Consider the following 113,476-nt stretch of genomic DNA (forward strand, 5'->3'; position numbering starts at 1 on the left):
AGGCGGTTAGAGGTTCGACTCCTCTAGGGTGCATAAAGCGTAAGCTTTAGTTCGGGAAGTAGCTCAGCTTGGTAGAGTACTTGGTTTGGGACCAAGGTGTCGCAGGTTCGAATCCTGTCTTCCCGATTTATGGCGGTGTAGCTCAGCTGGCTAGAGCGTCCGGTTCATACCCGGGAGGTCGGGGGTTCGATCCCCTTCGCCGCTATACTATTGATCTTGTCGGACCTTTAGCTCAGCTGGTTAGAGCTCTCGGCTCATAACCGAGTGGTCGTAGGTTCAAGTCCTACAAGGTCCATAATTAGCTGGAGGATTACCCAAGTCCGGCTGAAGGGAACGGTCTTGAAAACCGTCAGGCGTGTAAAAGCGTGCGTGGGTTCGAATCCCACATCCTCCTTAATATTAACGCGGGATGGAGCAGCTCGGTAGCTCGTCGGGCTCATAACCCGAAGGTCGTAGGTTCAAATCCTGCTCCCGCAATATTTGGCTCGGTAGCTCAGTTGGTAGAGCAATGGATTGAAGCTCCATGTGTCGGCGGTTCGATTCCGTCTCGCGCCATTTTCCTTAATAATAAGCGGGTGTAGTTTAGTGGTAAAACTACAGCCTTCCAAGCTGTTGTCGCGAGTTCGATTCTCGTCACCCGCTTTGAACTTTTGTTCATTACCAAGTTTTTGACTTGGGCGCGTAGCTCAGGTGGTTAGAGCGCACGCCTGATAAGCGTGAGGTCGGTGGTTCGAGTCCACTCGTGCCCATTTTGGAGAATTACTCAAGAGGCTGAAGAGGACGGTTTGCTAAATCGTTAGGTCGGGTAACTGGCGCGGGGGTTCGAATCCCCCATTCTCCGTACGGAATCAAGTTAGCTTTCTAGCTAACTTTTTTTGTTACTTTGATACATCAATAGAAATAAAATTGTAACAAAGGCGTAATATAAAATCTTTCATTTTCTGTTATACTAGTTAGTGTCTTATATGAAGGAGTCTTTTATTTTATGAAGAAAAAATTATTAACGACTATTTTACTTACTACAGTTGCTTTATCACAAGTAGGTACAGTTATTTCTGTAGGAGCTGATTCTACTGATGATAAAATTGCTGCACAAGATAATAAGATTGCTGATTTGAGTTCAAAAGAACAAAGTGCGCAAGCACAAGTTGATCAAATTCAAGCTCAAGTTTCTGAAATCAAAAAACAACAAGAAACTCTTAAAGCTGAAAATGAACGTTTGAATGAAGAGTCTGCTAAACTTTCTGCAGAGATTGAAGAGCTCTCTAAGAACATTGTTGCTCGTCAAGAATCATTAGCGAACCAAGCACGTAGTGCTCAAACAACAGGAACTGCTACAAGTTACATTAACGCTATTGTAAGTTCTGGTTCTTTGACTGAAGCTATTTCACGCGTTTCTGCAATGAATGAGATTGCTAGTGCGAATAACAAAATGTTGGAAGAGCAAAAACGTGATAAAGAAGATATCGATGCTAAGCAAAAAGAAAACAACGATGCCATTAACACTGTTATTGCGAACCAACAACAATTAAATGATGATGAACAAGCTTTAGCAACTAAGGAAGCTGAGTTGAAAGTCGCTCAATTGAATTTAGCGGCTGAAAAGTCAACAGCTGAAAATGAAAAGAATGCTTTGCTTGAAGAAAAAGCAGCAGCTGAGAAAGCAGCAGCTGAGAAAGCAGCTGCAGAAGCTGCATACCGTGCTCAACAAGAAGAACAGCGTAAGGCTGTAGAAGCATCTGCTAATACTAACTTGCAAGCACAAGTGCAAGCTGCTACTCAAACACCTGCAGCTGAAGGTGCACAACCTCAAGCAACTGTTGCAACTCCTGCTGCAGCACCAGCAGTTCAAACTCAAACAGTTACTACACCAGCAGCAACTAGTCGTCCAACATACAGCTCTTCTGCAAGTTCATACCCAGTAGGTGAATGTACTTGGGGTGTTAAAGTATTGGCACCTTGGGCTGGCGATTACTGGGGTAATGGAGCACAGTGGGCTGCAAGTGCCGCAGCAGCTGGATTCCGTACTGGTAGCCAACCACAAGTTGGAGCTATTGCATGTTGGAATGACGGTGGATATGGACACGTAGCGGTTGTTACAGCTGTTCAATCTACTACAAGTATCCAAGTATCTGAATCTAACTACTTAGGTATTCGTAGCATTGGGAACTACCGTGGATGGTTTAACCCAGTGAATGCACAAGGATCAGTTACTTATATCTATCCAAACTAAAAAATTAAAACACTCACTTTTAGTGGGTGTTTTTTACTATAGTTACTATTTTAATTTTTGATGGATTATGGATTGAAAAATCATGTAAAAAGCGTTACAATGGGTAAAGAGAAGATTTGTACATTTGTACATTGTGGTTAATTTTATGTGGAGGAAATCATGTCGTTTTCGGATTTAATGCTGTTTGCTTTATCTTCTAACCAAGATTTGGCTGAACGTGTCTCTAAGGAGATGGGATTGCCACTTGGTAAGTCGACCGTACGTCAATTTTCAGATGGGGAAATCCAAGTCAATATCGAGGAGTCTATTCGTGGTAAAGAGGTGTATATTCTTCAATCTACGAGCTCTCCTGTCAATGATAATTTAATGGAAATATTGATCATGGTAGACGCCTTAAAACGTGCCAGTGCTCAAACCATTAATGTAGTGATGCCTTATTATGGTTATGCCCGTCAAGACCGTAAAGCTCGTGCTCGTGAGCCGATTACATCCAAATTGGTTGCCAATATGTTAGAGATTGCTGGTGTGGATCGCCTTTTAACCATTGATTTGCATGCGGCTCAGATTCAAGGGTTCTTTGATATTCCAGTGGATCATTTGATGGGGGCTCCATTGATTGCAGACTACTTTGAACGTCGTGGCATGATTGGTTCTGACTATGTGGTAGTCAGTCCGGACCACGGTGGTGTGACGCGTGCTCGCAAGCTAGCTGAGTTTTTGAAAACACCAATCGCCATCATTGATAAACGTCGGAGTGTTGATAAAATGAACACCAGCGAAGTCATGAACATCATTGGGAACGTTGAAGGGAAAACTTGTATCCTGATTGATGATATGATTGATACTGCGGGAACCATTTGCCACGCTGCGGATGCACTTGCTGAAGCAGGAGCAGTAGAAGTCTATGCAAGTTGTACGCACCCTGTATTGTCTGGTCCAGCTATGGACAATATTCAGAAATCAGCGATTAAGAAGTTGGTAGTATTGGACACTATTTACCTACCTGAAGAGCGCTTAATCGATAAAATTGAACAAATTTCCATCGCAAAACTATTAGCAGAAGCGATTATCCGCATTCATGAAAAACGTCCTCTGTCTCCTCTATTTGAAACTGGAAATGCGAAAAAATCTTAAAATGTAAAAAAGAGGTTGTAGAAAGCCTCTTTTTTGAAGAAAGGAAAGATATGTTTTTCAACTGGTTAAAAAAAGAAAGTAAGATAAAGAATCAGAGGGAGGAGTTGCTGAAGGAAGCACAAAAAAATGAGGATAGATTGGATCCTTGTCTACCCAAAAAGACCTTGCCAAAGAGTGGTGTAGTCAAATAGAGTAAGGAAAATGCCTTAGAAAATCAAATAGTTTGTTTCCTAAAAAAAATTAAAAAAATTTTAAAATTAGCTAAAAAATTTGTTGACAGATATATGATATAGTAGTATACTTAAACTAGTTACGAAGTAACGAAATATTTTTAAAATGAAAAAAGGAGATAAAACAATGAAAAAAGTTTTATTATCATCAGTAGCAGCGCTTGCAGTATTTGCAGCAGCAGCACCAGTTTTCGCAGCAGACGATATCCCATTTGGTGGACCTAACGGAGTTCTTGGTTCAGGTTATGTAGATACTGATAAAGATGCAGCATCTCTTGATCAAGCTAGAGATTTTGGTAACAAAGCTCAACAAGAAAACTCTAAAGCTAAAACAGGTGAAGCTAACAACGCAGTTGTAGAACCTAAGAAAGATGCAAACGGAAACGTTATCGAAAACGAATTCGTACTTCGTGAAAAAGGTCCTAAAGCTGATAAAGCTGAAGGAAAGAAAGACGCTAAAAAAGAAGAAGGAAAAGCTCCAGCTGCTGGACAAAAAACTCTTCCAAAAACAAGCGCAGTTAAATAATTTAATTATTAATTAGCTCATAAAAATACACTGGGTCCTTGGGCTCAGTGTATTTTTTAGAAAAAATCGAATACTTATTAGGAGAATTCTAATTTATGAAACGAGCAGAGAAACAGACGACTTCCAAAGGAAAGGGATTGGGAATTCTTTTTGCCTTAGTAGCCGTTGTAGCACTTGTTCTTGGGTTTATTTTCTTCAATCCATTTGGTAAACAAAAATCCACATCGACACATCAGGAAACTGCGAAATCTACAAGCGGTTCGACTAGTTCTAAACAAGAGGTAAAATATACCCCTAGTCAAGAGGAGAAAGATTACCTAGCAAATCGTTTTGCCAAATTTACTGCAGTTAATCCAGAGACGATTGCCTATGTTTATGCTCCTGGTACGGAGTTAGATGAGCCAGTAGTTCAAACAGGTGATAATGCTACTTACTTGGATAAAACTTTTGAAGGTGGCTACCAACCGTATTTAGGTACGGTCTTCATGGATACGGATAACAAAAAAGATTTTAGCGATCGGTTGACTTGGTTATTCGGTCATGCTCGTGGGAGCAAGGTTGCAGATCATCGGATGTTTAACGATGTTAACTTCTATGATAACCAAGAGTACTTTGACCAACATCCTTATGTAGTTATTGAAACACCTGAGCGTAAGTATTATTATGAAGCAATGTGCTTGGTCATTGTTCCTGAAACGACTGCTTTCTACCGTACAAGCTTTAAGGATGATGAAGATTTCACTACCCAATTGAAGCATAACTATGAAGGATCGCGGACAAAGAATCCAAATATTAAAATCAAAGCTTCTGATAAGTACTTAGTCTTGTCTACTTGTCGTGAAGAAGATGAAACGATCCGTTCCAATCTCTACCTTCGTCAAATTCCGGATTCGGAAATGAAGGATTTCTTGGCGAAACATGGTGATCAGTTGAATTATGTTGCAACACGTGGTCAAGAATAGAAAAGATTTGGTAAAATTTATTCAATGAGAGAGAGTGGGACAGAAATCGGTAATTCGTTAGAATTCGATTTCGTCGTCCCACCTCCGCACAGTTGAGTAGGGCTGTAAAAGCTGATGAAATCAGCGTGGTAGAGCCCACTCAACCACTGCGTCTTGCTCGATAATCCAAAGACAATTGAGAGGCTAGGACTTTTGTCCCAGCCTTTTTTGATGAGAAAGGTTATTATTGTATCATTTTAGTTGGGGCTAGCCCCTTTTTTGCGATGGTTTTCTATTTATAGTATAATGGTGATAGAACTTTTTTTGGAGGTGGCTATGGATTTAACAAAACGGTTTAATCAAAATTTGAATCGAATCGAGATTTCTTTGATTCGTCAGTTTGACCAAGCCATTTCTTCTATTCCAGGTGTTTTACGTTTAACCTTGGGTGAGCCAGATTTTACGACTCCAGATCATGTAAAGGAAGCAGCAAAAGCAGCTATTGACGCCAACCAGAGCCATTATACGGGGATGAGTGGCTTGTTAGCTCTACGTGAAGCTGCTAGTCAGTTTGTAGCTGAAAAATATAACCTACAGTATCGACCAGAGGATGAAATTTTGGTCACCATTGGGGCAACGGAGGCCCTTTCTGCGACCTTGACGGCTATATTGGAACCGGGAGATGTGGTGCTATTACCAGCACCTGCTTATCCTGGTTACGAACCCATTATTAAACTGATGGGGGCTAGTGTCGTCGAAATCGATACGACAGACAATCGCTTTATCCTCAGCCCAGAGGCTTTAGAAAAGGCCTTAGAAGAGCAAGGTGACCGCGTCAAGGCGGTTATTCTCAACTACCCAGCTAATCCGACTGGTGTCACCTACTCTAAGGAGCAGATGCAGGAGTTGGCTAGAGTCTTGAAGAAATATGAAGTCTTTGTCGTTTGTGACGAAGTTTATTCAGAGCTAACCTATACAGGTCAGCCTCACGTTTCCTTAGGATCCTATCTACGGGACCAAGCCATTATTATCAATGGCTTATCTAAGTCTCATGCTATGACAGGCTGGAGACTTGGTTTTATCTTTGCGCCGGCTTCCTTGACAGCTCAATTAATCAAGAGTCATCAGTACCTGGTGACTGCAGCGGGGACCATGAACCAGTATGCAGCCATTGAAGCCTTAACGGTTGGTAAAGACGACGCAGAGCCGATGAAACGGGAATACATAGAGCGTCGAGATTATATCATCAAAGAAATGTCTGCCATGGGCTTTGATATTATCCGCCCGGATGGGGCCTTCTATATTTTTGCTAAGATCCCACAAGGATATCTTCAAAATTCCTTCGATTTTTTGAAGCTCCTAGCCCAAGAAAAGGCTGTTGCCTTTATCCCAGGAATGGCTTTTGGCCCATATGGAGAAGGCTATGTGCGCTTGTCTTATGCAGCAAGTATGGAAGTGATCCAAGAAGCGATGAGTCGGTTGAAGGAGTTTATGAAAGAACATGCTGGAGAGCATTGAGAGTCGTGGCATCGTCCTCTACCATCGGGATTACCGAGAGGATGATAAGCTGGTTAAAATCTTTACAGAGCAAGCTGGCAAGCTCATGTTTTTCGTGAAACATGCCAATCGTTCTCGGTTGAATTCTATGATCCAACCTTTGACTTTAGCGGATATGTATCTGAAAATCAATGATGACGGACTCAGCTATATCGAAGATATTCATGAGGTTCAAAGTTTCCAAGGGATTAATCAAGATCTTTTTCGTCTTTCCTACGCAACCTATATACTGGCCTTGGCAGATGCTAGTATACAGGATCGTCAACCTGATCCAGCTTTATTTGCTTTTTTAGAGCAGACCTTGCAATTGATGGATCGGGGCTTGGATTATGAAATCTTGACCAATATTTTTGAAATGCAGATTTTATCCCGATTTGGTGTTGCCTTAAACGTCCATGAGTGTTGTGTCTGTCATCGAGTGGGGCTACCTTTTGATTTTTCATTCCGCTTGGGTGGTGTCCTTTGCCCAGATCATTATGATCGTGACGAAAGACGGGCCCACTGGGATCCAAATGCTCTCTATTTGCTAGATCGTTTTCAAGCCGTGAAATTTAGTGAGTTAGAGACGATTTCCATCCATGATGCGATGAAGAAAGAGTTGAGAAAGTGTCTAGACCAACTCTATGATGAATATGTCGGCATTCATCTTAAAGCTAAGAAATTTATTGATTCCCTGGGAAGCTGGGGAGAGATCTTAAAAGATCAGTCTGGAGGTAAGAAATGAAAAAAATTGCAGTTGATGCAATGGGTGGAGATCATGCTCCACAGGCCCTGGTAGAAGGGGTCAATCAAGCCATACAAGAATTTAAGGATATTGAAGTCATTTTGTATGGGGATGAGGCTAAAATTAAGCAATACCTAACGGCAACTGAACGGGTATCCATCGTCCATACGGATGAGAAAATCAACTCAGATGATGAGCCAACTCGTGCGATTCGTCGGAAAAAGCAAGCAAGTATGGTCTTAGCAGCGCATGCAGTTAAGAATGGGGAAGCGGATGCGATGCTTTCTGCAGGAAATACAGGAGCTCTTCTTGCCTCTGGTTACTTCATCGTCGGTCGGATCAAGGTCATCGATCGTCCAGGTTTGATGTCGACTCTTCCTACCCTTGATGGGAAGGGCTATGATATGTTGGATCTGGGGGCAAATGCTGAAAATACGCCAACACACTTGCACCAATATGCGATTATGGGAGCCTATTATGCAGAGAATGTCCGTGGCATTAAGCGGCCTCGTATCGGTCTCTTAAATAACGGAACAGAGGAAAGCAAGGGGGATCCCCTACGCAAGGAGACCTATCAACTATTAGCAGCGGATCCTTCTCTTAATTTTATAGGAAATGTGGAAGCGCGTGACTTGATGGATGGAGTTGCTGACGTCATTGTGACAGATGGATTTACAGGTAATGCTGTCCTTAAGACTATGGAAGGAACTGCTCTGGGCCTCTTTAAACAGTTGAAAACGGTCCTTAGTGGTGGTGGGTTGAAAGCCAAGATTGGAGCCTTCCTCTTGAAGAATGATCTACGAGGTTTGAAAAAGACCTTGGATTATTCAGATGTTGGAGGTGCGGTCTTGTTTGGCTTGCAAGCCCCTGTCGTGAAAACCCATGGTTCTAGTGATGCCAAGGCTGTCTATAGCACAATTCGCCAGATCCGGACCATGTTGGAAACAGATGTTATTCGTAAATCTGTGGTTGAATTATCAGAATTGGAGGAAGAGAAATGAGTCGTCATCAAGAAATTTTTAAACTAGTTGAAGGGTTGATTCAAGATAATAAGGGATCTGACTATGAGGTCTCTTTGGATTTGGATTTACGAAAAGACTTGGAAGTGGATTCCGTTGATCTCATGGAATACATTATTTATTTGGAAGAAGCCTATCAAATCAATATTCCAGACAAGGATATTGATGCCATGGCAACTGTTGGAGATATGGTAGACTACGTTTTGAAGAAAACAAGCAAATAAAGTTCGGTTTTTACGAACGAATAAGCATCTAAAAATATGAGGTTGAATCTTTTTGATTCAATCTCTTATTATTTTTGTGTTACAAGCGAACAAGATACGGATTTAACTTGAAAAAACAACCTCTCTGTGATACACTGAAAGGGATAAAAGATGAAAGGCGAACAAGAAGATGTCCGATCAATTAATTTATACGGGGAAAGCAAAAGATATTTATAGTACAGAAGACGAACATGTGATTAAGTCCGTTTATAAGGACCAGGCCACCATGCTGAATGGAGCTCGCAAAGAGACCATTGAGGGGAAAGGTGTGCTCAACAATCAGATTTCGTCTCTTATTTTTGAAAAATTGAATGCTGAGGGTGTAGAGACGCACTTTATCGAACGTATTTCTGATACCGAACAATTGAACAAGAAGGTTACTATCATTCCTTTGGAGGTTGTTCTACGTAATGTGACTGCGGGTTCCTTTTCTAAACGGTTTGGCGTTGAAGAAGGTTTGGACTTGGAGACTCCAATCGTTGAATTTTACTACAAGAATGATGAGTTGGATGATCCCTTTATCAATGATGAGCATGTCAAGTTCTTGGATATTGCCAATGATGAGCAAATTGCTTATATCAAGGAAGAAACGCGTCGTATCAATGAATTGTTGAAAGATTGGTTTGCACAAATTGGTCTTCGTTTGATTGACTTCAAATTGGAATTTGGTTTTGATAAGGATGGCAAGATTATCTTGGCAGATGAATTCTCACCAGATAACTGCCGTCTTTGGGATGCGGAAGGGCACCATATGGACAAGGATGTTTTCCGTAGAGACTTGGGCAGTCTGACAGATGTGTACAAGGTTGTGTTAGAGAAATTGCAGGGCTTGAAGTAATCTTTTTGAAACGGAAAATCTTCGTCTTCAAGAGCATGTTTGAATAGAAATAAAGGAAATAAAATGGATAAACGTATTTTCGTTGAGAAAAAAGCTGATTTTCGTGTGAAATCGGACTCTTTAGTAAAAGAATTACAGCATAATCTTCAGTTGAAAACGTTGAAGGATCTTCGGATTGTTCAGGTTTATGATGTCTTTGGTTTGGCAGAGGACTTGTTTGCGCGTGCGGAAAAACACATCTTCTCTGAGCAAGTGACTGATACTGTTTTGGACGAGGCTGCGGTTCAGGCTGATCTTGAGAACTATGCTTTCTTTGCTATCGAAAGTTTGCCTGGTCAATTTGACCAACGGGCAGCATCTTCGCAAGAAGCTTTGCTTTTGCTTGGTAGTTCAAATGATGTAACAGTGAACACAGCGCAATTGTACTTGGTTAACAAGGATATTGATGCGAATGAGTTGGAAGCTGTCAAAAACTACCTCTTGAATCCAGTGGATTCTCGTTTCAAAGATATCACTGTTGGTATTGCGAAACAGGATTTTTCTGAGTCTAACAAGACCATTCCAAGCTTGGATTTCTTTGAAATTTATACGGCAGAAGATTTTGCACAGTATAAGGCTGAGCAAGGATTGGCCATGGAAGTGGATGACCTTCTCTTCATTCAAGATTACTTCAAGTCTATTGGACGTGTGCCAACTGAGACTGAGTTGAAGGTGTTGGATACCTACTGGTCTGACCACTGCCGTCATACAACTTTCGAGACTGAGTTGAAAAACATCGACTTCTCAGCTTCTAAATTTGAAAAACAATTGCAAGCGACTTATGACAAATATATCGCCATGCGTGACGAGTTGGGACGTACGGAAAAACCTCAAACCTTGATGGATATGGCCACTATTTTTGGTCGTTATGAGCGTGCTAATGGTCGTTTGGATGACATGGAAGTGTCTGATGAAATCAATGCCTGCTCTGTTGAAATTGAAGTGGATGTCAATGGTGTGAAAGAACCATGGCTTCTTATGTTCAAGAATGAAACCCACAACCACCCAACTGAAATCGAACCATTTGGTGGTGCGGCTACTTGTATTGGTGGTGCCATTCGTGACCCATTGTCAGGTCGTTCATACGTTTACCAAGCCATGCGTATCTCAGGTGCTGGTGATATTACAGCTCCAATTTCAGCAACTCGTGCTGGTAAATTGCCACAACAAGTGATCTCTAAAACAGCGGCTCACGGTTATTCTTCATACGGTAACCAAATTGGTTTGGCGACAACTTATGTTCGTGAATACTTCCACCCAGGTTTCGTTGCTAAGCGTATGGAGCTAGGTGCAGTTGTCGGTGCGGCTCCTAAAGAAAATGTTGTCCGTGAAAAACCTGAAGCAGGTGATGTGATTATCTTGCTCGGTGGGAAGACTGGACGTGACGGTGTCGGTGGTGCGACAGGTTCTTCTAAAGTTCAAACGGTTGAATCTGTTGAAACAGCTGGTGCTGAGGTTCAAAAAGGGAATGCCATCGAAGAACGTAAGATTCAACGTCTTTTCCGTAATGGGGAAGTGACCCGTCTGATCAAGAAATCAAATGACTTTGGTGCTGGTGGTGTCTGTGTGGCGATCGGTGAATTGGCAGATGGTCTTGAAATTGATCTAGACAAAGTGCCATTGAAATACCAAGGTTTGAACGGTACAGAAATTGCCATCTCTGAATCTCAAGAACGGATGGCTGTCGTGGTTCGTCCAGAAGATGTAGATGCCTTCGTCGCAGCATGTAACAAAGAAAATATTGATGCTGTTGTCGTTGCAACAGTGACGGAGAAACCAAATCTTGTCATGCACTGGAATGGTGAAACCATCGTTGATTTGGAACGTCGTTTCCTTGATACAAACGGTGTACGTGTGGTTGTAGATGCTAAGGTGGTTGACAAGGATGTTAAGCTTCCAGAAGAACGTCAAACATCTGCTGCAACCCTTGAAGCTGATACTCTTGAAGTCCTGGCTGACCTTAACCATGCCAGTCAAAAAGGGTTACAAACCATCTTTGATAGTTCAGTTGGTCGTTCAACAGTCAATCACCCACTCGGTGGTCGCTACCAAATTACACCAACGGAAGCTTCTGTACAGAAATTGCCAGTCCAACATGGCGTGACAACAACTGCTTCTGTTATGGCGCAAGGATTTAACCCTTATATCGCCGAATGGTCTCCATATCATGGTGCTGCTTATGCGGTCATCGAAGCAACTGCTCGTTTGGTTGCTGCTGGTGCCAACTGGTCTAAGGCTCGGTTCTCTTATCAAGAATACTTCGAGCGGATGGATAAACAAGCAGAGCGTTTTGGCCAACCAGTATCAGCTCTTCTTGGATCCATTGAAGCTCAGATTCAACTTGGTTTGCCATCTATCGGTGGTAAAGACTCGATGTCTGGTACCTTTGAAGAATTGACAGTACCACCAACCTTGGTTGCTTTTGGGGTAACAACTGCGGATAGCCGTAAGGTTCTTTCTCCAGAATTTAAAGTTGCTGGTGAAAATATTTACTACATTCCTGGTCATGCTTTGGCACAAGAAATTGACTTTGGACTCATCAAGTCGAACTTTGCTCAATTTGAAGCTATCCAAGCTGACCACAAAGTGACAGCCGCATCAGCTGTTAAATATGGTGGTGTGGTTGAAGCTCTTGCCCTTGCAACATTTGGGAACCATATCGGAGCAAACGTCGAATTAGCTGACCTTGACACTAGCTTGACAGCCCAATTGGGTGGATTCGTCTTCACATCGACTGAAGAAATTGCAGGTGTTGCTAAGATCGGACAAACAGTAGCTGACTTTACACTTACTGTCAATGGTGTAACGCTTGATGGACACAAACTTGACAGTGCTTTCCAAGGTAAATTGGAAGAAGTTTACCCAACGGAATTTGCACAAGCAACTGAGTTGGAAGAAGTACCTGCTGTAGCAACAGATGCTGTGATTAAAGCTAAAGAAACAGTTGATACACCAGTGGTTTACATCCCAGTATTCCCAGGTACCAACTCTGAGTACGATTCAGCTAAGGCCTTTGAAAAAGAAGGCGCAAAAGTTAACTTGGTACCATTTGTCACACTGAATGAAGAGGTGATTGTCAAGTCTGTTGACACCATGGTTGACAACATTGAAAAAGCCAACATTATCTTCTTTGCAGGTGGCTTCTCAGCAGCGGATGAACCAGATGGATCAGCTAAATTTATCGTTAACATCTTGCTCAATGAAAAAGTTCGTTCGGCTATTGATAGCTTCATCGAACGCGGTGGCTTGATCATCGGTATCTGTAATGGATTCCAAGCTCTTGTCAAATCAGGTCTCCTTCCATACGGTAACTTTGAAGATGCAAGCAGTACCAGTCCAACCCTCTTCTACAATGATGCCAACCAACACGTGGCTAAGATGGTGGAAACACGGATTGCCAATACCAACTCACCATGGCTTGCGGGAGTAGAAGTTGGAGACATCCACGCTATCCCAGTATCACACGGTGAAGGGAAGTTTGTCGTGACAGCTGAGGAATTCGCAGAGCTTCGTGACAATGGTCAAATCTTTAGCCAATACGTTGATTTTGAGGGCCAACCAAGCATGGATTCTAAATACAATCCAAATGGTTCTGTCCATGCCATCGAAGGAATTACCAGCAAGAACGGTCAAATCATCGGGAAGATGGGTCACTCAGAACGTTTTGAAGACGGTCTCTTCCAAAATATTCCAGGAAATAAAGATCAACATCTTTTTGCATCAGCGGTTCAATACTTTACTGGAAAATAAAAGGTATACAACATGACATACGAAGTAAAATCTCTTAATGAAGAGTGTGGAGTCTTTGGGATTTGGGGACATCCAGACGCAGCAAAACTCACCTATTTTGGCCTTCACAGTCTCCAACACCGGGGACAAGAAGGGGCAGGCATCTTGGCCAATGACCAAGGAACCTTGAGACGCCATCGGGATACAGGTCTGCTTTCAGAAGTCTTTCGGAATCCTTTAAATCTTGAAAAATTGACAGGATCTTCTGCTATTGGACATGTTCGCTATGCGACAGCGGGGGAAGCGTCTGTGGATAACATCCAACCCTTCCTCTTCCGCTTTCACGATACGCAGTTTGGTCTGGCCCATAATGGGAATTTGACCAATGCCCAATCGCTCAAATCGGAATTAGAAAAAAATGGAGCCATCTTTAGCTCGACCTCTGACTCAGAAATTCTGGCCCACTTGATCCGTCGGAGCCACAACCCTTCCTTTATGGGGAAAATCAAGGAAGCACTCAATACGGTCAAAGGTGGGTTTGCTTATCTGATGCTGTTTGAAGATAAGCTGATCGCGGCGTTGGACCCAAATGGCTTCCGTCCTCTTTCTATCGGGAAAATGGCCAATGGTGCCTTGGTTGTTTCTTCGGAAACCTGTGCCTTTGAGGTGATTGGGGCAGAATGGATTCGAGATGTGCATCCTGGTGAGCTCGTGATTTTCGATGAAAATGGTATTACCTATGATCGCTATACGGATGATACTCAACTAGCGATTTGTTCTATGGAGTATATCTATTTTGCTCGTCCTGATTCCAATATCCAAGGAGTCAACGTCCATACGGCTCGCAAGCGGATGGGCGCTCAGTTAGCACGAGAATTTAAGAACCAAGCAGATATTGTAGTGGGGGTTCCCAACTCCTCTCTCAGTGCGGCCATGGGCTTTGCGGAAGAATCCGGTCTGCCAAATGAAATGGGCTTGATCAAGAATCAGTATGTCCAACGGACCTTTATCCAACCGACTCAGGAATTGCGGGAACAAGGAGTGCGGATGAAGCTCTCTGCCGTATCTGGGGTCGTGAAAGGCAAACGGGTTGTCATGATTGATGATTCTATTGTACGTGGAACGACCTCTCGTCGGATTGTGAAATTGTTGAAAGAAGCAGGGGCTACTGAAGTCCATGTGGCAATTGCCAGTCCAGCTCTGGCTTATCCATGTTTCTACGGAATTGATATTCAGAGCCGCGAGGAGCTGATCGCAGCCAACCATACAGTAGAGGAAACTTGTGAGATTATTGGTGCGGATAGCTTGACCTACTTGTCCATTGATGGCTTGATTGATTCTATTGGTATTGATACCGATGCACCAAACGGTGGTCTTTGTGTAGCTTACTTCGATGGGAAATACCCAACACCTTTATATGACTACGAAGAACGCTATTTGGAAAGCTTGAATGAGCAGACCTCCTTTTATTAGGAATGTTTGCAAGTGAATCTGATCAATCACAGTAGACTCTAGGAAGAGAAAAAGGAATAAACAAATGACAAATAAGAATGCATACGCTCCACGTCTCACTACTGACTAAAAGCTAAAGCATTTGTCAGTAGACGCTTTGTCCTATGGGATCAAAGCTAGAGACCTGACTAGTATTTTTAGATAAAAAGATGGTTTATCTAAAAATACGTCGCAATCTTTCTCAAAAAAAGAAAAGGAATGAACAAATGACAAACAAAAATGCTTACGCGCAGTCTGGTGTAGATGTTGAAGCGGGTTATGAAGTTGTTGAACGGATCAAAAAACACGTGGCACGTACGGAACGTGCGGGTGTTATGGGAGCTCTTGGTGGTTTCGGTGGCATGTTTGACCTTTCAAAAACAGGTGTCAAAGAGCCTGTTTTGATCTCAGGTACGGACGGTGTCGGAACTAAGATCATGCTGGCCATCAAGTACGATAAGCACGATACAATCGGTCAGGACTGTGTGGCTATGTGTGTCAACGATATCATCGCTGCAGGTGCAGAGCCCCTCTACTTCTTGGACTACGTCGCAACTGGTAAAAATGAACCAGCTAAATTGGAACAAGTCGTTGCTGGTGTAGCTGAAGGGTGTGTGCAGGCTGGAGCAGCCCTCATCGGTGGGGAAACTGCTGAAATGCCTGGTATGTATGGCGAAGACGACTATGACTTGGCTGGGTTTGCTGTCGGTGTTGCAGAAAAATCTCAAATTATCGACGGTTCAAAAGTAGCTGAGGGGGATGTGATTCTTGGCCTTGCATCAAGTGGTATCCATTCAAATGGTTACTCACTCGTGCGTCGTGTCTTTGCGGATTACACAGGTGAAGAAGTATTACCTGAGTTAGAAGGCAAGAAACTTAAAGACGTTCTTCTTGAACCAACTCGTATCTACGTTAAGGCTGTTATACCGCTCATCAAAGAAGAATTGGTCAACGGAATCGCCCATATCACAGGTGGTGGTTTCATCGAAAATGTACCACGTATGTTCTCAGATGACTTGGCTGCTGAAATTGATGAAAGCAAAGTGCCAGTTCTTCCGATTTTCAAAGCCCTTGAAAAATATGGCCAAATCAAACATGAAGAAATGTTTGAAATCTTCAACATGGGTATTGGTCTCATGCTTGCGGTCAAACTAGAAAATGTGGAACGTGTCAAAGAACTTCTTGACGAACCTGTTTATGAAATTGGTCGGATTGTCAAGAAGACAGATGCAAATGTGGTGATAAAATAATGGCTAAAAAAATTGCTGTTTTTGCTTCCGGAAATGGTTCAAACTTCCAGGTGATCGCGGAACAATTTCCAGTAGAATTTGTTTTTTCAGATCACCGGGATGCCTATGTCATAGAACGTGCCGAAAAGCTAGGGGTATTAACCTATGCCTTTGAACTCAAAGAGTTTGAGAACAAGGCAGACTATGAAGGAGCCATTGTCGAACTTTTGGATAAACATCAGATTGACTTGGTTTGCCTCGCAGGCTACATGAAAATCGTTGGCCCAACCTTACTAGCAGCTTATGAAGGTCGAATTATCAATATTCACCCAGCCTATCTTCCGGAATTTCCAGGTGCTCATGGTATTGAGGATGCTTGGAATGCAGGTGTAGCTGAGAGCGGTGTGACCATTCACTGGGTGGACTCTGGTGTTGATACCGGTAAGGTCATCAAACAAGTCCGTGTACCACGCCTTGAAGGGGATACCCTTGCTACTTTCGAAACGCGCATCCACGAAACAGAGTACAAGCTCTATCCGGAAGTCTTGGATAGTTTGGGAGTGGAGAGGAAGAAATGATTATGGACCAATACTATATGGAGTTAAAGAATAAGTTATCTAACAGACCAATCCTACTGGATAATACTAAGGATTTTCTTTTTGTTTTAGTAAATACAGTGAAAGCTATGATAGAAAATACTGATAAAAGTCAGCTTTCAGAGTTAGATAAAATTTTAGACGGTGTCACAAGTCAAGAATTAAAACTTGCCTATGATTTTTGTCAAGGAAAATTCGGTCAAGCAGGTTTTTCTTATCGTCGGCACCCGAATTATTTTTATTTGTCCAGTTTAATTGCGACCTTTCCAGAATTTGAGTTGTCTAAAGCAGACCGAGATTACCTCAAAGGAATCATAAATTTTGATAACTACCTTTTATATGAGTTAGATTAGTCTTTAATCACCTCAAAATCCTATTTATTCAAAAGGAGAAAAATGATTAATCTGAAATTAGTAGATGAGAGCAGTTTTCAGGCAGTGCTGGATTTGAAAATATCTGATGCTGATGAACGAGCGCGTTTTGTAGCTCCCAATGAGCGTTCTTTAGCTGACGCATGGCTCTACCGAGAGAATGGGGATGTGTTTCCCATGGCAATCTATTGGAATGAGCTAGTAGTTGGTTTTCTACTGTTGGAAATAGATAAGGATGAGGCAGAATACTTTATCTGGCGGATAATGATTGGCCAGCAGTACCAAGGAAAAGGTTATGGACGAAAAGCCTTGGAAGTTCTGATCAAAGAGGCTCAGATGGATAGAGATTGCAATCATATTATCGCAGATTATGTGGTTGGAAATGAAAAAATGAAGTACCTGCTGACTAGTTTGGGTTTTCAGGAAACAGGATTTATAGAAGAAAATAACGAAGTCGCTATGCGGTTGGATCTAAAGAAAGAGGAATAGAATGACTAAACGCGCACTAATTAGTGTTTCAGATAAAGCGGGCATTGTTGAATTTGCCCAAGAACTCAAGAAACTTGGTTGGGACATCATCTCAACTGGTGGTACTAAAGTTGCCCTTGACAATGCTGGTGTTAATACCATTGCTATCGATGATGTGACTGGTTTCCCAGAAATGATGGATGGTCGTGTCAAGACTCTCCACCCAAATATCCATGGCGGTCTCCTCGCTCGTCGTGACCTCGATAGCCACCTAGAGGCTGCTAAGGACAACAAGATTGAGTTGATCGACCTTGTGGTGGTCAACCTTTATCCATTCAAGGAAACGATTCTTAAACCAGATGTAACTTACGCGGACGCAGTTGAAAATATCGATATCGGTGGGCCATCCATGCTTCGTTCAGCAGCGAAAAACCACGCTAGCGTAACAGTTGTGGTAGACCCTGCTGACTATGCTGTGGTTTTGGACGAATTTGCAGCCAACGGCGAAACAAGTTACGAAACTCGCCAACGTTTGGCAGCGAAAGTCTTCCGCCACACAGCAGCCTATGATGCGTTGATTGCTGAATACTTCACAGCTCAAGTGGGTGAAGAAAAACCTGAAAAACTTACTTTGACTTATGATCTCAAGCAAGCCATGCGTTACGGGGAAAACCCTCAACAAGACGCAGACTTCTACCAAAAGGCCTTGCCAACGGATTATTCGATTGCATCCGCGAAACAGCTCAACGGGAAAGAATTGTCCTTCAATAATATCCGCGATGCGGATGCTGCGATTCGGATCATCCGTGATTTCAAAGACCGTCCAACCGTTGTGGCTTTGAAACATATGAACCCATGTGGGATTGGTCAAGCTGATGATATTGAAACTGCTTGGGACTACGCTTATGAGTCTGACCCAGTATCCATCTTCGGTGGAATCGTCGTTCTCAACCGTGAGGTAGACGCTACGACGGCTCAAAAAATGCATGGAGTCTTCCTTGAAATCATCATTGCACCAAGCTACACAGATGAAGCGCTTGAAATCTTGACAACTAAGAAGAAAAACTTGCGGATTCTTGCGTTGCCGTTTGATGCTCAAGATGCTAGCGAAGTGGAAGCAGAATACACTGGTGTTGTTGGTGGTCTCCTCGTTCAAAATCAAGACGTTGTCAAAGAAAGTCCAGCTGACTGGCAAGTAGTGACCAAACGCCAACCAACGGAGACAGAAGCGACAGCTCTTGAGTTTGCTTGGAAGGCTATCAAGTACGTCAAATCAAATGGGATCATCGTGACCAACGACCACATGACACTTGGTGTTGGCCCTGGTCAAACCAACCGTGTGGCATCTGTCCGCATCGCTATTGACCAAGCTAAAGACCGCCTTGACGGTGCTGTCCTTGCTTCAGATGCCTTCTTCCCATTTGCGGATAACGTAGAAGAAATCGCTAAGGCAGGAATTAAGGCTATCATCCAACCGGGTGGATCAGTCCGTGACCAAGAGTCAATCGAAGCGGCTGATAAATATGGTTTGACCATGATCTTTACAGGTGTTCGTCACTTCAGACATTAATCTAAAAAGGCACTCATCGATTGATGAGCGCCTTTTGTTCTGGTTAGGAATTCCTTAATTTGGATAGATATAGCTGACTGTTCCCCAGACAACATTCGTGGGGTCAAACCAGCCACGGAAATTGTTGATGGTCCGATTTCCATTGTAATTAGCTTCTTTTACTTGGATTTTTTGATCATGTTCGACCTCCGTCACGACTGCAACGTGGCCATAGCCTCCATTATCCCAACAGGCGATAGCACCGACCTCTGGGGTATTTCCTGTCCGGAAGCCCGCAGCGCGTGCACTAGCTGCCCACATGCCACCGTTTCCCCACCAGTTTTGTGACCAAGGAGCTAGCTCTTTTGCCGCCCAGGTACATTCGCCGACGGGATAGTAATTATCCGGTTGAGTGACCAGTGGAGCAGGTTTGACCCGCTCGACCTGAAATTCAGTGGCAAGCAGGCCTTTTAAGTGCCCCTTGTCTTTTTGGTAGACGTGGAGATGAAAGGTTCCTTTCCCTGTATGTTTCTCGGCATTGAAGGATAATTGGTAGCGACCAGGTGCCGTTCTTTTTGCGGGATACCAGATCAAGTCGTCTTGGCCATCTTGTTCAGACCAGATGGGAAAGAAGACCTCCTCCACATCTTCAAAAAGCTGGAGTTGGATCTCAAATAGCTGTGCAGTGCTAGGTCGGACTGTAATCTTGGGTTGGGAAGAAGTCAGATCTTTTTCTTCAATGATTGTCTGTAGAGGAAACAGTCCTTCAATATTTCCGTTAGAATGGATCCCGTAGACATGGATGTGATAAAGTCCTGCTTGATCCAAATGATTAGTCAGAGGTACTTGCAAATCAAACCCATTTTCTCCTCGTTGGACAGGATACCAAATGAGGTCGTCCTGGCCATTTTGCTCGGACCAAATGGGGACGCTAACGCTTTGGAAGCGATCTGGAATGGTCCCGAGGTGGACAACTAATTGTCCTTTTTCCTTGTAGATATAATTGACGTTTTGGTCTGCTCTTGCAACTTGTGAAGCTCCTGCCCAGAAAAGACAAGCTGCCAAGAGTAGTTTCTTTATTCTCTGCATAAAACTCCTTTTTTAAAAAATATTAGAGGTCTCAATTATAATATTCGTAAAAAGGAGCAGAAATTTAAAAAATAATGAAAAAAGTTTGTTTTCTAATGAAAATCATCGGATATTCCTTGAAATATTAGAATAAAACGAACGATTATGATATAATTTAATAAAATAATTCGCAAAAGAGGTTCGAGATGAAACTTTTGGTTGTTGGATCTGGCGGTCGTGAGCATGCGATTGCCAAGAAATTGTTGGAGTCTAAAGACGTTGAGCAGGTTTTTGTGGCTCCTGGTAATGACGGGATGCGATTAGATGGTCTGGATTTGATCAATATCGGAATTTCCGAACATTCTAAGCTGATTGACTTCGCAAAAGTCAATGAGATTGCTTGGACCTTTATCGGTCCAGATGATGCCCTTGCGGCTGGAATCGTGGATGACTTCAATGCAGCTGGACTCAAAGCCTTTGGTCCGACTAAGGCTGCGGCTGAGCTGGAGTGGTCTAAGGATTTTGCCAAGGAAATCATGGTCAAATACGACGTTCCGACAGCAGCCTATGGGACCTTTTCAGATTTCGAGGAAGCCAAGGCCTACATCGAAGAAAAAGGCGCTCCAATCGTCGTCAAGGCAGACGGTTTGGCCCTTGGGAAAGGTGTCGTCGTTGCGGAGACAGTTGAGCAAGCCGTTGAAGCGGCTCACGAGATGCTGTTGGACAATAAATTCGGTGATTCAGGTGCGCGTGTGGTCATCGAGGAATTCCTTGATGGAGAAGAGTTCTCTCTCTTTGCCTTTGTCAATGGGGACAAGTTCTACATTATGCCAACGGCTCAGGACCACAAACGTGCTTATGATGGCGACAAGGGTCCTAACACTGGTGGGATGGGGGCCTATGCACCAGTTCCTCACTTGCCACAAAGCGTGGTTGACACAGCGATTGACACCATTGTCAAGCCAGTTCTTGAAGGCATGATCAAAGAAGGGCGTCCGTATCTTGGTGTCCTTTACGCGGGGCTTATCTTGACAGCTGATGGACCGAAAGTTATCGAGTTCAACGCTCGTTTTGGTGATCCTGAAACGCAAATTATCTTGCCTCGTTTGACATCTGACTTTGCACAAAACATCACTGACATTTTGGATGGCAAAGAGCCGGCCATCACTTGGACAGACAAGGGGGTGACACTGGGCGTGGTTGTAGCATCCAACGGCTACCCACTCGCTTATGAGAAGGGTGTCAAGCTTCCAGCCAAGACAGATGGTGATATCATCACTTACTATGCCGGTGCCGAATTCGCTGAAAATGGACAAGAGCTTCTCTCAAACGGCGGACGCGTCTACATGCTGGTTACCACAGCAGACACCGTCAAAGACAGCCAAAACATTATCTACAACGAACTCAACAAACAAAACACAAAAGGCCTGTTCTACCGTAAGGATATCGGTAGCAAGGCGAATAAATAAAACTCTTTGAAAATCTTCGATTGACTGTGTTAAATCTCCTTGATGAACTTTAGTTCTATCTTCGTCGCTTTGCCTTGTCACTCTATGATTTTCTTCGAGTTTTCGAATATCAATGCTATATTAGGCGACGAAGTCGCCAAACACGATGATGGTCGCCGTGGTGAAAAGACCAGAACAGATCCTGTTCTGGTCGGGGGAAACTTTGAGACCTTAGGCTCAAAGTTTAGGAATGAAACCGAAGGTTTGCTTCCGTCCCCACCACCTAAGAACATTATCAAAAAAAGAAAAAGGAAAAATTATGACTAAACCAGTAATTTCCATCATCATGGGCTCAAAATCCGACTGGGCAACCATGCAAAAAGCTGCTGAAGTCCTTGACAACTTCGGCATCGCTTACGAAAAGAAGGTTGTTTCCGCACACCGTACACCGGACCTCATGTTCAAACATGCCGAAGAAGCACGTAGCCGTGGCATCAAGGTCATCATCGCGGGTGCAGGTGGCGCTGCTCACTTACCAGGGATGGTTGCTGCTAAAACAACCCTTCCAGTTATCGGGGTACCTGTCAAGTCTCGTGCCCTTAGCGGTGTGGATTCTCTTTATTCTATCGTTCAAATGCCAGGTGGAGTGCCAGTCGCAACCATGGCAATCGGTGAAGCCGGTGCGACTAACGCTGCCCTCTTTGCCCTTCGTCTCCTTTCAGTAGAGGATCAGGCTATTGCGACAGCTTTGGCGGATTTTGCTGAAGAACAAGGAAAAATTGCAGAGGAGTCTACAAATGAGCTCAACTAAAACCATTGGTATCATCGGTGGTGGTCAACTCGGTCAGATGATGGCGATCTCAGCTATCTACATGGGACACAAGGTTATCGCGTTGGACCCAGCAGCTGATTGCCCAGCCTCTCGCGTGGCAGAAATCATCGTAGCCCCATACGACGACGTGGATGCTCTTCGTCAGTTGGCAGAGCGTTGTGATATTCTCACTTATGAATTTGAAAATGTGGATGCTGACGGTTTGGACGCCGTTATCAAGGATGGTCAGCTTCCACAAGGGACAGACCTACTCCGCATCTCCCAAAACCGTATTTTTGAGAAGGACTTTCTTTCTAACAAGGCCCAAGTCACTGTAGCACCTTACAAGGTCGTGACCTCAAGCCAAGACTTGGCAGATATCGACCTGTCTAAAAACTATGTCCTCAAGACGGCGACCGGTGGCTACGATGGCCATGGTCAGAAGGTCATTCGTTCAGAAGCAGATTTGGAAGAGGCCTATGCTTTAGCTGATTCAGCAGACTGCGTTTTAGAAGAGTTCGTCAACTTTGACCTTGAAATTTCGGTCATCGTGTCAGGTAACAGCAAGGACGTGACAGTCTTTCCCGTTCAGGAAAATATCCACCGCAACAACATTCTTTCAAAAACCATTGTGCCCGCTCGCATTTCTGAAAATCTAGCTGAAAAAGCCAAGGCCATGGCAGTGCGAATTGCAGAACAACTCAACCTTTCTGGAACCCTTTGCGTGGAAATGTTTGCGACAGCTGATGACATTATCGTCAACGAAATCGCGCCTCGCCCACATAATTCAGGTCACTACTCAATTGAAGCCTGTGACTTTTCACAGTTTGACACGCATATCTTGGGCGTTCTCGGAGCACCACTTCCTGCTATTCACCTCCATGCACCAGCTGTTATGCTCAATGTTCTCGGCCAACACGTCGAGGCTGCTGAAACATATGTGACAGAAAATCCAAGCGCTCACCTCCACTTATATGGTAAACTAGAAGCAAAGCACAACCGCAAAATGGGACATGTGACTTTGTTTAGTATTGAACCAGATAAGGTTGAGGAGTTTGGGGAGTAAGACAGGACCCCAGCAATAAGGTCCGTCGTCTTACCCCTGCAAGGTTGACTAGGCTTGTCGCAGGTGAAAAATCGACAAGAGAAGCCAGACAACTACTGCTGGAAAGGAATTGATTTTTAAGTGAAAATAGCGATTCTAGGACTTGGAGTCATCGGGACCACTTATGCCTACGCCTTTCAAAAAGCAGGCCATCAAGTAGAGCACGTACTGAGAGATAGTAAGAAAAGCACTGCTCCGAAGGAATTGTCGGTTGATCTACTAGATGGTCGCTATCATTCCAAGGGTGAGAACAAACACGATACCTATGAGGTTCGTGTGGCAGAAGCTGATTCGGAATATGATTTTATTTTTCTGAGTGTGCGTCATGGGCTTGTCAAAGAGGCTGTGGAGACCTTGCTAAAAAATAATATCAAAGGCACCCTTGTTTTCTTCTGTAATTTTTGGGATACTCGAAAAGAGGTCCAAGAGTGGGCAGGAGATTATGACTATATTTTAGCTTTTCCAACAGCTGGAGGTCACATGCAGGAGGACCATTTGGATGGTGTCTTGTTCGACCATTTAATGCTAGAAGGTGAGCAAAAAGCACAGATTTCTAACTATGCTGATCTGACAACTTTACTGACTTCTGCAGATTTGAAGTGGGAAGTGCCTCATGATATGGTCGAGTGGATTTGGATTCACATGGCGATTAACGCAGGTGTTACTTCGACAGCCGCACGTTCGGGAAATCTGGAAAATCCAGAAGAATTGGCTTTGAACTTGATGAATAGTTCTTCGGAATTATCATTAGCCATCAAGGCCATTCGAGAGGCTTTGAAAGTTGTAGAAGCGCGTGGCGTGAATTTGAAGCTTTATAAAGCCGAGCTCTTGCCATACAAAATCCCTGCTTGGATAGCCGGAAAAGCCATGAAAATCATGTTTGCGAAAAATGAGCTGACTCGAAAAATTATGACCTTACACAATGATAAACAGGATATCTTCTATTGTTGTCAAAGTGTCTATCAGACTGGTCAGGAGTTAGGTGTGAAGATGCCTATTCTGGAAGCAAATATGAAGGGAATTTCGATTTAGGAGGTTTTATGATTCAACTCATCGTCAACGCATTTGTTGAAAAAGATAAGACTGGAGCAGTCGTCGAAGTCTTGTATGCTAGTAGTGATCATGAAAAAGTGAAAGCTAAGTATGAAGAGCTAGTTACACAATATCCTGAAAACTATTTAGCCATCTATGATCTACCGTTAGATACGGATTTGAATACACTGGATCATTATCCATCAGTGTGGATTGGGAAAGAAGAATTTTAATAAAACGACTTTTGTTCGTTAAACGGATGTTTCACGCCGTGGGGAAAGCGTAAGCGACGGAAATCTTGAGACTAGAGGCTCAAGATTTAGTCATGAGATTCCGGAGGAAGCTGCTGACGTCCGCCCCACATAAGTGAAACATCAAAAGAAAGGAAAATTAAACATGATTGATAGATATAGTCGCCCAGAAATGGCGAATATTTGGACTGAAGAAAATAAATACCGTGCTTGGCTTGAGGTGGAAATCTTGGCTGACGAAGCTTGGGCTGAATTGGGAGAAATCCCTAAGGAAGATGTGGCTTTGATTCGTGAAAAAGCAGACTTTGACATCGACCGTATTTTGGAAATCGAGCAGGAGACTCGCCACGATGTGGTTGCCTTCACACGTGCGGTTTCTGAAACGCTTGGTGAAGAGCGCAAGTGGGTCCACTATGGGTTGACTTCTACCGACGTGGTGGATACGGCCTATGGTTACCTCTACAAACAAGCCAACGATATCATCCGTAAGGATCTTGAAAACTTCCTTAACATCATCGCTGACAAAGCGAAAGAACACAAGTTCACTATCATGATGGGTCGTACCCACGGGGTGCACGCTGAGCCGACAACTTTTGGTTTGAAATTGGCAACTTGGTACAGCGAAATGAAACGGAACATCGAACGTTTCGAGCATGCGGCTGCTGGTGTGGAAGCTGGTAAGATTTCGGGTGCGGTTGGTAACTTTGCCAACATCCCACCATTCGTTGAAAAATACGTCTGTGATAAGCTTGGTATCCGTGCTCAAGAAATCTCGACACAGGTCCTTCCTCGTGACCTTCACGCTGAGTACTTTGCAGTTCTCGCTAGCATCGCAACATCGATCGAGCGTATGGCGACTGAAATCCGTGGTCTTCAAAAATCTGAACAACGTGAAGTAGAAGAGTTCTTTGCCAAAGGTCAAAAAGGATCTTCAGCAATGCCTCACAAACGCAATCCAATCGGTTCTGAAAACATGACAGGTCTTGCACGTGTGATCCGTGGTCACATGGTCACAGCTTATGAAAACGTAGCCCTTTGGCACGAACGCGATATCTCTCACTCATCAGCTGAGCGGATCATCGCACCAGATACAACCATCTTGATCGACTACATGCTCAACCGTTTCGGAAACATCGTTAAGAACTTGACAGTCTTCCCTGAAAACATGATCCGCAACATGAACTCTACATTTGGTTTGATCTTCAGCCAACGTGCGATGTTGACTTTGATTGAAAAAGGTATGACACGTGAGCAAGCTTACGACCTTGTTCAACCAAAGACAGCTCAATCATGGGATAACCAAGTAGATTTCAAACCACTTCTTGAAGCAGATCCAGAAGTGACATCACGTCTTACTCAAGAAGAAATCGATGAAATCTTCAACCCAACTTACTACACTAAACGGGTGGATGAAATCTTCGAACGCATCGGTTTAGGTGACTAAGCCCCTCATAAATTTGATAAAAAAAGAGGCTGGGACAAAAGTCCTAGCCTCTTAATTGTTTTTGGATTGTCGAGCAAGACGCAGTGGTTGAGTGGGCTCTACTACGCTGATTTCATCAGCTTTTACAGCCCTACTCAACTGTGCGGAGGTGGGACGACGAAATCGAATTCTAACGAATTACCGATTTCTGTCCCACTCTCTTTTTCTTTGCCGATATTAGGTGCTCTAGACACGGAATTTATCATAATAAATTTTGACTGATTAAACTATTTATAGGAAGTCTATCACTAATTATAGATTATTCGTTTTACATGTTTTAGGAACTATTTTTTCATGCTATAATTTGTATCATAAAAGTCTGAGGCCAAACCCCAGACTTTGAATGATCAATGATCACGATCACAAGAGATAAATTTGATTTTATAGTAGTCGCCGCGTTTATAGGTTTCGCTATATTCGAGAATTTGACCGGTCGCTTCCAATTTTGTCGTCTTCACTTGACGAACAGTTGGGAAGTTTTCATCGATATTCAACACAGAAGCGATTTTGCTTGGTGTTGGAAATACAATATCATTGATTTCTTCAAAGTGTTCATCATTCATATGGATATGATAATCTTCTTTAAAGCGATCATAAATCGAACTATAGTAATCTAAGCTCGGATAATTTGGGTTAATATATTGCTCTGGGACATAAGTCTGGTGGTAGATATAAGTATCTTCACCAATATGACGGGTCCGATCAATCTTATAATAGAATTGAGTTGGAGCAAGTCCTAGTTTATCCAAGATGTTCAGTGCGTTGCCACGCTTGATAGAGAGAACTTTTACGGTCGCTTTTTGGATAGGGAAGGTTTCAACGTCTGAAAACTCAACCAGCTTGTGTTTTCTAGCGCGCGAAACAAAGGTTCCTTTTCCTTGTTGGCGGACGATGTATCCATCACTAGCCAAATCGTTCAAAGCACGAACAACAGTAATCGAGCTAACATTATAAATCTTAATCAACTCGGCTTCTGTGTAAAATTTATCTCCATTTTCAAATTTACCTGAGATAATTTGTTGCTTCAAATCATCTTTGATGTGTTGGTATTTTGGGATTGCCATGTACTTCACCTCTTTTTTCGATATCTCTTGTTAATATTATTTTAACATATTTTTTTGAAAGTGGTTGACATTTTTTCGTTAATATATTATATTAATAAATGAAAAGGGTTTCTTAGAAGGAGGTTCTCAGTATGGGGGCATTTGAAATCCGTGAAGATTTTTATTTAAATGATCAACCTTTTAAGATTTTATCTGGTGCAATTCATTATTTTCGGATCGATCGTGAGGATTGGTATCATTCCTTATATAACCTAAAAGCTCTAGGTTTCAATACTGTTGAAACCTATGTTCCATGGAATGCTCATGAGCCGCAAAGAGGCCATTTTCACTTTGAAGGGAATTTGGACCTGGAGCACTTTATCCAAGTGGCTCAAGAGTTGGATCTGTATGTGATCCTCCGTCCATCACCGTTTATTTGTTCGGAGTGGGAATTTGGGGGCTTGCCAGCCTGGTTAATCGAAGAAGACCTTCGGATTCGTTCATCAGATTCGGCCTTTCTCGAGGAAGTGGCTCGCTATTACGACGAACTCCTGCCACGTGTGGCCAAGTACCAATTGGATCGTGGGGGCAATATCCTCATGATGCAGGTAGAAAATGAATACGGCTCTTACGGCGAAGACAAAGCCTATCTTCGGGCGATCAGAGATCTAATGATCGAGCGGGACATTACCTGTCCACTCTTTACTTCTGATGGACCTTGGAGGGCGACTCTTCGAGCAGGGACTTTGATTGAGGATGGACTCTTTGTAACCGGTAATTTTGGTTCGCGAGCAAATTACAATTTCTCTCAGATGAAAGAGTTCTTTGCGGAGCATGACAAAAAGTGGCCACTCATGTGTATGGAATTTTGGGATGGCTGGTTCAATCGTTGGAAAGAACCCATCATCAAGCGAGATCCAGAAGAGTTGGCAGAAGCAGTCCATGAGGTCTTACAAGAAGGCTCTATCAATCTCTACATGTTTCATGGTGGGACCAACTTCGGATTTATGAACGGTTGCTCAGCGCGAGGGACCGTGGATTTACCTCAAGTAACATCTTATGACTATGACGCTCTCTTAGATGAGCAGGGCAACCCGACTCCTAAGTACGATGCAGTCAAAAAGATGATGAAGACCTACTATCCAGAGTATCCACAGTCAGAACCACTTGTGAAGTCGAGTTTATCTGAACGAACATTGGAGTTGACCCAAAAGACTAGTTTGTTCGGCAATTTAAACGAGATTGCTCAAGTCACAGAAAGTCTTTACCCACAGACCATGGAAGAAATCGACCACCCATTAGGCTATCTGCTCTATGAGACAGAAGTGGAAATGGATGCGGAAGAAGAGCGCTTGCGTATCATCGATGCGCGTGATCGGGTGCAGGTTTATGCCAATGATCAGTTGATTGCCACTCAATACCAAGAAGAAATCGGTCAAGATCTTTTTTTAAACGGAGAAAAGAAAACGATTACAAACCTAAAATTCTTGATCGAAAACATGGGAAGAGTCAATTATGGGCACAAACTCTTAGCGGACACCCAACGAAAAGGAATCCGAACAGGAGTTTGTATCGATCTTCATTTCAAGCTTCATTGGAAACAATATGCGCTTGATTTTAGCCAGCTGGATCGCTTGGATTTTTCGAAAGAATGGCAAGAAGGTCAACCAGCTTTTTATCAATTTGCTTTTCATCTAGATCAGGTTGAGGATACCTTCCTTGATATGACTGGATTTGGAAAAGGGATCGTTCTTGTAAATGGCCACCATATCGGTCGTTTCTGGGAAGTCGGTCCAACACTCTCCCTCTACATCCCTCATGGTTTTCTCAAAGATGGGGAAAATGAGATCCTCGTCTTTGAGACAGAGGGCACTTGGAAGGAGACCTTAAAACTTGTTTCACAACCTACATTCAAAGAAGTAAAGGGGGAAAACTTATGACTATTGTAGGATGCCGTATCGATGGACGTTTGATCCACGGGCAGGTAGCCAACCTATGGACTACCAAACTTAATATTTCACGTATCATGGTGATCGATGATGAAGTCGCTCAAAATGATATCGAAAAAAGTGGCTTGAAATTAGCGACACCACCTGGTGTTAAGCTTAGTATCTTGCCAGTGGCAAAGGCTGCAGAAAATATCTTGGCTGGAAAATATGACAGCCAACGTCTCTTCATCGTAGCCCGCAAGCCAGACCGCTTCCTTGGTTTGGTAGAAGCAGGTGTACCACTTGAAACCTTAAACGTAGGGAACATGTCTCAATCAGATGAGACTCGTCCGATTACTCGTTCGATCAACGTAGTGGATGCCGATGTGGAAGCTTTCCACAAGCTAGCTGAAAAAGGAGTTAAGTTAACTGCTCAAATGGTTCCAAATGATCCAGTTGAAGACTTCTTGAAGTTGCTCAAATAGTTTATAAATAAAAAAGAAAAATTTTAGGAGGAAATTGTCATGATACAATGGTGGCAAATTTTACTACTTACTTTGTACTCAGCTTATCAAATCTGTGATGAGTTGACGATTGTTTCATCAGCAGGATCACCAGTCTTTGCTGGTTTCATTACTGGACTTGTCATGGGAGATTTAAAGACAGGTCTCTTTATCGGAGCTTCTCTTCAATTGACAGTACTCGGTGTTGGTACTTTTGGTGGAGCTTCTCGTATTGACGCGACTTCTGGTGCCGTTCTTGCGACTGCCTTCTCAGTAGCACAAGGGATTGATGCAGAGCTTGCTATTGCTACAATCGCTGTGCCGGTAGCAACTTTGTTGACCTACTTTGATATTCTTGGTCGTATGACTACAACTTACTTCGCTCACCGTGTAGATGCTGCAATCGACCGCTTTGACTACAAAGGTATCGAACGCAACTACCTTCTTGGAGCGATTCCTTGGGCTCTTTCTCGAGCTCTCCCAGTTTTCTTCGCTCTTGCTTTTGGTGGAGCTTTCGTAGAAACTGTTGTTACAGGTCTTGCTAATGTACAATGGTTGGCAAACGGTCTGAAACTTGCGGGTCAAATGCTTCCAGGTCTTGGATTTGCGATCTTGCTTCGCTACCTTCCTGTTCGTCGTAACCTTCACTACTTAGCACTTGGCTTTGGCTTAACAGCAATGTTGACAGTGCTTTATAGCAATGTTCAAAGTGTTGGTAACGCCGTTTCAGCAATGCTTGGAACAGATGCTTTTGCAAAACTTCCAAAAGAACAAATGGTTGCCTTCACAAACAACTTCAAATCTGTATCTATGATTGGTATTGCCATTATCGGTATCTTCCTTGCAGTACAACACTTCAAAAACAGCCAACGTACAGTTGTAGCTGCTCCAGTAACTGAATCAGAAAGCGGGGAAATTGAAGATGACGAATTCTAATTACAAACTAACAAAAGAAGATTTTAAACAAATCAACAAACGTAGCCTCTTCACCTTCCAATTGGGTTGGAACTATGAGCGGATGCAGGCTTCTGGTTACCTTTATATGCTTTTACCTCAGTTGCGTAAAATGTATGGTGATGGCACTCCAGAATTGAAAGAAATGATGAAATTGCATACGCAATTCTTCAATACTTCACCATTCTTCCACACTATTATCACTGGTTTTGATTTGGCCTTGGAAGAAAAAGATGGTGTGAAATCGAAAGATGCGGTTAACGGGATCAAGACAGGTCTCATGGGACCATTCGCTCCTCTTGGGGACTCAATCTTTGGATCATTGGTACCAGCTATTATGGGTTCAATCGCAGCAACTTTGGCTGTTGCAGGAAACCCAGCCGGTATCTTATTGTGGATCGCTGTGGCAGTTGCTTATGACATTTTCCGTTGGAAACAATTGGAATTTGCCTATAAAGAAGGGGTTAACCTCATCAACAACATGCAAAGTACCTTGACAGCTTTGATCGATGCAGCTGCCGTTCTGGGTATCTTCATGGTTGGTGCCTTGATTGCCAGCATGATTGGTGTTGAAGTTTCTTGGACTCCACACATTGGGGACAAAGCGATTGAAATTCAAGATATGCTCAACCTTATCTTCCCACGTTTGGTACCAGCTATCATCACAGGTGTAATCTACTGGTTGCTTGGACGAAAGGGTATGAACTCTACAAAAGCTATCTTGCTCATCATCCTTGCAGCAATCGCATTCTCAGCATTTGGCCACTTCTTCTTTGGAATGGCATAATGGAGTAAGGTATGGCAAAACACCTAGTATTGGTCAGTCATGGTCGCTTCTGTGAAGAGCTCAAGGCCAGCACAGAAATGATTATGGGACCACAAGACAACATTCATGCCGTGGCCCTCTTGCCAGAGGAAGGTCCTGAGGAGTTTACAGCCAAGTTTGAAGCCTGTGTTGCAGACTTTGAGGACTACATCGTCTTTGCGGATCTTTTGGGAGGCACTCCTTGTAATACGGTTAGCCGTCTGATTCTTGAAGGGCGCGCCATTGACCTCTATGCAGGGATGAACTTGCCAATGGTAATTGAATTTATTAATAACAGCCTGGTCGGAGGAGAAGAAGCTTATCCAGCGCGTGCACAAGAAAGCATCGTGAAGGTTAATGATCTCTTATCCAACTTTGATGACGACGAGGATGAGTAAAATACGATAGCGAAAACCGCTTGAACATTCGGAATGGGGCTGGGACAATTGTCTCGGCCTCTTACCGCTTATAAGGCGGGTAGAAAAGAGGAGAAGCATGCTAGATTATACAAAAGAAGAACTGCTGGAACTGGGGGCTGAAATTACGACACGCGAAATTTACCAGCAACCGGAAGTTTGGAAAGAGACCTATCGTCTCTATCAAGAGAAAGCAAAAGAAATCCAAGAGTTTTTGGAGGCTATTGGGAAGCGTCATGGCTACATCAAGGTCATCTTGACAGGGGCAGGGACCTCAGCCTATGTGGGGGATACTTTGGTTCCGTATTTGCAGGAAGTGCACGATGAACGTCACTGGAATTTCCAATCCATTGCGACGACAGATATCGTGGCGCATCCACAAACCTATCTCAAAAAAGAAGTACCAACTGTCTTGGTTTCCTTTGCACGAAGTGGCAACTCCCCAGAAAGTGTCGCAACCGTGCAGCTGGCCCAAGACTTGGTCAATGAACTCTATCAAATCACCATTACCTGTGCGGAAGAAGGGAAGCTGGCTCAGCAGGCTCACGGAGATGAGCGCAATCTCTTGCTCTTACAGCCGAAAGAAACCAACGACGCCGGCTTTGCCATGACCTCCAGCTTTACCTCTATGCTCTTGACAGCCCTCTTGGTCTTTGATCCAAGTGAGGAAGCAATCAAGGCAAAACGAGTAGAAGAATTGATTCACCTGTCAGAACAGGTCTTGGAAAAAGATCGCGAGGTTAAGGAAGTTGTAGACTTAGACTTCGAGCGCGTCATCTATTTGGGGGCAGGACCTTTCTTTGGGCTCGCTCATGAAGCTCAGCTAAAGATTTTGGAATTGACTGCCGGTAAAATCGCGACCATGTACGAGAGTCCTGTCGGCTTCCGTCACGGTCCGAAATCCCTCATCAATGATCAGACTCTCGTCTTGGTATTTGGATCGATTGCCCCTTATACACGCCAGTACGATCTAGATTTGGTTGGAGAAGTAGCCGGAGATCAGATTGCCCGTCAGGTCGTCCTCTTGACGGACCAAGCTGCAGGCATTGAGCATGTACGAGAAATTTTGGTAGCATCTTCAGCCGATTCACTGGATATCTACCGTGCCTTCCCATACATTATCTATGGTCAATTGATTTCTCTCTTGACTTCGCTCAAGGTTCAAAATCGTCCAGACACGCCATCACCAACCGGTACCGTCAATCGGGTTGTACAAGGAGTGGTGATTCACCCTTTTCACTAGAATGAATGATCTTGGAGGAGACAACTTGTGAAACACTATCAAAAATATCTATTTGGTCAACTGGACGGCCAAGACGTAGAAGCTTATCGCCTCGAAAATGACTTAGGTTATCAATTGTCTGTCATGACCTATGGGGCGACGATCTTAGAGTATGTGACACCAGACAAGCATGATCAATTCGCTAATATTGTATTGGGCTTTGACAATTTTGATGCCTATGTCGGCAATAGCCCCAAGTATGGAGCTAGCATTGGCCCAGTCGCGGGCCGGATTGCGGAGGCAAGTTTTGAGCTCAATGGTCAAACCTATCACTTAGAAGCCAATAATGGTGCCAACTGCAACCACAGTGGACCGACTGGCTGGGACAGCGCCTTGTTTAGCGTGGAATCCGTGACAGACCAAGAAATCACCCTGTACACAGAGCGTGCGGATGGTACCGGCGGTTTCCCTGGAAATCTCAAGATCTGGGTGACCTATGGCTTGACGGAAGCAGGGGAGTTGGAAATCAGCTATCGAGTAGAAACGGACCAAGATACTCTAGTTAATCCGACCAACCACAGCTATTTCAACCTATCAGGAAACTTCACTCAGCCGATTAATGACCATGTCTTTCAGATCAACCATCAAGGGCTTTACCCTATCCATCCCGACGGTGTCCCTCTTCACACTGTGGACAAAGAAAGTCCGGTTGTTCAGCATCTCTACCAAGCTATGCTCTTAGAGGATCTCTTTAAGGATTCTGATCCGCAAATCCGCCTGGTAGAAGGCTTGGACCATCCATTTGCTCTTCCAGAAGGGCATGAGAATGCAGGCTTCTTCTATCATCAGCCGTCTGGACGCTTTTTGACCTTCAAGTCAGAAGCTCCCGCCTTGGTGGTGTATTCTGCTAACTTTGTGGATGAAACGGTTTATCTGGAAGGCAAACCAATGGTTCAACACAATGGCTTGGCTCTAGAATTCCAAATCGTACCAGATGCCATTCATAGCGACCAAGCTGAAAAGGTTATCTTGAGAGCGGGTCAAATCTTCACCAGCAAGACCAGCTACCATGCCATTGCTAAGAAATAGATAAGAAAGAGAGGGTGACAAACAAGGATGTGAAATCTTTGCTTGGAACCTCCTCTTTTTTTGAAAAAAATTTAAAAAATGACTATAAGGAAACTTTAAGCTTCCCGTCGTATACTAATACCATCATCAAAGACCTCCTAACTTTGAATGATAAAACTCCTAAAACTTTTTCATAATAATCTCCCTATAAGAGCCACCAAAACCGGTGGCTTTTTTTCTGGGAGTGAGACAGAACAATTTTTTAAAATTGTTCGTTGTCTCACCCCCGCACAGTTGATTAGGTAATCTTTGGAGCTATAAGAGCGAACAAAGATACCAATCAACCACTGCGTTATGTAATTATTACTAAACCTATTTCATCTAACCAAGCCTGATAGGGACGTAGACGAGTTTAGGTACGTTGACGCAGTTTGAGCGGAGCGAAAACTACGTTCCTTATTCTTTACGAGTATTAGCGAGTTTAGGTACATTCCTTAAAAAGAAACAAGGTAGTTTAAGAGGGGAATCGATTCCCAACACCCAACAATCAATAATTAGTGACATATTGAATAGAATATGATTTTAAATCATCAGAGGCATCATTTTTTGCTATAATAGACTGTATGAGTAGAATTTTAGACAATGAGATCATGGGCGATGAAGAGGCTGTTGAACGGACGCTGCGCCCGCAATATTTACATGAATATATCGGTCAAGATAAGGTCAAGGACCAGTTAAAAATCTTTATCGAGGCAGCCAAGCTTCGGGATGAGGCGCTGGATCATATCCTTCTTTTTGGTCCTCCGGGACTAGGGAAGACTACGATGGCTTTTGTTATTGCCAATGAACTGGGCGTCAATCTAAAGCAGACTTCCGGTCCTGTCATTGAAAAGGCTGGTGATTTGGTAGCTATCCTCAATGATCTAGAGCCAGGCGATGTTCTCTTTATTGATGAAATCCACCGTCTTCCTATGTCAGTCGAAGAAGTACTATACAGTGCCATGGAAGATTTTTACATCGACATCATGATTGGTGCTGGCGAGACCAGCCGGAGTGTCCATCTGGATCTTCCTCCCTTTACCTTGATTGGTGCGACGACTCGAGCTGGGATGCTGTCCAATCCCTTGCGCGCTCGCTTTGGAATTACCGGTCATATGGAATACTACGAGCAAGATGATCTGACAGAGATAGTCGAGCGGACCGCCGAGATTTTTGAGATGGAGATTACTCACGAGGCTGCCGAGGAGCTTTCTCTTCGTAGTCGGGGGACTCCTCGGATTGCCAACCGTTTGCTGAAGCGGGTGCGTGATTTTGCTCAGATTATGGGTGATGGCTTGATTGATGACACCATTACTGACAAGGCCCTCTCTATGCTAGATGTGGACCATGAAGGACTGGACTATGTCGATCAAAAGATCCTGAGGACCATGATTGAGATGTACGGTGGCGGCCCGGTTGGCCTTGGGACTCTATCGGTTAATATTGCCGAAGAGCGAGAGACCGTAGAAGATATGTATGAGCCTTACTTGATTCAGAAAGGCTTTATCATGCGGACCCGGACAGGGCGCGTGGCGACCCGCAAGGCTTATGAACACCTGGGTTATCCCTACAATGGAGACTAGAAGAAGATGCTAACGGAAAAAGCGATAGTAGAGCAAATCCAAGCGGATCAAGAGATGATGACTGTCTTGGCCATTATTCGGGATCTCAACCTGGCAGACGCTTGGCTTGCAGCTGGTGCGGTGCGCAATTTCGTCTGGAACCAGCTCTCTGGAAAACCAGGGTTTGATGCGACGACCGATATGGATCTGGTCTTTTATGACCCTACGATTAGCTATGAGGAGACTTTGCAGATCGAGCAGGGATTAAAGAAGACCTATCCTCAGTACGCTTGGGAAGTCAAAAATCAAGTCTATATGCACCAGCATAGTCCGGGGACGGCTCCTTATCGCAGTGCTTGTGACGCGGTTTCTAAATACCCCGAGCAGTGTACAGCAATTGCAGTTCGCTTAAGGAAAGATGGTCAGCTAGAGCTCTTTCTCCCCTATGGGACAAGGGATATCGAAGATTTCATCGTTCAGCCGACTCCACATTTTTTAGCCAGTCCCGAGCGTTTGGCGGTTTATACAGAGCGTATGCGGAAGAAAGATTGGAAACGAAAATGGCTATCCCTTCAGATCATCCTGCCTGAATAAAAAAAGAAAGTCAGCCCACCTCAACGATGGACAGGCTTTTTTCGTCTTGCCTCAAAAATATAATTTTAGCAGATTATATTTTTCTTACATTCTGTTATAATAGAAAGGAGGTGCTGTCATGAAAAAAATTGTATTTGTGTGTTTAGGAAATATTTGTCGGAGCCCCATGGCAGAGTTTGTCATGAAGGACTTGACCAACCAGTATGAGATTGAAAGTCGTGCCACTTCTAACTGGGAGCACGGGAACCCTATTCACCAAGGGACTCAAAAGATTTTTCGTAGTCATGGCGTGCCCTATGATGCTTCTAAAACATCCCTTCAAATCAGCGACCAAGATTTTCATGCCTTTGATCTGATCTTAGGAATGGATGAGAACAATGTAGCTGACCTCAAACGAATGGCACCTCCTGGAACAGAGCACAAGATTCATCTCTTTGCAGGAGAAAGTGTTCCAGATCCATGGTACACAGGAGATTTCGAAGAGACCTATCGCCGTGTTCTAGCTGGTTGTCAAGAGTGGTTGGATCGATTAGAAGATTAGTTTCGGACTGGCTCCTGAAATGAGTAACCGGCTGAAGATAAAAAGAATGAACAGAGTATGGAAAAAATAAAAGAATTATTTGAGACCTATAAGGTCTATGTTACGAGAGAGAATATTGAACGATTGTCCTTGGGGATTATTGTTCTGTCTGCTTTGTGGGTATTTCTTTCCTCCATTCCTTTCGGAGGTGTGTTGACCCTCGATAAGGGAGCTATTCGCTACGACGGAAGTGTCGTCCGAGGCAAGATGAATGGCCAAGGGACGGTGACCTTTGAGAATGGGGACACCTACAAGGGCAATTTTGTCAATGGAACCTTTAGTGGTTATGGAACCTTTACAGCCAAGGCTGGTTGGAAATATGAAGGTGAATTTGTCAATGGTCAACCAGAAGGACAGGGAACCTTGACGACAGAACAAAATGTCGTCTATAAGGGAACGTTTAAACAAGGAATTTATCAAAATGCGAATTAAATGGTTTTCATTGGTACGGATAACGGGACTTCTTCTCGTTCTTCTCTACCATTTCTTCCAAAAGGTTTTTCCTGGTGGATTTATTGGAGTAGATATCTTCTTTACTTTCTCAGGATTTTTGATCACGGCTCTTCTGATCGATGAGTTTGCCCGTCATCAAAAAATTGATCTCAAGGGCTTCCTTAGACGACGCTTCTACCGGATTGTCCCACCTTTAGTCTTTATGGTCTTGCTGGTCATGCCTTTTACCTTCTTGGTCAGACGAGACTTTATTGCTGGGCTTGGGACACAGATTGCTGCCGTCTTTGGCTTTGTGACCAATTTCTATGAGATGTTAAGTGGCGGAAGTTACGAAAGTCAGTTCATCCCCCATCTTTTCATTCATACTTGGAGTTTGGCTCTTGAAGTTCATTACTACGTCCTCTGGGCTCTTTTGGCTTGGTTTTTGGGTAAAAAAGCTAAGTCAGTTGGCCAATATAGAGGCTATATCTTCCTGTCGTCGACAGGTCTCTTTTTGGTGGCCTTCCTGACCTTCTTTGTCGGAGCGCTGGTCACCAAGAATTTGTCCAATGTCTATTTTTCTAGTATCGCTCACGTCTTTCCTTTCTTTGTGGGGAGTGCTTTAGCGACAGTGACAGGGATTACAACGACCAGCCCAAATCTTACTCAATTAGTGAAGAAGCTATCTCTACAGAAGACGTTAACGATTTTAGCGGGTGCTTTTCTAGTTTTGTTGGTCTTGACATTTATTCTTCCATTTGATAGTGTTTGGACCTATTTATTTGGATTTTTAGTAGCAACTCTTGCTGCATCTGTGATGATTGTGATGACGCGTGTCCTTCATGAAAAGACACCAGATCAAAAAGAACCAGCAGTGATTACCTTTATTGCAGATACAAGTTATGGGGTTTATCTCTTCCACTGGCCATTTTACATCATCTTTTCTCAATTAATGACCAATGGATGGGCTTCTCTACTAACAGCGCTTGTATCATTTAGTCTTGCTGCCTTGAGTTTCTATATTATTGAACCAACCTTAGCTGGACGTGAACCGAAGATTTTTGGAATCTCGATGGATCTCAGAAGTTTCACGAAACCACTCTTTTACAGCGCGATTCCCTTGACCTTGCTCATGTTTGGGATTGCACTCTTTGCGCCACGCGTCGGAGCCTTTGATGAAAATCTGATTACCGAAGGGCTTCGTCAATCCGACAGCAAGATGCAGATCACGCGTGCCCAAGTTGACAATGCTTCAGCGACTTCCTACAATGTATCAGATGGCGTGACCATGATCGGAGATTCTGTAAACCTCCGGGCATCAGATTATCTGAAACAAGTTCTGCCAGATATCCAACTAGATGCTTTGGTGAGTCGCAATCTGGACTCAGGCTTAAAGGTATATGAAACGGATATTGCCAATAGAGTCTTGCTCAAGAACGTGGTGATCGCACTTGGAACTAACTCTTCTAATAATTATCAAGAATTGTTGGATAAGTTTGTTCAAGAACTACCAAAAGGACATCGCTTAATCTTTGTGACCCCATATGATGGACGTGAAGCAAATGATAGCAAGAGCGTCACCGTTCAGACTCGAAAGTATGAGCTAGAGTTAGCTAAAAAATACGATTATGTCTATGTAGCGGACTGGCATCAAGTTGCTGTCGAAAATCCAGCTATCTGGGCTGGAACGGATAGTGTCCACTTTGGTTTAGAATCAGATGGCTCCATCGATGTTGGGGGAAATCTATACGCTAACGTCGTAAAAGAAGCAGTTGATCAAGCAAATCGGGGGCCAGTTAAGCCGTAAAAATTACTAAACGACTTAAGCAATTTTCACTTGAAGAAAATTGCTTTTTTTAGTAAAATTAAGAAAACGCTTACAAAAAATGCGTGAAAATATTTGTTTGTGAAATTGAAGTGCTTTCTCAAAAAAATTCTTCAATTTTTTCTTGAAAATACTCCTGTATAGAAGGAGAAGGAGGATTCATGATAAAAAGTTAAAAAAATCTTTGTGAAACTATTTACAAATTTTCTAAAATAGAGTACAATAATATTGTGAAAAAATTAACAAATCGAAATTTCTTACACTATTCTTGAAAGTTTCTGAAAACAGGAAAAAGTTCCGGAAAAGGATAAGGGTTTCAAACATTGGAGGAAAGCATCAAATGGCTGATAAAAAAACTCAATCACCTGAAGAAAAGAAACTCGCTGCTGAAAAACATGTAGACGAGTTGGTGCAAAAAGCGCTCGTAGCGCTTGAAGAAATGCGCAAATTGGATCAGGAGCAAGTAGACTACATTGTGGCGAAAGCATCTGTAGCTGCTCTTGACGCTCACGGTGAGCTCGCTCTTCATGCCTATGAAGAAACTGGTCGTGGAGTCTTTGAAGACAAGGCGACTAAGAACTTGTTCGCTTGTGAGCACGTTGTAAACAACATGCGTCACACCAAGACAGTTGGTGTCATTCAAGAAGATGATGTCACTGGTTTGACCTTGATTGCTGAGCCAGTCGGAGTAGTCTGCGGGATCACACCTACAACCAACCCAACTTCAACAGCAATCTTTAAAGCATTGATTTCCTTGAAGACACGGAACCCTATCGTCTTTGCTTTCCACCCATCAGCGCAAGAATCATCTGCTCATGCGGCACAAATCGTCCGCGATGCAGCGATTAAAGCAGGAGCTCCTGAAAACTGTGTGCAATGGATCACGCAACCATCTATGGAAGCAACCAGTGCCCTTATGAACCACGAAGGGATTGCGACTATCCTTGCAACAGGTGGTAACGCAATGGTGAAAGCTGCCTATTCTTGCGGTAAACCAGCTCTTGGGGTCGGTGCCGGAAACGTTCCTGCTTATGTCGAAAAATCAGCTAACATCCGCCAAGCTGCACACGATATCGTCATGTCTAAATCATTTGACAATGGTATGGTCTGTGCGTCTGAACAAGCGGTCATCATCGATAAAGAAATCTACGATGAGTTTGTTGAAGAATTCAAATCTTACCACACTTACTTCGTCAACAAAAAAGAAAAAGCCCTTCTTGAAGAGTTCTGCTTTGGTGTAAAAGCTAACAGCAAAAACTGTGCGGGTGCGAAATTGAATGCGGACATCGTTGGGAAACCAGCAGCATGGATCGCTGAACAAGCTGGCTTCTCAGTTCCAGAAGGAACCAATATCCTTGCGGCAGAATGTAAAGAAGTTGGCGAAAAAGAGCCTTTGACTCGTGAAAAATTGTCACCAGTCATCGCTGTCTTGAAATCTGAAAGCCGTGAAGACGGAATTAACAAAGCTCGTCAAATGGTTGAATTCAACGGTCTTGGTCACTCAGCTGCCATCCATACAGCTGACGAAGAATTGACCAAAGAATTTGGTAAAGCAGTTAAAGCCATTCGTGTGATCTGCAACTCTCCTTCGACTTTCGGTGGTATCGGGGATGTTTACAATGCCTTCTTGCCATCATTGACACTTGGATGTGGTTCTTACGGACGTAACTCTGTTGGGGACAACGTTAGTGCCATCAACCTCTTGAATATCAAAAAAGTCGGACGCCGGAGAAATAACATGCAATGGATGAAACTTCCTTCAAAAACATACTTTGAACGTGATTCAATTGAATACCTACAAAAATGTCGTGACGTTGAACGTGTCATGATCGTTACAGACCACGCTATGGTAGAGCTTGGTTTCCTTGATCGTATCATCGAACAGCTTGACCTTCGTCGCAACAAGGTAGTTTACCAAATCTTTGCAGACGTTGAACCAGATCCAGATATCACAACTGTTGAACGTGGTACAGAGATCATGCGTGCCTTCAAACCAGATACTATCGTCGCTCTCGGCGGTGGATCTCCAATGGATGCGGCTAAAGTAATGTGGCTCTTCTATGAACAACCAGAAGTGGACTTCCGTGACCTTGTACAAAAATTCATGGATATCCGTAAACGTGCCTTCAAATTCCCATTGCTTGGTAAGAAAACTAAATTCATCGCGATCCCAACAACATCTGGTACAGGATCTGAAGTAACTCCATTTGCCGTTATCTCTGATAAAGCAAACAACCGTAAATACCCAATCGCAGACTACTCATTGACTCCAACGGTTGCCATTGTAGACCCTGCCTTGGTATTGACAGTTCCTGGATCTGTTGCGGCTGATACTGGTATGGACGTATTGACTCACGCGACTGAAGCTTACGTATCACAAATGGCTAGCGACTACACTGATGGTCTTGCTCTTCAAGCCATCAAACTTGTCTTTGAAAACTTGGAAAGCTCAGTGAAGAATGCAGACTTCCACTCACGTGAGAAAATGCATAACGCTTCAACTATTGCTGGTATGGCCTTCGCCAATGCCTTCCTAGGTATTTCTCACTCAATGGCTCACAAGATTGGTGCGCAATTCCACACCATTCACGGACGGACCAATGCAATCTTGCTTCCATACGTTATCCGCTACAACGGTACACGCCCAGCTAAGACAGCAACATGGCCTAAGTACAACTACTACCGTGCAGATGAGAAGTATCAAGACATCGCTCGTATGCTTGGCCTTCCATGCTCTACACCAGAAGAAGCAGTTGAAGCTTACGCGAAAGCTGTTTACGAACTCGGTGAACGTGTAGGAATTGAAATGAACTTTAAAGCACAAGGAATTGACGAAAAAGAATGGAAGAAACATTCTCGCGAATTGGCCTTCCTTGCTTACGAAGATCAATGTTCACCAGCTAACCCACGTCTTCCAATGGTAGACCACATGCAAGAAATCATCGAAGATGCATACTATGGTTACAAAGAACGTCCAGGACGTCGTAAATAAGGCGCTAGAGAACAACTGATGTTTATCAGCTACCCCTCGCTCAAAAGAGCGAGGGATTTTTCTTTATCTTAACGCTAGAAATTGATTTTTGAGACCTGAAAACTATCTTTTAAAGAAATCTAATAAATATGTTGCAAGCGCTTGCTTTGTATGTTATAATATTCACAAAGTAAAAACTGTAATAAAATGGTTTGATAAAACCAACAAAAAAGGAGTCGCTTATGAAAGCAGCAACATATGTATCAGCAGGAAATCTTCAGTTGATTGATCAACCAAAACCAGTGATCAAGAAACCAACTGATGCGATTGTTCGTCTAGTGAAAACGACCATTTGTGGAACAGACCTCCATATTTTGGGTGGTGATGTTCCAGCTTGTAAAGAAGGGACCATCCTGGGTCATGAAGGAATTGGGATTGTCGAAGAAGTCGGCGATGCGGTTACGAACTTTAAGGTAGGAGACAAGGTTATCATCTCATGCGTAACAGCTTGTAACACTTGCTACTACTGTAAACGTGGCTTGCCTTCCCACTGTGAAGATGGGGGCTGGATCCTTGGCCACTTGATCAACGGTACCCAAGCAGAGTATGTCCATATCCCTCACGCAGACGGCAGTCTCTATCATGCACCAGCTTCTGTAGATGACGAAGCCCTGGTTATGCTCTCTGATATTCTGCCTACTTCCTATGAGATTGGAGTGCTCCCTTCTCACGTGAAACCTGGAGACAACGTTTGTATCGTTGGTGCAGGGCCAATCGGTTTGGCAGCTCTCTTAACCGTACAATTCTTCTCACCAGCTACCATTATCATGGTAGACTTGTCAGAATCACGTCTCGAAGCTTCTAAGAAGTTTGGAGCTACTCATACCATCTGTTCAAGTGATATTGATGAAATCAAGGCCTTTATCAATGAAGTGACCGATGGTCGTGGTGTTGATATCTCTATGGAATGTGTGGGCTATCCAGCTACCTTCGATGTCTGCCAAAATATTATCTCGGTCGGCGGTCATATTGCCAACGTCGGAGTGCATGGTAAACCAGTTAGCTTCAATCTTGACGACCTTTGGATTAAGAACATCACGCTCAATACTGGTTTGGTCAATGCCAATACAACTGAAATGCTTCTTAATGTTTTGAAATCTGGCAAGATTGATGCGACGAAGTTAGTGACCCACCACTTCAAACTTTCAGAAGCAGAAAAGGCATACGAAATCTTCAAACATGCTGGCGAAAACAATGCCTTGAAAGTCATTATTGATAATGACCTCAGCTAAGAAGGCTCAATCGTTTGATGCTGAAACAAAAAGGACAGGAACATGAAACTGTTCCTGTCCTTTTTAACAGATGTAGTAGTTGTTCTTGTCACGTCTATTTACTTGCTACTCCTAATAAAACGTACTCTAATATTATTAGAAATATAACATAAATAGAAAGGTGTGATCTTATGAAAATGTTCCATTATCATCGTGAGTTCTGGTTGGACTTTCATTTCTGGCTCTTGGTCTTACTTTTAGTGGCTGTAGCTATGATGACACAGGATCCGCTTTCGGTTGTTAGCCTTGCTTATCTTGCTTTTGTAGGGATTTTGATTCTTCTTCAGGTCTTTCAACCGCAGGTGTCCATTCGCCAGCATCCAGTAGGTAGCTACCATTTCAATTGGGACTTTTATCGTGACACCAGATTGTATATTGATCTCTTTTTATTGGCTGGTCTCTTAGAAGGTCCGTTCACTTCAACGGATATAGTTTATTGGATCTTGCTTGGGGCATTCGTCGGCTCTATTGGCTTTGTGTTTGTCGTAAAGGAAAAACCGATTCAAAAAACGGCCTAGTGCATCGAAAGTTCTAGAAGACATTTATTTGGGATCTCTCTCCTCGATGATGAAGAGGGAGAATAGAAAAAGGGCTTGCTTCGTTCAAACGAAAAAATCCTAGCTTTTTTAAAAGCTGGGATTTTTTGTACTGTTTAGTGAGATGATAAAGAAGTGTTACTGTTTGCCTCGTTTGCGAGCGTATTCGTCAAAGGCGCCAGCGAAGGTTCCCATGAGCAGGGGAGTAGCGATCAGTCCGACAGTGATCCAGACGGATCCACCATCTACATGGCTGAGTTCCTGCTCGGACAAGCTTCTAAAACGTGTTTCTTCGAGTTTCATGCTTGCTCCTTTCTAGTGCATGATGCCATTGATGATACTACGGCCAAAATCACGTCCGGAATTGTATAAAATATTCCATGTTTGAACGATGAATTTTGCCGAGTCAAAAACGGAGGCTCCTCCATCAATGGTCGCCAGTTCAGCTTCTGTTAGGTAAGTATAATGGATGCTTGTATCCATAAGTGTCCTCCTTAATGTAAGATTGTGTAGAGTAAATCAATTGCCTCGTTGAGAATGGTGAAAGTGACCATGAAGGCAATAGCAAATTTAGGAAAGTACCCTTCTACCTGTTTGGGTGCTTTTTTATCAAGAATGCAGTATCCCGTCAAAAGGATGAGGGTGATAAATACCAGACTCATTGGTCTCCTCCTTTACCATTTCCGTGTCATATTACTATGAAATGCATCGATCAGTTTTGTTGTCCCGATATAAGCAGAAGAAAAACCGTAAGCGAAAACTAATAGAAAAGGGAGTCCTCCACCATTAATATCACTTAATTCTTCATGCGTGAGATCTTTAAATTGTACTTGGTCTATCATTGCTTTTCTCCTTCAAATTGATTATTTAAATGCTCCCCAAATGGCAGTTCCGACAGCTGTTACACCACCAGCAATAGTGCCAGATAGATAGGGATGAGCAAGGATCCAAGCAACCAATGGGATAGCTCCCCCATCAACTTGTGTCAATTCTTCTTCTGTTAAGGGTGTGAATTTTTGTGTGAATTCTGTTGTCATTTAATTTTCCTCTTTCTTTCTTGTTTGTCGCCATCTAGCATCAACTGCTAGATAGATTGTAGCCGCAATGGCTAGATTAATCTGTGGTTGAAACGCAATCAGATGTGCATCATGTAAAACAGTTAATGCGATGATGATTGCAAAGATTATAGTGTGGATAGGCCATCTCATATTTTAATAATCCTAATTTTTGTTGAGAAGCAAAGCTAGGGTAATTTTCCAATAGAGCTAGCTTGTATGGGTAGCCTTTTATTCATCTTGTGTCAGCTAAGCTGATTAGATGAAGCAAGGATAAGGTCAATAGCCAATGCTGTGTTTTTCTTACGTTTCAAGATTTGAGTTTAAAACAAGATCAATGAAAGCAAGATTAATAGAACAAAAGCTTTGGTATTCTTTTTCATGTTCGGTATTCCCTTTCCTTATTTATTTACGGAAGAAGTAATACAAAAACCATGGGATGATAATGGGAGTATAGTACATCTGTAGTCCTCCTTTCTTTTTGTTTGGTCACTTATACTATTCGTATAAAAATCTGGAAATGGAAAAAATTTTTAAAAAAGTTTTAGAATATTTGCTTCTCTGAAACTAGTTTCAGAGGAAAGGGATGATAGTTTAAAATATGAAACTATAATCAAAATAGCTCTACAATATTGTAAGCGCTTTAAAAATACTATATAATAACTTTACAAGTACTCGAGTTGACGTAATAAATAAAGGAGATGGAATGTATGTCCAAGATCACGAAAGAAGAATTAATTCAACAGATCAAAGACGGCATTATCGTTTCTTGTCAGGCGCTTCCTCATGAACCTCTCTACACAGAGGCAGGAGGTGTGATTCCTCTCTTGGTCAAAGCAGCTGAGCAAGGAGGGGCGGTTGGAATCCGAGCGAATAGTGTCCGCGATATCAAAGAAATCAAGGAAGTGACAAAACTTCCGATTATCGGGATCATCAAGAGAGATTATCCTCCTGAGGAACCATTCATTACTGCTACTATGAAAGAAGTAGATGAATTGGCCGTATTAGATATCGCAGTGATTGCCCTGGATTGTACCAAACGTCCGCGTCATGACGGTCTATCGATTGTCGACTTTATCCAGCAAGTGAAGGAGAAATATCCTGATCAACTCTTGATGGCAGATATCAGCACCTTTGAAGAAGGCTTAACAGCTGTCGAAGCAGGGGTTGATTTTGTCGGAACGACCTTATCTGGGTACACAGATTATAGCCCGAAAGTAGACGGACCTGACATTGACTTGATTCGCCAACTCTGCCAAGCGGGTGTCGATGTGATTGCTGAAGGTAAGATTCATTATCCTGCACAAGCCAAAGAAATTCATGACCTGGGTGTCAGAGGAGTTGTAGTAGGGGGAGCTATCACACGACCTAAAGAAATTACAGAACGCTTCGTCGCAGCATTAAAATAGAAAAAGAACAGCAAAAAGAGACAAGGAGGAAGCTAGGAAGAGAGAAGTCACCCAGTATAAAAGAAAATATTTAATGACCACTGTCCTCGGTGAGGATACACTAAGTAAGAGAAATCTTACCGCAAACGTGAGGAGAAATCACATGAAAATGAAAAAAGTACTGTACTCGTTGGTAGCTGGTGCAGCGGTGCTAGCACTTGCAGCTTGTGGATCTGGAGGAGGATCTAAGTCTGAATCTTCAAGTGACAATTCTGGTAAAACAGAAATCACTTGGTGGGCCTTCCCAGTCTTTACACAAGAAAAAGCTGAAGATGGCGTAGGAACTTACGAAAAATCAATTATCGAAGCTTTCGAAAAAGCTAATCCAGATATCAAAGTTAAACTAGAAACCATCGACTTCAAATCTGGTCCTGAAAAGATCACTACTGCCATCGAAGCTGGAACTGCTCCAGACGTTCTCTTTGACGCACCAGGGCGGATTATTCAATACGGTAAAAATGGTAAATTGGCTGACTTGAACGACCTCTTTACTGAAGATTTTGTAAAAGATGTCAACAACGACAATATCATCCAAGCTAGCAAGGCCGGCGACACTGCTTACATGTACCCAATCAGTTCAGCACCATTCTACATGGCGATGAACAAGAAGATGTTGGAAGATGCAGGAGTTCTAGACCTTGTCAAAGAAGGCTGGACAACAGACGACTTTGAAAAAGTCTTGAAAGCTTTGAAAGACAAAGGTTACACACCAGGATCACTCTTCAGTAACGGTCAAGGTGGAGACCAAGGTACTCGTGCCTTTATCGCTAACCTTTACGGTGGTTCTGTAACAGATGAAAAAGTAACCAAGTATACAACAGATGATCCAAAATTTGTCAAAGGTTTAGAAAAAGCTTCTAAATGGATTGAAGATGGTTTGATGATGAATGGTTCCCAATTCGACGGTGGAGCAGACATCCAAAACTTCGCTAACGGTCAAACTTCTTACACCATCTTGTGGGCACCTTCACAAAACGGTATCCAAGCTAAATTGTTGGAAGCAAGTAAAGTTGAAGTAGTCGAAGTACCATTCCCATCTGATAGCGGTAAACCAAAATTGGAATACCTTGTCAATGGTTTTGCAGTCTTCAACAACAAGGATGAAAAGAAAGTAGCAGCAGCTAAGAAATTTGTTCAATTCATCGCAGACGACAAAGAATGGGGTCCTAAGAACGTTGTTCGTACAGGTGCCTTCCCAGTTCGTAGTTCATTTGGTAAATTGTATGATGACAAACGGATGGAAACCATCAGTACTTGGACTCAATACTACTCACCATACTACAACACAATCGACGGCTTTGCAGAAATGCGTACACTTTGGTTCCCAATGTTGCAATCTGTTTCAAACGGGGATGAAAAAGCAGAACCAGCTTTGAAGACCTTTACTGAAAAAGCAAACGAAACGATCAAGAAAAAATAGATCATCTATGAAACTCAAATGATCCTTTCATAGAAATAAGAAAGCATAGGCCCCCTCGATTTCTTATCTCCATGTGTAGATTGAAAGAGGGGGCCTTCGTGTTTTCGCTCTCCTAATTATCATATGTAGGAAAGGGCAGTGCTATCCGTTCCACATAGGAATCAAGGAAAAAATAGAAAAAGAACATCAGGAGGTGCCTTATTGTGAAGGTAAACAAAATCCGAATGAGGGAGACGCTGGTTTCCTACGCATTCTTAGCACCCATTTTAATCTTCTTTATTGTCTTTGTATTAGCACCAATGATTATGGGGTTTGTCACTAGTTTCTTCAACTACTCGATGACCTCCTTCAAATTTGTTGGTCTTGAAAATTATTCCCGCATGTTTGCGGATAAGGTCTTTATCAAGTCCTTGATCAATACTGTCATCATCGTTATCGGATCCGTTCCAATCGTAGTATTGTTCTCCTTGTTTGTGGCTTCTCAGACCTACCATCAAAATGCCATTGCGCGTTCCTTCTACCGTTTCGTCTTCTTCCTTCCTGTAGTTACAGGGAGTGTAGCCGTTACAGTGGTATGGAAATGGATCTACGATCCACTATCTGGTATTTTGAACTTCGTCCTTAAATCTGGTCATGTTATCCAACAAAATATTTCTTGGTTGGGAGATAAGAACTGGGCTTTGATGGCCATTATTGTCATCTTATTGACAACCTCTGTTGGTCAACCGATCATCCTCTACATCGCAGCTATGGGAAATATTGATAACTCTCTCGTAGAAGCAGCGCGTGTGGATGGTGCGACAGAACTTCAAGTTTTCTGGAAGATCAAATGGCCAAGCTTATTGCCAACAACTTTGTACATTGCGATCATTACGACCATTAACTCTTTCCAATGTTTCGCCTTGATCCAATTGTTGACATCTGGTGGTCCTAACTACTCAACGAGTACCCTTATGTACTACCTCTATGAAAAAGCCTTTAAACTCTCTGAATACGGTTATGCCAACACCATGGGTGTCTTCCTTGCGGTGATGATTGCCATTATCAGTTTTGCGCAATTCAAGATCCTTGGAAACGACGTAGAATACTAAAGAAAGGAGTCTCAGATGAAATCAACACAAAAGAAACCAATTACTGCCTTTACAGTGATTTCTACCATCGTTTTGCTCCTTTTGACAGTTTTGTTCATTTTCCCATTCTATTGGATTTTGACAGGGGCCTTTAAGTCTCAACCAGATACCATTATGATCCCACCTCAGTGGTGGCCAAAGACACCAACTATGGAAAACTTCCAACAATTGATGGTTCAAAACCCAGCCCTGCAATGGTTGTGGAACAGTGTCTTTATTTCCCTTGCTACCATGCTTTTGGTATGTATGACGTCTTCTTTGGCGGGCTATGTCCTGGCTAAGAAACGTTTCTATGGGCAACGAATTCTCTTTGCTATCTTTATCGCAGCCATGGCCCTTCCAAAACAAGTTGTCTTGGTTCCATTGGTGCGCATTATCAACTTTATGGGAATCCACGACACCCTTGCAGCGGTTATCTTACCGCTGGTCGGATGGCCATTCGGGGTCTTCTTGATGAAACAATTTAGTGAAAACATCCCAACAGAACTCTTAGAATCTGCTAAGATCGATGGTTGTGGAGAGTTACGGACTTTCTGGAGCGTTGCCTTCCCAATTGTCAAGCCGGGATTTGCAGCCCTTGCCATCTTTACCTTCATCAACACCTGGAACGACTACTTTATGCAATTGGTAATGCTGACCTCTCGTCAAAACTTGACTATTTCACTAGGGGTTGCGACCATGCAGGCTGAAATGGCCACCAACTATGGCTTGATCATGGCTGGAGCAGCTTTGGCTGCGGTGCCAATCGTTACGGTCTTCCTGGTTTTCCAAAAATCCTTCACTCAAGGGATTACCATGGGAGCGGTCAAAGGATAAGTCGTCTGCTTGGACAAATGATAGTTGTGTACAGATACTTTTTTCTAGGCTGAGAGGTGTGGGATTTTGCGAGCTCCACACCTCATCGTGCCCTAGAAGGGGCTAGGGAAGAAATCACTTGTTTTCTTTTCTTGTCGCTAAGAAGTGTCGAAAGGAAAAGTGTATGATATTTGATGATTTAAAAAACATCACCTTTTACAAAGGGATCCATCCCAATCTAGATCAGGCCATTGATTTTCTCTATGAGCATCGGAAGGATTCTTTTGAATTAGGGAGATACGACATTGATGGAGATAAGGTCTTTCTCGTCGTTCAAGAAAACACCCTCAATAAAGAAGAAAGCAATCGCTTTGAGCATCACAAAAAATATGCCGATTTGCATTTTTTGGTAGAAGGACATGAGTTTTCGAGTTATGGATCTCGTGTGACAGGTGAGGCGCTCGCCTTTGATGAAGCATCGGACATCGGTTTTGTCCATTGCCAGGAGTCTTATCCACTTCATCTGGGGTATCATAATTTTGCGATTTTCTTCCCAGGGGAACCTCATCAGCCCAATGGCTATGCGGATCAAGAAGAAGTCGTTCGAAAACATTTAGTGAAAATTTTAATCGATTAAGAGAGTCAGAAAGGAGACGGTATGTCACAAAGAGAAACAGGATTGATCAAAACAGTTTTTAATACTGACAATCTGGTGATGCGAATCAGCGAGAAAATAGCGGACTTAGTCACAGTCAATCTTCTTTTTGTGCTGAGCTGTCTGCCGATTGTCACCATCGGGATCGCAAAGATTAGTTTGTATCAAACGGTTTTTGCCATCAAACACCAGCGTCGCCTACCAGTCATTCGGACCTACATCAGCGCCTTTCGTGAAAATTGGAAGTTGGGCCTTCAGCTCGGAGGGATAGAGTTGCTCATTTCAGGGATCTGTCTCTTTGACTTGTTCCTCTTTTGGAGCCAGACAGCCTTGCCAATGCAGGTGTTAAAAGCTGTTTGTCTAGGGCTCTTTATCTTCCTAGTTCTGGTCATGCTAGCGGCCTATCCAATTGCGGCGCGTTATCGATTGACTTGGACAGAGTGTCTACAAAAAGCTCTGATTGTATCCGGTTTGTATTTCCCATGGTTCTTCGTTATGGGGGCTCTCTTGTTGCTAGTAGCTATGGTGTTTGTGACTTCTGTCTTAAGCTTTTTACTAGGACTCATGGTCTTCTTCTTGATTGGTTTTTCTAGCCTGACCTTCCTACAGGTTGGATTGATGGAAAAGATATTTGCTCGTTTTAAAGAATAAAAAAGAAAAATAGGATTTGGTAAACATTCGTGAAAGGAGAAAAGAATGTCAGATTTAAAAAAATATGAAGGAGTCATCCCGGCTTTTTATGCCTGCTATGATGACCAAGGAGAAATTAGCCCGGAGCGGGTACGTGCGCTGGTAGAATATTTTATCGCGAAAGGTGTGCAGGGCTTGTATGTCAACGGATCTTCCGGAGAATGTATCTACCAGAGCGTAGCCGATCGCAAGCTGGTCTTAGAAGAAGTCATGGCAGTGGCTAAAGGAAAATTGACCATCATCGCTCACGTGGCCTGCAACAATACCAAGGACAGCGTGGAATTGGCACGACATGCAGAAGAGCTAGGAGTAGATGCCATTGCGGCCATTCCGCCAATTTATTTCCGCTTGCCAGAATACAGTGTTGCCCACTACTGGAATGAAATCAGCGCAGCAGCACCAAACACAGACTTTGTCATCTATAATATCCCGCAATTGGCAGGGGTAGCTTTGACACCGAGTCTGTATACAGAAATGTTGAAAAACCCACGTGTGATTGGGGTCAAGAATTCCTCTATGCCTGTTCAGGATATTCAGACCTTTGCTTCTTTGGGAGGCGATGACCATATCGTCTTTAATGGTCCAGATGAACAATTCTTAGGTGGCCGTCTTATGGGAGCAGGAGCTGGTATTGGGGGAACCTATGGTGCTATGCCAGAGCTCTTCTTGAAACTCAATCAGCTGATTGCTGAGAAAGACTTGGAAACTGCGCGTGCCTTGCAATTTGCCATCAATGGTATTATCGGAGTCTTGACGTCTGCTCATGGAAACATGTATGGCGTCATTAAAGAAGTCTTGCGGATCAATGAAGGTCTAGAACTGGGATCTGTTCGGAGTCCATTAAGTCCAGTAACTGAAGGAGACCAGGAAGTGGTTCAAAAAGCAGCTAGCTTAATCCGTGAAGTCAAGGAACGTTTCCTTTAAAAAAGAGTGTAAATCGGAAAGGAGAGGTGTATGGCCTATTACCTAGCGATTGATATCGGTGGGACCAATATCAAATATGGTCTGATTGATGAAGCAGAGAATTTGATTGAGTCGCATGAAATGCCGACAGAAGCTGAAAAAGGGGGACCTGGGATTCTAGGGAAAACCAAAGCTTTAGTAGAATCTTACCTCGAAGAAAATACCATCCTTGGAGTCTGTATTTCGTCAGCTGGGATGGTTGACCCCGATAAGGGGGAAATCTTTTATGCAGGCCCTCAGATTCCCAATTATGCAGGAACACAGTTCAAAAAAGAAATTGAAGAGACCTATCAAATCCCCTGCGAAATTGAAAATGACGTCAACTGTGCTGGTTTAGCAGAAGTCATGTCAGGGAATGGCCAGGGTGCTCAAGTTGCCGTCTGTTTAACGGTCGGTACTGGCATTGGTGGCTGTCTCTTGATCAATGGGGAGATTTTCCATGGCTTTAGCAATTCTGCTTGCGAGGTAGGTTACCTTCATCTTCAAGATGGCGCCTTCCAAGATTTGGCCTCGACGACAGCTTTGGTTGAATATGTTGCCAAGCAGCATGGGGATCCTGTTGAACAATGGAGTGGTCGTCGCATATTCAAGGAAGCGACCCAAGGAAATACCATCTGTATGGCAGGAATCGATCGCATGGTCGACTACCTGGGCAAGGGGCTTGCCAATATCTGTTATGTTGTCAATCCTCAAGTAGTCATTCTTGGTGGTGGAGTCATGGGACAGGAAGCCATTTTGAAACCAAAAATTTCAGCTGCCCTCAAATACTCCCTCGTTCCAAGCCTAGCGGACAAGACGCAATTGGAGTTTGCGCATCATCAAAATACGGCAGGGATGATAGGAGCTTACTACCATTTCAAACAACAACAAGCCAGACGGAATTAAATCAAAAATGCTCACCACTTAGGTGAGCATTTTTGATTGAAAATAAAGTCTTCTGAAAAACTTTCCTTAGGTGAGTACGGACGTCAGCGAACTTCGAAGAAGTTCTATGACTAAATTAAGATACAAAGGGCGTCTGCGGATAAAGTCAAAATAGGGAGCAGGACAGAAGCACTGTTGTATGGGATTGCTTCGTTGTCCTGCCCCCACAAGGCTGATTAGGATTCTTCCGAGCTGAAAGGTGAGAGAAGAATTCAATCAGCTACTGTGTCTTGGATTTAGTACTAATACATTTGCACTTTTTGACACAATCCGCAGCCCGTGTTCAATTAATTTTGAGCTTCTTCGTTCTTTAATTTCCGGGATCAGGCTAAAACAGTTTCCCAAACTGTTTTACTCCCAAAACTCCCGAGTTCCTGAAACACTTGTGTTTCAGGAACTTTTCTCACAGCGGAAAGTTTTTAATCTTCTTAAATGACTATAAATATAAGTCATTTTTTGAAAAGTATCTAGCCGTTTTATGTAAAACAATAGTTTGTCTACATTCAAAAAATGCTCACCTAAGTGGTGAGCATCATTTTTTTAGAAAAAAACCAGAATGCAGAGGAAAAGATCCTCAGCTCCTGGTGATAAATCAGAAGACTAGCGTCTACGTGAATCGTAGCCATTGAGTTTTTTGTTTTCCCAATAGCTATTGAAAATTCTTTCTTTACGCTCCCGATCCATTTCGAGAAAGTGAGCATAGATTAAATCAATCGTGGTTAAGAAGGGAAGGGTTGCCGTAATACGGTCGATATAGGTGCTTCCAGGTAGGGGAGCAACTGGTAAAATTTCTGTAAAGTCATCTTTGATAGCGTCTGGTTGAGCAGTGAGAAGAACGGTTTTTGCTCCCATTTCTTGAGCATCCAGGAGGCTGTGGATAATCGAGCGTGTAGTTCCCGATAGAGAGAAGGCAATGACTAGGCAGGATTTATCCAAGATACTGGTCGTCCATGCAAAGCCGTCTTGATCGGTTAGGGCCTCGCAAACAACGCCCAGTCGGAGGAAGCGAAGTTTCATCTCGGAGGCGACTAGACCGGAGCTTCCTTTTCCAAAGAAGTAGACCCGATCTGCTTGAGTGATTAAGTTGGCGACTTCTTTGATTTGGTCATCTTTTGCTAGGGTTTCTGTAACCTGAAGGACCTGCTGGTAGCGACGCAAGACATCCTGGGTTAGTTCGTCGTGTGGGGATTGTTGCTTTTGAGATTTGGTTTCTTCGTTAAAGTGATAAATAAATTCACGGTAGCCTGTGAAGCCACACTTTTGGGAAAAACGGGTCAAAGCAGCTTTTGATACATGCAAAAGTTCCGTCACTCTAGACGAGGAAAGAGAGTGTTGCTGCGCTTCAGGAGATAAAAAATAGCGGGCAATGTCTAACTCTAGCTCCGTCATTTCTTCTTGATGGCTCTTAATAATGCTTCGGAGATCACGATCTTGTTTCACAGCAGTCCTCCTTTCAACCTAGGTTACACCTGGAGAAAATCCTATAATATATTTCACAGTATAACATAAAAAGCTGTGATATACAAGGAATACGACCAGCGAACGACTGAAAGAAGGAACAGAATCCGCATCTTTTTTGAATCACCTTTGTTAAAAAAATAACCTCTGGAAACAAAGGAAAGACGCTGAAAAAAGTTTATGAAATATGTTATAATTTACACAAGAATTTGTTCCTTCTCATAAAGGAAGAGGTAAGGAGGTGGAGTGATGGCCAACGCAACTCTCGAAATGATGCAAGAGATTGAAATGGCAGCAGAAGCCGTTGTCACAAGTTACGAGGATCAGGTCCAAGATTTGCGCCAACAGCTAGGTGATCACCTACAGGAGGTAGCAGCATCCTATGACAAAGAGACTGCTAAGCTGGTCGCAGAGCGGGAAGAGTCCTCGAAAGCAACGATTGCTAGCTTGGAAGCTGACCTGGCAGTGACCAGTCAACGCAATGACGAAAAGGTGCAGCAAGCCATGACAGATAAGCGTGCAGCTTTGGTAGACGAAATTGTAGAAAAGGTGGTAGCAACCTATGGCAATTAGTCCAATGCAACACCTTTCTCTGGTTTTGCCCACAAATCTAATGGACGAGCTTCTCTTGTCGCTCCAGTCAGAGGAATCCGTCCAAATCTATGATTTGAGCGAGCAAGAGGATTGGCAAGTTGCCTTTCAGACGAGTGATGGGTCCAAAGGATCAGCTCTAAGAATGGATGAACTAAGACGTCGAGAAGAGCAGTTAGAAAAGGCCATACAGGCCCTGGAGCCTTTTATTCCTCAGAAGAAGGGATTAGAAAAACTAAAAGAAGCTCCCTTGTCCTTGTCTTTTCACGATTTAGAGTCTCATGGGGTCATCCGTGATGAGCAACGTCTTTTACAATACGTACAAAAACAATTGGCTGTCTTAGCAAAGGCTCGGGATCGCATCCAGCAAGCCCAAGAAGAAATCGCCTCTTTAGAAAAATGGACTGCCTTGACGACAACACCTGACCAGCTCAAGCGTTTCCGTTATGTTCGTGGCTTAATCGGTACCATTCCGAATAGTGAACAGGATCAGGCGCGACAAGCCTTACTGGCTCATCCAGATGTAGAAGTTGATGTGGTCTTCAGCTCGGAAACGGAGCATGGGGTAGTAGTCTTGTATAAGTCTGGGGATTTAACAGACCTTCAAGATACGCTGACTAGTTCGCATTTCAAAGAGTTTGACTACCAAGGAGAGACCCTACCAAAAGAACGTTTGGAGCAACTCAAGAGAGAGATTAAAGAACAAGGTGCTGTCGAAGCAGCTACGTTGGAAACGCTCAGTCAAGCCAAGGAAGACCTTAATCAACTCAAGTACCAACTCGATTATGTCTTGAGTCTAGGGGCCCGGGAAGAGGCCAAAGGCTCTCTTGCCAGTACAGCTCATCTAGTCGCATTAGAAGGGTGGATTGAAACTGCTCAACTCGATGCTTTAAAAGCCAAACTTCAAAAGGAGTTTGGGAACCAAGTCGTCTTGCAGACACGTGAAGTCGCTCAAGAAGAATGGGACCAGGTACCAATCAAACTGAAAAACAATGCCTTGGTGGAGCCCTTCGAGTTAGTGACAGAAATGTATGCCTTGCCTAAGTATTACGAGAAAGATCCGACACCAATCGTCTCTCTCTTCTACTTTGTTTTCTTCGGCATGATGGTAGCAGATATCGGCTATGGTCTCTTGTTGACGTTGGCAACTGGTTTTGCTCTAAAGGCCTTCCAGCTTCAGCCGAGCGCAGCAAAAAACCTTCGCTTTTTCTGCCTTTTAGGAATCTCGGTAGCCCTTTGGGGAGTCGTCTACGGTTCCTTCTTCGGCTTTGAGATGCCCTTTGCTTTGATCAGTACGACGACCAATGCCATGACCATCTTGATATTATCAGTTATCTTTGGTTTCATCACCGTTTTGGTCGGTCTCTTCCTAGGTGGAATGAAGAACGTTCGCCTGAAAGACTATACGGAAGCCTACAACGCAGGCTTTGCCTGGGTCTTGATCTTGTTAGGCTTGATGCTCTTAGCAGTCGGAAACATCCTACCAGGTTTATCCTATCTAGTCCCCATTGGCCAGTGGCTAGCCATTCTCAATGCGATTGGCATTTTGGTCGTGTCCATTGTTAGTGCAAAGAAATTATCAGGACTTGCAGCAGGTCTCTTTAATCTTTACAACGTCAGTGGCTATGTCGGAGACTTGGTCAGCTTTACTCGTTTGATGGCGCTTGGTTTATCAGGGGCCAGCATCGGTTCAGCCTTTAACCTGATTGTCAATCTCTTCCCAACTCTGGGACGATTCACCGTCGGCCTTGTCCTCTTTGTCCTCCTCCATGCCATCAACATGTTCCTGTCCTTTTTATCAGGCTATGTGCATGGAGCGCGTTTGATCTTTGTCGAGTTCTTTGGCAAGTTCTACGAGGGTGGTGGCAAGCCCTTCCGACCTCTAAAACCGTCGGAACGCTATGTCAAAACAAAAAAATAATTCAGTAAATCAATCATAAAAAATTTTATAGGAGTATATTCATGGAATCTTTAGCTTCATATTTCTCAACCCATGGGGGTGCCTTCTTTGCAGCACTTGGTGTAGCCATTGCAGTGGCTCTTAGTGGAATGGGTTCAGCCCTCGGTGTTGGTAAGACTGGTCAGGCAGCTGCCGCACTCTTGAAAGAACAGCCAGAAAAATTTGCCCAAGCCTTGATCTTGCAATTGTTGCCAGGTACACAAGGTTTGTACGGTTTCGTTATCGGGATCTTGATTTGGTTGCAAATTAAGCCAGATATGGCTCTTGAAACAGGAGTTGCTTACTTCTTCACAGCCCTTCCAGTAGCGATTGTCGGCTATTTCTCAGCGAAACACCAAGGAAATGTCGCAACTGCTGGGATGCAAATCTTGGCAAAACGTCCAGAAGACATGATGAAAGGGGTTATCCTTGCGGCCATGGTTGAAACCTATGCCATCTTGGCCTTCGTTGTGTCCTTCCTTTTGACTCTTCGCGTCGGCTAATCTAGACACACCTCAGTCAAAGAAGAGGAATGTTCTCTTCGTCTATTATCGGTGGTGAAGAACTCCAAAGGAGGAAATAAAAACAATGACGGATTATTCCCAATTAAAGGATTCCATCCTTGAACAGGCCCATGAAAAAGGCCGGAAATTAGTGGCAGAAGCGACGGCCAAGGTTCAAGCAGAGTCCCAGTTGCAGGAAGCTCGTTTGGTAGAAGAAAAGTTACACCAACGGGCGGTTCAATTGCAGACCATTGAGCGCTGCTTGCAACGTGAAAGCCAACAAATCGAAAATCAAAAGCGCCAATCGACATTGGTCACCAAGCAACGGGTCTTAAAAGAGTTGTTTGCGGATGCCTACCAGAAAATGGCGACTTGGTCACGCCAAGAAGAGCTCGCATTTCTGCATCGCATTCTTCCTCGCTATGCAGATCAAGCAATGGTCTTAACGTTTGGTGCTGTGACGGCAGAAAAATTGACAGATCAAGATCGTCAGGATTTGATAGAGGCCTATCCACAGCTTCAATTAGTGAAAGAAACACTTGCCCAAGAGGCTGGTTTTGTCCTTTCCTTTGGCAAAGTGGATGCCAGCTACCTCTACCGTGATTTGGTTGATGCTGTACGGGAGGAGCAAAGCTTCCATATGGCAGCCAGCATTTTTAAAGAAGAGAAAAACTAGGAGGGGCTATGAGTGAACGGACGTATTCTCAAGTAAATACCGGGATTAGTGTACGTGAAGCTAGTTTTTTGAGCCCGGCTCAGTTTGATGCCCTTCTGAATAGCTCCGATGCAGAAGCGCGTGCTAATCTCTTGCAAGGGACGGCCTATGCCTTGGAGGCAGATCAACTGCGTCAAGTCCAAGTGGTCGAGCAAGCCTTGATGAAGCACCTTCTGGCAGAGTACGATTGGGCTTATCAAGTAGCTCCGAACTCTGCGGTAGTCGACCTCTTTGCCCTCAAGTACACCTATCACAATCTCAAGGTCTTTTTGAAAGAGCGAGCAACGGGGCGAGATTTGAACTTCCTATTATTGGATGCAGGTCCCTATTCCTTAGCAGTTCTTGAACAAGTAGCCAAGACCTTTTCTTCAGAGAACTGCCCAGAGTTTATGGCTCAAGAAGTCGCAGCGACCTGGCAGGAATATGTCGACTATCAGGACATTCGGGTTCTGGAGATCGGCATGGATCTGGCCTACTTTGATCATCTCAAACGCTTGGCGAAAGACTTAGACCATCCCCTTTTAAAATCCTTGGTCACCTTGACCATTGATTGTTACAATGTCATCACAGTTGAACGAGCCCTCAGTTTGAAAAAGCCAAACAGCTTCATGAAGCAACTCTTGTCCGATGCAGGGACCCTCTCAGCAAGAGAAGTCATCCAGTGCGTCGAGCAGGGCAACCTCATCAGTTGGTTCCAACAAGTCAATCCCTTGCCTTATGATGTGGAATTGACACAGTATGAGGAGCAGATGCGAGCAGGCAGAGTAACTGCTGAGACAGTGGAATACCTGGAGCATGTGCTTAAGTACCGAATATTGGAACAAGCTTCCTTTGAGACAGACGGGCCCTTGCCTTTAGCTCGCTATCTCTTTGGAAAAGAGATGGAGGTGAAGAACCTTCGTTTGGTCTTGACGGGTCTGGATAATCAGCTCCCGATTGACAAAATAAAAGAAAGGATGAGACCAATCTATGGCCAGTAAAACGCAAAAAATTGCCGTTGTGGGAAACCGAGATGCCATCCTTCCTTTTCAAATGATTGGCTTTCAGACCTTTCCCGTAGCAGAGGCTCAGGAAACCATCAATACCTTACGTCACTTGAGCCAAGAAGATTTTGGCATCATCTATCTGACGGAGGATATGGCTCAGGAAATCCCAGATACCATTGCCCACTATGATCGCCAAGTAACCCCAGCCGTCATCTTGATCCCTACTCATAAGGGAACGACTGGACTGGGCCAACAGCGGATTCGTGATAATGTCGAAAAAGCAGTAGGACAGGATATTTTATGAGAACAAATGAATTTGGCCAAGCGATTGGCGATGCACTGCCGGATTTTACATCGGGGCGTCTGCCAGCTATTGAGCGGATTGAAGGTCGCTATACTGTGATCGAACGCCTCTCAAAAGAAAAACATGGAGCAGATCTTTATCAGGTCTACGGGCCGGACTCTCCAGCAGCGATGCGGACCTTTCTGTTCAAAGGCCCTGCCCGCAATGAAGAGGAGTGGGACCGCTTATTAGATGATCTCATGACAGATCAAGGTCGCTTTTACTATGCGATTGTAGACAAAGATTCAGGCAAGGCTTTGGGGACTTTCTCTCTCATGCGGATCGATCAAGCTAATCGGGTGATCGAAGTCGGAGCAGTGACCTACTCACCAGCGCTCCAAAAAACACGCATGGCTACGGAAGCCCAGTATCTCTTAGCGGGCTACGTGTTTGAAGATTTAGGCTACCGCCGCTATGAGTGGAAATGCGATGCCTTAAACCAAGCATCTCGCAAAGCAGCTGAGCGCTTAGGATTCACCTATGAAGGCTGTTTCCGTCAGGCTGTTGTTTATAAAGGTCGGACCCGTGATACAGACTGGTTGTCTATCATTGACCAAGAATGGCCAGCTATCAAACAGCGCTTCGAAGCCTGGTTGGATCCAAGCAATTTCGATGCCAATGGTCAACAAAAGCAAGCTCTAAGAGAGATAGCGCAAAAGTAAAACAAAGAAACAAAGGATTCCCAGGAGGAATACATGACTCAAGGAAAAATTATTAAAGTTTCCGGTCCCTTGGTGGTCGCATCAGGGATGCAGGAGGCCAATATCCAAGATATTTGCCGGGTCGGCGATCTTGGTTTGATTGGCGAAATTATTGAGATGCGGCGTGACGAAGCCTCTATCCAAGTATATGAAGAAACGTCTGGAGTCGGTCCAGGAGAACCAGTAGTAACAACCGGAGCTCCCCTCTCTGTCGAGTTAGGACCAGGCTTGATTTCTCAGATGTTTGACGGGATCCAACGTCCCTTGGAACGTTTCCAAGAAGTCACTTCCAGTGACTTCCTTATTCGTGGGGTGCAAGTTCCAAATCTAGACCGTGACACCAAATGGACCTTCGAACCAAGCGTGGCAGAAGGGACAGAGGTAGTTGCCGGAGACATCGTCGGTACCGTTCAAGAGACCAATATGGTGGAACACCGTATTATGGTGCCCTTCGGTGTCAGTGGACGTGTGACCAAGATCGCAGCAGGTTCTTACACAGTAGAAGAGCCGGTTTATGAGATCGAGCAGGCTGATGGTAGCCTCTTTACTGGTACTTTGATGCAAAAATGGCCGGTTCGTCGAGGCCGTCCCTTTGCACAAAAACTGATTCCAGTAGAGCCTTTGGTTACAGGCCAACGGGTCATCGATACCTTCTTCCCTGTGACTAAGGGTGGAGCTGCAGCTGTTCCTGGTCCTTTCGGAGCTGGGAAAACAGTTGTCCAACACCAGGTGGCCAAGTTTGCCAATGTAGACATCGTAATTTACGTAGGTTGTGGGGAACGTGGAAACGAAATGACGGACGTTCTGAATGAATTTCCAGAATTGATCGATCCGACGACCGGTCAATCCATCATGCAACGGACCGTTTTGATTGCCAACACTTCGAACATGCCGGTGGCAGCGCGTGAGGCTTCCATCTACACAGGGATTACTATTGCTGAATACTTCCGTGATATGGGCTATTCCGTTGCCATCATGGCGGACTCTACTTCTCGTTGGGCAGAAGCTCTCCGTGAAATGTCTGGTCGTCTAGAAGAAATGCCAGGGGATGAAGGCTACCCAGCCTATCTTGGTAGCCGGATTGCTGAATATTACGAGCGCGCAGGTCGGGTTAAGACACTTGGAACCACTGCGCGTGAAGGTTCGATTACCGCCATCGGTGCCGTTTCCCCTCCAGGTGGAGACATTTCAGAGCCGGTGACCCAAAATACCTTGCGGATTGTCAAGGTTTTCTGGGGACTAGATGCTCAGTTGGCCCAACGCCGCCATTTCCCAGCCATCAACTGGTTGAGTTCTTATTCCCTTTACCAAGATGAAGTGGGCCAATATATCGATCAGCATGAGCAGATTAGCTGGGCAGAAAAAGTGACCCGCGCCATGAACCTGTTGCAAAAAGAGAGTGAATTGCAGGAGATTGTGCGTTTGGTTGGTCTGGATTCCCTGTCTGAGAAAGACCGCTTGACCATGAATGCGGCCAAGATGATCCGCGAAGACTACCTGCAACAAAATGCCTTTGATGAGGTCGATACCTATACTTCCTTCAGCAAGCAGGTGGCCTTGTTGACCAACATTTTGACCTTTGACCAAGAAAGTCAAAAAGCGTTGGAATTGGGAGCTTACTTCACAGAAATCATGGAAGGAACTGTAGATCTTCGGGACCGCATTGCCCGGAGCAAGTTCATCCATGAGGATCAGTTGGCCACCATACAAGCTTTAAAAGAAGAAATCGTAGAAACCCTACACCAAATCGTCGCAAAAGGAGGAGTAGACAATGAGCGTGATTAAAGAATACCGTACTGTCAGCGAAGTTGTTGGCCCCTTGATGATTGTCGATCAGGTCGAAGGGGTTCACTACAATGAACTCGTAGAAATCAAGCTTCATGACGGAACGACTCGCCAGGGACAAGTCCTCGAAGTCCAAGAAGATAAGGCCATGGTCCAGCTCTTTGAAGGATCTAGCGGAATCAACTTGGAAAAAGCCAAAGTCCGCTTTACGGGACGTCCCCTAGAACTCCCAGTGTCTGAAGACATGGTGGGACGCATCTTTAACGGGATGGGCAAACCGATCGATGGTGGTCCAGAGATTATCCCAGAGAAGTACTTGGACATTGATGGGCAAGCCATTAACCCTGTTTCGCGGGACTATCCGGATGAATTTATCCAGACAGGGATCTCAGCCATTGACCATTTGAACACCCTAGTTCGGGGGCAAAAGCTTCCAGTCTTCTCAGGTTCTGGTCTTCCTCACAAGGAGTTGGCTGCTCAGATTGCTCGTCAAGCGACGGTGCTTAATTCGGAAGAAAACTTCGCCGTGGTCTTTGCGGCTATGGGGATTACCTTTGAAGAAGCCGAGTTCTTTATGAACGACCTTCGGGAGACAGGTGCGATTGACCGCTCTGTTCTCTTTATCAACCTAGCTAATGACCCCGCTATCGAGCGGATTGCGACTCCTCGGATCGCCTTGACCGCTGCCGAATATTTGGCCTATGAAAAAGACATGCACGTCTTGGTTATCATGACCGATATGACCAACTACTGTGAAGCCCTTCGGGAAGTCTCTGCTGCCCGCCGGGAGGTTCCAGGACGTCGGGGCTATCCAGGTTACCTTTATACTAACCTTTCAACCCTCTATGAACGTGCAGGACGCTTGGTTGGAAAGAAAGGATCTGTGACCCAAATTCCGATCCTCTCCATGCCAGAAGATGACATCACCCACCCAATCCCTGACTTGACAGGCTACATCACAGAAGGTCAGATTATTCTGTCCCGCGATCTCTACAATAGTGGTTACCGCCCACCGATCAATGTTCTTCCATCCCTTTCCCGTTTGAAGGACAAGGGTTCTGGTGAAGGCAAGACTCGGAAAGACCATGCGGCGACCATGAACCAGCTCTTTGCGGCCTATGCCCAAGGGAAACAAGCCAAAGAATTAGCCGTGGTGCTCGGAGAATCCGCCTTGTCCGATACCGACAAACTTTATGTCAAATTTACGGATCGCTTTGAGAAGGAGTACATCAACCAAGGCTTTACCACCAATCGGACCATTCAAGAAAGTCTGGATCTAGGTTGGGAATTGCTGGCTATCCTGCCACGGACAGAGCTCAAGCGGATTAAGGATGACATGATTGACGAATACCTCCCAAAAACTTCTCAGGAAGCACAAGCCTAGGAGTAGAAAGGAGGAAGTCAGATGGCACGATTAAATGTCAAACCCACTCGGATGGAGTTAAACACCCTCAAAGAGCGTCTGAAAACGGCAACCAGAGGACATAAACTTCTCAAGGACAAACGAGACGAGCTCATGCGACGCTTCATCGAATCGGTCCGTGAAAATGACCGCCTCCGTCAGAAGGTTGAGGCAGCTCTCATTGGCAATATGCAAGAGTTTGTCCTGGCCAAATGTCTGGAAAACGACCTCATGGTCCAGGAAATCTTTGCAGTTCCGACGCGGGAAGTCAGCCTGCATATCGAGACGGAGAACATCATGAGTGTGCGTGTGCCCAAGATGCATGCCCATATTGACAATCCATATGGAGACGATGAGGGAGACGTGGTATACAGCTATGTGGCTTCCAATAGCCAGATGGACAACACCATTCAAGAAATGGAAGAGCTCCTTCCAGACCTGTTGCGCCTGGCAGAGATTGAAAAAACTTGTCAGCTCATGGCCGATGAGATCGAAAAGACACGCCGTCGGGTCAATGGATTGGAATATGCGACCATCCCCGATCTCAAGGAAACCATCTACTATATCGAAATGAAACTCGAAGAAGCCGAACGCGCCAACCTGGTCCGAATGATGAAGGTCAAATAAAATACAAAGCCGTTAAGCAACTCAAAGGAAAATAGGGAGCAGGACAGAAGCACTGTTGTATAGAATGCTTCGTTGTCCTGCCCCCACAAGGCTGATTAGGATTTTTCCGAGCTCTTAAAGCGAGAGAAAAATCCAATCAGCTACTGTGCCTTTGAAGTTAGTACTATTACAGTTTGCGTTTTACACACAGCATTTAGGGCGTGTTCAATTAATAAGATACAAAGCCGTTAAAACAGCACCTCAAGTGATGTCTACAGGACACGAACTTGGGGTGTTTTTTAGCCTCTATTCAACTGAAAAATCTTCTAAAATCCCTTCGTTCAGGACTCTCAAAGGCTTCTGATACAATGAATTTGTTTGATTATCCAAATAGTACTAACTGTCGTTAATTATTAAGAGATTGTAACAAGAAAGGACTAATGTTACAAATTAGGGTCAGTTAGATTAAAAGAAAAGAAGAGCCATTTTAAAGACAAAAAATGTGGTAGAATATTAAATGTATCTGTCTGGAGATAAATCTCCGATAATAAGAAAACGAGGAAAGAACGTATGAAGAAAGTAAATAAAAAAGCTTTGATCGCTTCTACTGTTGCTATGGCGGTCTTGCCATTTACAACTGGTAAAGCAGAATCAAATGGGGACTGGGTTGCCCGTTCTGTAGATGAAATTCGTGCAGATATTTCAACTTCAGAAAACAAACAAACCTACACAATCAAGTATGGAGATACCCTAAGCACGATTGCGGAAGCTTTGAATGTTGACGTAACTGTTTTGGCAAACTTGAACCAAATCAGCAACATTGATTTGATTTTCCCAGGAACTGTCTTGACAACAACTGTCAATGATCAAAACCAAGTGACAGGTGTAGAAATCCAAACTCCTACAGCAGGTAATGCAGACGCAACTGTGACAACTTCTGCTGATTTGACAAACAACCAAATCAAAGTGGACAACCAAACTGTTGCAGTAGGTGATTTGACAAAACCAGTAGCAGATGAAAGCAACCAAGCTGTAGAACTCCCTCAAGCACCTGCAGTTGTAGCAGCAGTGGCAGACCAAGTATCAGAAAGCTTGCCAACTCCAGAAGCGCCAGCTGAAACACCTGCACCAGCAGCTCCAGTAGCAGAGGAAGCGCCAGCACCAGTTGTTGAAGAAGCACCTGCGCAACCTGCTGCAGCGCCAGCTGAAGTAGCGGCTCCTGCAGAAGCACCAGTTGTTGAGGAAGCCCCAGCGACTCCAGTAGCTGAACCAGCTCCAGTCGTAGAAGTTCCAGCAGAACCAGAAGTTACTGCGGTTGCTTCAACACCACAATATGGTGCACCAGCACCAGTTGTTGATACGACAGCTGCAACTCCTTCAACAGCAACTCCAACTTCAAATGAAGGTCTTCGACCTCAAACAATTAAATTCAAAGAACAAGTGATTAATGAACTTGGCTTGACTGATATCGGTGGTTACCGTCCTGGTGACCCAGAAGATCACGGTAAAGGTCTTGCGGTCGACGTTATGGTTCCAGAAAGTTCAGAGATTGGTGATCGAGTAGCTCAATATGCAATCGATCACATGCAAGAAAATGGAATTTCTTACATCATCTGGAAACAACGTTTCTATGCTCCAGTAAATAATATTTATGGACCAGCAAACACTTGGAATGAAATGCCAGACCGTGGTAGCGTAACAGAAAATCATTACGACCACGTACACGTATCATTTTACGAATAATTAAGATATAGCAAAGAATCAGGATATTCCTGATTTTTTTGTATAAAAATAGATCCCATTGCTCAATGGGACCTAGCGGATTAAAGGATGATATCAGATTTTTCAACTTGATAGAGAGCCATACTCATAAACAAAGCAACAACAAGAAGAATAAGAATCCCGGGTGTCCAAGAGTGGAAGATTTGTTGGCTTGAACCAAATAAGATAGGCCCAAGTGCAGCAAAGACGTATCCTCCTGTTTGAGCTAGTCCTGAGAGCTGAGCAGTTTTCTCGGGAGAGCTAGACTTCATGGAGAAGGTGACCATGAGGTAAGGGAATAAGATACTCGTAAAACTTCCGATTAAGATATTCAGGATCAACCAGTAAATGAAGTTGTCTGTTTTCAGTAACAGCATGGCAATTCCAGTAAAACCAGCTAAAACAGTCGTTATCAGCATGATGCGACGGTTTCGTTTAGAAAGGCTGGTAGTGAGACTTGGAATGATCATAGAGAAAGGAAGACTCATCAGGGTGAATACAGATGCTAAAATTCCTGCATTGGCTTGACTGATGCCGGCTTGGGTTGCCATAGTAGGAAGCCAGGTCATCGTGGTATAGAATAAGAGAGACTGGAGACCACAGAAAAGCATGATGGCCCAAACCTTGCCATTCTTATACCAACTAGTCTTATTTTCATTAGAAGAAGAGCTTTTTTTCAAATAATGATTATGACGAGCATTGGGGAGCCAGATCACAAGTGCAAGCGTACAGACAACTGTCAGCACCCAAATCAGACCTTGCCAAGAGGTGGCTTGAGTGATAGGAACAGCGACAGAAGAAGCTACCGCAGTAGACAAGCCCATTGCAGTGATATAAAGGGTTGTTAAGAAGCCAAGACGTTTTGGTTCATTAGCTTGGATCAAGCTTGGTAGAAGGACATTGATAAAGGCAATAGCAGCACCAATCAAAAGAGTTCCCACATAGAGGAGAGGCAGATTGATGGTGCGTAGAGCAGATCCAATCGTCATCAGGATCAAGACTCCGAGAAAGAGTCGCTCAATCCCAAAGCGTCTCGCCCAGCTAGTAGCAAAAGGAGAGAAAATAGCGAATGTTAGGAGGGGTAGACTCGTCAAGAGGCCAAGAGAACTCACCTCGACACCAAAGCTAGCAGCAATATCTGATAAGACAGTGGAGAGGGTCGTAAATGGGGCCCGCAAGACCACTCCTAGTAAAAGGATCCCTGGAATGAGAAAACGTGAATGGTTTTGTTTCATAATGCGCCTCCTTGTTAAAATGAACAGTATCCGTATCATTATAGCACAAGAACTTGGAGGAGGCAAAAGGAATTATCGGGGGACAAAGCCCGTAAAATAGCTATTTCGCCTACAAATATAGGAAATAATAGAAAGATAGAGCTGAAAAAAATTTTTGAAGGTTTTAAAACTTTCTTCACACATCCTTTTTATAGGAGTCTAGTTATCTCCGCTCAAACTGCGTCAACGTACCTAAACTCGCTGATGCTCGTAAAGGTACGTAGAAAAAAAGCCACCTGATTTGGTGGCCTTTATGGGAGATTATTATGAAAAAGTTTAGGATTTTCTATCAAACAAAGTTAGGAGGTCTTCATTTGATGGTACTAGTATAAATCGGAAAACTTAAAGAAAACTTAAGATAAGTTCCTATAATTATAAATCAGTCTTAAGACGGATGGTTTGATTTGTAGCTGTCATTCGATCTCATTCTAGGTGAACTTGCATTATTGTCAGAATTGTGAGAAAATAGTCTTCATTAAAGGAGGGAAAGGATAGCGAGATGAGAGAGGATATCAAGATTAACGACCGTGCCCTAGCACTGGAGAAACAATTGATTGAGAAGTTAGAGCTTGTGTTTGATACCGATGTTGAATTGGACGTCTACAACCTCGGTTTGATTTATGAGTTGGATCTGGATGAGGAAGGGACTTGCAAAGTAGTCATGACCTTTACCGATACCGCTTGTGACTGTGCGGAAAGTTTGCCTATCGAAATCGTCGCCCGCCTAAAAGAAATTGACGGTGTTGAAGACGTCAAAGTAGAAGTAACCTGGTCGCCAGCTTGGAAAATTACCCGGATCAGCCGTTATGGGCGTATTGCCCTTGGCCTGCCACCACGTTAAAAAACTAAAACTCACTTTACAAATCAGTAAAGTGAGTTTTTTTAATATCTTATTGTTTACCAGACTGTTCCATATTCCAGAAGTCGGTTACGGCACCGCGTGAAGCAGAGGATACTGTGTGGGCGTACTTACCGAGAACCCCACGGCTATACAATGGTGGCAAGGTTGTTTCAGCCTTCCGTTTGGCCAACTCTTCATCTGAGACATGCATGGTGATTTCTTTGGTATCTTGGTCAACTGTTACCAGATCCCCTGTGTGGAGGTAGGCGATTGGACCGCCGACCTGAGCTTCAGGCGCAATGTGACCAACAACGAGACCATACGTACCACCAGAGAAGCGTCCGTCTGTCAAGAGGGCCACCTTATCTCCTTGGCCTTTCCCAACGATCATGGATGACAAGGACAGCATTTCCGGCATACCAGGACCACCCTTCGGACCTACGAAACGAACAACAACAACGTCGCCATCCACGATTTCATCCGAAAGAACCGCTTCAATGGCAGCTTCTTCAGAGTCAAAGACCTTAGCAGGACCCGTGATGTTACGAACTTTCACACCTGATACTTTGGCAACCGCCCCTTCTGGAGCCAAGTTCCCTTTCAAGATGATCAATGGACCATCCGCACGTTTTGGATTTTCAAGTGGCATGATGACTTTTTGACCTGGTGTCAAATCAGCAAAGGCTTCTAAGTTTTCAGCCACCGTTTTACCAGTACATGTGATACGATCCCCATGAAGGAAACCATTCTTAAGAAGGTATTTCATAACGGCTGGCACACCACCGACGTTGTAAAGGTCTTGGAAGACATATTGACCTGAAGGTTTCAAGTCTGCCAAGTGAGGCACACGCTCTTGGAAATCATTGAAGTCTTCAAGGGTCAAGTCCACATTGGCCGCATGAGCGATCGCGAGCAAGTGAAGGGTCGCATTGGTGGAGCCACCTAGCGCCATGGTCACTGTAATCGCATCTTCAAAGGCTTCACGAGTCAAGATGTCAGATGGCTTCAGTCCCATTTCAAGCATTTTGACAACTGCACGACCCGCTTCTTCAATATCGGCCTTTTTATCAGCTGATTCAGCAGGGTGAGAAGAGGAACCTGGTAAGCTCAATCCAAGGACCTCGATCGCTGTCGCCATGGTGTTGGCCGTATACATACCCCCACAGCCACCAGGGCCTGGGCAGGCATTACATTCCAGTTGCTTCACTTCTTCAGCAGTCATGTCACCATGGTTCCATTTCCCGATCCCTTCGAAAACAGAAACCAAGTCGATATCCTTGCCGTTCAGATTACCTGGGGCAATGGTACCACCATAAGCAAAGATCGCAGGAATATCCATATTGGCAATGGCGATCATCGAACCAGGCATGTTCTTATCACAGCCACCGATGGCTACAAAGGCATCCACGTTGTGACCGCCCATAGCAGCTTCGATAGAGTCTGCAATGATATCACGAGAAGTCAAGGAGAAGCGCATCCCAGGTGTCCCCATAGCAATCCCGTCCGCAACCGTAATGGTTCCGAATTGGACTGGCCAAGCTCCCGCATCTTTTACACCTTCTTTAGCCAATTTTCCAAAATCATGAAGGTGCATGTTACAAGGCGTGTTTTCAGCCCAAGTAGAGATCACCCCTACGATTGGTTTTTCAAAGTTTTCATCTGTCATCCCAGTTGCTCGAAGCATGGCCCGGTTAGGGGACTTGACCATGCTGTCGTAGACACTACTGCGATGGCGTGTATCTAATTCTGTCATCTGATTCCCTCTCATCGTATTTTTTATTATTATAGCACAATTTACGGCCCAACGACAGAAGAAAATTCTTGAATTTTCAGACAATTCAGCTTGCTCGGTTTCTTGCTAAAATAATTTACAGTTATATCTTGACTTTTGTAAGCAAAGTGATATCATTTAGATATCACAAAGAAAGAAGGGTTTGTCCCATGGAAGAAAAAATTTTAACCCAAAAGAAAAACGGCTTAGCTGCCCTTATAGGCTTGCTAGTTGGGGATCTTGTCTTAGTTTTAGCCTTTATTAGTGCAATTGCTAGTCTACCAGAAGGTTTTCCACTTGCGATTGCAGTTATTACCTGTATTTTTCTCTTTATTGCTAGTCTGGTGTGCTATGCGGGGATCAAAATTATTAAACCGCAAGAGGCCTTGGTTTTGACCTTGTTTGGGAACTATATTGGAACCATTCGAGAAGCGGGTATTTACTTTGTCAATCCCTTCTGTGTCGCTGTCAATCCTGCCAATAACACCCGCTTGGGCCAAAGTGGTGATGTCACCACCAAGTCACCCATGTCTGTCAGTAAAACAGCAGAAGGTAACAGTATTTCTATCGAGACAGGTAAAAAGAATATTTCCTTAAAAGTGATGACCTTGAACAACTCTCGTCAGAAGATTAATGACTGTTTGGGAAATCCTGTAGAAATCGGTATTGCAGTCACTTGGCGTGTAGTGGATACTGCTAAAGCAGTCTTCAATGTGGATAACTACAAAGAATATCTCTCGTTGCAGTGTGATAGTGCTCTTCGTAATATTGTCCGCATCTATCCTTATGATGTAGCTCCTAATGTCGATACGACAGGAGACGGCCAGGCAGATGAGGGTAGCCTAAGAGGCTCCAGTGAAATTGTGGCCAGTCGTATTCGAGAAGAGATTCAAGCACGTGTAAAAGATGCTGGGCTTGAAATTCTAGAAGCTCGTATTACCTACTTGGCCTATGCTCCAGAAATCGCAGCTGTCATGCTTCAACGCCAACAAGCTTCTGCCATTATCGATGCGCGGAAGATGATTGTCGACGGAGCAGTTGGGATGGTTGAAATGGCCCTTGAACGCCTGAGCGAAGGAGAAATTGTAGAGCTAGATGAAGAACGGAAGGCAGCCATGGTTTCGAACCTTCTTGTCGTTCTCTGTGGCAATCATGATGCACAACCAATTGTTAATACGGGAAGTCTCTATTAAGAATGGCTGACCAAAAGAAAAAACAGATTCCACTTAGATTGTCAGCCAAGTTATATGCTGCTATCGCATCATGGGCAGAAGATGACTTTCGATCGGTCAATGGGCAGATCGAGTACCTGCTGACAGAATGTGTCAAACAACGAAAAAAGGATGGCAAATACGTTTCGGAAACGATTGATGAGCCATTTGAAATAGACCTTTAAGGAGAACTCCTGTCCCATTTGATGGGGTGGGAGATTTTTTTAACAATTTTTTGTCAAGTAACTTTACTTTACAAAAAAGTTTTGTTATACTGTTAAAGTTGATGAAAATCAAACCTAATTGAATTTATACCTTAAAAGGAGAAAAACGAAATGGCAGTACCTGCACGTCGCACATCAAAAGCGAAGAAAAACAAACGTCGTACGCACTACAAAGTAACAGCTCCATCTGTAAACTTTGACGAAGCAACTGGAGATTACTCACGTTCACACCGTGTATCACTTAAAGGATACTACAAAGGACGTAAGATCGCTAAAGCTGCATCAGCTGAATAATAGAAGGGAGATACCATGCGCGTAAATATTACACTTGAACACAAAGAATCTGGTGAACGCTTGTACCTTACTTCTAAAAACAAACGTAACACTCCAGACCGTCTTCAATTGAAGAAATACTCACCAAAACTTCGCAAACACGTTGTGTTTACAGAGGTGAAATAGGGGTTCACTACACGTCAATAGATGTTAGAAACCTTGATTTTAAGCGATTCTTGAAATTCTAAATTTCACTACATTGCAATATAAATCAACCGAATCACTACCTTTTTCACTACCTTTTTTGAAATAAGAATAATGATTCGGATATATAAAAGAAGAGGAACTTTATTGTGAAGCTCCTCTTTTTGTTATGTGTTCTTTTTCTCACAGATCGTATGACCTGGTTTGGAAAGTATGAATTTCAGTTGGACTAAAAACAGCGTAATATCAAGACTTTTCTCCGCTTTTATAAAAGCGTTTTTCCAATCAAATTCAACTAATTTTATCTAAATGGTGTGGATTTTACCCCCAAAATTACAGAGAATGGAGCTGATAAACACTAAACGTTCACACCATTAGTTAAATGATTTTTTTCATCATTTTTCTTAGATGATAGAACTTCTAATTTATTTCTTATTCAAGCAAAAACAACCTGCTATAAGTAAGAAAGAGGAAGATACAAGAAAAACACGGCGTAAAAACCGATTCAGTTCATTGTCCTCAATCCTTGTCTGCTTCATTTTCTTTTACGAGATCGTTTTGTGAATCTTTTTCAGAGAGTTTTTGATCAATATACTTGTCAATGTTTTCATAAAATTCCTTGGTCGCTTCACTATCTAATGTTGGCGAGTTCTGAACTTGATTCACTTTCAATTGAACAGATTGAATACCGTAAGAGGCTTGTTTTTGGTGGAGTGTTTCTAATTCTTCTTCTGAAATCGGATCTCCAACAACCGTCAAGACCAATTCATTGTTACTTGACTTGTAGACTTGATTAATAACCGTATAATTGGCGAACTCTTTTCCTACAAACTGTTTGATCCCTTCTTTGCGCGCTTGTTCTATTGTCAGAGTAACTGCCGAATAGCTAGCTGGAAAAATCAACAATACAATCAAAGAAATCAAGCCAATTCTCATTTTAATGCTCAGCTCTTTAAATGAAGTTAAAGGAGATTTTCTCATCAAAATTCTTGTTCCAACAATGTTGGCTAGCATGATAAAGACACAGTTGATCAAGAAAAGATAGAGAGCCCCCAATAAAAATCGTACATTCCCATTAGCTAAACCATAGCCAGCAGTACAGATAGGCGGCATCAAAGCTGTAGCAATGGCTACTCCTGGCACGATATTGTTTGCTTCTTTTTTCCTTGAACCGATCACACCAGCAATCCCACCAGCAATAGCAATGAGAACATCCCAAATGGTTGGAGAGGTTCGTGCGATCAACTCGCTACTTGCATAAGACAAGGGAGAAATCCAGAAATACAGAGTCGAGACAAGCAAACTGACCAACACTTGAGTCAATAAAACCTCTAGAGATTGCTTGATTAAACGCGTATCAAAAATAGCTAAACCGAATCCCAGTCCAACAATCGGTGTCATGAGAGGTGAAATTAACATGGCTCCAATAATAACAGCTGTTGAATTCATATTTAGACCGATAGAGGCAATAAAAATTGCACACATCAAAATCGCTGTATCTCTCAATCGAACATGAAGGTCATCGTATAATTTCTCACGGTATTCCCGTGTTGAATAATTGGCAGTCATTTGTCCTCTCCTCTTTCCTTATTTAAATCGGTATAATAATTAATAATAACAGCTGATAAACAGCCAAAAAATATGAGCCCATAAATCGTCAAGAAGACACTGGTAATCCTTCCAATCAAGGTCACAGCTAGGAGATCCCCGTAGCCGACAGTCGTCGAAGTCACAAAAGCATACCAAAGACCGTCTCCGTAATTTGTGATAGCAGGTTCAACTAGGAAAAGCACGCCTCCTGACCCAAAAACAAAGGTCACAAAACTCAGAGCAAACCGAGTAAAACCCGTAACCTGTATAATATGCCATAACATTTTTAAACGTCTCATTTGTTCTCCTTATTCATACTAGCTCCTGACCGAGCCGTTTTTTCCAATAATCAAAGTGAAGATAGGACATGATCTCCATCAGAGAAAGATAGACAAACTGATAGATCTGATTTAAGCTGATTATCAACTGATATTGTTTGAAAAATGACTGGAAGAAAGACCAGATATGACTGTCTTGAATCAGTCCCTTCTTAACATCAGACAGGATATTAGCTAAAGCTCCCAAGGACTGAAACGGTAAATCCTTGACATTTATATAGATCCGGTCCACCACATCATTCAGACTGGTATCTTGGATGGCATGAAATTCTCCAAAGAGAACTCCTGCCGCTCCAAGAGTAGAAACAAATTCCACCAAATAATTTCTGAGGAAATTTTCTCAACCTTTTCCCATAATGTGTTTAGTGCCATCCATAACGATCCCAACCAGAAAAAGGAAAGAAAACAAGCAAAGAAATTTTGCCGTAAATCCCAAAAAGCTTCAAGACTTGGTGTTGTTGGTTTTTCTAACTCTAAAATCAAGATGGTCATAATAATTGCTAGAACAGCATCTGTCAATACAATTAATCTGTCTTTCTTCATCGGATTGCATCCCCTTTCTTTTTTGTAACATTCTATCTTATCGCATAATATTGGATATTCTTTCATAATCCGACTACAAACAAAAATAAACCAAAAAGTCTGTCCCTATTATGCTATATTTAACTCTAGAAGTATTCATCCATCTAATTAATAAATATATCATATTTCACAATAAATGAATACTATCAAAGATTCATCCCCTTTCACTTCATCATTTAGTGTTGCTTAGATTTATCAAAAACAACCAAATTTGTATTAATTTCAAGTATCACCTAGTTACAAAAATTTGGGGTGAACAGAAAAAGCATCCCGTATTTTTGATACGAAATGCTTTCAATAAGTTTAAATAAGTTTTAACGTTTACTAAATTGTGATGCTTTACGAGCTTTTTTCAAGCCTGGTTTGGAAAGTATGGATTTCAGTTGGACTAAAAACAGCGTAATATAACGGCTTTTCAGAACTATATCTACTAATTAATTTCATAAAATATGAATCATTATTTTTTAAATAGGGGAATAGTTTAGGTCTGTAAGAATTAACTTATACACTTACAAGGTTTATTCTGATCGACTTTATAACTGTCTACGAAAAAAAGACAGAAATGAGAGATTGAGTGTGGGGAAAAAACTATTAGGTGTAGTTTCAATACTTCTACTAATGCTTTTGCTTATATTTAATGCAAGTAAATAGTCAATTCGTCCGAGCATTTCCTTCTCCATCTCCGTAGCAGAAAGTTGAGTTTATTTAACAAACTGATAAAATAATAGAGAAACTAGTTATTTCGAGGCCCAATCATGAACCTATCAAACGTATTTCAAAAATTATCCCCAAATACTCCCATCTTACAAGCTACCTTTGGTCTGGAGCGCGAATCTCTACGAATCAATACTGAAGGCCGTGTCGCTCAAACGCCACACCCTGAAAAATTGGGTTCTCGCAGTTTCCATCCCTATATCCAGACAGATTATAGCGAACCTCAACTAGAGCTCATTACACCGGTAGCACAGTCGACCACGGAAGCTCGTCGCTTCCTCGGGGCCATCACCGATGTGGCTATTCGCTCAATGGATAAGTCAGAATATCTTTGGCCTTTATCCATGCCACCTGTGATTGTAGAAGAAGAGATTCAGATTGCCCAGTTGGAAAGTGACTACGAGTATCAATACCGAGTTGGTTTGGCAGAACGCTACGGCAAATTGCTCCAGTCCATATCTGGAATTCACTATAATTTTGAACTCGGCAAAGATCTGACCCAGCAGCTCTTTGAAGTCAGTGACTATGACGATTTACTGACCTTCAAGAATGCCCTCTATCTCAAGTTAGCTCAGAACTTCTTGTGTTATCGCTGGCTCTTGACCTACCTTTACGGAGCAGCCCGCTAGCAGAAAAAGGGTTTTTGACAGATGAAATTGGTTGCGTGCGGTCGATTCGTAACTCCAACTACGGCTATGTCAATGCCCCCGATGTTCACATTTCCTTCTCTTCACTGGAGCAATACGTGACCGACATCGAAAACGCTGTTGGATCTGGGCAACTGTCCTCTGAAAAAGAATTTTACTCTGCCATCCGTTTACGCGGTGCTAAGACTAGCCGGGACTTTTTGACTAAGGGCATCTCCTATCTAGAGTTCCGCAACTTTGACCTCAACCCCTTTGAGCCACTGGCAATCAGCCAAGAAACACTAGACACCACCCACCTCTTTGCACTCGCACTCTTGTGGCTAGACGACATGGAGCAAGTCGACGAAGAATTGGCAGTAGCTGCTACTCTCAACAACCAAATCGCTCTCAGCCATCCCCACACACCACTTCCTAAAGAGGCTGACCCTAAACCTATCGTGACAGCCATGAAGGACATCGTCGCTCACTTTGGACTGGATGACTATTATAGCCAGCTTATCACTAAGGTGGAGGCCTCTCTTCTTGATCCACGTTTGACCCTTTCTGGAAAAATAGCAGAGCAGGTTGAAGAAGGGTCCCTTGAAAAATTTGGCCAACAACAAGGACAAGCCTTTCATGACTATGCTTGGACAGCACCTTATGCCCTCAAAGGCTATGAAAACATGGAACTCTCCACCCAAATGATTCTCTTTGACGCCATTCAGCTGGGCTTGAACGTAGAAATTTTAGATGAGGAAGACCAATTTCTCAAACTCTGGCATGGTGACCATGTGGAGTACATTAAAAATAGCAACATGACATCCAAAGATAACTACGTAATTCCACTGGCCATGGCTAATAAGGTTGTGACCAAAAAGATTTTGGACAAGGCTGGTTTTCCAGTACCTGCGGGAGCAGAATTTGCTAACAAGGACGATGCCTTGCGGTACTACGGACAAATAGCCAACTCTGCTATTGTTGTCAAACCCAAATCCACCAACTTCGGTCTGGGCATTTCCATCTTCCAAGAGTCAACAAGCCTTTCTGGCTATGAAAAAGCCCTAGACATCGCCTTTTCGGAAGATAGCCATGTGCTAGTCGAGGAGTTTGTGGCAGGGACCGAGTACCGTTTCTTTATCTTGGATGGAAAATGCGAGGCTGTCGTGCTCCGCGTTGCGGCCAATGTCGTAGGCGACGGAAGCTCAAGCATCCGAGAATTAGTCGAAAAGAAAAACCAAGACCCTCTGCGTGGTCGCGACCATCGCTCACCTCTTGAAATCATCAATCTGGGTGATATTGAATTACTCATGTTGGAACAGCAGGGTTACACACCTGATACAGTCTTGCCTAAAGGTAGCCAAACCTTTCTGCGTGGTAATTCTAATATCTCAACTGGAGGCGACTCCATTGACATGACTGACCAGATGGGCGAGAGTTACAAACAACTAGCTGCCGATATGGCGACTGCTATGGGGGCTTGGGCCTGTGGAGTCGATTTGATTATCCCAGACTACACCAAGCCTGCTAGTAAGGAGCTACCAAATTGCACCTGTATCGAACTCAACTTCAATCCTGCCATGTACCTGCACGCCTATACTTACGTAGGGCCAGGACAACGTATCACACCGAAAATTTTACGGAAGTTGTTTGGAGAGATATGAGAATAAGATCAGAGATTTTCTGAGCTTACTTTTTTATATTTGATAAATGGTAAAATATAGTGCAACAAAAAACTCATAGAGCCCAATCTCGTGTAAACTGTAAGTAACCACACTAAACAGAACACGGGAGAAATCTATAAGCTACCATCATATTACCATAATTGAGCGAATTAAGATAGAGACTTACCTAGAATTAGGTCTCAAACCCTGCCAAATAGCTAGAAAATTAGGCGTTCACAAATCAACCTTCTCAAGAGAATTAAGTGTGGTAATGACACTTACTCTGCACAAGCAGCACAAACACACAATGAACAATTGGCGAAGCAGAAGGGAAGAAAATCGAGTTAGACTCCTGTGAATTGAAGTAGGAAATTAAAGAGCGATTACAATCTTCATGGTCTCCAGAACAAATTTGTAGTCGTTATCAACTTGAAAATAGGTCCATGGTGTCCTTCAAAATCCAATTTGTAAAATTAAGCTAGAAAAAAGCATCTCGTATTTTTGATACGAAATGCTTTTAATAAATGTAAATAAGTTTTAACGTTTACTAAATTGTGACGCTTTACGGGCCTTTTTCAAGCCTGGTTTGGCACAGTTGGATTTCAGGTACTTTCAGTTTAGCTTTATATCAACCATCATCAAAATCCAACTATTTTCTTATTTTAAAAAATATGAATAAGTTTGATTGAATGAGGGAATTTCTTTAATTTTTTTCTTAGCACCTATAAGTTAATAATACTATTCTTTAAATTATAGTTTATAATTATCTGATGTTTCAATGACCACAAAACAAAGTACAGCGAATCACTTCCTTTAGTCAAACATATAACTGAACAACATTGTTTATCTTCCTGCACTTTCATATTTTTTCAATCCTTTTCTAAAAATTGTACGACTGATAATAATCAAAAAAACTGTAAAAACTATTTGATAGAAAAATAGGTTCAATGTATCTTTCCCTAAAAATATTAATACTGCAGGATTGGCAATTAATAAATTGGGAACAAATAACATAGTGATCAATCTGTTAATACCTGTAAAAATATTATATGGATACTTAGAAATTCCAATATAATTCAAAAATACATCTACTTTTGAAAATTTAGTTGGGAACCAAAATGAACTAATCGTTATTAGAAACCAAATTGAATAATATATAATACAACCACACATTAAAGAAAGGATATAAAATAATATTTTTAATGAATTTAAATGTACATTTAAATTTCCATAACTTATAAAAATAATCGCAAGACCAAAAAAAGTATTCACGAATTGAACTAAATTAAATGATCTAAAAATATAGAACAACTGAGTATCAAACGGCCTCAATAAAATTTGATCCAAGTTACCACTCAAAATATCTGATTCTAAAATTCCCATACTTCTAATTAACAATCCCATCATAACTCCATCTACAATAGTGTAGGAACCTACCAAAAATAAAATTTGATAATAGTCCCAACCATTAAAAGAGTCTATGTTTAAGAAAATCAATCTAAAAAATACAATAGGTAAACCAATCCACAGTATCGACGAAAATAGACCACAAAAGAAGTCAAAATGAAAATTCATATCAGATTTAAAACCAAAATGAAGTAGCCTAAAAATTACTTTTATTCTAAACATTTTATCCTCCCACATTTGAGAAGTGCTCCACTCCTTTTCTCAATATGAATCTTGATATAATATAAAAAATGATGCACCAAATCAATTGAATACAAATAATTCTCAAATAGTCTATTAATTTATATGTATCATTACTAAACATCTGAAGCGGTTCATATACTAAGTATTTAAAAGGTAATACATCTAAAAACAGACGAAAATTATTTGAAAAAAAACTTAAAGGCAATAATATTCCTGATAAAAACTGAATTACTATTTCTTTAACAGTAAGGACAAAAAATATATTTTCTAACCAAAAAGAAAGCATACCTACACAACATGATATTAAAAACCATAGAACCATAGATAGAATAATTACAATACTTCCTAAAATAAGAATTTCAATGGTTAATAACTCATTCTTGTAATAAACACTGGAGAATAAAATGACAGGAATGATGATAAATAATAAATGAGCAAGCCTATCTCCAAGCATTTTACAAAAATAATACTTATAAAAAGTAACAGGTTTTATTAATATGCTAAAAAAATTTCCTGAATGAACATCGTCATTGATTTCCCAATCAACTGGATAAAAAACAAAATATGAAAAAATTATAGTCCCCAAATAGTATTGAACCATTGAGGTAAAATCATATCCTGCTATATTTATCTGGTTACTCTGATATATATACGTCCATAAAAATACTGATATCATAATTTGTATACTTGCCTGTAACATTAACAATAGTACACTTGATTTATAGTTCAAAATAGATCGAAATGATATCAGAATAATAGACATTTCTTTTTTCAATTGTGCTCCTTTTTTGTAAAATAGTTTTGTAAAATAATTTCTTCTAAAGAAAGATTTGATATTTCAAAATCTTCTATATCTACAAGCTTATTGATTGATTCTAATGTCTCAAAGACAAAATCTCTAGGTATTTTTAGTATACATTCCGATTTTGTTTGAGAAATGACTACTACTCCTTTAACAGAGCATAACTCTGGTACCAAATCTAATGTCATTTTTATCTTTAAATATTTAAAATCAGAAAATTTAGATAAAATAACATCCATTGACTCCTGCAAAATAATTTTTCCTTTGTCAATGACGATTAATTCGTCACAAACAGACGAAATATCATCCATATCATGACTCGTTAAAATAATAGTAGTATGACATTCTTCATTCATTTTCTTTAAAAATGTTCTGATATCTTTTTTAGACTGTATATCTAACCCTATAGTAGGCTCGTCTAAAAATAATATTTCCGGACTTGTTAAAGATGCCGCGATAAACTCCATTTTCATTTTTTGTCCAAGAGAGAGGGTCCGGACCTGCTGGTAAAGCTGATCTTTTACATTCAACAAATTGCTTAACTCCTGAATTCGTTCTTGTAAAATCGCCGGTTCTACCTCATATAAAGTACCAATCAATTGAAAATAATCTATAGCCGAAACATCTTGAAATAACTGTAATTTATTTCCTACTACTATTGAAATTTTTTTTCTAAAATTTATACTTCTTTTAAATGGAATTTCTCCATTCACTTCTAATTTTCCGGAACTAGGATAAAGAGTCCCAGTCAACATTTTAATCGTTGTGGATTTACCAGCTCCATTACTCCCAATAAAGCCAACTATACTCCCTCTCTTAATCGTAAAACTAATATCTTGAACAGCTCGAATCGTTATTTGATTACGTTTCAAAAATCTCTTGATAAATGGGAGTCTTGAATCAAAATTATAAAAATTTTTAGATAAATTCTGAGCATTAATAACTATTTCACTCATATATCTCTCCTTTCGATAAAATATATTTACTTGTACTTTTTCCATACTTTACCAAAATGCTAAAGATTGAGCTAAAATCTTCGGGATGGGTAAAATAATATTTGTCTTTAAAAAGTTTCTCAAAACCTTCAAGGCGATTATTGAAATCATTAAATTTTGTATTGTCTAGCTGGTTGAATGTCTCTTTAATATCCATAAACTTTCTCCGTGATTCTTTATTTCACTTTATAAATAGAAGAGTGTCTATATATTTATAGATCCTCAAGGACTTGCATTTTATCAAGTATAAGTAGAATAGTATGTAAGGGTTTACATATTCATATTATATGATTGTTTAAGGAATCCGTCAATTTTCCACATTATTATATGACAAAATGTATTTTTTAAAAATGCAAAAAATCTATGAGCAAGATGTTTGACTTCCTTTTTTAAAGTATATATATTTATATTAACCTTAGAAAAGAAAGAATGTTTGAACAGATATTCAATAATAATTACTTTTTTTAAAATTAAAATTCGAACTTTAAATTTTTATCTTTTTTATATTATTGAGTAACCTAAATTGCCCAATTTGTAAAATTTAGCTAGACAAAAAAAGACATCCAAGAGAAATTTCTTAAATGTCTGTAAACGTTGATATAAGCGTGTTGATTAACGTTTTGATAATTGTGATGCTTTACGAGCTTTCTTAAGACCTGGTTTGGAAAGTATGAGTTTCAATTGGACTAAAAATAGCTTTATATCAACATTTAGAAGATTTTGATTGCTTATTAATTTCAAAAAATTTTAAATAGTTTGTTTGAAATGGGGAAATTTGTTATTCTTATAAAGAGCCATCTAATTATTTACTTAGCCGATCATTTATAAAACTGGTTGCTATACTTTTAATTACTTCCAAAGTCAAAGGCAGAGCATTTTCTTTGATACTATTCTTAGTCCTATTCCACATGGTATTTTCTCTTATTTTATCTAGAAAATCATGCCCCTCCCAAGTCAAAGCACCAACACTAAAATGATAGATTCTATTACTAGCATAAATTGGTTCATAGCTTTTTATTAACCCCGCTTCAAACAACAAATTGCAATGGTAGGTTACGGTCTCCATATCGTATCCGTCAATTTTTAAATTAAACAACGCAGTTGATTTATAATCATTCTCAATTTTAAAAAGTATTAAACGACATAAATCCATATCTCTCTTCATATTAATAACCTCTACACTGTGACATATATTCATAGTGTACAACTTGTTAATAGAAGGGTCAAGTGATGAATCCGTTGATTCCATCAAAAAATACTATTTTCTTACTAATAGGACTGTTAGGATATTTTATTTAATCATAAATTCCAATTCCCTTTTTAAAATCCTGTGTTCTTTATTAAATCCAAATTTTAAAATTAAGCTACACTCTGATTCTTCAGTTCCAATAATTTATCATTTGATTGGTAACCATTGTTACCTTCTGCTAATAAGATAACTTCTTCTCTATCTGAGTGGTGGTAAGAATGGCATATATATCGAAATTCTTCGAAATATATGCCAACCTGCTATGCTCCATCAACTCAAAACTAGGCATCACTTGGTTCGATTCAATACGCGATAAGTGCGTTCTTTTTTCAATTTGCTTTGGCTAAGAAAACGATAAAATCAAGCACTATAAAAACCAGTAGAAGTTACCCTAACACGGATTTCCACTGGTTTTTACGTTTGTTATACTAACGACTTTTCCGACTTATTTGATAAGAATACAGGATTGGAATGGGAACAATGGCGAGGATGACCAGCACCAACACATAAGAAAGCGCGAAATGAAGGCCTGCGTCAAGTAGAAGGATCAAACCTCCGAGGACCCACAACTTTCCTGCCAAGCGATGGGTTTTGTGCCAGTTATCTTCACTCTGTAAGGTCCAAGGGAGGCGGATTCCAACCGTGTGATTTACTTTTAGCTTAGGCATATAATTGCCCATCATGACAAAGATGAGACCTAGCAAAGCAGAAACAAAAATAGAAGGATTGGTCGTAGAGCCTAGCGCCTTACTATAGATGAGATAGGAAAGACTTAAGGAAACGATTGGAGTCAACCAGTAGATCACTTTTCCCATTTTCTCATTCATAGTTTGATTCTTAGGATCGCGTGAGGTTACGAAAATCACAAACAGATGCACCAAGAGAAGGAAAATAGGAAGACCAATCACAGCCAGTAGTTTCGATGAGAAGCTATTGGCCTGACCTGCAAAGTTGAAGTGAATGGGGATTTGGTTAGGCAGCTGCGACCAAATCATCACTCCCCAAAGTATGGGGAAAAGTATCACAATAGAAGTTAATAGTAATAGTTTTTTATTCATTTTCATCAGTAGAATCTCCTTTCAAATCAACGAGCCAGACCATTAAATCTTCTAAGACAGAAGTATTGAGTTCATAGTAGATAAAATTCTTTTCTTTTTCTTCTCGAATTAAATCCGCCTGCTTGAGAATACTTAAATGATGGGAAATGGTCGGTCCTGCTACATCAAAGTGGCCAACGATATCACCAGCAGATAATTTCCCCGCCTTTAGCAGTTCTAAGATACTTCTTCTTATCGGATTTGATAAAGCTTTAAATGTTTGCGCAAAATTCATTCTCTATCTCCTCTAATCTATTTAGATATCTTTCTAAATAGATTGTACAACTCCACTATTATTTTGTCAACTCTATTTAGAAAAATATCTAAATAGGTCCATCTTGAATCTCCTTACGACCTGCTAGGAAGATGCTGTTGCCAGTAGGAATGTTGTTTTAGAAGACAAAAAACCTCTAGCCATTAGCTAGAGGTTTCGATTTAGTCAGGTTTATTGATTTGAAAGTTTACGTTTCAATAAGATAGCACCTGATAGAACAATTGCTCCTAGGACAATGAATCCAGTAGCTGCGACTTCACCTGTACTTGGGAGAACTTTCTTACGACCTTTGCCGTCGCCGGTACCTTCAGTTGTTGAAGATGACGGAGTTGGTGTTGGAGTAGTCGTTGAAGTTGTAGTCGGTTCTTCACTTGTAGTAGTTGTAGTTGTAGTTGTTTCGCCTGTAGTGGTTGAAGTGGTTGTATCTTCTTTGGTTGTTGTGGTAGTTGAAGTTGTAGTCGGCTCTTCAGTTGTTGTGGTAGTTGAAGTTGTAGTCGGCTCTTCGGTTGTTGTGGTAGTCGAAGTTGTAGTCGGCTCTTCAGTTGTTGTGGTAGTTGAAGTTGTAGTCGGCTCTTCAGTTGTTGTGGTAGTCGAAGTTGTAGTCGGCTCTTCAGTTGTTGTGGTAGTTGAAGTTGTAGTCGGCTCTTCAGTTGTTGTGGTAGTTGAAGTTGTAGTCGACTCTTCAGTTGTTGTGGTAGTTGAAGTTGTAGTCGGCTCTTCAGTTGTTGTGGTAGTTGAAGTTGTAGTCGGCTCTTCAGTTGTTGTGGTAGTTGAAGTTGTAGTCGGCTCTTCAGTTGTTGTGGTAGTTGAAGTTGTAGTCGGCTCTTCGGTTGTTGTGGTAGTTGAAGTTGTAGTCGGCTCTTCGGTTGTTGTGGTAGTTGAAGTTGTAGTCGGCTCTTCAGTAGTCGTAGTTGTAGTGGTTGTGGTGGTTGTAGTTATTGTAGTAGTTTCTTCCTTCGGATTCACAATCGTTTTGGTTACCGAATGATCTGCTCCAAAATCTTCTACATTAACCACAGTATCGGCTTCTTTGATGATATGACCTGAAGGGGCTTCAATTTCAGTTAAGATATATTTATCTTTTAACAGTTTACCAACGGCAATATTACCATTTTCGTCTGATTCAAACTCACCGATAACTTGATTATTAGCTTGACGAACAACTCTAAATTTAGCACCTTTAAGTGGTTGGTTAGCATCATCGACTTTATGAATATTGATTGAGTAAACATAACCAAGACCAGCACCACCAGGAATTTGAACGGCAGCAGCATTCGTTACATTTTTGGTTTCAATACCTAGACCTTTAAGAGTTGCTTCATTTCTCAAGACCTCTCCGTCGGCAGGATCATAATTTAAACGAACATTATAAGCAATACGATATTGGTCATTTTCAGTAACATCACCTAAATCGATAACAAATGATTGACCATCTTCGCTAATTGTAATCTTATGTTGGTCTGTTACATCAACTCTATCAGAGAATACCCATTCACCAGCATCATAAGAGAATTTACCTTTAATAATTTTAATGCTATCTTTTTCGTAAGAAGCATTCGTAAATTGTAAGTGATCTTCGAGTGTGGCATTCTTAATATTTTGCTTTGTACGATTGACAGAAATCGTGTATTGAATTTCCCTTTGGTCCCCTGCGTTTACCCAACTAGTCTTTGTTAAAAGTCTAGGATTTCCGTCGCCAACACCAGTAAATGAAACTTTACCAGCAATTTTTGTTTCCTTATTAACGGTGATTTCTATTGGAACCTCACCTTTTTGAGGGTGTTTTTTGAAATCGATACGAGCGTAAAAGAAGAATGATCCGCTTGTATCTGAGTGTTTTTCAACATAATCCGTATAGGTAATTGTAATGGATTTATTATCTGGGTTTACTTTAGCATTTGCGATAACTTCATTCGTATTTAAATCTTTAATTGGAAACGAACTTGAAGTAATCATCAAAGCATCTGGAACAGTAACTACAGTTGAATCTCCTGCTTTAACATTTTTTCCAGACAAATCAAAATCAGCGTTGATTCGGAAGGTTGCCCACTGTTGTAAGTCCCAGTCGAGAACTCCGCCTTCGTTATTTGATACTTTAACATTTTGGATTGTATCAACAAATTTTCCAGACACTGAAACCTCAGGAGTTTCAGCAAAAGTTTTATTCAAACTAAATACGAAAATAGTTGTCAATACAAAGATCAAAAATGAGAAAATACTAAACTTTTTCTTTTTGTCCATTTTTACTTTCCTTTTTCATAAAATTGGGCGTTTTATAAAAAATCGTTTATTTACACTTTTATTAAGGAAGAGTGTAAATAAAATAATCGTTTATAAGACACACAGCTACTACATAACTTTGTAGGAAATATTGTTTAATATGCAAGCTCCTGTTGGGATTTGAAATCAAATATATTTTCTACAAAGTGAATTATATCACAAATAAAACAATGTATCAACCCAAAATATGTTTGTATATTATAAAATCATATCAAAATATAGCATAAATTGATGAGGTGAGCTATATATCCAATTTTAATAGAGATGCATATATTAGAGTGGAGCAAATAATTTTGAAGTTTATTTTAAAGAGTTAAGGATTAGAAAAAGGATTTACCTCTAAATTAGAAGTAAATCCTTTTAAAACCTTTTGTCAAACTTTAAGATAAATTAGTAAGTTAAAATACAGACCGCTAGTTATTAGACATTTTACGTTTCATTACAATAGCACCTGATAGGACAAGTACTCCTGAGAATACTAGGCCAGTCGCTACGACTTCACCTGTACTTGGGAGAAGAACTTTGCGTCCACCACCGTTACCATCTCCATTTCCGCCAGGGTTTCCTGGTGTTGTAGTTGTTGTGGTGGTTGTACCACGTTTTCCGCCAGGATTTCCTGTTGTAGTTGTTGTAGTTGTATCTTCACTTACTGTAGTAGTTGTTGTAGTTGCGTCTTCACTTACTGTAGTAGTTGTTGTGGTTTCTTCTTCGCTTGATGAAGTGGTTGTTGTGGTTGTAGGTTCCTCTGTGGTTGTTGTAGTCGTTGTAGTTGTAGGTTCCTCTGTGGTTGTTGTAGTCGTTGTGGTTGTAGGTTCCTCTGTGGTTGTTGTAGTCGTTGTGGTTGTAGGTTCCTCTGTGGTTGTTGTAGTCGTTGTAGTTGTAGGTTCCTCTGTGGTTGTTGTAGTCGTTGTGGTTGTAGGTTCCTCTGTGGTTGTTGTAGTCGTTGTAGTTGTAGGTTCCTCTGTGGTTGTTGTAGTTGTTGTGGTAGTTGGTTCCGGAGTTGTAGTGGTTGTAGTTTTATCACCATCAACACCACCATCTGCTCGAATATTTGATACAGAAGAATTCTTTTCTATGGCCACAACAGCTGCTTCGCCTTTTATACGATACCAGGCTTGGCTATGGTTTTCAAATTTAGCTTGATCAGGATTTGTTACTTTTGTTTTATATATAACTGTGAAACCTGTTAGTACGGCGTCTTCTTGAGGAATTTTAATTGAAATTTTTCCAGTTTGCGCATCTGCAGTAAATTGAGCATTAGGGAAATCCTTTAAGAAGTTTGTAATCGCATCAGATCCACTATAGTAACCCGACTTTTTACCTGTTACGATAATCATCCAACTATCTGTTTTTAAAGTGTGGCCTGGCTGAATTTGATCTTCAACGCGTACTTCATCATCAACATCCACCTTCATATTATTGATATTTAAGCTCCATAGAATATGATCGGGATCGTTAGCTTTCATGTCCCCGGCCTTTAAGTAAAATGGTGCAGAGGACTTTCCAGTAGCTACTTTCTTGACGGAAATCTCTACAGTTTTTGTCCCACTCGTGATACGAAAACTACCAGTGTGTTCTTTCTCAGTATTTGTTTCGTTGTGGGCTTCGATTTCAAACTCCCCCCAACCACGAATGTTTTCAAGATTTGTGATTCCGTCATTAAAGGTCACTTTGGCTTCTCCATCAGTGATTACCATATCTCCTACATACGTACCTTCAATCGTTAATTTAATGGTTTTCTTAAATCCAGCTCCATGAATTGTTCCTGAATCTGGCCAAGTTACTTGGAGGGTATCTCCTGACTTAATTTTTTGAGCATGCTCGTCAAAAGTGAATTTAACAGTTGTTTGGCCTCCGTTATACAATTCGTTTGATGAAACAGTTAATGAGCTGACATTATTGCTAACATCAGCTGCTTGCACCACTTTTTTTGGAGTGATGAGAATTAGTAGTAACGGTAAAAACGCAATAAATAGAAGCTTAGGCAGTTGTCCCTTAAAAATTCTTTTCATTTTTTCCAATATATCTCCTAAATTTTTAAAATCATTGTTTGTGTCAAGTACACGTTATAGGACTTTTTGAAAATTATTTAAAGATTCTCCTTCCTAAAGTTTTTAGTTATAAAACAATCCTATGTAGTGAATTATATCACAAGGCATACCAGATTTCAATACTATAACTTTGATTATTTAAATTAAATAGTAGAAATATCTTAATGTGTTGTGCATCAAATATCAGATAATTGGAATTGACTCTTAAATAAATTGTCGAAAACGGTAAGTATTGCTTTTTCTCTAAAAAAGCGTATAATCAAAATCATACTATTTAAAGGGAGTCTCTATGAAGAAGAGTTTTATTCACCAACAAGAAGAAATTTCATTTGTAAAAACAACGTTTACTCAATATTTGAAAGACAAACTAGAAGTCGTTGAGGTTCAAGGTCCAATCTTGAGCAAGGTAGGAGATGGGATGCAGGACAACCTATCCGGAGTGGAAAACCCTGTCTCTGTAAAGGTCTTACAAATTCCTAACGAGACCTATGAAGTTGTTCATTCCCTTGCAAAATGGAAGCGTCATACCTTAGCGCGATTTGGCTTTGGGGAAGGGGAAGGTCTCTTCGTCCATATGAAGGCCCTTCGTCCAGATGAAGATTCTTTGGATGCGACCCACTCAGTTTATGTTGACCAATGGGACTGGGAAAAGGTCATTCCAAATGGGAGCCGTAACCTAGCTTACTTGAAGGAAACGGTTGAAAAAATCTACAAGGCCATTCGTCTAACGGAGTTAGCTGTCGAAGCTCGCTATGATATTGAATCAATCCTGCCGAAGCAAATCACCTTTATCCACACAGAAGAGTTGGTAGAGCGTTATCCTGACTTGACGCCGAAAGAACGGGAAAATGCTATCACTAAAGAATATGGAGCCGTCTTTTTGATTGGGATCGGTGGCGTCTTATCAGATGGCAAGCCGCATGATGGACGGGCACCAGACTATGACGACTGGACAACAGAAACTGAAAATGGCTACAAGGGCTTAAATGGGGATATCCTTGTTTGGAATGATAACTTAGGGGCGGCATTCGAATTATCTTCTATGGGGATTCGGGTTGATGAAGACACCCTCAAGCGCCAGGTTGCTATTACAGGAGATCAAGATCGTTTGGAATTGGAGTGGCACCGTGCGCTCTTGAATGGACTCTTTCCACTAACTATCGGAGGTGGGATCGGTCAATCACGGATGGCCATGTTCTTGCTTCGTAAGAAACATATCGGAGAAGTCCAAACCAGCGTCTGGCCTCAAGAAGTTCGCGAACAATATGAAAATATCTTATAAGATAGTTGAAAGTAAAGCAACGAAAGAAATCGAGTCTTGCATGTGATGCGGGCTCGATTTTTATGGGGCTGGAGAAGTTCCCTTTTTCTATTCCCGATGGGCTTGTAGGCTGATTTTATTGCTTGAGCGCTGTCACGGACTAGAAATTGTGATAGAATAAATAGTACAAAGCAAGCAAAGGAGTGGTGTCTATGAAATTACAAAAACCAAAAGGAACCCAAGATATCCTGCCACAGGAATCCGCTAAGTGGCAATATGTAGAAGGATTTGCTCGCGAAACCTTTAAAAAATACAATTACGCAGAGATCCGCACACCGATTTTTGAGCATTACGAGGTCATTAGTCGTTCGGTAGGGGATACAACGGATATCGTGACCAAGGAGATGTACGACTTCTATGATAAGGGAGACCGTCACATCACGTTGCGTCCGGAAGGGACAGCACCAGTGGTCCGCTCCTATGTTGAAAATAAACTCTTTGCACCAGAAGTTCAAAAGCCAAGCAAGGTTTATTATATCGGTCCTATGTTCCGCTATGAGCGTCCTCAGGCTGGCCGTTTGCGTCAATTCCACCAGATTGGTGTAGAGTGTTTTGGATCTAGCAATCCTGCAACAGACGTTGAGACGATTGCCATGGCTGACCAATTCTTCAAAGAAATTGGCATTGAAAATGTCGTCCTTCACTTGAATACCCTAGGTAGCACAGCCAGTCGGGCAGCTTATCGCCAAGCTTTGATCGACTATCTCCTTCCAATGAAGGACCAACTTTCAAAAGATAGTCAACGTCGTCTAGAGGAAAATCCGCTCCGCGTCTTGGACTCAAAAGAAAAAGAAGACAAGCAAGCGGTTGAGAATGCTCCATCTATCCTAGACTACTTGGACGAAGAAAGCCAGGCACACTTTGATGCCGTACGGGCTATGCTAGACGGTCTCGGAATTGACTATGTCATCGATACCAATATGGTACGTGGCCTAGACTACTACAACCACACTATTTTTGAGTTCGTGACAGAAGTAGATGGGAATGAGTTGACCGTTTGTGCGGGTGGTCGTTACGATGGCTTGGTAGAATATTTTGGTGGACCAGCAACGCCAGGTTTCGGTTTTGGGATGGGACTCGAGCGTCTCTTGTTGATCCTCGATAAACAGGGAGTTGAGCTTCCTGTTGAGACGTCATTGGATGTCTACATTGCTGTGTTGGGCTCAGAAGCAGAAGTAGCCGCTTTGGAATTGGTTCAGGCCCTTCGTCGTCAAGGCTTTGTCGCAGAACGTGATTACCTAGGCCGTAAGTTGAAGGCTCAGTTCAAGTCAGCTGACGTCTTTGGGGCCAAAACTATCATTGCTTTAGGTGGTAGTGAGGTTGAAAGTGGGCAAATCACTGTCAAAAACAACCAGACTCGCCAGGAAGTGACCACGTCCATCGAAGAAGTAAAAAATGATTTTCAAACTATTTTGAATCAACTATAAAAAGAAAAGACGGATGCCGAGAAGGTATTGGTCTCAGATTGAAGGAAAAATTCTTAGAAACTTTCCTTAGGTGAGTACGGACGTCAGCGAACTTCGTAGAAGTTCGCTGACTTATTAAGATACAAAGGGCGTCTGCGGATAAAGTCAAAATAGGAAGTTTGACGCAGAATCTTTAGATTCTAGGAGAACTTATCTTTTTGACACAATCCGCAGCCTGTGTTCAATTCGTTTTGAACCCCCTCGCTCTTTAATTTCCGGGCTCAGGCTAAAACAGTTTCCCAAACTGTTTTACTCCCAAAACTCCCGAGTACTTGAAAAAATGGTGTTTCAAGCATTTTTCTCACAGCGGAAAGTTTCAGAGATTCTTAAATGACTCAAAGTAATAGAAGTCAATTTTTTGAAAAATTATCTAGCTATTTTAAGTAAAAAATAGTCTGTCTTTTTTGTCTGTCCTCTATTTTCTCCTTGTGGAGAAAGCTGACAGTTGGGTCCATTTTTGATATACTAGTAGGGTATGCATGTGCTCTCAAGCACTTGCAAGTCTAGTAAAGGAAAAACAAAGTATGAGTGAGAAAGAAAAAGAATCGCATAAACTTGGCTTAAGTGTCGGGTCCAGTTTTCAAAATACTCAAGAGCTACGAAAGGTATTGGAACAATCGATTAGTCGGGAAGAAGAAGTTTTGACAGCTAGTCAACCGGTGGAATCAGAGCAGAACCAGGAAGAGAGCCAGGTTGCTGGAGAAGCGATGGAAACAGAAGCTTCGGCCGGAACTCTAAGTCGCCTATCACGATCTGGTCATCGTCGCAAAGAGAAGGTTGAAGCGAGATCGAAAGACCAAGAGGATGTAGAAGAGTCGTTAGAAGACCAAGAAGATGAAAAGTCGTTGGGGCGCTACGCCACTAAGCGACCAGTTCCCTTGTCACTACCAATTGCTTTTAGTGTCCTACTTGGGCTGGTTCATGTAGCCCTTCCTTTTATCAACTTACTGGCGACCAATCAACAAACCCAGGACTTATATGCCGGTTGGGCAATGTCTCAAGGTCAAGTTCCCTATGGTCATTTCTTTGGGGTCAATGGTTTGCTCTACTACGGAATCAGCGCTTTAGGAAGTTTGGTAGGAGGTCAAGTTCTCCTGGTGGTCTTCCAGATTTTAGCCTACTTTTTTGCTGGGACGAGCCTGTATCGGATGGTCAGAAGCTTAGTTGCAAGTGAAAAAATTGCAGGACAAGTTCAGCTACTCTTCTACCTTCTTGCTGGAGTGCTTGGATTTGGCGGCAATTACGCTGTCTTTTACGCCCTGCCCTTCCTATTTGGCTCTATGAATTTCATTCTCGCTTATCTAGAGGGTGAGAAAACAGATGAATCCTTTGTCGCTTATGGCGCAGGAGCCTGTTTGGCCTTTATGATGGTGCCATGGCTGAGTGTGATTTTTTATCTGCTTGCTTTTCTTGGATTGACAGCCTATCATGTGAAGCAAAAGAAATTTGCCCACGGCTTCTATCAATTCCTTGCTGCCCTCTTGGGTTTCTCTCTTGTCTTTTATCCCTTAGGCTACATCACCGTGTGGAACGGCTCTTTTGGATATGCGATTCATCAGACCTTGTATAGTCTTCGCTCCCTCCAGTTTGATGCGGGGCACCTATTTGCCAACTTAGTTTATTACTGTTTATTGCTGTTAACGCTTGGTTTTGCTTCAGCTTTCGTCATGTCCTTCCGAAAAGTATCGACAAGTGGTCAACGTTTGATCCGGTTTATGAGTTGGTTTGGTCTTCCGCTAGTTGTTGCAATTGTGGTTGGTACACCAGAGCAAGGGGCCTATCAGTTCCTTAGCTTGTTACCTTTTGGTCTTCCCTTATTCGCTCTTTGGTTTGCCGGGGATGAGTCCACTTATCAGCGCCGGAAGATGAAGAATAATTCTATCTGGGAGCTTTATTTCTCCAGTCAAGCCTTCCTACCGATCTTAGCAATAGGTTATTTAGTTGGGTATCCAGTTGTGAATCAATTGGTTCTCCAAAACAACCTAGCGAGTGAACGAAGTACGATTGCCCACTATATCAAGAGTCATAGTGATTCCAAGGATACCATATATGCTTGGGATCAGACGGCCCATCTCTATCAGGAAAGTGGTCGCTTGGCCGCTTCAGCCCTTCTAACTCCGACAGCCTATCTGGGGCCGAAGGAAAACCGAACTAATCTGACGAATCAGATTAAGCAAGACAAGCCGAAGTTTATTGTGGTCAATAAGGACCTAGATGTAACGTCTGCTATGCAAAAGGTTTTAACCCAAAGTTATGAAAAAGTGAACCAGCAGGGTTCGCATTACACCTTGTACCAATATAAATAGACTATCAATATCTTGTGGTTTGAAAATGAAATGACATTTTTTGACACAAGATATTGATTTTTTATTTTTGAGTGATATAATATGGAGTGAATTCTATTTGTATAAAAAAGAAAGTGGGCGAGCTTATGATAACGTTACGAGAAGAGCATATCCAAAGTCTCCCCCAACTCTTTGTAGAAAAGAGAGATGGGCGGAAGGTCAAGTTTGATGTCGATAAAATTTACCGTGCTTTGGTCAAAGCGACAGAAGAAGTGACCGGTCTCACTCCGGCCTTGGAAGCGAAATTAGAAACCGTAACAGACCGGATTGTGGCTGAAATTTTGGAACGCTTCCCTCGTGGCGTAAAAATTTACGAGATTCAAAATGTCGTTGAGCATGAGTTGTTGCAAGCCAATGAATATGCGATTGCCGAGAGCTATATTACCTATCGCACGCAGCGTGATTTTGAGCGCTCAAAGGCAACGGATATCAACTTTACCATCGGCAAGCTCCTCAACAAGGACCAAGCTGTCGTTAATGAAAATGCCAATAAGGACAGCGATGTTTTTAATACCCAGCGCGATTTGACAGCAGGAATTGTCGGCAAGTCTATTGGTCTTAAAATGTTGCCCAAACACGTAGCCAATGCCCACCAAAAAGGGGATATCCACTACCATGATTTGGACTATAGCCCTTACACTCCGATGACCAACTGTTGTTTGATCGATTTTGAAGGCATGCTGCGCAATGGTTTTAAGATTGGGAATGCAGAAGTAGAAAGTCCCAAGTCCATCCAAACTGCAACGGCACAGATCTCGCAAATCATTGCCAATGTAGCCTCTAGCCAGTATGGCGGTTGCTCAGCTGACCGGATCGACGAAGTCTTGGCTCCTTATGCAGAAAAGAATTATCAGAAGCACTTGAAAGATGCAGAGGAGTGGGTTCTCCCTGAAAAACGCGAGGACTATGCTTGGAGCAAGACTCAAAAAGATATCTATGATGCCATGCAATCCTTGGAGTACGAGATCAATACCCTCTTTACCTCAAATGGGCAAACGCCCTTTACTTCGCTGGGCTTTGGGCTTGGAACCAATCGCTTCGAACGGGAAATTCAAAAGGCCATTCTGGAAATTCGAATCAAAGGACTTGGTTCAGAACACCGGACCGCTATTTTCCCTAAGTTGATTTTTAGTTTAAAAAGAGGCCTCAACTTAGAACCAGGTAGTCCCAACTACGACATCAAGCAGTTGGCCTTGGAATGTGCGACCAAACGCATGTATCCAGACGTTTTGTCTTATGACAAAATTGTTGAGTTGACGGGCTCCTTCAAGGTGCCCATGGGATGTCGTTCTTTCCTTCAAGGTTGGAAGGATGAAAATGGTGTGGAAGTCAATTCTGGTCGGATGAACCTAGGGGTTGTGACAGTCAATCTCCCTCGGATTGCCTTGGAGTCAGAAGGGAATAAAGAAAAGTTCTGGGAAATTTTTAATGAGCGGATGAACATCGCGGAAGATGCTTTGATCTATCGGGTAGAGCGGACCAAGGAAGCGACTCCAGCCAATGCCCCAATTCTCTACCAATATGGCGCTTTTGGGAAGCGTTTGGGTAAATATGCCCAGGTAGACCAGCTCTTCCGTCATCGCAGAGCAACCATTTCACTCGGCTATATTGGATTGTATGAAGTAGCGACTGTCTTTTATGGTCCAAATTGGGAAGAAAATCCAGAAGCCAAACAATTTACAATCGAAATCATTAAGGATATGAAGAAACGGGTCGAAGAATGGTCCGACCAATATGACTACCACTTCTCAATCTATTCGACGCCATCAGAAAGTTTGACAGACCGCTTCTGTCGCCTGGATACGGAGAAATTTGGGAAGGTTCCGGATATCACAGACAAGGAATACTACACCAATAGTTTCCACTACGATGTCCGCAAGAACCCAACCCCATTTGAGAAGCTGGATTTTGAAAAAGTCTATCCAGAAGCTGGGGCGACTGGTGGTTTCATCCACTATTGTGAATACCCTGTGCTCCAACAAAATCCAAAAGCGCTTGAAGCAGTTTGGGATTATGCTTATGACAGGGTTGGTTATCTCGGAACCAATACCCCAATTGACCGTTGCTATAAGTGTGACTTTGAAGGAGACTTCACGCCAACCGAGCGGGGCTTCACCTGTCCTAATTGTGGCAATAGCGATCCGAAAACAGTTGATGTGGTTAAACGGACCTGTGGCTATCTTGGAAACCCACAAGCTCGCCCCATGGTCAATGGTCGTCATAAGGAAATCGCTGCGCGTGTTAAACACATGAATGGTTCTACTATCAAATCAGCTGGACACCAAGTGACAGATTAGAAAAGGAAGATTATGGGAAAATATCAATTAGACGATAAGGGCAAGGCTCAGGTACAACGATTCCACGAAAAGCACTCGACAGGCGGAATCAATAAAAAAGACCGAGTAGCCAGCCTAAGAGAGCAATTTTTAAAAAAGACTAAGAAAAAATAAAAGTGAGAGTTCGCTCTCGCTTTTCTCGTATGGGGAGGTAAAGATGGAATTACGCAGACCGACTCTAGCAGATAAAGAAACTGTATTAGACATGATGGCAGAGTTTGAAGCGAATCAATCAGCTCACGATGGCGGATTTTGGGATGCTGAGAACTTTGACTACGAAGAGTGGTTGGAGACAAATATGCAAAAAGAAATGGGAATAAATTTGCCTGAAAATCGTGTTCCATCAATTCAGTACGTATTGTTTGATAAATCAGGCCATGCTTTAGGTTTTTTGAATCTACGGCTGAGACTAAATGAGGGGTTGCTGAATTATGCTGGTCATATCGGCTATAGTATCCGTCCCTCTGCGCGTGGGCAAGGATTGGCAAAAGAGCAGCTGCGGCAAGGCTTGCAAGTAGCCAAAAGTAAAAATATCAAACGTGCTTTAGTGACTTGTGATAGTGACAATGCTGCCAGTCGAGCAGTGATTCTGACTAATGGCGGAGCTTTAGAGGATGTTCGAGGCGGGAAAGAGCGCTATTGGATTGATTTAGATTGAGGAAAGTTTATGAAGTTACAACGACCAACTTTAGAAGATAAAGACGCGATTTTAGAGATGATTACTGAGTTCGATGCTGCAAAATCCTATATGCACGGTGGCATGGGCTCCACTTGGAAGCGAGCAAAGGATTTTGCGGATTGGTTGCGAATTGTAGAGCAGCAGGAGGATACTGAGAATCTGCCAGAATGCTGGGTTCCTACCATTCAATTTTTATCCTTTGATGAGACTGGCTACCCTCTGGGCTTTTTAGCCCTGCGCTTGTCCTTGAATGACAAATTATTTGTAGAGGGTGGTCACATTGGCTATTCCATCCGGCCCAGTCAACGCAGAAAGGGCTTGGCTAAGTTGCAGCTAGAGCTAGGACTAGCAGAGGCTCGAAAACAAGGACTAGAACGAGTGCTGATTACCTGTGATGAAGACAACGAAGCTAGCCGTCGCACGATTCTATCTGCTGGCGGTGTTTACGAAAATACAATCGACAGAAGTCAGCGCTACTGGATAGAGTTAGATGGGGAGGTGTCATGAACAATCCCAAACCTCAAGAATGGAAAAGTGAAGAACTGAGTCAAGGGCGCATCATCGACTATAAGGCTTTTAACTTTGTGGATGGCGAAGGAGTACGCAACTCCCTCTATGTAGCAGGTTGCATGTTTCACTGTGAGGGCTGTTACAATGTAGCCACCTGGTCTTTCAACGCAGGCATTCCCTACACCAAAGAGTTGGAAGAGCAGATCATGGCCGATCTGGCCCAACCCTATGTTCAGGGCTTGACCTTGCTTGGGGGGGAACCCTTTCTCAACACTGGCATCCTGCTGCCCTTGGTCAAGCGGGTGAAAAGAGAATTGCCCGACAAAGATATCTGGTCTTGGACCGGCTACACCTGGGAAGAAATGATGCTGGAGACGCCGGACAAATTGGAGCTACTTTCGCTGATTGATATTCTGGTGGATGGTCGCTATGATAAGAGCAAGCGCAACCTGATGTTGCAGTTTCGTGGCTCTTCCAACCAGCGGATCATTGATGTTCAAAAATCCCTCAAAGAAGGAAAAGTCGTCATCTGGGACAAGCTCAATGATGGCAAGGACTCCTATGAACAAGTGAAAAGAGAGTAGCCAGAGTCGGAGGGCAGATAAATTGATGAAGAGAGGTTTTTCGTTGATTTTCAGTTTGCAAGCAGTGGGCTCTTTTTTCAGACAATTTCATTCTCACTGACAAAATTCACAAGAATTCATGGTATAATGGAATAGATTGTACGAAAGTTAGAGGAGTCTAATTCGTATCTTAAGGAACAGAATGAGGAAATGTACATGACATTAGTTTATCAATCAACGCGTGATGCGAAAAATACCGTAACAGCCAGCCAGGCGATTTTGCAAGGTTTAGCAACAGATGGAGGCTTATTTACTCCAGTGAGTTATCCAAAGGTGGACTTGGATTTTGACACATTAAAAGATGCTTCTTATCAAGAGGTAGCTAAACTTGTCTTGTCAGCCTTCTTGGATGACTTTACAGCTGAAGAGTTGGACTACTGTATCACCAATGCCTATGACAGCAAGTTTGATACACCAGCTATTGCCCCTCTTGTCAAACTTGATGGTCAATACAACTTGGAATTGTTCCACGGTTCAACCATCGCATTTAAAGACATGGCCTTGTCGATCTTGCCTTACTTCATGACGACAGCTGCTAAGAAACACGGCTTGGAAAACAAAATTGTTATCTTGACAGCGACATCTGGTGACACTGGGAAAGCTGCTATGGCAGGGTTCGCGGATGTTCCAGGTACTGAAATTATCGTCTTTTATCCAAAAGACGGTGTCAGCAAGGTGCAAGAGTTGCAAATGACCACTCAAACGGGCGAAAATACCCATGTCATCGCCATTGATGGAAACTTTGACGATGCTCAGACAAATGTGAAGCATATGTTCAATGATGTGGCCCTCCGTGAAAAATTGGCAGCCAACAAGCTCCAGTTCTCATCAGCTAACTCTATGAATATTGGTCGTTTGGTCCCACAGATTGTTTATTATGTTTATGCCTACGCTCAACTTATTAAAACTGGCGAGATTAATACTGGTGACAAGGTTAACTTCACTGTACCGACAGGAAACTTCGGAAATATCTTGGCGGCATTTTATGCTAAGCAAATCGGCCTACCAGTCGGTAAGTTGATTTGTGCTTCAAATGACAACAATGTCTTGACAGACTTCTTTAAGACTCGTGTCTATGACAAGAAGCGTGAGTTTAAGGTAACCACTAGCCCATCTATGGATATCTTAGTGTCTTCAAACTTGGAGCGTCTCATTTTCCATCTTTTGGGAAATGATGCGGTTAAGACAGCTGAACTCATGACTGCCTTGAATACGCAAGGTCAGTATGAATTGACAGATTTTGATGAAGAAATCCTTGACCTTTTTGCAGCCGAGTATGCGACAGAAGCAGAAACAGCAGCAGAAATCAAGCGTGTTTATGAGTCAGATGCTTATATTGAGGACCCTCATACAGCAGTTGCTTCAGCAGTTTATAAAAAATACCAAGCAGCGACAGGCGATGCGGCCAAGACCGTAATTGCATCAACAGCTAGTCCTTACAAATTCCCAGTGGTTGCGGTGGAAGCTGTAACAGGGAAATCAGGTTTGAGCGACTTTGAAGCCTTGGCTCAATTACATGAAATCTCAGGTGTAGCCTTGCCACCAGCAGTGGATGGTCTCGAAACTGCTCCAGTTCGTCACAAGACAACTGTTGCAGCAACAGATATGCAGGCTGCAGTTGAAGCCTATTTGGGATTGTAAGTGGGAGTCCCAAAATTAGAAAGCAGAAGTCTCTAGGACTTGACTGAATAAATCTCACAATAGTTCTACAAGCAGAACTCAGTTAGGCAACTAGCTGAGTTTCTTTTCATCAGGAGGAAAGTGTGTCACGTCAACAACAAGTAGATCGACAAATTTTAAGAATTGCCCTTCCAGCCATCGGAGAAAACTTTCTCCAAATGCTCATGGGGATGGTAGATAGCTACTTGGTTGCTCAGTTGGGTTTAGTAGCTGTATCGGGTGTATCCGTTGCAGGCAATATCATTACGATTTACCAAGCTATTTTTATCGCTCTTGGAGCAGCGGTCGTGAGTCTCTTGTCCAAAAGTATGGGACAAAAAGATCAGAAAGCCATAGCTCGTCAGGCGACTGAATCTATTAAAGTCACGGTTTTATTAAGTTGTATCTTGGGGGTCTTATCCCTCTGCTTTGGCAAGGAATTGATTGCCCTCTTGGGGGTTGAAGCAGCGGTTGCAGAAGCCGGAGGAATTTATTTATCCCTTGTCGGAGGAAGTATTTTGCTTTTAGGTCTGATGACTACCTTGGGAGCCCTAGTCCGTGTGGCCCATAACCCGCGACTACCCATGTATGTCAGTTTGTTGACCAATGTTTTGAATGCTCTATTATCGAGCATCTTGATCTTTGTTTTTGGGCTGGGCATCGCCGGGGCTGCCTTAGGAACGGTTCTCTCTCGCTTATTAGGGGCTTTCTTGCTCTGGCGTCAGGTTCAACTTCCCTTTGCTCCTTTTCGTTGGGGCTTGGATCGAGACTTGCTCTCCCTTGCTTTGCCTGCTGCTGGTGAGCGCCTCATGATGCGAGCAGGGGATATTGTCATCATTGCTATGGTGGCCGTTTTTGGTACTAGAGCGGTAGCTGGGAATGCTATTGGGGAAGTCTTGACCCAGTTCAACTATATGCCGGTCTTTGGGATTGCGACAGCGACGGTCATGTTGGTCGCCAAAAGTTTGGGGCAGAATGATTTACAAGGGATTAAGCAAATCACCAGTCGTAGTTTCTGGCTCTCTTTTCTCTCCATGCTTCCTCTCGCCCTTACCATCTTCTTGTTTGGAAGTCCTTTGACAGCCCTTTACACCAAGGATTCAGGAGCCCTTGCGGCCTCCTTATCCGTCATTTTGTTCTCCTTACTTGGAACGCCTCTGACAGCTGGAACCGTCATCTATACGGCTGTTTGGCAAGGTTTGGGCAATGCCCGCCTTCCCTTTTATGCGACTACTATTGGTATGTGGGTGATTCGGATTGGCTCTGGATATCTGATGGGAGTCATCTTTGGTTGGGGCTTGCCAGGTATTTGGGCAGGTACCCTCTTGGACAATGGTTTTCGCTGGTTTTTCTTAAAAACACTCTATCATCGGAAATGGAAGGAATAAAATGTATGACACGAGCTTTTATTTGGGATTTGGATGGAACTCTTTTGGATTCTTATGAAGCTATTTTAGATGGGATTGCTGAGACCTATGCCCATTACTCTTTGGACTTTGATCGAGAAGCGGTCCATGCCTTTATCCTTCAACAATCTGTCCAGGTACTTCTTGAAGAAGTGGCTAGAGAACATGGTTTGGATGCGGAGGAGATGAATAGTTATCGTGCTTCTAGCTTGCGTGAGAAAAACGCCCAAGTGCATCTGATGCCAGGAGCTAGAGACATTCTAGCTTGGGCTAAAGAGGAAGGGATTGTCCAATTCGTCTATACCCACAAGGGGAAGAATGCTTATCCAATTCTGGAAGATCTAGGGATCTTATCCTATTTTCAAGAGATTGTCACAACGGACAATGGCTTTAGGAGAAAACCAGATCCAGAAGGAGTCGATTATCTAGTGGATAAGTATCAACTGGATCGGAGTGAGACCTATTATATTGGAGATCGAACTCTGGATGTTGATTTGGCAGACAATGCAGGAATCGGGAGTATTAATTTTTTGGATTACAAGCCGGATGTCAATCATGCGATTCGTCATTTGGATGACATTCGCCTCTATTTTGAAGAAGAAAAAAGTTAACTTATTTAACAAAGCTAGGCTTCTTTGTTGCTGGAATGGCGCTATGAAAAGAATCCGTAAACAATTTGTTTTGGAAATGAAATAATTCCTTAAGAAATCTTTAAGATAAATCCGATATAATAAAACCATAAACAAAGACCTCCTAACTTTGTTTATGAAATCCTAAAACTTTTCTTTTTCATAATAATCTCCCTAAAAGGCCACCAAATCCGGTGGTCTTTTACTTTGCTTTTCTTAGGAGGAAATTATTTCGTTTGAGGTAAGCAAATTTATTGCTTCGATTTTTTAAAATGATATACTTGATAAATCAATTATTGATAAGTCAATAAAAAAGATCGGAGAGAAGGAATGTCAGAAATGCATGACTTGCTTTATCAGTTGAAGCTAGCTGATCAGTCTTCAACCCAATTATTTGAAAAACAATTGGGCATTAGTCTGACTCGTTATCAGATGCTTCAGTTGTTAGTAGCAGAAGCGCCGTGTAGCCAAGCGGCCCTTCAGGAGAAACTAGCAATTGACCCTGCAGCCTTAACCCGCCACTTCAAAGTCTTAGAAGCTAGTGGCTATGTTACTCGTACTCGCAATCCAGAAAATCAACGGGAGATTGTGGTGGAACTTACGGAGTTTGCCAGAGATCGGTTGTTGGTCCACCCCCCAGCACATCATCTACAGGTAAAAGGCCAGATGGATCAGATTCTTTCTGAAAAAGAGCGGAATCAGTTGAGTCACTTACTCGAAAAGTTGGTGTCTGGCCTCGAGCAAATTACATTTTAAAAGGAGAATAATATGTCTATCTTAACCATTGTTTTAGCAAGTCTTGCTGCTTTTGAGCATTTCTATATTTTTTACCTTGAGAGTTTAGCAACCCACTCGGCATCGACTGGTCGTGTCTTTAATATGGATCAGGAAGAATTGCATCGTCCATCTGTGACGGCTCTCTTCAAAAACCAAGGCATTTATAATGCTCTGATTGGTGTCTTCCTCCTCTACGGCCTCTTTGTAGCTAGAAATAGTGAAATTGTCACGATCTTTCTGCTCTTTATTATTGGTGCAGCAGCTTATGGGGCTGTAACTTCTAATAAAAAAATCATCTTGACCCAAGGTGGTCCAGCAATAGTCGCTTTAGCCAGCCTTCTTCTGCTTGGATAAGGATCAACTCTTCCAGATTGGGAAGAGTTTTTCTTTCCTATTCTTAGGGCTGCGATGGCAAGGGCTCCGTCTTCAGTTACCAGCTTGCAGCAAAAACAACTGCATGCTTTGCGCCTCAGCTTTTAGTTTTCTTGAAGCTTTCTATAAGGAATGGTTTAGGTTTCTCTTGTATACTAAACTCATCCAATAAGAAATGAAGTACAGCAAATGAAAATCTCAGTTAATTATCCAAAACGCTTTAAGAAATTGCCACAACAAGGTTCTTGTTACGGCGAATAAACACTTCTCTTCATTTTTCATAAGAAACTCCTAAAGAAGGCTCTACCCGAAAGGGTAGAGTTTTTATGTACCAGAGACCTTGTGATTCGTGATATAATAGGCCTATGGAAAAAAAGAACAAATTACTACTCATCGACGGGTCTTCCGTCGCTTTTCGTGCCTTTTTCGCACTCTATAATCAAATCGATCGCTTCAAAAATGCCAATGGGTTGCATACCAATGCGGTCTATGGCTTTAACCTCATGTTGAGCCATCTCTTGGAGCGCATCCAACCGACTCATGTCCTCGTTGCTTTCGATGCAGGAAAGACGACCTTTCGGACGGAGATGTATGCCGACTACAAAGGAGGTCGGGCAAAAACACCAGATGAATTCCGTGAGCAGTTCCCTTTTATTCGCGAGCAACTAGATCATTTGGGGATCCGCCATTATGAGCTAGCCCAGTATGAAGCGGATGATATTATTGGAACGCTAGATAAGATGGCAGAAACTAGCTCGGTGCCATTTGAAGTCACCATTGTCTCTGGGGATAAGGATTTGATCCAGCTGACAGATGATAATACGGTGGTTGAGATTTCCAAAAAAGGGGTAGCAGAGTTTGAGGAATTCACTCCAGCCTATCTGAAAGAAAAAATGGGTCTGACGCCAGAGCAATTTATCGACCTCAAGGCCTTGATGGGAGATAAGTCGGATAATATCCCAGGTGTTACTAAGATCGGAGAAAAGACAGGGATCAAACTACTCCTAGAGTATGGCTCTCTCGATGGTATTTACGAGCATATCGATGAGATGAAGGCTTCTAAGATGAAGGAAAACCTCATCAACGACAAGGAGCAGGCCTATCTGTCCAAGACTCTCGCGACCATCGATACCAATGCGCCCATTGAGATTGGCCTGGATGATATCACCTATACGGGCCCCCATCTAGAAAATCTCGCCAAGTTTTTTGAGGAGATGGGCTTCAAGCAACTCCGTCAGGCCTTGGATCTCAGTGGAGAAGAGGCGGCTCCTGTAGCTATTGACTATACAGAAGTCGAGCAAGTCACTCCAGATATGCTTACGGAAGATAGTTTCTTCCATTTTGAGATTTTTGGGGACAACTACCATACGGAACCCATCATCGGTTTTGCATGGGGGACCAAAGGTCAGCTCTACGCAAGTACTGGTACTGATCTTTTACAAACACCGATTTTCAAAGAATTTCTCGAAAAAACGCCCCTCAAGGTCTATGACTTTAAGCGGGCCAAGGTCTTGCTCAGCCACTTGGGCATTACCTTGCAAAAGCCAGCTTTTGACAGTCGATTGGCCAAGTATCTCTTGTCGACCGTAGAGGACAATGAAATTTCAACCATTGCGAGCCTCTATAGTCAGATTGCGCTGCCACTGGACGAAGTTGTTTATGGCAAGGGAGCCAAAAAAGCGATCCCAGAAAAGACCGCCCTATTAGAGCATTTGGCACGAAAAGTCGCTGTTCTACTGGATACCGAAGAGCCCATGATGGAGCAGTTGCAAGCCCATGATCAATTAGATTTGCTCTATGATATGGAGCAACCACTAGCAGCTGTTTTGGCCAAGATGGAAATCGCAGGGATTAAGGTAGAACGCCAAACCCTCAAAGACATGCAGGTGGAAAACGAAGTGGTCTTGGAGCGCTTAACCCAAGAAATCTACGAGCTTGCTGGAGAAGAGTTTAATATCAATTCTCCAAAACAATTGGGGGTCATCCTCTTTGAAAAATTGGAACTCCCACTTGAATATACTAAGAAGACCAAAACCGGCTATTCCACAGCCGTTGATGTTTTGGAACGCCTAGCCCCAATCGCACCGATCGTGTCTAAGATTCTTGAATACCGCCAAATTGCCAAGATCCAATCGACCTATGTCATCGGTCTTCAAGATTGGATTTTGGAAGATGGGAAGATCCATACCCGCTATGTACAGGATTTGACGCAGACAGGCCGTTTGTCTAGCGTGGATCCCAACCTGCAAAATATCCCTGTCCGTTTGGAACAAGGCCGTCTCATTCGCAAGGCCTTTGTCCCAGAAGAGGAAAATAGTGTCTTGCTCAGTTCGGACTATTCACAGATCGAATTGCGCGTCTTGGCCCATATTTCGGGAGATGAGCATTTGATTGATGCCTTTAAACATGGGGCAGATATCCATACATCGACTGCTATGCGGGTCTTCAATATTGAAAAACCAGAAGATGTGACGCCGAATGACCGTCGCAATGCAAAAGCAGTAAACTTCGGTGTGGTTTATGGAATTTCCGACTTTGGACTGTCTAATAATCTAGGGATCAGTCGAAAAGAAGCCAAGGCCTACATTGAAACCTATTTCGAACGCTACCCTGGCATCAAGAGCTATATGGAAAGAGTGGTACGGGAAGCGCGTGACAAAGGCTATGTAGAAACTCTCTTCAAGCGTCGTCGGGAGATTCCAGATATCAATTCTCGCAACTTCAATGTTCGAGGCTTTGCGGAGCGGACGGCTATCAACTCACCCATCCAAGGATCGGCAGCCGACATCTTGAAAATTGCTATGATCCACTTGGGCCAAGCGCTAGAAGCAGGGGCATATAAGACCAAGATGCTCCTTCAGGTCCACGACGAAATTGTTCTGCAAGTACCAAGTGATGAACTGGCAGCGATCAAAGAACTCGTCAAAGAGACCATGGAATCTGCTATCGAACTTGCAGTTCCACTAGAAGCTGATGAGAATGAAGGCAAAACATGGTATGAAGCCAAATAAGATTGAGTTTGTTTAAAACAGAAAGCGGTAGGAGACTTTTCAGTTTCCTACCGCTTTTAACGACAAACACTTGCAATGCCCTTCGTATTGTTATACTATTTAAAGAAAGGAAACGCATACAAAAAGGAGATTCTTATGGCTTATTCATTTCGCAATCCTAGTGATGGCATTATCAAACATTACCTCGAAACCAGTAAAGTCATTGCTGTAGTTGGATTATCTGACCGTGAAGAGACGACCAGCCATCGTGTCAGCGAGGAGATGCAAGAGCGGGGCTATCGGATTATTCCCGTTAATCCTCGTGCAGCCGGTGGCCAAATCCTTGGAGAAAGGGTGTATGCTAGCTTGCAGGAAATTCCTTTCCCGGTAGATATCGTCGATGTTTACCGTCGCAGTGAGTTTTTGCCAGATGTAGCGCGTGACTTTATCGAGTCGGATGCGAAGATTTTCTGGGCGCAACTAGAGCTGGAAAATCAAGAAGCAGAAGAAATCCTTCGTGGAGCTGGACGAGAAGATATCGTCATGAACCGCTGTATCAAACGCGAGCACACTCGCTTGGTCTTAGGAGAAGGATAGCTTTTGATTTATCTCAGAACCTCTCGTCTTTCATCCAGTGATTAAACTGATACGAGAGGTGAAATAAATACAGACGGATTTCCCTAACAGAGATAAAAGAACCCACCTAGTGCTTTGGAGAATGGCTCCAATCGAAGGTAGGTTTTCTTGTTTTCTTTGTTAATCAAGTGGATTAGACTTTGGTAGATCCGGCGCCTTTTGCTGGAAGCGACTGTCCGCCTGCATCCGTTTTTGAAGGAGGGTATGGTAGAAGATGATTTGGCAACTGGTTGCATAAGGTTTAACATAAAAATTCGCCATTCCTAAAGTGAAAAAAGATAGAATTTGCCAACCGAGCAGACTCAAATCAAGAACAAGGCGGTGGCTCTTAAAGCCTTTCATCTCTTCCTTACTTTGGCGGAGGATAGACATGGGACCGTCATAGGTTCCTGTCATCAGTCGACTATATAGGATCAATTCGACCAAACTATACTGGTAATAAAAAGGGAGGAAGAGTAGGAGCCCAACCAGAGCCATTAAGAGGCCGGTCGTCATCGTTGGAGCTAACTTAAGAATTGCTTGAACTTCTGGAGTATCCGCTCTAAGGGTAGACGTAGTGGAGGAGGATTCATTGATAGCGAGAACGTGATAGCTGACCACCGTTAAGAGAAGTTGACTCACATAGAGGAGGCTCCCCCACAAAGACAGGATAACTTGCTTAATGAATAGCGTTAAAAACGCAGGTGTAAAATACTGGCTCTGAAAGATGGTGAAGATACCAAAGTTCTTTTCTCCCTTGCTAGAGGCAGAAATCAAAAAGCGAAAAGTTGCCCCTAAATAGAGAAAAGAAAGGATAAATCCAATAATCGCAGGGAAAATCTGCCGGCTTAGAAGAAAGAGCATCCCTTCTCTAAGTTCCATGTGAGCAAGTGTTTCAGTGATGTCTGTCCCTGTCAGCATGTAACTTGCAAGGATTGTCAGGAAAGTTGGTAAGGCAAAGTAGGAGAAGACTTTGGGATGTTGCAATTGCAGCTGACGAGCTTGAGCACGAACCAATTTGATATTCATAATGTCCTCTTTCATGGTAGTAGTACCCTTTATTATAACACAAGTCCGTGACAGAGCTGGTAAAATTTGGTACAATCGTACAGGTGCTCACAGGAGATCCTGTGACAGGAATAAGAAGGCTGGGACTGTTTTTCCCAGTACGGAGGTAACCATGACAGATTCACCGATTCAATATCGATTAATCAAAAAAGAAAAGCATACAGGAGCTCGTCTGGGAGAAATTATCACCCCCCACGGGACCTTCCCAACCCCAATGTTTATGCCTGTAGGGACTCAGGCAACCGTTAAGACTCAATCGCCAGAAGAACTCAAGGAAATGGAGTCCGGAATTATTTTGGCCAACACCTACCATCTCTGGCTTCGTCCGGGGGACGACTTGGTCGCAAAAGCAGGAGGACTGCACCAGTTCATGAACTGGGACCAGCCCATTTTAACAGATAGTGGAGGCTTCCAGGTCTATTCACTAGCGGATACCCGCAATATCACCGAAGAAGGGGTAACCTTTAAAAATCACCTCAATGGTTCGAAGATGTTCCTCTCCCCAGAAAAGGCCATCTCGATCCAAAACAATCTAGGGAGCGATATCATGATGTCCTTTGACGAATGTCCTCAGTTCTATCAACCCTATGATTATGTGAAGAAATCAATCGAACGGACCAGTCGTTGGGCAGAACGTGGCCTTAAGGCTCATCGTCGCCCTCATGATCAAGGTCTTTTCGGGATTGTCCAAGGGGCTGGATTTGAAGACTTGCGCCGTCAGTCTGCGCGTGATCTCGTTAGCATGGACTTCCCAGGCTATTCTATCGGTGGATTAGCTGTTGGAGAAAGCCATGAAGAGATGAATGCCGTGCTGGATTTCACAACCCCTCTCTTACCAGAGAACAAGCCTCGCTATCTCATGGGAGTAGGAGCTCCAGACAGTCTGATCGATGGCGTTATTCGTGGAGTGGACATGTTTGACTGTGTCTTGCCGACGCGGATTGCGCGAAATGGCACCTGTATGACTAGTCAAGGACGTCTGGTGGTGAAAAATGCGCAATTTGCAGAAGACTTTACGCCACTAGACCACGAGTGTGATTGCTACACTTGTAAGAATTACACCCGTGCTTATCTTCGCCACCTCCTCAAGGCAGATGAGACCTTCGGCATTCGCTTGACCAGCTACCACAACCTATACTTCTTGATTAACCTCATGAAGCAGGTCCGTCAAGCCATCATGGATGACAATCTTTTAGAATTTCGTGAGCATTTTGTCGAAAAATATGGCTATAACAAATCAGGGCGGAATTTCTAGGAAGAGCTAAATAGAAAGAACAAAGATTACAGCCATCTGAGAATAATAGGAATAACTGCGAGACGCAGTGGTTGATTGGTATCTTTGTTCACTTGTTAAGCTCCCAAGATAACCTAATCTGCGGGGGCGAGACGACGAACAAATTTGGAAATAAATTTGTTCTGTCTCGCTCCCTTTTTTCTATATAATAGCAACTTTTTTAGCACTTTATTTCTTTCGAAAACACTTTCATCAAAAAAAAACGAAAAAAACTACTCAAATCCCTTGCATTGGGGCTTTCATTGTGTTAAACTACTATGGTGCTGTGAAAAACAGCTATTAGCTTTGATGCAAGAGGTTGCGACACGCTCGGTTGCATTGCCACGCAACGCGCGTCGGTTTTCTTGTGGAGCTAGCCTATTATCTTAAATAGACGAAAAGGAGAAAAAGATGGCAAACAAAAAAATCCGCATCCGTTTGAAAGCGTACGAACACCGTACACTTGATACAGCGGCTGCAAAAATCGTAGAATCAGCTACTCGTACAGGTGCACAAGTTGCGGGTCCAATCCCACTTCCAACTGAGCGTAGCCTCTACACAATCATTCGTGCGACTCACAAATACAAAGATTCTCGCGAACAATTCGAAATGCGTACACACAAACGTTTGATCGATATCATCAACCCAACTCAAAAAACAGTTGATGCTTTGATGAAATTGGATCTTCCAAGCGGTGTAAACGTAGAAATCAAACTTTAATCTAAAGCTTGATACCTTGAGCATAAAAAACGCTCGTTAAAAACTTTTTGAATAAAAAAACTATAGAAAAGGAACTATTTTCTCATGACAAAAGGAATCTTAGGGAAAAAAGTGGGAATGACTCAAATCTTCACTGAAGCTGGCGAATTGATCCCTGTAACAGTTATCGAAGCAACTCCAAACGTTGTTCTTCAAGTTAAAACTGTTGAAACAGATGGTTACAACGCTATCCAAGTTGGTTTCGATGACAAACGCGAAGTATTGAGCAACAAACCTGCTAAAGGACATGTAGCAAAAGCTAACACGGCTCCTAAGCGCTTCATTCGTGAATTCAAAAACGTTGAAGGCTTGGAAGTTGGTGCTGAAATCACAGTTGATACTTTCGAAGCTGGAGACATTGTTGATGTAACTGGTACTTCTAAAGGTAAAGGTTTCCAAGGTGTTATCAAACGCCACGGACAATCACGTGGACCTATGGCTCACGGTTCTCGTTACCACCGTCGTCCAGGTTCTATGGGACCTGTTGCACCTAACCGCGTATTCAAAGGTAAAAACCTTGCAGGACGCATGGGTGGCGATCGTGTAACGATTCAAAACCTTGAAGTTGTACAAGTTGTTCCAGAAAAGAACGTTATCCTTATTAAAGGTAACGTACCAGGTGCTAAGAAATCTCTTATCACTATCAAGTCAGCAGTTAAAGCTGGTAAATAATAAGGAAAGGGGAATACAGTCAAAATGGCAAATGTAACATTATTCGACCAAACTGGTAAACAAGCGGGCGAAGTTGTTCTTAACGATGCGATCTTTGGTATCGAACCAAACCAAGCAGTTGTATTTGATGTGATCATCAGCCAACGTGCTAGCCTTCGTCAAGGGACTCACGCAGTTAAAAACCGCTCAGCCGTTTCAGGTGGCGGACGCAAACCATGGCGTCAAAAAGGAACTGGACGTGCTCGTCAAGGTTCTATCCGCTCTCCACAATGGCGTGGTGGTGGAATCGTCTTCGGACCAACTCCACGTAGCTATGCGTACAAACTTCCTCAAAAAGTTCGTCGCCTTGCGCTTAAATCTGTTTACTCAGAAAAAGTTGCTGAAAACAAATTTGTAGCCGTTGATTCTCTTGAATTTACAGCTCCAAAAACTGCTGAATTTGCAAAAGTTCTTGCAGCTTTGAGCATCGATTCTAAAGTCCTTGTTATTCTTGAAGAAGGAAACGAATTCGCAGCTCTTTCAGCTCGTAACCTTCCAAACGTGAAAGTTGCGACTGCTACAACTGCAAGTGTTCTTGACATCGCAAATAGTGACAAACTTCTTGTTACTCAAGCAGCTATCTCTAAAATCGAGGAGGTTCTTGCATAATGAATTTGTATGATGTTATCAAAAAACCTGTTATCACTGAAAAGTCAATGGCTCAACTTGAAGCAGGCAAATATGTATTCGAAGTTGACACTCGCGCTCACAAACTTTTGATCAAACAAGCTGTTGAAGCTGCCTTTGAAGGTGTAAAAGTTGCGAATGTGAACACTGTAAACGTAAAACCAAAAGCTAAACGTGTTGGGCGTTACACTGGTTTTACTTCAAAAACTAAAAAAGCTATCATCACGCTTACAGCTGATTCAAAAGCAATCGAGTTGTTCGCTACTGAAGCTGAATAATCTAAGGAGGAAATATCGTGGGAATTCGTGTTTATAAACCAACAACAAACGGTCGCCGTAATATGACTTCTTTGGATTTCGCTGAAATCACAACAAGCACACCAGAGAAATCTTTGCTCGTTTCATTGAAGAGCAAAGCAGGTCGTAACAACAACGGACGTATCACAGTTCGTCACCAAGGTGGTGGACACAAACGTCATTACCGTTTGATTGACTTCAAACGTAACAAAGATAACGTTGAAGCAGTTGTAAAAACAATTGAGTACGATCCAAACCGTTCTGCAAACATCGCTTTGGTACACTACACTGACGGTGTGAAAGCATACATCATCGCTCCAAAAGGTCTTGAAGTTGGTCAACGCATCGTTTCAGGTCCAGAAGCAGATATCAAAGTCGGAAACGCTCTTCCACTTGCTAACATCCCAGTTGGTACTTTGATCCACAACATCGAATTGAAACCAGGTCGTGGTGGAGAATTGGTACGTGCTGCTGGAGCTTCTGCTCAAGTATTGGGTGCTGAAGGTAAATACGTACTTGTTCGTCTTCAATCAGGCGAAGTTCGTATGATCCTTGGTACTTGCCGTGCTACAGTTGGTGTTGTCGGAAACGAACAACATGGACTTGTAAACCTTGGTAAAGCTGGTCGTAGCCGTTGGAAAGGTATCCGTCCAACAGTTCGTGGTTCTGTAATGAACCCGAATGATCACCCACACGGTGGTGGTGAAGGTAAAGCACCAGTTGGTCGTAAAGCACCATCTACTCCATGGGGCAAACCTGCTCTTGGTCTTAAAACTCGTAACAAGAAAGCGAAATCTGACAAACTTATCGTTCGTCGTCGCAACGAGAAATAATTTAGAACTAGTCGCTTAAGCGCTAGATGATCCGCCAGCTCGGTAGCGCTCCTTGTGAGCGCAAGCCGCTGTGGTACTATATTTAAAGGAGAAAAAAATAAAATGGGACGCAGTCTTAAAAAAGGACCTTTCGTCGATGAGCATTTGATGAAAAAAGTTGAAGCTCAAGCTAACGACGAAAAGAAAAAAGTTATCAAAACTTGGTCACGTCGTTCAACGATCTTCCCAAGTTTCATTGGTTACACTATCGCAGTTTATGATGGACGTAAACACGTACCTGTTTACATCCAAGAAGACATGGTAGGTCACAAGCTTGGTGAATTTGCACCAACTCGTACTTACAAAGGTCACGCTGCAGATGACAAGAAGACACGTAGAAAATAAGGAGAACATAAATGGCAGAAATTACTTCAGCTAAAGCAATGGCTCGTACAGTGCGTGTTTCACCTCGTAAATCACGTCTTGTTCTTGACAACATCCGTGGTAAAAGCGTAGCCGATGCAGTAGCAATCTTGAAATTCACTCCAAACAAAGCAGCTGAAATCATCTTGAAAGTGTTGGATTCAGCAGTAGCAAACGCTGAAAACAACTTTGGTTTGGAAAAAGCAAACTTGGTAGTATCTGAAGCATTCGCAAACGAAGGACCAACGATGAAACGTTTCCGTCCACGTGCGAAAGGTTCAGCTTCACCAATCAACAAACGCACAAGCCACATCACAGTGGTTGTGACAGAAAAATAAGGAGGGTAACATCGTGGGTCAAAAAGTACATCCAATTGGAATGCGTGTCGGCATCATCCGTGATTGGGATGCCAAATGGTATGCTGAAAAAGAATACGCGGATTACCTTCATGAAGATCTTGCAATCCGCAAATTTATTCAAAAAGAATTAGCTGACGCAGCGGTTTCTACTATTGAAATCGAACGCGCAGTAAACAAAGTTAACGTTTCTCTTCACACTGCTAAACCAGGTATGGTTATCGGTAAAGGTGGAGCAAACGTCGATGCACTTCGTGCAGCTCTTAACAAATTGACAGGTAAACAAGTTCACATCAACATCATCGAGATCAAACGTCCTGACTTGGATGCTCACCTTGTTGGTGAAGGAATTGCTCGTCAATTGGAGCAACGTGTGGCTTTCCGTCGTGCTCAAAAACAAGCGATCCAACGTACTATGCGCGCTGGAGCTAAAGGAATCAAAACTCAAGTATCAGGTCGTTTGAACGGTGCAGATATTGCTCGTGCTGAAGGATACTCTGAAGGTACAGTTCCACTCCACACACTTCGCGCAGACATCGATTACGCTTGGGAAGAAGCAGATACAACTTACGGTAAACTTGGTGTTAAAGTATGGATCTACCGTGGTGAAGTTCTTCCAGCTCGTAAAGACGCTAAAGGAGGTAAATAACCAATGTTAGTACCTAAACGTGTAAAACACCGTCGCGAATTCCGTGGTAAAATGCGCGGTGAAGCAAAAGGTGGAAAAGAAGTATCATTCGGTGAATACGGTCTTCAGGCTACAACTAGCCACTGGATTACTAACCGCCAAATCGAAGCTGCTCGTATTGCCATGACTCGTTACATGAAACGTGGTGGTAAGGTTTGGATCAAGATCTTCCCACACAAATCATACACCGCTAAAGCTATCGGGGTACGTATGGGATCTGGTAAAGGGGCACCTGAAGGTTGGGTAGCACCAGTTAAACGTGGTAAAGTAATGTTTGAAGTTGCTGGTGTATCTGAAGAGATCGCTCGCGAAGCGCTTCGTCTTGCAAGCCACAAATTGCCAGTTAAATGTAAATTCGTAAAACGTGAAGCAAAATAAGGAGAGGTCATGAAACTTACAGAAGTAAAAGAATTTGTTAAAGAACTTCGTGGTCTTTCTCAAGAAGAACTCGCGAAGCGTGAAAATGAATTGAAAAAAGAATTGTTTGAACTTCGTTTCCAAGCTGCTGCAGGTCAATTGGAGCAAACTGGACGTTTGAAAGAAGTGAAAAAACAAATCGCTCGTATCAAAACTGTTCAATCAGAAGCTAAATAATAGACTAGGGAAGGAGAATTTCAATGGAACGCAATAATCGTAAAGTTCTTGTTGGACGCGTTGTGTCTGACAAAATGGACAAAACAATCACAGTTGTAGTTGAAACTAAACGTAACCACCCAGTCTATGGTAAACGTATCAACTATTCTAAAAAATACAAAGCACATGATGAAAACAACGTTGCCAAAGAAGGCGATATCGTTCGTATCATGGAAACTCGTCCGCTTTCAGCTACAAAACGCTTCCGTCTTGTAGAAGTTGTTGAAGAAGCGGTCATCATCTAATCTAACCTGAAAGGAGAAAACTGAAATGATTCAAACAGAAACTCGTTTGAAAGTCGCAGACAACAGTGGTGCTCGCGAAATCTTGACTATCAAAGTTCTTGGTGGCTCAGGACGTAAATTTGCAAACATCGGTGATGTTATTGTGGCATCTGTAAAACAAGCTACTCCTGGTGGTGCGGTTAAAAAAGGTGACGTTGTAAAAGCTGTTATCGTTCGTACTAAATCAGGTGCTCGTCGTAAAGATGGTTCATACATCAAATTCGACGAAAATGCCGCAGTGATCATCCGTGAAGACAAAACTCCTCGCGGAACTCGTATCTTTGGCCCAGTCGCTCG

The 113,476-nt window shown here is 42.6% G+C and carries 113 protein-coding genes, 9 tRNA genes and 2 pseudogenes (1 of these 124 cut by a window edge); 100 read left to right on the forward strand and 24 right to left on the reverse strand.

The genetic code is table 11. The annotated features are described in order from the left end of the window. The first annotated feature begins 52 nt into the window (after positions 1-52). The 25 genes from H8S88_RS08645 (at position 53) to purH (ending at position 18,958) form a co-directional block, all read left to right on the forward strand. Positions 53-126 (forward strand) — tRNA-Pro (locus H8S88_RS08645). Between the two features lie 5 nt (positions 127-131). Continuing rightward, positions 132-205, forward strand: a tRNA-Met gene (locus H8S88_RS08650). A 16-nt stretch (positions 206-221) separates the two neighbouring features. Next, a tRNA-Ile gene (locus H8S88_RS08655) sits at positions 222-295 on the forward strand. Positions 296-304: 9 nt separating this feature from the next. After that, positions 305-394 (forward strand) — tRNA-Ser (locus H8S88_RS08660). 9 nt (positions 395-403) lie between these two features. Further along, positions 404-477 (forward strand) — tRNA-Met (locus H8S88_RS08665). Between the two features lie 5 nt (positions 478-482). Continuing rightward, positions 483-555 (forward strand) — tRNA-Phe (locus tag H8S88_RS08670). Positions 556-571: 16 nt separating this feature from the next. Further along, positions 572-642 (forward strand) — tRNA-Gly (locus H8S88_RS08675). 33 nt (positions 643-675) lie between these two features. Further along, positions 676-749: transfer RNA gene (locus tag H8S88_RS08680), tRNA-Ile, on the forward strand. 4 nt (positions 750-753) lie between these two features. Beyond that, positions 754-841, forward strand: a tRNA-Ser gene (locus H8S88_RS08685). 144 nt (positions 842-985) lie between these two features. Further along, complete coding sequence (gene pcsB, locus H8S88_RS08690; RefSeq protein WP_125330024.1) at positions 986-2,233, forward strand: peptidoglycan hydrolase PcsB; 1,248 nt, start codon at positions 986-988, stop codon at positions 2,231-2,233. 159 nt (positions 2,234-2,392) lie between these two features. Continuing rightward, a complete protein-coding gene (locus tag H8S88_RS08695) occupies positions 2,393-3,367 on the forward strand; it encodes a ribose-phosphate diphosphokinase (RefSeq protein WP_061564550.1) in 975 nt (324 codons plus the stop codon). Positions 3,368-3,724: 357 nt separating this feature from the next. Then, positions 3,725-4,123, forward strand: a complete 399-nt coding sequence (locus H8S88_RS08700) for an LPKTxAVK-anchored surface protein (protein ID WP_125336204.1) — start codon at positions 3,725-3,727, stop codon at positions 4,121-4,123. Positions 4,124-4,218: 95 nt separating this feature from the next. Further along, positions 4,219-5,085: a class B sortase, LPKTxAVK-specific gene (gene srtB, locus H8S88_RS08705; RefSeq protein WP_125336205.1), complete on the forward strand. Its 867-nt coding sequence runs from the start codon at positions 4,219-4,221 to the stop codon at positions 5,083-5,085. A gap of 315 nt (positions 5,086-5,400) precedes the next feature. Further along, positions 5,401-6,582: a pyridoxal phosphate-dependent aminotransferase gene (locus H8S88_RS08710; RefSeq protein WP_125336206.1), complete on the forward strand. Its 1,182-nt coding sequence runs from the start codon at positions 5,401-5,403 to the stop codon at positions 6,580-6,582. After that, complete coding sequence (recO, locus tag H8S88_RS08715) at positions 6,566-7,345, forward strand: DNA repair protein RecO (RefSeq protein ID WP_048789397.1); 780 nt, start codon at positions 6,566-6,568, stop codon at positions 7,343-7,345. The genes H8S88_RS08710 and recO overlap by 17 nt, the downstream gene beginning before the upstream one ends. Further along, positions 7,342-8,346: a phosphate acyltransferase PlsX gene (gene plsX / locus H8S88_RS08720; RefSeq protein ID WP_048789398.1), complete on the forward strand. Its 1,005-nt coding sequence runs from the start codon at positions 7,342-7,344 to the stop codon at positions 8,344-8,346. Before recO ends, plsX begins: the two co-directional genes overlap by 4 nt. Further along, positions 8,343-8,588: a phosphopantetheine-binding protein gene (locus H8S88_RS08725; RefSeq protein WP_048687889.1), complete on the forward strand. Its 246-nt coding sequence runs from the start codon at positions 8,343-8,345 to the stop codon at positions 8,586-8,588. The genes plsX and H8S88_RS08725 overlap by 4 nt, the downstream gene beginning before the upstream one ends. Positions 8,589-8,757: 169 nt before the next feature. Beyond that, on the forward strand, positions 8,758-9,465 hold the full coding sequence (gene purC, locus H8S88_RS08730) for a phosphoribosylaminoimidazolesuccinocarboxamide synthase (RefSeq protein ID WP_125336207.1): 708 nt from the start codon (positions 8,758-8,760) through the stop codon (positions 9,463-9,465). 63 nt (positions 9,466-9,528) lie between these two features. Then, positions 9,529-13,254, forward strand: a complete 3,726-nt coding sequence (locus H8S88_RS08735; RefSeq protein ID WP_048789400.1) for a phosphoribosylformylglycinamidine synthase — start codon at positions 9,529-9,531, stop codon at positions 13,252-13,254. 12 nt (positions 13,255-13,266) lie between these two features. After that, positions 13,267-14,706 (forward strand): amidophosphoribosyltransferase, encoded by a 1,440-nt coding sequence (gene purF / locus H8S88_RS08740; RefSeq protein ID WP_048687883.1) that lies wholly within the window; start codon positions 13,267-13,269, stop codon positions 14,704-14,706. A gap of 245 nt (positions 14,707-14,951) precedes the next feature. Further along, on the forward strand, positions 14,952-15,974 hold the full coding sequence (gene purM / locus H8S88_RS08745) for a phosphoribosylformylglycinamidine cyclo-ligase (RefSeq protein ID WP_048789401.1): 1,023 nt from the start codon (positions 14,952-14,954) through the stop codon (positions 15,972-15,974). After that, positions 15,974-16,531 carry a phosphoribosylglycinamide formyltransferase gene (purN, locus tag H8S88_RS08750; RefSeq protein ID WP_048789402.1) on the forward strand — a complete coding sequence of 186 codons (558 nt, stop codon included), beginning with the start codon at positions 15,974-15,976 and terminating at the stop codon, positions 16,529-16,531. Before purM ends, purN begins: the two co-directional genes overlap by 1 nt. 2 nt (positions 16,532-16,533) lie before the next feature. Then, complete coding sequence (locus tag H8S88_RS08755) at positions 16,534-16,902, forward strand: hypothetical protein (RefSeq protein ID WP_236128260.1); 369 nt, start codon at positions 16,534-16,536, stop codon at positions 16,900-16,902. 42 nt (positions 16,903-16,944) lie between these two features. Then, the gene (locus H8S88_RS08760; RefSeq protein ID WP_048789404.1) at positions 16,945-17,409 is read left to right on the forward strand and encodes a GNAT family N-acetyltransferase; all 465 of its coding nucleotides are present in this window, start codon (positions 16,945-16,947) and stop codon (positions 17,407-17,409) included. Position 17,410: 1 nt separating this feature from the next. Continuing rightward, positions 17,411-18,958 carry a bifunctional phosphoribosylaminoimidazolecarboxamide formyltransferase/IMP cyclohydrolase gene (gene purH / locus H8S88_RS08765; RefSeq protein ID WP_125336208.1) on the forward strand — a complete coding sequence of 516 codons (1,548 nt, stop codon included), beginning with the start codon at positions 17,411-17,413 and terminating at the stop codon, positions 18,956-18,958. Positions 18,959-19,012: 54 nt separating this feature from the next. Here the strand turns inward: purH and H8S88_RS08770 are convergent, their stop codons facing one another. Beyond that, a complete protein-coding gene (locus H8S88_RS08770) occupies positions 19,013-20,026 on the reverse strand; it encodes a GBS Bsp-like repeat-containing protein (RefSeq protein WP_048687873.1) in 1,014 nt (337 codons plus the stop codon). Positions 20,027-20,211: 185 nt separating this feature from the next. Between H8S88_RS08770 and purD the strand changes: the two genes are divergently transcribed. The 6 genes from purD (at position 20,212) to purB (ending at position 26,096) form a co-directional block, all read left to right on the forward strand. Then, positions 20,212-21,474, forward strand: coding sequence for a phosphoribosylamine--glycine ligase (gene purD, locus H8S88_RS08775; protein ID WP_048789406.1), 1,263 nt, complete (start codon positions 20,212-20,214; stop codon positions 21,472-21,474). Positions 21,475-21,772: 298 nt separating this feature from the next. After that, on the forward strand, positions 21,773-22,264 hold the full coding sequence (gene purE / locus H8S88_RS08780) for a 5-(carboxyamino)imidazole ribonucleotide mutase (protein WP_048789408.1): 492 nt from the start codon (positions 21,773-21,775) through the stop codon (positions 22,262-22,264). Next, on the forward strand, positions 22,251-23,330 hold the full coding sequence (gene purK, locus H8S88_RS08785) for a 5-(carboxyamino)imidazole ribonucleotide synthase (RefSeq protein ID WP_236128261.1): 1,080 nt from the start codon (positions 22,251-22,253) through the stop codon (positions 23,328-23,330). Before purE ends, purK begins: the two co-directional genes overlap by 14 nt. 120 nt (positions 23,331-23,450) lie before the next feature. Then, on the forward strand, positions 23,451-24,401 hold the full coding sequence (locus H8S88_RS08790; protein ID WP_048789410.1) for a ketopantoate reductase family protein: 951 nt from the start codon (positions 23,451-23,453) through the stop codon (positions 24,399-24,401). Positions 24,402-24,409: 8 nt separating this feature from the next. Beyond that, positions 24,410-24,634, forward strand: a complete 225-nt coding sequence (locus H8S88_RS08795) for a hypothetical protein (protein WP_048687864.1) — start codon at positions 24,410-24,412, stop codon at positions 24,632-24,634. Between the two features lie 163 nt (positions 24,635-24,797). Then, positions 24,798-26,096 (forward strand): adenylosuccinate lyase, encoded by a 1,299-nt coding sequence (gene purB, locus H8S88_RS08800; RefSeq protein ID WP_048789411.1) that lies wholly within the window; start codon positions 24,798-24,800, stop codon positions 26,094-26,096. A 386-nt stretch (positions 26,097-26,482) separates the two neighbouring features. Here the strand turns inward: purB and H8S88_RS08805 are convergent, their stop codons facing one another. Beyond that, a complete protein-coding gene (locus H8S88_RS08805; RefSeq protein WP_006595289.1) occupies positions 26,483-27,199 on the reverse strand; it encodes a GntR family transcriptional regulator in 717 nt (238 codons plus the stop codon). A gap of 131 nt (positions 27,200-27,330) precedes the next feature. On the opposite strand from H8S88_RS08805, the gene H8S88_RS08810 reads away from it, so the two are divergent. The 15 genes from H8S88_RS08810 to H8S88_RS08880 all read left to right on the forward strand — a co-directional run bounded on the left by H8S88_RS08810 (position 27,331) and on the right by H8S88_RS08880 (position 43,926). Next, positions 27,331-29,118: a glycoside hydrolase family 35 protein gene (locus H8S88_RS08810; RefSeq protein ID WP_048788705.1), complete on the forward strand. Its 1,788-nt coding sequence runs from the start codon at positions 27,331-27,333 to the stop codon at positions 29,116-29,118. Beyond that, the gene (locus H8S88_RS08815) at positions 29,115-29,591 is read left to right on the forward strand and encodes a PTS system mannose/fructose/N-acetylgalactosamine-transporter subunit IIB (RefSeq protein ID WP_048788704.1); all 477 of its coding nucleotides are present in this window, start codon (positions 29,115-29,117) and stop codon (positions 29,589-29,591) included. The genes H8S88_RS08810 and H8S88_RS08815 overlap by 4 nt, the downstream gene beginning before the upstream one ends. Positions 29,592-29,630: 39 nt before the next feature. Further along, on the forward strand, positions 29,631-30,545 hold the full coding sequence (locus tag H8S88_RS08820; RefSeq protein WP_006595286.1) for a PTS mannose/fructose/sorbose/N-acetylgalactosamine transporter subunit IIC: 915 nt from the start codon (positions 29,631-29,633) through the stop codon (positions 30,543-30,545). Next, positions 30,532-31,350, forward strand: coding sequence for a PTS system mannose/fructose/sorbose family transporter subunit IID (locus H8S88_RS08825; protein WP_006595285.1), 819 nt, complete (start codon positions 30,532-30,534; stop codon positions 31,348-31,350). Before H8S88_RS08820 ends, H8S88_RS08825 begins: the two co-directional genes overlap by 14 nt. Before the next feature lie 11 nt (positions 31,351-31,361). Continuing rightward, positions 31,362-31,766: a PTS sugar transporter subunit IIA gene (locus H8S88_RS08830; protein ID WP_006595284.1), complete on the forward strand. Its 405-nt coding sequence runs from the start codon at positions 31,362-31,364 to the stop codon at positions 31,764-31,766. A 97-nt stretch (positions 31,767-31,863) separates the two neighbouring features. Continuing rightward, complete coding sequence (locus tag H8S88_RS08835; protein WP_048788703.1) at positions 31,864-33,027, forward strand: SIS domain-containing protein; 1,164 nt, start codon at positions 31,864-31,866, stop codon at positions 33,025-33,027. A gap of 27 nt (positions 33,028-33,054) precedes the next feature. Then, positions 33,055-34,095, forward strand: coding sequence for an aldose epimerase family protein (locus H8S88_RS08840; RefSeq protein WP_048788702.1), 1,041 nt, complete (start codon positions 33,055-33,057; stop codon positions 34,093-34,095). 602 nt (positions 34,096-34,697) lie between these two features. Further along, positions 34,698-35,696 (forward strand): Holliday junction branch migration DNA helicase RuvB, encoded by a 999-nt coding sequence (gene ruvB, locus H8S88_RS08845; RefSeq protein ID WP_082161844.1) that lies wholly within the window; start codon positions 34,698-34,700, stop codon positions 35,694-35,696. A gap of 6 nt (positions 35,697-35,702) precedes the next feature. Beyond that, the gene (locus tag H8S88_RS08850; RefSeq protein ID WP_048687844.1) at positions 35,703-36,269 is read left to right on the forward strand and encodes a nucleotidyltransferase family protein; all 567 of its coding nucleotides are present in this window, start codon (positions 35,703-35,705) and stop codon (positions 36,267-36,269) included. A gap of 118 nt (positions 36,270-36,387) precedes the next feature. Further along, positions 36,388-36,810 (forward strand): low molecular weight protein-tyrosine-phosphatase, encoded by a 423-nt coding sequence (locus H8S88_RS08855; protein WP_048687842.1) that lies wholly within the window; start codon positions 36,388-36,390, stop codon positions 36,808-36,810. Between the two features lie 57 nt (positions 36,811-36,867). Then, on the forward strand, positions 36,868-37,281 hold the full coding sequence (locus H8S88_RS08860) for a hypothetical protein (RefSeq protein ID WP_006595277.1): 414 nt from the start codon (positions 36,868-36,870) through the stop codon (positions 37,279-37,281). Continuing rightward, positions 37,271-39,088: an acyltransferase family protein gene (locus H8S88_RS08865; protein ID WP_048687840.1), complete on the forward strand. Its 1,818-nt coding sequence runs from the start codon at positions 37,271-37,273 to the stop codon at positions 39,086-39,088. The genes H8S88_RS08860 and H8S88_RS08865 overlap by 11 nt, the downstream gene beginning before the upstream one ends. 358 nt (positions 39,089-39,446) lie before the next feature. Further along, complete coding sequence (gene adhE, locus H8S88_RS08870) at positions 39,447-42,098, forward strand: bifunctional acetaldehyde-CoA/alcohol dehydrogenase (protein ID WP_125336210.1); 2,652 nt, start codon at positions 39,447-39,449, stop codon at positions 42,096-42,098. A gap of 221 nt (positions 42,099-42,319) precedes the next feature. Then, positions 42,320-43,369, forward strand: a complete 1,050-nt coding sequence (locus H8S88_RS08875; RefSeq protein ID WP_023027479.1) for a zinc-dependent alcohol dehydrogenase family protein — start codon at positions 42,320-42,322, stop codon at positions 43,367-43,369. A gap of 170 nt (positions 43,370-43,539) precedes the next feature. Beyond that, positions 43,540-43,926, forward strand: coding sequence for a hypothetical protein (locus H8S88_RS08880; RefSeq protein ID WP_048687834.1), 387 nt, complete (start codon positions 43,540-43,542; stop codon positions 43,924-43,926). 156 nt (positions 43,927-44,082) lie between these two features. Here H8S88_RS08880 and H8S88_RS08885 read toward each other — a convergent pair whose 3' ends face one another. From H8S88_RS08885 to H8S88_RS08905, 5 genes are read right to left on the reverse strand one after another with little or no spacing between them, the layout of a single operon-like run. Beyond that, on the reverse strand, positions 44,083-44,247 hold the full coding sequence (locus H8S88_RS08885; RefSeq protein WP_185761541.1) for a hypothetical protein: 165 nt from the start codon (positions 44,245-44,247) through the stop codon (positions 44,083-44,085). Between the two features lie 12 nt (positions 44,248-44,259). Continuing rightward, positions 44,260-44,427, reverse strand: a complete 168-nt coding sequence (locus H8S88_RS08890) for a hypothetical protein (RefSeq protein WP_048687832.1) — start codon at positions 44,425-44,427, stop codon at positions 44,260-44,262. A gap of 11 nt (positions 44,428-44,438) precedes the next feature. Further along, the gene (locus tag H8S88_RS08895) at positions 44,439-44,606 is read right to left on the reverse strand and encodes a hypothetical protein (protein WP_006595270.1); all 168 of its coding nucleotides are present in this window, start codon (positions 44,604-44,606) and stop codon (positions 44,439-44,441) included. 12 nt (positions 44,607-44,618) lie between these two features. Beyond that, positions 44,619-44,786 (reverse strand): class IIb bacteriocin, lactobin A/cerein 7B family, encoded by a 168-nt coding sequence (locus tag H8S88_RS08900; RefSeq protein ID WP_006595269.1) that lies wholly within the window; start codon positions 44,784-44,786, stop codon positions 44,619-44,621. A 21-nt stretch (positions 44,787-44,807) separates the two neighbouring features. Continuing rightward, entirely contained in the window at positions 44,808-44,981 is a 174-nt protein-coding gene (locus tag H8S88_RS08905) for a Blp family class II bacteriocin (RefSeq protein ID WP_006595268.1), read from the reverse strand. Between the two features lie 728 nt (positions 44,982-45,709). Here H8S88_RS08905 and H8S88_RS08910 point away from each other — a divergent pair. The 8 genes from H8S88_RS08910 (at position 45,710) to H8S88_RS08945 (ending at position 52,985) form a co-directional block, all read left to right on the forward strand. Beyond that, entirely contained in the window at positions 45,710-46,408 is a 699-nt protein-coding gene (locus H8S88_RS08910) for an N-acetylmannosamine-6-phosphate 2-epimerase (RefSeq protein ID WP_061564585.1), read from the forward strand. A gap of 142 nt (positions 46,409-46,550) precedes the next feature. Continuing rightward, the gene (locus tag H8S88_RS08915; protein WP_048788697.1) at positions 46,551-47,867 is read left to right on the forward strand and encodes an extracellular solute-binding protein; all 1,317 of its coding nucleotides are present in this window, start codon (positions 46,551-46,553) and stop codon (positions 47,865-47,867) included. 203 nt (positions 47,868-48,070) lie between these two features. Next, positions 48,071-48,958 carry a carbohydrate ABC transporter permease gene (locus tag H8S88_RS08920; RefSeq protein ID WP_048788696.1) on the forward strand — a complete coding sequence of 296 codons (888 nt, stop codon included), beginning with the start codon at positions 48,071-48,073 and terminating at the stop codon, positions 48,956-48,958. A 15-nt stretch (positions 48,959-48,973) separates the two neighbouring features. After that, positions 48,974-49,813: a carbohydrate ABC transporter permease gene (locus H8S88_RS08925; RefSeq protein ID WP_048788695.1), complete on the forward strand. Its 840-nt coding sequence runs from the start codon at positions 48,974-48,976 to the stop codon at positions 49,811-49,813. Between the two features lie 163 nt (positions 49,814-49,976). Beyond that, the gene (locus H8S88_RS08930; RefSeq protein ID WP_061564586.1) at positions 49,977-50,429 is read left to right on the forward strand and encodes a YhcH/YjgK/YiaL family protein; all 453 of its coding nucleotides are present in this window, start codon (positions 49,977-49,979) and stop codon (positions 50,427-50,429) included. Positions 50,430-50,450: 21 nt separating this feature from the next. Further along, positions 50,451-51,098: a YesL family protein gene (locus H8S88_RS08935; protein ID WP_061564587.1), complete on the forward strand. Its 648-nt coding sequence runs from the start codon at positions 50,451-50,453 to the stop codon at positions 51,096-51,098. A gap of 45 nt (positions 51,099-51,143) precedes the next feature. Beyond that, positions 51,144-52,061: a dihydrodipicolinate synthase family protein gene (locus tag H8S88_RS08940; protein ID WP_125336211.1), complete on the forward strand. Its 918-nt coding sequence runs from the start codon at positions 51,144-51,146 to the stop codon at positions 52,059-52,061. 30 nt (positions 52,062-52,091) lie between these two features. Continuing rightward, complete coding sequence (locus H8S88_RS08945) at positions 52,092-52,985, forward strand: ROK family protein (RefSeq protein WP_125336212.1); 894 nt, start codon at positions 52,092-52,094, stop codon at positions 52,983-52,985. A 639-nt stretch (positions 52,986-53,624) separates the two neighbouring features. Here H8S88_RS08945 and H8S88_RS08950 read toward each other — a convergent pair. Next, positions 53,625-54,464 (reverse strand): MurR/RpiR family transcriptional regulator, encoded by an 840-nt coding sequence (locus H8S88_RS08950; protein ID WP_048789848.1) that lies wholly within the window; start codon positions 54,462-54,464, stop codon positions 53,625-53,627. A 267-nt stretch (positions 54,465-54,731) separates the two neighbouring features. Here H8S88_RS08950 and H8S88_RS08955 point away from each other — a divergent pair, with 267 nt between their 5' ends. The 11 genes from H8S88_RS08955 (at position 54,732) to H8S88_RS09005 (ending at position 65,796) form a co-directional block, all read left to right on the forward strand. Next, positions 54,732-55,055, forward strand: a complete 324-nt coding sequence (locus H8S88_RS08955) for a hypothetical protein (RefSeq protein ID WP_125336213.1) — start codon at positions 54,732-54,734, stop codon at positions 55,053-55,055. Further along, a complete protein-coding gene (locus H8S88_RS08960) occupies positions 55,045-56,994 on the forward strand; it encodes a V-type ATP synthase subunit I (RefSeq protein WP_236128262.1) in 1,950 nt (649 codons plus the stop codon). The genes H8S88_RS08955 and H8S88_RS08960 overlap by 11 nt, the downstream gene beginning before the upstream one ends. Before the next feature lie 41 nt (positions 56,995-57,035). Next, positions 57,036-57,515 carry a V-type ATP synthase subunit K gene (locus H8S88_RS08965; protein ID WP_023024938.1) on the forward strand — a complete coding sequence of 160 codons (480 nt, stop codon included), beginning with the start codon at positions 57,036-57,038 and terminating at the stop codon, positions 57,513-57,515. 85 nt (positions 57,516-57,600) lie between these two features. Beyond that, positions 57,601-58,191 (forward strand): hypothetical protein, encoded by a 591-nt coding sequence (locus H8S88_RS08970; RefSeq protein WP_236128263.1) that lies wholly within the window; start codon positions 57,601-57,603, stop codon positions 58,189-58,191. 8 nt (positions 58,192-58,199) lie between these two features. Next, complete coding sequence (locus H8S88_RS08975) at positions 58,200-59,210, forward strand: V-type ATPase subunit (RefSeq protein WP_236128264.1); 1,011 nt, start codon at positions 58,200-58,202, stop codon at positions 59,208-59,210. Further along, a complete protein-coding gene (locus H8S88_RS08980) occupies positions 59,200-59,520 on the forward strand; it encodes a V-type ATP synthase subunit F (RefSeq protein WP_236128265.1) in 321 nt (106 codons plus the stop codon). Before H8S88_RS08975 ends, H8S88_RS08980 begins: the two co-directional genes overlap by 11 nt. After that, on the forward strand, positions 59,517-60,221 hold the full coding sequence (locus tag H8S88_RS08985; protein ID WP_236128266.1) for a GNAT family N-acetyltransferase: 705 nt from the start codon (positions 59,517-59,519) through the stop codon (positions 60,219-60,221). The genes H8S88_RS08980 and H8S88_RS08985 overlap by 4 nt, the downstream gene beginning before the upstream one ends. A gap of 33 nt (positions 60,222-60,254) precedes the next feature. After that, positions 60,255-62,045, forward strand: a complete 1,791-nt coding sequence (locus H8S88_RS08990) for a V-type ATP synthase subunit A (protein ID WP_236128267.1) — start codon at positions 60,255-60,257, stop codon at positions 62,043-62,045. Beyond that, positions 62,032-63,429, forward strand: coding sequence for a V-type ATP synthase subunit B (locus H8S88_RS08995; RefSeq protein WP_048690706.1), 1,398 nt, complete (start codon positions 62,032-62,034; stop codon positions 63,427-63,429). The genes H8S88_RS08990 and H8S88_RS08995 overlap by 14 nt, the downstream gene beginning before the upstream one ends. A 21-nt stretch (positions 63,430-63,450) precedes the next feature. Next, on the forward strand, positions 63,451-64,074 hold the full coding sequence (locus H8S88_RS09000; protein WP_023024951.1) for a V-type ATP synthase subunit D: 624 nt from the start codon (positions 63,451-63,453) through the stop codon (positions 64,072-64,074). 549 nt (positions 64,075-64,623) lie between these two features. Continuing rightward, positions 64,624-65,796 (forward strand): LysM peptidoglycan-binding domain-containing protein, encoded by a 1,173-nt coding sequence (locus tag H8S88_RS09005; RefSeq protein WP_048690704.1) that lies wholly within the window; start codon positions 64,624-64,626, stop codon positions 65,794-65,796. An 80-nt stretch (positions 65,797-65,876) separates the two neighbouring features. Here the strand turns inward: H8S88_RS09005 and H8S88_RS09010 are convergent, their stop codons facing one another. Beyond that, positions 65,877-67,049 carry a CynX/NimT family MFS transporter gene (locus H8S88_RS09010; RefSeq protein ID WP_048690702.1) on the reverse strand — a complete coding sequence of 391 codons (1,173 nt, stop codon included), beginning with the start codon at positions 67,047-67,049 and terminating at the stop codon, positions 65,877-65,879. A 538-nt stretch (positions 67,050-67,587) separates the two neighbouring features. Between H8S88_RS09010 and H8S88_RS09015 the strand changes: the two genes are divergently transcribed. Next, positions 67,588-67,929 carry a metal-sulfur cluster assembly factor gene (locus H8S88_RS09015; RefSeq protein ID WP_125336217.1) on the forward strand — a complete coding sequence of 114 codons (342 nt, stop codon included), beginning with the start codon at positions 67,588-67,590 and terminating at the stop codon, positions 67,927-67,929. Positions 67,930-67,978: 49 nt separating this feature from the next. Here the strand turns inward: H8S88_RS09015 and ilvD are convergent, their stop codons facing one another. Further along, the gene (ilvD, locus tag H8S88_RS09020; RefSeq protein ID WP_125336218.1) at positions 67,979-69,682 is read right to left on the reverse strand and encodes a dihydroxy-acid dehydratase; all 1,704 of its coding nucleotides are present in this window, start codon (positions 69,680-69,682) and stop codon (positions 67,979-67,981) included. 188 nt (positions 69,683-69,870) lie between these two features. Here ilvD and H8S88_RS09025 point away from each other — a divergent pair, with 188 nt between their 5' ends. The 4 genes from H8S88_RS09025 (at position 69,871) to rpmG (ending at position 71,594) form a co-directional block, all read left to right on the forward strand. Beyond that, positions 69,871-70,893, forward strand: a complete 1,023-nt coding sequence (locus H8S88_RS09025) for an SPFH domain-containing protein (protein ID WP_048690698.1) — start codon at positions 69,871-69,873, stop codon at positions 70,891-70,893. Positions 70,894-70,895: 2 nt separating this feature from the next. Further along, positions 70,896-71,096 (forward strand): PTS ascorbate transporter subunit IIC, encoded by a 201-nt coding sequence (locus H8S88_RS09030; RefSeq protein WP_003011522.1) that lies wholly within the window; start codon positions 70,896-70,898, stop codon positions 71,094-71,096. 150 nt (positions 71,097-71,246) lie between these two features. Continuing rightward, positions 71,247-71,429, forward strand: a complete 183-nt coding sequence (gene rpmF / locus H8S88_RS09035; RefSeq protein ID WP_003009516.1) for a 50S ribosomal protein L32 — start codon at positions 71,247-71,249, stop codon at positions 71,427-71,429. Positions 71,430-71,444: 15 nt separating this feature from the next. Next, positions 71,445-71,594 carry a 50S ribosomal protein L33 gene (rpmG, locus tag H8S88_RS09040; RefSeq protein WP_001265622.1) on the forward strand — a complete coding sequence of 50 codons (150 nt, stop codon included), beginning with the start codon at positions 71,445-71,447 and terminating at the stop codon, positions 71,592-71,594. A 537-nt stretch (positions 71,595-72,131) separates the two neighbouring features. On the opposite strand, the gene H8S88_RS09045 is transcribed toward rpmG, so the two are convergent. Genes H8S88_RS09045 through H8S88_RS09060 form a run of 4 tightly spaced genes read right to left on the reverse strand, consistent with a single transcriptional unit; the run spans position 72,132 to position 74,083 of the window. After that, positions 72,132-73,181 carry a DUF389 domain-containing protein gene (locus H8S88_RS09045; RefSeq protein WP_125336219.1) on the reverse strand — a complete coding sequence of 350 codons (1,050 nt, stop codon included), beginning with the start codon at positions 73,179-73,181 and terminating at the stop codon, positions 72,132-72,134. Further along, positions 73,178-73,501: a potassium channel family protein gene (locus H8S88_RS09050; protein ID WP_001253404.1), complete on the reverse strand. Its 324-nt coding sequence runs from the start codon at positions 73,499-73,501 to the stop codon at positions 73,178-73,180. The genes H8S88_RS09045 and H8S88_RS09050 overlap by 4 nt, the downstream gene beginning before the upstream one ends. A 13-nt stretch (positions 73,502-73,514) precedes the next feature. After that, positions 73,515-73,856, reverse strand: coding sequence for a hypothetical protein (locus tag H8S88_RS09055; protein ID WP_000397556.1), 342 nt, complete (start codon positions 73,854-73,856; stop codon positions 73,515-73,517). Next, positions 73,781-74,083: a TMEM175 family protein gene (locus H8S88_RS09060; protein WP_004240734.1), complete on the reverse strand. Its 303-nt coding sequence runs from the start codon at positions 74,081-74,083 to the stop codon at positions 73,781-73,783. The genes H8S88_RS09055 and H8S88_RS09060 overlap by 76 nt, the downstream gene beginning before the upstream one ends. 794 nt (positions 74,084-74,877) lie before the next feature. Here H8S88_RS09060 and gshAB point away from each other — a divergent pair. Both gshAB and H8S88_RS09910 read left to right on the forward strand, forming a co-directional pair. Continuing rightward, a pseudogene (gene gshAB / locus H8S88_RS09065) lies at positions 74,878-77,123 on the forward strand (bifunctional glutamate--cysteine ligase GshA/glutathione synthetase GshB). Between the two features lie 136 nt (positions 77,124-77,259). Then, a pseudogene (locus H8S88_RS09910) lies at positions 77,260-77,581 on the forward strand (transposase); the annotation flags it as partial. A gap of 385 nt (positions 77,582-77,966) precedes the next feature. Here H8S88_RS09910 and H8S88_RS09075 read toward each other — a convergent pair. From H8S88_RS09075 to H8S88_RS09115, 9 genes are all read right to left on the reverse strand, one after another. Beyond that, a complete protein-coding gene (locus tag H8S88_RS09075; protein WP_003013947.1) occupies positions 77,967-78,752 on the reverse strand; it encodes an ABC transporter permease in 786 nt (261 codons plus the stop codon). Between the two features lies 1 nt (position 78,753). Continuing rightward, positions 78,754-79,548: an ABC transporter permease gene (locus tag H8S88_RS09080; protein WP_236128268.1), complete on the reverse strand. Its 795-nt coding sequence runs from the start codon at positions 79,546-79,548 to the stop codon at positions 78,754-78,756. Further along, complete coding sequence (locus H8S88_RS09085) at positions 79,545-80,531, reverse strand: ABC transporter ATP-binding protein (protein ID WP_048690691.1); 987 nt, start codon at positions 80,529-80,531, stop codon at positions 79,545-79,547. Before H8S88_RS09085 ends, H8S88_RS09080 begins: the two co-directional genes overlap by 4 nt. Beyond that, positions 80,524-80,727, reverse strand: coding sequence for a hypothetical protein (locus tag H8S88_RS09090; protein WP_003010127.1), 204 nt, complete (start codon positions 80,725-80,727; stop codon positions 80,524-80,526). The genes H8S88_RS09085 and H8S88_RS09090 overlap by 8 nt, the downstream gene beginning before the upstream one ends. Positions 80,728-81,372: 645 nt before the next feature. After that, positions 81,373-81,735, reverse strand: coding sequence for a DUF2513 domain-containing protein (locus H8S88_RS09095; protein WP_236128269.1), 363 nt, complete (start codon positions 81,733-81,735; stop codon positions 81,373-81,375). Between the two features lie 512 nt (positions 81,736-82,247). After that, a complete protein-coding gene (locus H8S88_RS09100; protein WP_048690684.1) occupies positions 82,248-82,883 on the reverse strand; it encodes an SdpI family protein in 636 nt (211 codons plus the stop codon). Continuing rightward, entirely contained in the window at positions 82,870-83,151 is a 282-nt protein-coding gene (locus tag H8S88_RS09105; protein WP_048690681.1) for an autorepressor SdpR family transcription factor, read from the reverse strand. Before H8S88_RS09105 ends, H8S88_RS09100 begins: the two co-directional genes overlap by 14 nt. Positions 83,152-83,361: 210 nt before the next feature. Then, positions 83,362-85,431, reverse strand: a complete 2,070-nt coding sequence (locus H8S88_RS09110) for an LPXTG cell wall anchor domain-containing protein (RefSeq protein WP_236128271.1) — start codon at positions 85,429-85,431, stop codon at positions 83,362-83,364. A gap of 452 nt (positions 85,432-85,883) precedes the next feature. Next, positions 85,884-87,482, reverse strand: coding sequence for an LPXTG cell wall anchor domain-containing protein (locus tag H8S88_RS09115; protein ID WP_236128272.1), 1,599 nt, complete (start codon positions 87,480-87,482; stop codon positions 85,884-85,886). Between the two features lie 328 nt (positions 87,483-87,810). Between H8S88_RS09115 and asnA the strand changes: the two genes are divergently transcribed. The 15 genes from asnA (at position 87,811) to H8S88_RS09190 (ending at position 105,231) form a co-directional block, all read left to right on the forward strand. After that, the gene (gene asnA, locus H8S88_RS09120) at positions 87,811-88,803 is read left to right on the forward strand and encodes an aspartate--ammonia ligase (RefSeq protein ID WP_048692049.1); all 993 of its coding nucleotides are present in this window, start codon (positions 87,811-87,813) and stop codon (positions 88,801-88,803) included. A 191-nt stretch (positions 88,804-88,994) separates the two neighbouring features. Continuing rightward, the gene (gene hisS, locus H8S88_RS09125; protein ID WP_125336256.1) at positions 88,995-90,269 is read left to right on the forward strand and encodes a histidine--tRNA ligase; all 1,275 of its coding nucleotides are present in this window, start codon (positions 88,995-88,997) and stop codon (positions 90,267-90,269) included. 563 nt (positions 90,270-90,832) lie between these two features. Then, positions 90,833-92,614, forward strand: coding sequence for a heme transporter CcmD (locus H8S88_RS09130; protein WP_048690591.1), 1,782 nt, complete (start codon positions 90,833-90,835; stop codon positions 92,612-92,614). Between the two features lie 125 nt (positions 92,615-92,739). Next, complete coding sequence (nrdD, locus tag H8S88_RS09135; protein ID WP_048690589.1) at positions 92,740-94,950, forward strand: anaerobic ribonucleoside-triphosphate reductase; 2,211 nt, start codon at positions 92,740-92,742, stop codon at positions 94,948-94,950. 12 nt (positions 94,951-94,962) lie between these two features. Next, positions 94,963-95,103, forward strand: a complete 141-nt coding sequence (locus H8S88_RS09140) for a hypothetical protein (protein ID WP_125330069.1) — start codon at positions 94,963-94,965, stop codon at positions 95,101-95,103. Between the two features lie 43 nt (positions 95,104-95,146). Further along, on the forward strand, positions 95,147-95,647 hold the full coding sequence (locus H8S88_RS09145) for a GNAT family N-acetyltransferase (RefSeq protein ID WP_048690585.1): 501 nt from the start codon (positions 95,147-95,149) through the stop codon (positions 95,645-95,647). Between the two features lie 9 nt (positions 95,648-95,656). Beyond that, on the forward strand, positions 95,657-96,175 hold the full coding sequence (locus H8S88_RS09150; RefSeq protein ID WP_048690583.1) for a GNAT family N-acetyltransferase: 519 nt from the start codon (positions 95,657-95,659) through the stop codon (positions 96,173-96,175). Then, positions 96,172-96,762, forward strand: coding sequence for an anaerobic ribonucleoside-triphosphate reductase activating protein (gene nrdG, locus H8S88_RS09155; RefSeq protein ID WP_048690582.1), 591 nt, complete (start codon positions 96,172-96,174; stop codon positions 96,760-96,762). The genes H8S88_RS09150 and nrdG overlap by 4 nt, the downstream gene beginning before the upstream one ends. A 195-nt stretch (positions 96,763-96,957) precedes the next feature. Further along, positions 96,958-98,442 (forward strand): threonine synthase, encoded by a 1,485-nt coding sequence (gene thrC, locus H8S88_RS09160; protein WP_048789425.1) that lies wholly within the window; start codon positions 96,958-96,960, stop codon positions 98,440-98,442. A gap of 122 nt (positions 98,443-98,564) precedes the next feature. Further along, positions 98,565-99,848, forward strand: coding sequence for an MATE family efflux transporter (locus tag H8S88_RS09165; protein WP_048690577.1), 1,284 nt, complete (start codon positions 98,565-98,567; stop codon positions 99,846-99,848). Between the two features lie 5 nt (positions 99,849-99,853). Further along, positions 99,854-100,477 (forward strand): HAD-IA family hydrolase, encoded by a 624-nt coding sequence (locus tag H8S88_RS09170; protein WP_125336258.1) that lies wholly within the window; start codon positions 99,854-99,856, stop codon positions 100,475-100,477. Positions 100,478-100,825: 348 nt separating this feature from the next. After that, the gene (locus H8S88_RS09175; protein WP_048789421.1) at positions 100,826-101,251 is read left to right on the forward strand and encodes a MarR family winged helix-turn-helix transcriptional regulator; all 426 of its coding nucleotides are present in this window, start codon (positions 100,826-100,828) and stop codon (positions 101,249-101,251) included. 12 nt (positions 101,252-101,263) lie between these two features. Further along, positions 101,264-101,626 (forward strand): DUF1304 domain-containing protein, encoded by a 363-nt coding sequence (locus H8S88_RS09180; protein ID WP_048789420.1) that lies wholly within the window; start codon positions 101,264-101,266, stop codon positions 101,624-101,626. A gap of 383 nt (positions 101,627-102,009) precedes the next feature. After that, on the forward strand, positions 102,010-104,655 hold the full coding sequence (gene polA, locus H8S88_RS09185) for a DNA polymerase I (RefSeq protein ID WP_048789419.1): 2,646 nt from the start codon (positions 102,010-102,012) through the stop codon (positions 104,653-104,655). A 135-nt stretch (positions 104,656-104,790) separates the two neighbouring features. Further along, positions 104,791-105,231, forward strand: coding sequence for a CoA-binding protein (locus H8S88_RS09190; protein ID WP_048789418.1), 441 nt, complete (start codon positions 104,791-104,793; stop codon positions 105,229-105,231). Between the two features lie 159 nt (positions 105,232-105,390). Here the strand turns inward: H8S88_RS09190 and H8S88_RS09195 are convergent, their stop codons facing one another. Further along, the gene (locus tag H8S88_RS09195) at positions 105,391-106,278 is read right to left on the reverse strand and encodes a DUF975 family protein (RefSeq protein WP_229099959.1); all 888 of its coding nucleotides are present in this window, start codon (positions 106,276-106,278) and stop codon (positions 105,391-105,393) included. 151 nt (positions 106,279-106,429) lie between these two features. Between H8S88_RS09195 and tgt the strand changes: the two genes are divergently transcribed. The 13 genes from tgt to rplN form a co-directional block, all read left to right on the forward strand. Beyond that, positions 106,430-107,572 (forward strand): tRNA guanosine(34) transglycosylase Tgt, encoded by a 1,143-nt coding sequence (gene tgt / locus H8S88_RS09200; protein ID WP_125336259.1) that lies wholly within the window; start codon positions 106,430-106,432, stop codon positions 107,570-107,572. A 429-nt stretch (positions 107,573-108,001) separates the two neighbouring features. Then, positions 108,002-108,310 carry a 30S ribosomal protein S10 gene (gene rpsJ / locus H8S88_RS09205; RefSeq protein ID WP_003009585.1) on the forward strand — a complete coding sequence of 103 codons (309 nt, stop codon included), beginning with the start codon at positions 108,002-108,004 and terminating at the stop codon, positions 108,308-108,310. Positions 108,311-108,394: 84 nt separating this feature from the next. Next, on the forward strand, positions 108,395-109,021 hold the full coding sequence (rplC, locus tag H8S88_RS09210; RefSeq protein ID WP_003010846.1) for a 50S ribosomal protein L3: 627 nt from the start codon (positions 108,395-108,397) through the stop codon (positions 109,019-109,021). A 24-nt stretch (positions 109,022-109,045) separates the two neighbouring features. Further along, positions 109,046-109,669: a 50S ribosomal protein L4 gene (gene rplD, locus H8S88_RS09215; protein ID WP_003009591.1), complete on the forward strand. Its 624-nt coding sequence runs from the start codon at positions 109,046-109,048 to the stop codon at positions 109,667-109,669. Further along, complete coding sequence (locus H8S88_RS09220; RefSeq protein ID WP_006595190.1) at positions 109,669-109,965, forward strand: 50S ribosomal protein L23; 297 nt, start codon at positions 109,669-109,671, stop codon at positions 109,963-109,965. The genes rplD and H8S88_RS09220 overlap by 1 nt, the downstream gene beginning before the upstream one ends. A gap of 17 nt (positions 109,966-109,982) precedes the next feature. Beyond that, positions 109,983-110,816, forward strand: coding sequence for a 50S ribosomal protein L2 (gene rplB / locus H8S88_RS09225; protein ID WP_048690562.1), 834 nt, complete (start codon positions 109,983-109,985; stop codon positions 110,814-110,816). A 102-nt stretch (positions 110,817-110,918) separates the two neighbouring features. After that, positions 110,919-111,200, forward strand: a complete 282-nt coding sequence (gene rpsS / locus H8S88_RS09230; protein WP_000533766.1) for a 30S ribosomal protein S19 — start codon at positions 110,919-110,921, stop codon at positions 111,198-111,200. Between the two features lie 11 nt (positions 111,201-111,211). Next, on the forward strand, positions 111,212-111,556 hold the full coding sequence (gene rplV / locus H8S88_RS09235; RefSeq protein ID WP_048789415.1) for a 50S ribosomal protein L22: 345 nt from the start codon (positions 111,212-111,214) through the stop codon (positions 111,554-111,556). A 13-nt stretch (positions 111,557-111,569) separates the two neighbouring features. Beyond that, entirely contained in the window at positions 111,570-112,223 is a 654-nt protein-coding gene (gene rpsC / locus H8S88_RS09240; RefSeq protein ID WP_006595187.1) for a 30S ribosomal protein S3, read from the forward strand. Positions 112,224-112,226: 3 nt separating this feature from the next. Further along, positions 112,227-112,640 carry a 50S ribosomal protein L16 gene (rplP, locus tag H8S88_RS09245; RefSeq protein WP_023024998.1) on the forward strand — a complete coding sequence of 138 codons (414 nt, stop codon included), beginning with the start codon at positions 112,227-112,229 and terminating at the stop codon, positions 112,638-112,640. 9 nt (positions 112,641-112,649) lie between these two features. Beyond that, complete coding sequence (gene rpmC, locus H8S88_RS09250) at positions 112,650-112,856, forward strand: 50S ribosomal protein L29 (RefSeq protein ID WP_003002350.1); 207 nt, start codon at positions 112,650-112,652, stop codon at positions 112,854-112,856. Positions 112,857-112,879: 23 nt separating this feature from the next. After that, on the forward strand, positions 112,880-113,140 hold the full coding sequence (rpsQ, locus tag H8S88_RS09255; protein ID WP_000440801.1) for a 30S ribosomal protein S17: 261 nt from the start codon (positions 112,880-112,882) through the stop codon (positions 113,138-113,140). 25 nt (positions 113,141-113,165) lie between these two features. Further along, positions 113,166-113,476: the 5' portion of a 50S ribosomal protein L14 gene (gene rplN, locus H8S88_RS09260; RefSeq protein ID WP_002894494.1), read on the forward strand. 58 nt of this gene lie beyond the right edge of the window; the window shows 311 of its 369 coding nt (coding positions 1-311); the start codon lies at positions 113,166-113,168; its stop codon lies beyond the right edge, outside the window.

The organism is Streptococcus sp. GS001, from assembly GCF_021595565.1.
Classification (GTDB): domain Bacteria; phylum Bacillota; class Bacilli; order Lactobacillales; family Streptococcaceae; genus Streptococcus; species Streptococcus xiaochunlingii.

What these genes read in the sequence shown, in the direction of transcription:
- pcsB (WP_125330024.1), top strand. Translation starts at nt 986, where the DNA reads ATGAAGAAAAAATTATTAACGACTATTTTACTTACTACAGTTGCTTTA.
- H8S88_RS08695 (WP_061564550.1), top strand. Translation starts at nt 2,393, where the DNA reads ATGTCGTTTTCGGATTTAATGCTGTTTGCTTTATCTTCTAACCAAGAT.
- H8S88_RS08700 (WP_125336204.1), top strand. Translation starts at nt 3,725, where the DNA reads ATGAAAAAAGTTTTATTATCATCAGTAGCAGCGCTTGCAGTATTTGCA.
- srtB (WP_125336205.1), top strand. Translation starts at nt 4,219, where the DNA reads ATGAAACGAGCAGAGAAACAGACGACTTCCAAAGGAAAGGGATTGGGA.
- H8S88_RS08710 (WP_125336206.1), top strand. Translation starts at nt 5,401, where the DNA reads ATGGATTTAACAAAACGGTTTAATCAAAATTTGAATCGAATCGAGATT.
- recO (WP_048789397.1), top strand. Translation starts at nt 6,566, where the DNA reads ATGCTGGAGAGCATTGAGAGTCGTGGCATCGTCCTCTACCATCGGGAT.
- plsX (WP_048789398.1), top strand. Translation starts at nt 7,342, where the DNA reads ATGAAAAAAATTGCAGTTGATGCAATGGGTGGAGATCATGCTCCACAG.
- H8S88_RS08725 (WP_048687889.1), top strand. Translation starts at nt 8,343, where the DNA reads ATGAGTCGTCATCAAGAAATTTTTAAACTAGTTGAAGGGTTGATTCAA.
- purC (WP_125336207.1), top strand. Translation starts at nt 8,758, where the DNA reads ATGTCCGATCAATTAATTTATACGGGGAAAGCAAAAGATATTTATAGT.
- H8S88_RS08735 (WP_048789400.1), top strand. Translation starts at nt 9,529, where the DNA reads ATGGATAAACGTATTTTCGTTGAGAAAAAAGCTGATTTTCGTGTGAAA.
- purF (WP_048687883.1), top strand. Translation starts at nt 13,267, where the DNA reads ATGACATACGAAGTAAAATCTCTTAATGAAGAGTGTGGAGTCTTTGGG.
- purM (WP_048789401.1), top strand. Translation starts at nt 14,952, where the DNA reads ATGACAAACAAAAATGCTTACGCGCAGTCTGGTGTAGATGTTGAAGCG.
- purN (WP_048789402.1), top strand. Translation starts at nt 15,974, where the DNA reads ATGGCTAAAAAAATTGCTGTTTTTGCTTCCGGAAATGGTTCAAACTTC.
- H8S88_RS08755 (WP_236128260.1), top strand. Translation starts at nt 16,534, where the DNA reads ATGGACCAATACTATATGGAGTTAAAGAATAAGTTATCTAACAGACCA.
- H8S88_RS08760 (WP_048789404.1), top strand. Translation starts at nt 16,945, where the DNA reads ATGATTAATCTGAAATTAGTAGATGAGAGCAGTTTTCAGGCAGTGCTG.
- purH (WP_125336208.1), top strand. Translation starts at nt 17,411, where the DNA reads ATGACTAAACGCGCACTAATTAGTGTTTCAGATAAAGCGGGCATTGTT.
- H8S88_RS08770 (WP_048687873.1), bottom strand. Translation starts at nt 20,026, where the DNA reads ATGCAGAGAATAAAGAAACTACTCTTGGCAGCTTGTCTTTTCTGGGCA.
- purD (WP_048789406.1), top strand. Translation starts at nt 20,212, where the DNA reads ATGAAACTTTTGGTTGTTGGATCTGGCGGTCGTGAGCATGCGATTGCC.
- purE (WP_048789408.1), top strand. Translation starts at nt 21,773, where the DNA reads ATGACTAAACCAGTAATTTCCATCATCATGGGCTCAAAATCCGACTGG.
- purK (WP_236128261.1), top strand. Translation starts at nt 22,251, where the DNA reads ATGAGCTCAACTAAAACCATTGGTATCATCGGTGGTGGTCAACTCGGT.
- H8S88_RS08795 (WP_048687864.1), top strand. Translation starts at nt 24,410, where the DNA reads ATGATTCAACTCATCGTCAACGCATTTGTTGAAAAAGATAAGACTGGA.
- purB (WP_048789411.1), top strand. Translation starts at nt 24,798, where the DNA reads ATGATTGATAGATATAGTCGCCCAGAAATGGCGAATATTTGGACTGAA.
- H8S88_RS08805 (WP_006595289.1), bottom strand. Translation starts at nt 27,199, where the DNA reads ATGGCAATCCCAAAATACCAACACATCAAAGATGATTTGAAGCAACAA.
- H8S88_RS08810 (WP_048788705.1), top strand. Translation starts at nt 27,331, where the DNA reads ATGGGGGCATTTGAAATCCGTGAAGATTTTTATTTAAATGATCAACCT.
- H8S88_RS08815 (WP_048788704.1), top strand. Translation starts at nt 29,115, where the DNA reads ATGACTATTGTAGGATGCCGTATCGATGGACGTTTGATCCACGGGCAG.
- H8S88_RS08820 (WP_006595286.1), top strand. Translation starts at nt 29,631, where the DNA reads ATGATACAATGGTGGCAAATTTTACTACTTACTTTGTACTCAGCTTAT.
- H8S88_RS08825 (WP_006595285.1), top strand. Translation starts at nt 30,532, where the DNA reads ATGACGAATTCTAATTACAAACTAACAAAAGAAGATTTTAAACAAATC.
- H8S88_RS08830 (WP_006595284.1), top strand. Translation starts at nt 31,362, where the DNA reads ATGGCAAAACACCTAGTATTGGTCAGTCATGGTCGCTTCTGTGAAGAG.
- H8S88_RS08835 (WP_048788703.1), top strand. Translation starts at nt 31,864, where the DNA reads ATGCTAGATTATACAAAAGAAGAACTGCTGGAACTGGGGGCTGAAATT.
- ruvB (WP_082161844.1), top strand. Translation starts at nt 34,698, where the DNA reads ATGAGTAGAATTTTAGACAATGAGATCATGGGCGATGAAGAGGCTGTT.
- H8S88_RS08850 (WP_048687844.1), top strand. Translation starts at nt 35,703, where the DNA reads ATGCTAACGGAAAAAGCGATAGTAGAGCAAATCCAAGCGGATCAAGAG.
- H8S88_RS08855 (WP_048687842.1), top strand. Translation starts at nt 36,388, where the DNA reads ATGAAAAAAATTGTATTTGTGTGTTTAGGAAATATTTGTCGGAGCCCC.
- H8S88_RS08860 (WP_006595277.1), top strand. Translation starts at nt 36,868, where the DNA reads ATGGAAAAAATAAAAGAATTATTTGAGACCTATAAGGTCTATGTTACG.
- H8S88_RS08865 (WP_048687840.1), top strand. Translation starts at nt 37,271, where the DNA reads ATGCGAATTAAATGGTTTTCATTGGTACGGATAACGGGACTTCTTCTC.
- adhE (WP_125336210.1), top strand. Translation starts at nt 39,447, where the DNA reads ATGGCTGATAAAAAAACTCAATCACCTGAAGAAAAGAAACTCGCTGCT.
- H8S88_RS08875 (WP_023027479.1), top strand. Translation starts at nt 42,320, where the DNA reads ATGAAAGCAGCAACATATGTATCAGCAGGAAATCTTCAGTTGATTGAT.
- H8S88_RS08880 (WP_048687834.1), top strand. Translation starts at nt 43,540, where the DNA reads ATGAAAATGTTCCATTATCATCGTGAGTTCTGGTTGGACTTTCATTTC.
- H8S88_RS08885 (WP_185761541.1), bottom strand. Translation starts at nt 44,247, where the DNA reads ATGAAACTCGAAGAAACACGTTTTAGAAGCTTGTCCGAGCAGGAACTC.
- H8S88_RS08890 (WP_048687832.1), bottom strand. Translation starts at nt 44,427, where the DNA reads ATGGATACAAGCATCCATTATACTTACCTAACAGAAGCTGAACTGGCG.
- H8S88_RS08895 (WP_006595270.1), bottom strand. Translation starts at nt 44,606, where the DNA reads ATGAGTCTGGTATTTATCACCCTCATCCTTTTGACGGGATACTGCATT.
- H8S88_RS08900 (WP_006595269.1), bottom strand. Translation starts at nt 44,786, where the DNA reads ATGATAGACCAAGTACAATTTAAAGATCTCACGCATGAAGAATTAAGT.
- H8S88_RS08905 (WP_006595268.1), bottom strand. Translation starts at nt 44,981, where the DNA reads ATGACAACAGAATTCACACAAAAATTCACACCCTTAACAGAAGAAGAA.
- H8S88_RS08910 (WP_061564585.1), top strand. Translation starts at nt 45,710, where the DNA reads ATGTCCAAGATCACGAAAGAAGAATTAATTCAACAGATCAAAGACGGC.
- H8S88_RS08915 (WP_048788697.1), top strand. Translation starts at nt 46,551, where the DNA reads ATGAAAATGAAAAAAGTACTGTACTCGTTGGTAGCTGGTGCAGCGGTG.
- H8S88_RS08925 (WP_048788695.1), top strand. Translation starts at nt 48,974, where the DNA reads ATGAAATCAACACAAAAGAAACCAATTACTGCCTTTACAGTGATTTCT.
- H8S88_RS08930 (WP_061564586.1), top strand. Translation starts at nt 49,977, where the DNA reads ATGATATTTGATGATTTAAAAAACATCACCTTTTACAAAGGGATCCAT.
- H8S88_RS08935 (WP_061564587.1), top strand. Translation starts at nt 50,451, where the DNA reads ATGTCACAAAGAGAAACAGGATTGATCAAAACAGTTTTTAATACTGAC.
- H8S88_RS08940 (WP_125336211.1), top strand. Translation starts at nt 51,144, where the DNA reads ATGTCAGATTTAAAAAAATATGAAGGAGTCATCCCGGCTTTTTATGCC.
- H8S88_RS08945 (WP_125336212.1), top strand. Translation starts at nt 52,092, where the DNA reads ATGGCCTATTACCTAGCGATTGATATCGGTGGGACCAATATCAAATAT.
- H8S88_RS08955 (WP_125336213.1), top strand. Translation starts at nt 54,732, where the DNA reads ATGGCCAACGCAACTCTCGAAATGATGCAAGAGATTGAAATGGCAGCA.
- H8S88_RS08960 (WP_236128262.1), top strand. Translation starts at nt 55,045, where the DNA reads ATGGCAATTAGTCCAATGCAACACCTTTCTCTGGTTTTGCCCACAAAT.
- H8S88_RS08965 (WP_023024938.1), top strand. Translation starts at nt 57,036, where the DNA reads ATGGAATCTTTAGCTTCATATTTCTCAACCCATGGGGGTGCCTTCTTT.
- H8S88_RS08970 (WP_236128263.1), top strand. Translation starts at nt 57,601, where the DNA reads ATGACGGATTATTCCCAATTAAAGGATTCCATCCTTGAACAGGCCCAT.
- H8S88_RS08975 (WP_236128264.1), top strand. Translation starts at nt 58,200, where the DNA reads ATGAGTGAACGGACGTATTCTCAAGTAAATACCGGGATTAGTGTACGT.
- H8S88_RS08980 (WP_236128265.1), top strand. Translation starts at nt 59,200, where the DNA reads ATGGCCAGTAAAACGCAAAAAATTGCCGTTGTGGGAAACCGAGATGCC.
- H8S88_RS08985 (WP_236128266.1), top strand. Translation starts at nt 59,517, where the DNA reads ATGAGAACAAATGAATTTGGCCAAGCGATTGGCGATGCACTGCCGGAT.
- H8S88_RS08990 (WP_236128267.1), top strand. Translation starts at nt 60,255, where the DNA reads ATGACTCAAGGAAAAATTATTAAAGTTTCCGGTCCCTTGGTGGTCGCA.
- H8S88_RS08995 (WP_048690706.1), top strand. Translation starts at nt 62,032, where the DNA reads ATGAGCGTGATTAAAGAATACCGTACTGTCAGCGAAGTTGTTGGCCCC.
- H8S88_RS09000 (WP_023024951.1), top strand. Translation starts at nt 63,451, where the DNA reads ATGGCACGATTAAATGTCAAACCCACTCGGATGGAGTTAAACACCCTC.
- H8S88_RS09005 (WP_048690704.1), top strand. Translation starts at nt 64,624, where the DNA reads ATGAAGAAAGTAAATAAAAAAGCTTTGATCGCTTCTACTGTTGCTATG.
- H8S88_RS09010 (WP_048690702.1), bottom strand. Translation starts at nt 67,049, where the DNA reads ATGAAACAAAACCATTCACGTTTTCTCATTCCAGGGATCCTTTTACTA.
- H8S88_RS09015 (WP_125336217.1), top strand. Translation starts at nt 67,588, where the DNA reads ATGAGAGAGGATATCAAGATTAACGACCGTGCCCTAGCACTGGAGAAA.
- ilvD (WP_125336218.1), bottom strand. Translation starts at nt 69,682, where the DNA reads ATGACAGAATTAGATACACGCCATCGCAGTAGTGTCTACGACAGCATG.
- H8S88_RS09025 (WP_048690698.1), top strand. Translation starts at nt 69,871, where the DNA reads ATGGAAGAAAAAATTTTAACCCAAAAGAAAAACGGCTTAGCTGCCCTT.
- H8S88_RS09030 (WP_003011522.1), top strand. Translation starts at nt 70,896, where the DNA reads ATGGCTGACCAAAAGAAAAAACAGATTCCACTTAGATTGTCAGCCAAG.
- rpmF (WP_003009516.1), top strand. Translation starts at nt 71,247, where the DNA reads ATGGCAGTACCTGCACGTCGCACATCAAAAGCGAAGAAAAACAAACGT.
- rpmG (WP_001265622.1), top strand. Translation starts at nt 71,445, where the DNA reads ATGCGCGTAAATATTACACTTGAACACAAAGAATCTGGTGAACGCTTG.
- H8S88_RS09045 (WP_125336219.1), bottom strand. Translation starts at nt 73,181, where the DNA reads ATGACTGCCAATTATTCAACACGGGAATACCGTGAGAAATTATACGAT.
- H8S88_RS09050 (WP_001253404.1), bottom strand. Translation starts at nt 73,501, where the DNA reads ATGAGACGTTTAAAAATGTTATGGCATATTATACAGGTTACGGGTTTT.
- H8S88_RS09060 (WP_004240734.1), bottom strand. Translation starts at nt 74,083, where the DNA reads ATGAAGAAAGACAGATTAATTGTATTGACAGATGCTGTTCTAGCAATT.
- H8S88_RS09075 (WP_003013947.1), bottom strand. Translation starts at nt 78,752, where the DNA reads ATGTTTAGAATAAAAGTAATTTTTAGGCTACTTCATTTTGGTTTTAAA.
- H8S88_RS09085 (WP_048690691.1), bottom strand. Translation starts at nt 80,531, where the DNA reads ATGAGTGAAATAGTTATTAATGCTCAGAATTTATCTAAAAATTTTTAT.
- H8S88_RS09090 (WP_003010127.1), bottom strand. Translation starts at nt 80,727, where the DNA reads ATGGATATTAAAGAGACATTCAACCAGCTAGACAATACAAAATTTAAT.
- H8S88_RS09095 (WP_236128269.1), bottom strand. Translation starts at nt 81,735, where the DNA reads ATGAAGAGAGATATGGATTTATGTCGTTTAATACTTTTTAAAATTGAG.
- H8S88_RS09100 (WP_048690684.1), bottom strand. Translation starts at nt 82,883, where the DNA reads ATGAAAATGAATAAAAAACTATTACTATTAACTTCTATTGTGATACTT.
- H8S88_RS09105 (WP_048690681.1), bottom strand. Translation starts at nt 83,151, where the DNA reads ATGAATTTTGCGCAAACATTTAAAGCTTTATCAAATCCGATAAGAAGA.
- H8S88_RS09110 (WP_236128271.1), bottom strand. Translation starts at nt 85,431, where the DNA reads ATGGACAAAAAGAAAAAGTTTAGTATTTTCTCATTTTTGATCTTTGTA.
- H8S88_RS09115 (WP_236128272.1), bottom strand. Translation starts at nt 87,482, where the DNA reads ATGAAAAGAATTTTTAAGGGACAACTGCCTAAGCTTCTATTTATTGCG.
- asnA (WP_048692049.1), top strand. Translation starts at nt 87,811, where the DNA reads ATGAAGAAGAGTTTTATTCACCAACAAGAAGAAATTTCATTTGTAAAA.
- hisS (WP_125336256.1), top strand. Translation starts at nt 88,995, where the DNA reads ATGAAATTACAAAAACCAAAAGGAACCCAAGATATCCTGCCACAGGAA.
- H8S88_RS09130 (WP_048690591.1), top strand. Translation starts at nt 90,833, where the DNA reads ATGAGTGAGAAAGAAAAAGAATCGCATAAACTTGGCTTAAGTGTCGGG.
- nrdD (WP_048690589.1), top strand. Translation starts at nt 92,740, where the DNA reads ATGATAACGTTACGAGAAGAGCATATCCAAAGTCTCCCCCAACTCTTT.
- H8S88_RS09140 (WP_125330069.1), top strand. Translation starts at nt 94,963, where the DNA reads ATGGGAAAATATCAATTAGACGATAAGGGCAAGGCTCAGGTACAACGA.
- H8S88_RS09145 (WP_048690585.1), top strand. Translation starts at nt 95,147, where the DNA reads ATGGAATTACGCAGACCGACTCTAGCAGATAAAGAAACTGTATTAGAC.
- H8S88_RS09150 (WP_048690583.1), top strand. Translation starts at nt 95,657, where the DNA reads ATGAAGTTACAACGACCAACTTTAGAAGATAAAGACGCGATTTTAGAG.
- nrdG (WP_048690582.1), top strand. Translation starts at nt 96,172, where the DNA reads ATGAACAATCCCAAACCTCAAGAATGGAAAAGTGAAGAACTGAGTCAA.
- thrC (WP_048789425.1), top strand. Translation starts at nt 96,958, where the DNA reads ATGACATTAGTTTATCAATCAACGCGTGATGCGAAAAATACCGTAACA.
- H8S88_RS09170 (WP_125336258.1), top strand. Translation starts at nt 99,854, where the DNA reads ATGACACGAGCTTTTATTTGGGATTTGGATGGAACTCTTTTGGATTCT.
- H8S88_RS09175 (WP_048789421.1), top strand. Translation starts at nt 100,826, where the DNA reads ATGTCAGAAATGCATGACTTGCTTTATCAGTTGAAGCTAGCTGATCAG.
- H8S88_RS09180 (WP_048789420.1), top strand. Translation starts at nt 101,264, where the DNA reads ATGTCTATCTTAACCATTGTTTTAGCAAGTCTTGCTGCTTTTGAGCAT.
- polA (WP_048789419.1), top strand. Translation starts at nt 102,010, where the DNA reads ATGGAAAAAAAGAACAAATTACTACTCATCGACGGGTCTTCCGTCGCT.
- H8S88_RS09190 (WP_048789418.1), top strand. Translation starts at nt 104,791, where the DNA reads ATGGCTTATTCATTTCGCAATCCTAGTGATGGCATTATCAAACATTAC.
- H8S88_RS09195 (WP_229099959.1), bottom strand. Translation starts at nt 106,278, where the DNA reads ATGAATATCAAATTGGTTCGTGCTCAAGCTCGTCAGCTGCAATTGCAA.
- tgt (WP_125336259.1), top strand. Translation starts at nt 106,430, where the DNA reads ATGACAGATTCACCGATTCAATATCGATTAATCAAAAAAGAAAAGCAT.
- rpsJ (WP_003009585.1), top strand. Translation starts at nt 108,002, where the DNA reads ATGGCAAACAAAAAAATCCGCATCCGTTTGAAAGCGTACGAACACCGT.
- rplC (WP_003010846.1), top strand. Translation starts at nt 108,395, where the DNA reads ATGACAAAAGGAATCTTAGGGAAAAAAGTGGGAATGACTCAAATCTTC.
- rplD (WP_003009591.1), top strand. Translation starts at nt 109,046, where the DNA reads ATGGCAAATGTAACATTATTCGACCAAACTGGTAAACAAGCGGGCGAA.
- H8S88_RS09220 (WP_006595190.1), top strand. Translation starts at nt 109,669, where the DNA reads ATGAATTTGTATGATGTTATCAAAAAACCTGTTATCACTGAAAAGTCA.
- rpsS (WP_000533766.1), top strand. Translation starts at nt 110,919, where the DNA reads ATGGGACGCAGTCTTAAAAAAGGACCTTTCGTCGATGAGCATTTGATG.
- rplV (WP_048789415.1), top strand. Translation starts at nt 111,212, where the DNA reads ATGGCAGAAATTACTTCAGCTAAAGCAATGGCTCGTACAGTGCGTGTT.
- rplP (WP_023024998.1), top strand. Translation starts at nt 112,227, where the DNA reads ATGTTAGTACCTAAACGTGTAAAACACCGTCGCGAATTCCGTGGTAAA.
- rpmC (WP_003002350.1), top strand. Translation starts at nt 112,650, where the DNA reads ATGAAACTTACAGAAGTAAAAGAATTTGTTAAAGAACTTCGTGGTCTT.
- rpsQ (WP_000440801.1), top strand. Translation starts at nt 112,880, where the DNA reads ATGGAACGCAATAATCGTAAAGTTCTTGTTGGACGCGTTGTGTCTGAC.